Raw genomic sequence first — 114821 nt, forward strand, 5'->3', positions numbered from 1 at the left:
CAGGTCGGGGACGTTCTTGAGCGGGACGGTGACCACGACGAGTTCGGCGCCGCGTACCGCTTCGGCCGCGGTGACGGCGGTGGCTCCGGTCTCGTCGGCGAGCGCGGTGAGGGTGTGCGGGCCGCGCGAGTTGGCTACGGACACGTCATGTCCGATGGCGGTGAGGCGTCGGGTGAGATTGCCACCGATATTGCCCGCGCCGATGATGCCGATCTTCATGGTGCCTCCTGTTCGCGCTGCGGCCGGGTGCCGCTGCTGGCTGCAACCGGCTGACCGACGGAGGTATTTCCGGGGCCCCGGTACGAGTGAGGTCACCCCGCGCTGGCACAGTGAGCCGTATGTCTGCTCAGCACACCGATGACGCCCCGCCCGGACTGGACTTCTGGCAGGAGCGCCGCACCTGCTTCCTCGCCACCCCGCGCCCCGACGGCACCCCGCACCTCGTCCCGGTCGGCGTCACCTACGACCCGGAGACGCGCATCGCCCGCGTCATCACGAGCGCGACCAGCAAGAAGGCCCGCAACCTGCGCGCCGCCGCTCCGGGCACCGTCGTCGCCGTCAGCCAGGCCGAGGGACGCCGCTGGTGCACGCTGGAGGGCACCGCCGTCGTCAAGGACGACCCGGAATCCGTAGCCGATGCCGAGCAGCGTTACGCCCAGCGCTACAAGCCGCCGCGCCCCAACCCGGAGCGGGTCGTGATCGAGATCGCGGTCACCCGGGCGATGGGAACGGCGAAGCCGCCCGGGTGGTGAACGGGCCGCGCTGGCGTCGTCAGGAGTGCACCGCTGTCAGGCGTCAGGAGTGCACCGCTGTCAGGCGGGCGCGCAGCAGCCCTCACCGCGCCAGGCGTCGCGGCCTTCCTTGACCGCGATGGCGGCGATGACCAGCGCGGCGGCCGGGTCGGCCCAGGACCAGCCCAGCGTGAGGTTGGCCAGCAGGCCCGCCAGGAGCACCGCGGAGAGGTACGCGCACAGCAGGGTCTGCCGGGAGTCCGCGACGGCGGAGGCCGACCCCAGTGCGCGACCGGCGCGGCGCTGGGCGGTGGACAGGAGCGGCATGATCGCCAGCGAGAGGGCGGCGAGTACGACGCCGGGGATCGAGTGGTCGGGGGCGTGGGCGCCGGTCAGGGCGCGTACGGAGTCGACTGTGACGTAGAGCGCCAGGGCGAAGAAGGAGACGGCGGTGATCCGCAGCGCGCGCTTCTCCCGGGCCTCGCGCACGGCGTGCTCGCGGGCGGAGAACTGCCAGGCGACGGCGGCGGCGGAGAGCACCTCGACGACGGAGTCGAGTCCGAAGCCGATCAGCGCCGAGGAGGAGGCGATGGCGCCCGCGGTGAGGGCGACGACCGCCTCGATGACGTTGTAGGCGATGGTCAGGGCGACCAGCAGGCGTATCCGCCGGGTCAGCGAGTCCCGGCGGGCCACGGTGAGGCCCAGGGGCGACGGCGCGGTCATTCAGCAGCAGCCCTTCTGCGCGGCGTCGGCACAGGTGCGGTCCGCCTCGACGGCGACGACCGCCGTGCGCAGGCTGTCCAGGGCGTCCGCGAAACGTGCGTCGGCGAGTTCATACCGGGTGCGCCGCCCGTCGGGCACGGCGACGACCAGGCCACAGTCGCGCAGGCACGCCAGGTGGTTCGAAAGCCGGGTACGGGAGATCTCCAGCGCGTCGGCGAGATCGGCCGGGTAGGCCGGGGCCTCGCGCAGGGCGAGCAGGACGCGGCAGCGGATGGGGTCGGCGAGCGCGCGGCCGAACCGCGCGAGCACCTCGATGTCAGCGGCGAGAGTCAGCATGCCTTAAGAGTACATCGATTCCTGAATTCAGGAACTCATGGATTCACCGCGTGCCACGGATGTGTGTCACCTGCCTGCGCCATTCGGCTGACCGGTCCACGGCCCCGGATGCGGCACAGGGCCGTATGGCGTGTCCTCACCTCTATGACCTTGTTTCGCAGGCAGCTCTACCGGATAACCACGACCGCGATGGGGACGGCGTTCGTGCTGACCGCCACCCAGGGCGCGGTCGCCGAACCCACCAGCACCTGGGCCAGCCCCATCGCCGCCCGCCTCAAGATCACCTCGCCGTACGGCGGTCGGCACACGGGCGTGGACTTCGCCGTACCCACCGGGACCCCGGTGCGGTCCGTGGGTCCCGGCAGGGTGGTGCTCGCCAGTTGGTCCGGTAACTACGGCAAGGCCGTGACCATCCGTATGACGGACGGCCGGTACACCCTCTACACCCATCTGTCGCGGATCTCCGTCCGGGTCGGCCAGCGGGTCCGCGCCCAGAAGCGCGTCGGATACAGCGGCGCCACGGGCCGGGTGACCGGCCCGCATCTGCATTTCGAGGTGCGCGCCCGGCGCGGATACGGCTCCGACATCAACCCGTTGCGCTACCTGGCCCGGCACGGTGTGCGCCTGTCGCTCCGCGCGATCCCGCACGACCACCTGCCGTCAGCGGACCCGTCACCAGAGCCCTTCGCTGAACCGTCAGCAGAGCTCGGTGAGTTCGGCTCCGATTGTCTTCCAGAGGAGCTCCGGATGAGAGTGGAGGAAGAAGTGGTCACCGGGCACGACGTGGAGGGTGAACGGCGCACTGGTGTGCCGGGCCCAGGCGGCAACGTCCGAGACGGCGAACAGGTGGTCGTCCGCGCCCGCGAAGGCCGCGACGGGACAGCTGAGTGACGGCGCCTGGCGGTTCCCGTAGGTGGCCGCGATCCGCAGATCGGCTCTGATGATCGGGAGCGCCAGCTCCATGAAGGCGTCGCTCTCCAGCAGTTCGCGCGGTGTGCCGCCCATCTCGCCCACCACCTCCCGGAACTCCGCGTCGGGCAGGAAGGCCGCTGACGTCTTGGGGGGCGCTGACCCCGGGGAGCGGAACGCGGCCACCGTCAGTGAAACGGGCGGCGACCCGGCGGCTTCGAGCCGGAGTGCCGCCTCGTACGCCAGGAGTGACCCGAAGCTATACCCGAACAGCGCGAACGGCAGATCGCTCCGCGCTCGCACGGCGGCCACCACATCGTCGACCAGCGGCTCAAGCCCCTCGGAGAGCGGCTCGCGGAACCGGCTGCCACGGCCGGGCAGTTCGAGGGGGCACACCTCGACGAAGTCGGGGAGTTCCCGCTGCCAGCCCTGGTACAGCCGTGCGGAACCACCCGCGTAGGGAAGGCAGAAGAGCCGGATGCGCGGATGGTCCGTGGCGTTGATGTGGTTCATCTCGTTCATCTGGTGCGTGTGCGTGTGCGTGTGGTTCGTGTGGTTCGCGTGGTTCATGCTTGGCTTCCTGGGGTACGGCGGTGCCCGGTCCGGCCGCGTACGCGGGACGGTCGCACCGGGGCGGCCGGGGCAGCCGAGGCTTCGGCGCCTTCGACCGCTGTGATGTCGTCGGCGAGGCGGCGGACCGTCGGGCTGTCGAACAGGGCGGTCAGCGGGAAGGCGCGGCCGAGCTCCGTCTGCAGGACGCGGTGCAGGCGGACCATGGTCACCGAGTCCACACCGAGGTCGAAGAGGTGGTCGTCCACGGTGATGGTGCCGAGCTGGAGTTCGGTGCGGAGGACGGTGAGGATGGTCGCCTCGGCTTCGGTGCGGGCGCCGCCGTCGGCGGGCGTGTCGGTATCGGCGTCGCCGTGTGCCCTTGCCGAGGCCGCCGCTGCCTGTTCGGCCAGAGTGCGCAGGGCCTCGCGGTCCAGCTTGCCCCGGGCCGTCAGCGGCAGCCGCTCCACTTCGGTGAAGGTGGCCGGAACGAGATAGCTGGGCAGTGCGGCGGCCAGCCGCTGGCGGAGCAGTTCGGCCAGGGAGTCCGGGGTGGCCTCTTCGGGAGTGGACGCGCCGGGCAGCACGGCCTGGTCGGCGGCCAGGGTGCCGCCGAGCAGGCCGTGCAGCAGCTCGCTGTCCTCGTCCAGGGCCAGCGCCTGGCGCAGCTCGTCAGTGACCCGGATGACGCCCACCTGGCAGAGCCCGATCCCGCAGGCGGGCCCGGCGTCATCCAGGAGCTGAGTCATCAGGCCCGTCTCCAGCAGACAGAAGTCGCGCGCCCGCGTCCCGTACATCGGCTCGATGGCGGCCCGCCGCGCGACGAAGAAGACGGAGAAAGCGGCGCCCTCGAACATCGCCTGGTTGTCCGGGACATGGAGCGCGGTGTCCAGGCGCGCGCCGTCCAGCACCGCGACCAGCCGGTGCTGGAGGGGGTCGTAGTAGTACGTGCCGCCGTCGAGGCCGTCGACCCTTCCGGGGGCGATGTGGAGGTAGGTCTGTACGGGGTACAGACCCCCGGCCGAGGCGTAGCCGCGGGCGGGGGCGGCTCCCGAATGCTCGCCGCTGTACGCCCGAAGGGGCTCCAGGAGCCGGGCGAGCGCGGTGAGGGGCACGGGCTGTGTGCCGTAGGTCCGGCGGCTGGCGCGGGTGGGCGCCGTGGGCGCGGTGGCGGGGAGTGGGTGGACGGCGCCCGCGAGGTCCTTCCGCAGGCCCAGGCGGCGCGCGGTGAAGGCGAGCCGTTCGAGGGGGTCGGTGAGTACGTCGCCGAAGACCTCCCGGTAGCCACGGTCGTCGCCCGCCTCGGCGGGCCTCGCTTCGGCGGGCCTCGCTTCGGGGACCACGATGGCGGCCAGACGGCGGCCCTGGCGTGGGCCGCCGATGACCGTGACCGCTGCCGCGCGGACCTCGTCCTGGCGCAGCAAGGCCGCCTCGATCTCGCCGAGTTCGACGCGATGGCCGCGGATCTTCACCTGGAAGTCCTCGCGGCCGATGATCTCGATCTCGCCGTGCGGCAGCCACCGGCCGAGGTCTCCGGTGCGGTAGAGCCGCCGCCCATCGCGCGGGTGCGTGACGAAGGACGCGGCGGTGCGCTCGGGGTCCTGCCAGTAGCCGTCGGCCAGTGAGCTGCCGCCGACGCAGATCTCGCCGGTGACGCCTACGGGACAGGGTTCCAGGCGGTCGTTGAGTACCTCCATGGTCTGGTTGCGCAGGGCCGTGCCGTACGGGATCGAGGCACGGTGTGCGTCGGTGTCGGTGACGGTGTGGGCCACCGACCAGATTCCGGCCTCGGTGGCCCCGCCCGCGGCGGTGATCCGGGCATCGGGCGCGGCGGCGCGGACCCGGCCTGGCAGGTCGACGGGTATCCAGTCGCCGGAGAGCCAGACCTCCCTGAGGTCCGCGAGGGCAGGGTGCGTGGCGTGGCCGGTACTGAGGTGTTCGATGAGCATCTGCAGCAGGGCGGGTACCGAGTTCCACAGGGTGACGCGGTGCTCGGCCATGAGTTCCAGCCAGCGGGCCGGGTCAGGCGCGGCGCCTGGTTCCGGGAGCACCAGGGCGCCTCCGCTGCCGAGTACGGCGAAGATGTCGGCGACGGAGAGGTCGAAGCCGAGGGCGGAGAGGCCCAGGACACGGTCGTCGGGGGTGAGGGCGCAGCGGCTGGTGAAGTCGGCGAGCGTGTTGAGCGCCGCTTGGTGGGAGACGGCGACGCCCTTCGGCGTACCGGTGGAGCCCGAGGTGTAGAGCACGTAGGCGAGGTCGGCGGGCTGCTGTACGGGGAGCAGCGGCGCGGCATCGGTGAGGGCGTCGGTGTCAGTGTCGGTGTTGGTGTCGGGCGCTGCCTCGTCGACGGCGAGCGCCGTGACGCCGGTGGGCCAGCCGCTCCGCGCGGCGCCTGCGGCCGTGAGGACCAGTGCCGCGCCGGAGTGCTGGAGCATCCAGTCCTGCCGTGCCGCTGGCAGTCCTGGGTCGAGCGGCAGATAGGCGGCGCCGGACAGGTGGACGGCGAGGACCGCGGCGATCTGGTCGACGCCCTTGTCCAGGGCTATGGCGACGAGTTGCCCCGGCCGGGCTCCGAGGTCGCGCAGGCGCCGGGCGAGGTGGCGGGCCCGCTGGAGGAGGTCTCCGTAGCCGATGCCGCCGCCTGGGGTGATGACGGCCGTACGGTCTGGGTGTGCGACGGCCTGCTCGACGAACCCGGTGTGCAGCAGCCCGTCGGGGTGGTCACCCGCGGTGTCGTTGGCCCGGTCGATGAGCTGGCGCTGGGTGGCGGGGAGTACGTCGACGCCCTGCGGGCCCCACGCGGCCTCGTCGCGCGCGAGCGCTCGCAGGAGGCGGCCGTAGGCGGCGAACATCTCGTCCAGGACGGCGGGGTGGAAGGCCGATTCGATCGCGTCCCACTTGTAGGTGAGGGCGCCGCGGTCCTCGTAGACCTGGTGATCCAGTTGGACCTGTGGGGTCTGGGACACCGCGTACACCGTCTCGCCCAGCCAGTTGGCGCCCACCTCGCCCTGGGTGAACTCCTGGTCGCGGCCCTGCTCGCGCGCGCTGGCGAAGACGGTGGCGGAGTAGGCCGCGGCGGGCAGGCCGCGCTCGCGGGTGATCTCCCGGACGACCTCGACGCCGCTGAAGAAGCGGTGGTCCAGGTCCTGCCACAGCTGGCGCTGGATGCGATCGGCGAGCGCGGTGAGGCCGCCGCCAGGGCGCAGGTCGACCTCCAGGAGCGTCACGGAGGTGAAGTCGCCGATGATCTGGTCGATGTCCGGGTGCAGCGGGTGTCGGTTGAACAGGGGGACGTTGAGGGTGAAGTGGCCGGTGCGGCTCCAGGTGCCCAGTACGGTCGCGTAGGCGGCGAGCTGCACGGCCGACGGGGTGAGCCCACGGGCCGCCGCCCACTTCTTGAGCCGCGCCCAGTCCGGCGCGTCCAGCCGGTCCTCGCGGCGCTTGCGCGGCTGGGCCGACCCGGTGGGCCCGGTGGCGGGGGTCTCGGTGGTGGTGGGCCCTGGGGTGGGCGGCGGCAGTTGGGGGTTCGGGGGCAGCGTGTCGATCCGGTTGAGCCAGTACGCCCGGGACTTGGCGTAGGCGGCGGTGTCGGTGAGTCGCTGGGTGGCGAGCACGTAGTCGCGGAACGACACCTGGAGCGCGGGCAGTTCGGCGTCCGGGTCGGCGTAGAGGTCGCCGAGTTCCAGGAAGAACAGCCGGATGCTGGCCACGTCGGCGACCAGGAGGTCGATGCCGACGTGGACGCGGGCTCTGGCGCCTTCGATCCAGGTGACGCGGAGGTCGAACATCGGCCAGGCGTCCAGGGGGAGCACCTGGTGGCTGAGCCGGTCACGGAGGTCGGTGAGGTGCGCCTCAAGGCGGGCGGGGTCGGCGCCGCGCAGATCGTATTCGGGGAGCGGAACCTCGCCGGGATCGGGAAGTACGCGCTGAGTGCCGTCGCTGGAGACCACGGCCTGGAGCATCTCGTGCCGCCGCACCAGCGCGTTCAGAGCCTGTCGCAGCCGTGCCGGGTCCAGCTCGGGGCAGTCGTACTCGGTGTAGAGGTGCACCGAGGTGCCGCCGTGCTCGTACGCGGTGCCGCGGCCGACGAGGTAGGCGTGCTGGATGTCGGTGAGGGGGAAGGGCTCGTGGCGGCGGGCCGGGTCCGTGGTGAGCGCGGGCCAGGCGATGTCCGGGACGGCCCGCGCCGCTTCGGTGTCGGCGTCGTCGCTCGCGCTCGTGCTGTCGAGCCCGGACAGCAGGAGATTCGCCACGTCGGCGATCCCGCCGCGCAGGAATCCGGCCATCGGGAGGGCGACTTGGAAGTCCCGGGCGAGGCCGTACCGGAGTTCGACTGTACGCAGCGACTCCAGGCCGAGGCTGACCAGGGGGCGGTCGGCGGGCACGGCGTCGGCCGCCGTGCCCAGGAGCTCGGCGATGCGCCGGGTGACCTCGGCGGTCAGGACCTGGCCGCGGAGTTCGGCGGGGAGGGCCAGGACCATGTCGCGGAGCGGGGCGGCGGCCTGGGGGGTGGAGGTCATGACGGCGGGGCGTGCTGGCGCGGTCGGGGTGCTGGTGGCCGTGGAGTGCAGCACGGTGAGGTTGTCGTCCAGCCAGGCCTGCCGACAGGCGGTACGGCGGATCTTGCCGCTGCCGGTCATCGGCAGGTCGGCTGGCCGTACGAACACCACCGCGTGCGGTTCGGCCTCCTGTTCCGCCGCGACGGCGGCGCGGACCTGTGCGCCCAGCGTGGCGAGGTCCAGGTCGTCGGCAGGCTCGACGGTCTGGACGAGGATCAGTCGCTCGCCGTCGTCCGCGTCGACGGAGAAGGCCGCTGCCGGGGCAGCGGCCAGTGCCGGGTGGGAGCGTCGGGCCGCGGCCTCGACGTCCTGGGGGTGGATGTTGCGCCCCCGGATGATGATCAGCTCCTTGAGGCGGCCGCATACGACGATCTCCTCGCCGTGGCGGAAGGCGAGGTCTCCTGAGCGCAGGAACGGGCCCTGGCCGTCCGCCAGTTGCCCGGCGAAGGCTTCCTCGCTCTGCTCGGGGCGCCGCCAGTAGCCCTGGTTGACGACCCTGCCGCTGATCCAGATCTCGCCGACCTCGCCGGGTCCGCACTCGATGCGGGTCGCCGGGTCGACGATGAGCATCCGCACCCGTGGGTGCGGCACACCGCAGCCGACCAACTCGACGGTGCGGGCGGGCGTGCCGAGCTCGGCCGGCCCACCCGCGGTGACCTTGCCCTGTTCCAGGTCGGCGGCGTCCACCGTGAGGACCAGCGGGTCGGGGCCACGGCGCCCGCTGATGCCGAGGGTGACCTCGGTGAGTCCGTACCCGGGAAACCATGCCTCGCGGCGGAAGCCGTGCGGTGCGAAGGCGCGGGTGAACGCCTCGATGGTCTGGTGCTGGACGCGCTCGGCGGCGTTGAACGCGCTGTGCCAGCCGCTGAGGTCGAGCCCGGCCCGCTGCTCGGGGGTGACCCGCTCCACGCAGCGGTCGTAGGCGAAGTTGGGCCCGCAGCTGAACACCGGTCCCGGGGCATCGGATATCGCCTTCAGCCAGCGCAGCGGCTCGGCGATGAAGTCGTCGGGGGTCAGCAGGGTGCAGCGGCCGCCGATGAACTGCGACAGCAGAACCGTCCCGGCGATTCCCAGCGCGTGGTAGACCGGCATCCAGGTGACCACGTCGGCACCGTCGGGGAGTTCGGCCAGATCACGGAAGACCGTCAGCTGCTCCAACAGGGCCTGGTGCGAGACCATGACACCCTTGGGGTCTCCGGTCGAGCCGGAGGTGTACTGCATCAGCGCGAGGTCGGCGCCGTCGATGCGGGGCGGCACCCACAGGTCCGCGGAGCCGCTGCCTGTGCCGCTCCCGTCAAGGGTGTCGATCTCGATCCAGGCCGCCGTCGGGGCACCCGCGTCGGTCCACGTCCCGTGCAGCTCCGCCGCTCGGTCCCGATGGGTGATCACGGCCGCGACGTCGGCGTCTTTCCCGATTCCGACAAACCGCCCCGCGAGCCCGGCACTTGCCTCAGCGACGGGGGGCGCACAGGCGACCGCGCAGGCCCCCGCGTACAGACAGCCCCACAGGCCCACGACGAAATCCGGGCCGGGCCGCATCAGCAGCAGGACCCGCCCGCCGCCCGCGCCCCGCGCCCGCAGGGCGGACGCCACCGCGCGGGCCCTGGTGTCGAGTTGGCCCCGAGTCAGCCGGGTGGCGGGCAGCTCGTCGCCGGTGCGCTCGTCATAGGAGAGAAAGGTGAAGGCCGTTGCCTCCGGCTCTCGCCCCACCCACCCTCGCAGGACGTCGAGCAGGCCGGGTGCGGTCAGCGGGGCGTCGTACGGAGCGTGTGGGGTCATGTCCTGTCATCCCATCTCGAACGGCCGGAAATCACACCTCGGTACAGCAGCTCCCACCGCCGTCAGCGCACGCCCTATCCGGCGTCACCAGCGCCTTCACACAAGGGCAAAGGCGACCGGCCGGATATCATACGGACCCCTCACCCCCGCCCGAACACCAGTCCCAGTACGTCGAAATCACGCCACCGCAACCGGCCATCGTCCGACCGCGCAGAAGGGGACCACCGCGTGCCCACCGAGCCCCACCAGCTCACCGAGCCACCCGAGCCCGCCGAGCCCGCCGAGCCCGCCGAGCCATCCGAGCCATCCGAGCCGGGGACCTTCGTCACCCCGGAACAGATCATCGACGACCTGTGGGCCCCACGCGCCACCCAGGTCCTGCTGACCGCCGTCGAGTTGGACCTGTTCTCGCATCTCGCCGCCGGAGCCCGCACCGCCGAGCAGACCGCGGCGGCGGCCGGTACGGCCCCTCGCGGCACCCGGCACGTCCTGGACGCGCTCACCGCGCTCGGCTACCTGGAGAAGCGCGACGGCGCCTATGAACTGACCGCCGCGTCCCGCCGCTACCTGGTCCGGGACTCCCCCGCCTACCTCGGCGACATGTGCCAGGAGACGCGCGCCCTGTGGGAGCAGTGGCCCCGCCTGACCGAGGTCGTCCGCACGGGGAAGCCGACAGCCCGCTGGGAGGAGGAGGCCACCGGGCGTGCGCAGTTCCCCGCGCTGGTGTCCGCGTGGTTCCCGCTCAGCTTCGCCGCGGCGCGCGCCGCGGCCGCCGCCCTGCCCGAGGAGACCCGCGCCGGTATCCGCCGCATACTCGACGTGGCGGCCGGCAGCGGCGCCTGGTCGATCGCCTTCGCCCTCGACCTCCCGCGGGCCCAGGTCACCACCATCGACCATCCCGAAGTCACGGCCGTCACCCGCTCGTTCACCGAGCGGTACGGCGTGGCCGACCGCTATCGGCACCTCAGCGGGAATCTCCGTACCACCGAATTCGGCACCGGATACGACCTGATAACCCTCGGCTATATCGTGCACACCGAGGGCCCGCGCTGGGGACCCGAACTCCTCAGGAAGGCGTACGCCGCGCTGCGCCCCGGTGGCACGCTCCTGATCGCCGACATGATCCCCGACGATTCCCGTACGGGTCCGCATATTCCGCTTACCTTCGCCGCCACCGATCTGCTGCTGTTCACGCGGGACGGCGACACCTACACGCTCGGCGAGTACGAGTCCTGGCTCTCCGCCGCCGGATTCCACAGCGTCACCACGCATGACATCCTCGCCCCGTCGCCGCTGATCACGGCTACCAAGTAGAAGAATCTTCAGTCGGCAAAGACACTGGCCAGGACGCGTGTTGTGGCCGCGGTGCGGCGTTGTATACGACGTGGGCAGGCATACCAGCCCGCAGTCTGGATAGCGATGGGCACAGACCTCGCGGCTCCCGAGGCCCGGGGCCAGGCCGCCCCGGGCCGCCGCGGCAAGGGCACGATCCGTCACGACTGAAGGGTTCTTCATCACCGTGCAGCCGGCCCAGGAATTCGGAGACAACCCCGTCGACGTACGGGACACCGGCCACTACACAGAGGAGTATGTTCCCAGCTTCGTGGAGAAGTGGGATTCACTGATCGACTGGGAGAAGCGGGCAGAGAGTGAGGGAAACTTCTTTATCGATCTGCTCCGCAAATGGGGGGTCAAAAGCGTTCTCGACGTCGCTACCGGAACGGGGTTCCACTCGGTGGGGCTGCTGTCCGCGGGATTCGAGACCGTGAGCGCGGATGGCAGCGCGGATATGCTCGCGATGGCCTTCAAGAACGGCATGAAGAAGGGTGACCACATCCTGCGTGTGGTCCAGGCGGACTGGCGCTTCCTCAACCGGGACGTCCACGGCGAGTACGACGCGATCGTCTGCCTCGGCAACTCCTTCACGCACCTGTTCTCCGAGCGCGACCGGCGCAAGGCGCTCGCAGAGTTCTACGCGATGCTCAAGCATGACGGCATCCTCGTCCTGGACCAGCGCAACTACGACGCCATCCTCGACGACGGGTACACCAGCCAGCACACGTACTACTACTGCGGTGAGGACGTCACCGTGGAGCCGGAGTACGTCGACGAGGGGCTGTGCCGGATGCGGTACAGCTTCCCCGACAACTCCGTGTACCACCTCAACATGTTCCCGCTGCGCAGGGACTACACCCGCAAGCTGATGTCCGACGTGGGCTTCCAGCGCATCCAGACCTACGGCGACTTCCAGCACACCTACCGCGGCGAGCAGCCCGACTTCTTCGTCCACGTCGCGGAGAAGGAGTACCGGCAGAGCGACGACACGTCGGGTCCGTACACCGGCGCGACCAGCACGGCCCGCAGCTACTACAACTCCCCCGACGCCGACACCTTCTACGCCGCCGTCTGGGGCGGCGAGGACATCCACATCGGCCTGTACGAGCACCCGGCCGAGCCCATCGTCGACGCCAGCCGCCGCACCGTCGAGCGAATGGCCGCCAGGCTGGGGCTCACCAAGGACTCGGTGGTACTCGACCTCGGGTCGGGGTACGGGGGCTCGGCGCGCTACCTCACCGAGACGTACGGCTGCCGGGTCCTGGCGCTCAACCTCAGCGAGGTGGAGAACCAGCGCCACCGGGAACTCAACGCGGCCCGCGGTCTCAGCGACCGGATCGAGGTCGTGGACGGCTCCTTCGAGAGCATCCCCTACCCGGACGGGCAGGTCGATGTCGTCTGGTCGCAGGACGCCTTCCTGCACAGCGGTGACCGTTCCCGGGTGCTGAAGGAGGCCTCCCGGGTGCTGCGCCCCGGTGGCCAGCTGATCTTCACCGATCCGATGGCGACCGACGACTGCCCCAGCGGGGTGCTGCGGCCCATCCTGGACCGTATCCACCTGGACACCATGGGCTCGCCCGGCTTCTACACCCACGAGTTGGCCCTGCTCGGGTTCACCCCGGTCGGGGACGGCTTCGACGAACACCGCGAGCAGTTGGTCAGCCACTACACGCGGGTCCTGGAGGAGACCGAGCGGCAGGAGGCCGAGGGGCTCGCCCGGCAGGTCAGCCATGACTACCTCAGCCAGATGAAGAAGGGCCTGGGCCACTGGGTCGAGGGCGGCGATCGCGGCCACCTCACCTGGGGCATCTTCCACTACACGCGCACGGCGGCCCGGCCGTAATCCATTCCGGACCCATTCCGGGGGCGGGCGGAACCCGCCCCCGGAGCGCGGCGCCCGAGCGCGACGCCGGTCAGTGGGAGGCGGTAACCTGCAGGTCAGCCAGGCCTGCCGGTGTCAGTGCCGGTCCTGGACCTCGGACATCCGGCATCGGACATCCGGCATCAGGCATCAGGCATCCGCTATCGGACGTCGGCACGTTCGCGATTCGGCTTGGAGGAACGGGTGGCGCTGCAGCGCATCACGACCCGCAACGCCCGTTTCCAGCAGTGGCAGGCCCTGCTCGGCAACCGCAACAAGCGGCAGCGGGCCCGGGAGTTCCTGGTCCAGGGCGTACGGCCGATCACGCTCGCGGCCGAGCATGGCTGGCCGATCCACGCCCTGCTCTACGACGCGGACCGCCCGCTGTCCCGGTGGGCCGAGGAGCTGCTGCGCGCGACGAGCGCCGACCGGGTCGCCATGGCTCCGGCGCTGCTGGCCGAGCTCAGTGAGAAGACAGACGGCGCCCCGGAGGTACTGGCGGTCGTGGAGATGCCGCCGGACGACCTGGACCGGATCGGCGTACACGAGGCGTTCCTGGGAGTCGTGTTCGACCGCCCCACCAGCCCGGGAAACATCGGCACGCTGATCCGTTCGGCCGACTCCTTCGGCGCCGACGGCCTCATCGTCACCGGACACGCCGCCGACGTGTACGACCCCAAGGCGGTCCGCGCCTCGACCGGGTCACTGTTCGCGCTGCCGACCGTCCGCAGCCAATCGCAGCACGACGTCGTCGCGTGGCTGGAGCGGGAGCGGGCCCAGGGGCGCGGGGTGACCCTCGTGGGGACGGACGAGCACGGCGACGCCGAGCTGGCGGACTTCGACCTGACCCAACCCGTACTGCTGCTGATCGGCAACGAGACCGCCGGACTCAGCCACGCCTGGCGCGACCTGTGTGACCACACCGTGAGCATCCCGATGACCGGCAGCGCCAGCTCACTCAACGCGGCCAGCGCCGCCACGGTGGTGCTCTACGAGGCGGCCCGCCAACGCCGGTCCGCGAGCACGCTCTGACGGAGCTCGGCCCCCACTGGCCGAGGTCCCAGGCGGCGGGGATGATCCCCGTATGGGTCTCGCCGCTCCCCCACCAGCCGCCCCGGGCGTCCTGCGGACCACCAGCCCGGCCGGGCGGTGGGTGCTGCTGACGACGGTGCTCGGCTCGAGCATGGCGTTGCTGGACTCCACTGTCGTGAACGTGGCGCTGCGCCGGATCGGTGAGGATCTCGACGCCGAGCTGGCGGCCCTGCAGTGGACGGTCAACGCCTACATGCTGGCGCTGGCGGGGCTGATCCTGCTCGGCGGGGCGCTCGGTGACCGGTTCGGGCGGCGCCGGGTCTTTGTGATCGGGGTGCTGTGGTTCGCGGGGGCGTCGCTGCTGTGCGGGCTCGCCCCGAACGCCGAGGTCCTGATCGCCGCGCGGGGTCTGCAGGGGGTGGGCGGCGCGCTGCTGACGCCGGGGTCGCTGGCGCTGATCCAGGCGTCGTTCCATCCGGACGACCGGGCCCGGGCGGTGGGCCTGTGGTCGGGGCTCGGCGGGGTCAGCGCGGCGGTCGGTCCGTTCCTCGGTGGGTGGCTGGCGGACGGGCCGGGCTGGCGCTGGGTGTTCCTGCTCAATGTGCCGCTGGCGGCACTGTGTGTGCCGGTGGCGCTCAAGCGCGTACCGGAGTCACGGGACCCGCGGGAGCACGGCCGGTTCGACGTGCTCGGCGCGGTGCTGGGGGCGCTCGCGCTGGCGTTGGTGACGTACGCGCTGATCGCGGCACCCGACCAGGGCGCGTCCGCGGTGGTGGTCGCCTCCGGTGTGGCGGGGGTTGGGGTGGGCGTGCTCTTCGGGTACGTGGAGCGGCGCCGCGCGGAGCCGATGGTGCCGCCGTCCGTCTTCGCCTCACGGCAGTTCACCGCCGTGAACGTGGTGACGCTCTGTGTGTACGGGGCCTTCGGTGGTTTCTTCTTTCTGTCCGCGCTCCAGCTCCAGGTGGTCTCGGGCTATTCGGCGCTCGGCGCCGGTACCGCGCTGCTGCCCATCACGGTGCTGATGCTGTTGCTGTCCGCGCGTTCCGGGGAGCTGGGGCAGCGGATCGGGCCGCGTATCCCGCTCACTGTGGGCCCGCTGCTGTGCGCGGCCGGGATGTTGCTGATGCTGCGGGTGGGCTCCGGCGCGTCGTACTGGGCCGATGTGCTGCCCGCGGTGCTGGTGCTCGGGCTCGGCATGGTGACGCTGGTCGCGCCGCTGACCGCGACCGTGCTGGCCTCCGTGGACACCGCGCGGGCGGGCCTGGCCAGCGGCATCAACAACGCGGCCGCCCGCGCGGCCGGTCTGCTCGCGGTGGCCGCGCTGCCCCTGCTGGTGGGCATGGGCCCGGACGCGTACCGCGCGGCCGACGCGTTCGGTCCGGCCTTCCAGCGGGCCATGCCGCTGTGTGCGGGGCTGCTGGTGCTGGGGGCGGTGATCGCGTGGACGACCGTACGCGGGCCGCTGGCGGCGGGGGTCGAACCGCAGTGCCAGACCACCTGCGCGGCGGCCGCCCCTCCGCTGGAGCCGCCCCCGGCACCGGAGCCGCCGCCGTCTCCGCCGCCCACACCGCCCACGCCGCCGCGCCAGAGCGGCTGACCAGAGGCGCTGGCCAGATGCTTTCGTTTCCTGTCAATCTGGCCACTGGTTGGGCTGGGAGTAGGCGCGCAGGATCGGGGGCATGAGAATTCTTTGGATCTTCGCGCACCCCGACCGGAACTCCCTGAACGGCTCACTGCTCACCGAGGGACTGAGCACCCTGGATGAGCTGGGGCACGAGCACCAGGTGTCAGACCTGTACGCCATAGGCTTCAAGGCCGTGCTGGACGCCGAGGACGTACCCGGGGCCGACCCCGAGCGGTTGCTGGTCGGCTCCGAGCAGGAACGTGCCTATCGTGGCGGGGAGTTGAGCCAGGACATCCTGGCCGAGCAGGCGAAGATCGCCTGGGCCGACGTACTGGTCCTGCAGTTCCCGCTGTGGTGGTTCGGGCCGCCCGCGATCCTGAAGGGCTGGTTCGACCGCGTACTCGTCCAGGGCTTCGCCTTCGGCCTCAAGGACGCCGACGGACGCGTCCCGCGCTACGGGGACGGCGGCCTGGCGGGCAAGCGCGCGCTGATCGTGACCTCCGTCGGCGCACGGGAGTCCGGCTTCGGGCCACGCGGCATTCACGGGCACCTGGACGAGGTGCTCTTCCCGGTGCTGCATGGCGTGTTCTGGTACACGGGGATGGCGCCGCTGCCGCCGTTCGCGGTGTACGGCGCGGACCGGCTCAGGGCGGCGGACTTCCCGCGGGCCGCCGAGGCGCTGCGCGAACGGCTGCGCACCCTGCCGAGCGCCGCGCCGCTGCCGTACCGGTACGAGCACGGCGGTGACTACGACGAGGATCTGGTGCTGCGGCCCCACGTCGCACCGGGCCGCAGCGGTGTCGCGGCGCAACGGGAGGGCGCGGTCAGCGCGGCGGGTCGGCTGTGATGCAATGCGTCCAGGGTGCCCGTCGAGCCAGGGATGGAGCAGCACATGGAGATCCGGAGCCGTACCGCGCTGGTCGAGGAGCTGATGGGGCGCTTCTCCCATGTGCCACGGGAGGCCGTGATCAAGGAGGACCTACTGCGCGGCGGCATGGCCTTCGACGAGTCCGCGCTCAGCGGCAGCGCGGAGGGCGCGTCCGGCCAGGGTGACGTCAAGCCGAAGTCGTACTTCATCTTCTCCTTCGACCACCGCACGCTGCCGGAGTTGGGCGCGGCGGCGCTGAACCGGCCGCCCGAGGAGATCGTCCTCACGGGCGGCCCGTACGAGCTGCGCCGCACGGTGGTGTCCGTGCGCGTCAATCCGGAGTCCCCCTACCGGGTGCGGGCAGGCGATGACGGCTCGCTCGGGCTGTATCTGGACGGTGCGCGGATCGCCGACGTGGGGCTGCCGCCGATGCCGGAGTACTACCGGCACACGCTGTCGGGCGGCAAGTCGGTGATGGAGGTCGCGCCGACCATCCAGTGGGGCTATCTCGTCTATCTGACGGTGTTCCGGGTGTGCCAGTACTTCGGCGCCAAGGAGGAGTGCCAGTACTGCGACATCAACCACAACTGGCGTCAGCACAAGGCCGCGGGCCGCGCCTACACCGGGGTGAAGCCGGTGGAGGAGGTCCTGGAGGCGCTGGAGATCATCGACCGCTACGACACCGACCGGGTGTCCACCGCGTACACGCTCACCGGTGGTTCGATCACCTCGCAGGTCGGCGGACGCGACGAGGCCGACTTCTACGGCCACTACGCGAAGGCGATCGAGGAGCGCTTCCCGGGCCGCTGGGTCGGCAAGGTCGTCGCCCAGGCGCTGCCGCGCGACGATGTGCGGCGCTTCCATGACTACGGCATCAGGATCTACCACCCCAACTTCGAGGTGTGGGACCGCCGACTGTTCGAGCTGTACTGCCCCGGCAAGGAACGCTATGTCGGCCGCGACGAGTGGCACCGGCGCATCCTGGACTCCACGGAGATCTTCGGCCCGCGCAATGTGATCCCCAACTTCGTGGCGGGCGTGGAGATGGCCGAGCCCTTCGGCTTCACCACGGTGAAGGAGGCGATCGACTCGACCGCCGAGGGCCTGCGGTACTTCATGTCCCACGGTGTGGTGCCCCGGTTCACCACCTGGTGCCCGGAGCCGACGACTCCGCTGGGCAAGGCCAATCCGCAGGGTGCGCCGCTGGAGTACCACATCCGGCTCCTGGAGACCTACCGCGCGACGCTCGAGGAGTACGGGCTGACCTCACCCCCGGGGTACGGGCCCGCGGGGCCGGGGCGGGCCGTGTTCTCGGTCAGCTCGTTCATGGACAGCCTCCCGGCACAGGACGACTGACGCTCCCCGCCGCTAGACGGCCTGCGCGGCGCCCTCGGCCCACAGCGAGCGGACATGGCCGAGGTGGCGTGCCATGCACTGCTCGGCGCCCTCGGCGTCGCCCGCCACCATCAGGTCGAGCAGTTCGATGTGCTCCTGGGCCGACGGGATCAGCTGGTCGCTTTCGTCCAGGGCGGTCAGACCGTACAGGCGGGAGCGCTTGCGCAGGTCGCCGACGGTTTCCACGAGCCGGTCGTTGCCGCCGAGTGCGAGCAGCGAGAGGTGGAAGCGGCGGTCGGATTCCAGGTAGCCGATGAGGTCGTGCTCGCGGGCGGCGCGGACGATGTCCTCGGCCACCGGGCGCAGCGCCTCAAGGTCCGAGGGGGAGGCGCTGCGGGTGATCCGGCCGATCATGGGCACCTCGATCAGGGTGCGGATCTCGGTGTACTGGTCGAGGTCGCGTTCGTTGACCTCGGTGACCCTGAAGCCCTTGTTGCGGACCGGCTCGACCAGGCCCTCGCGGGCCAGGTCGAGCATCGCCTCGCGCACCGGTGTCGCCGAGACCCCGAAGTCGGCCGCCAGCACGGGGGCCGAGTAGACCTCGCCCGGGCGGAGTTCGCCGGAGATCAGCGCGGCGCGCAGCGCGTGGGCGACCTGGTCGCGCAGCCGCTCCCGGGCGGTGATGAGGTTGCGCTGCTTCAGGTGGCCCATGGTGGTGGTGATCCCTTCGTGCCCGTGCCCCGGCCGCGACTGCTGGTGCGCTGTCTCGCGACCGAGCGAATCACCAGCGTACAATGTCACGTTGCTTTCCCGGGGCGTGGGGCGCGATCAGGTTCAGCCGGTAGTCAGCGCCCCCATCCACGCCTCGATGGCATCGGGCGTACGGGGCAGCGCTCCCGACATCAGCTCCGCTCCCTCAGCGGTGATCACCAGGTCGTCCTCGATGCGGACGCCGATGCCGCGCAGCTCGGGCGGGAGCGTCTCGTCGTCGGGCTGGAGGTACAGCCCTGGTTCCACGGTGAGGACGTGTCCTTCCTCCAGTACGCCGTCGAGGTAGACATCCGCGCGTGCCTGGGCACAGTCGTGGACGTCCAAGCCGAGCATATGGCCACTGCTGCACAGGGTGTAGCGGCGGTGGAAGTCGCCTTCGGCGTTCTTCAGTACGCCCCACTCCGTGAGGCCCTCCGCGATGACCCGCATCGCGGCGCGGTGGAAGTCGCGGTAGCTGGCTCCTGGCTTGAGTGCGCCGATCCCGGCTTCCTGGGCGGCCAGGACGAGTTCGTACACCTGCCGCTGGACCGAGGTGAACCGTCCGGACAGGGGCAGCGTGCGGGTGATGTCGGCGGTGTAGAGGGTGTCCGTCTCGACGCCCGCGTCCAGGAGCAGCAGGTGTCCGGGGTCCAGCGGTCCGTCGTTGCGTGTCCAGTGCAGGACGCAGGCGTGGGCGCCGGACGCGGCGATAGTCTCGTAGCCGGTGCCGTTGCCCTCGGCGCGGGCGCGCAGTCCGAAGACGCCCTCGATCCAGCGCTCGCCGCGCGGGTGGGCGAGGGCGCGGGGCAGGGCGCGTACCACGTCCTCGAACCCGGCGGCGGTGTGGTCGACCGCACGTTGCAGCTGCCCGACCTCCCAGGCGTCCTTCACCATCCGCAACTCGCTGAGGGCCGTGGCCAGTTCGGCGTCCGCTGAGGCGTCGCGGCCGGTGGGCGGCAGGTCGTCCAGGTGGGCGCAGCGGATGCCGGTCATCCGCTCGGCCTCGGCGAGGTCGGGGCGGCGGCCGACCCAGAACTCGCCGTAGCGCCGGTCGCGGTAGAAGGCGCCGTCGGTACGGGGCGACCTCGGCCGTACGTACAGCACCGCCTCGTGCCGGTGCGGTCCGTCGGGTTCCAGGACGAGTACGTGGCCCGCCTGCTCTTCGCCTGTGAGGCCGGTGAGCCAGGCGTACGCGCTGTGCGGCCGGAAGCGGTGGTCGCAGTCGTTGGAGCGGACCCGCAACTCGCCCGCCGGGACGATCAGTCGGTCGCCGGGAAAGCGCGCGGAGAGCCGGGCGCGGCGCGCGGGGGTCAGCCGGGCGACGGGCAACCGTATGCCGTCCGGCAGCGGCGTGGCGGTCCAGTCGCCCGCCATGAAGGCCTCGAACTCCCCTGAGACGGGCAGGTCATGGCTGACGGTACGGGGTGTGGCGGGACGTGGTTCCGGCACGAGCGGCCCTCCTCGGTGATGGGTCACCCACCCGGACACAGATCGGTAACGGAGCGGACGACGCCTTGTCAGTGCAATTTCACATTACTACGTTACGCATCACATGGCGTCGCTTCGATCGTGGCAGTCCCTCAAGTCCCGTACGCCACAGGGCCGTAGCGGCGCCTCACCTCAATCCCCCACGGAGACTTCGTTGTTCCTTTCCAGAACCCTGCTCAGATCCCTGGTAACCGGGACGGTGGCGGTGACGCTCTGCGCCACCGCCGTCTCGTCGGCCTCGGCCTCACTCCCGCCATCGGGCCCTGAGACCCGTCCGGCCGCCGCCTCTCCGGCAGCGGCCCAGGGCCCCCAGGGCGACGACCCGTCCGACCACGTCGAGCGGCTGGCCCGGGCGCCGAAGCCCGGCAGCTGGACTCTCCCGGCACCCGACGGTCTCAAGGACGGCCGTGTTCCCGGCCCGCCCGAGGACCTGCCGAAGGGGCAGGCGAAGGCCACGGCGCAGGGCGAGAGCACCATCGCGCCCTGCACCCTGGACGGCGTCACGGGCCTGTCACCCGAGCGGTTCGCCGACTTCCTCGCCGATCCCGCGGTCACCGCCGACGGCTGTCTCAGAGGCCTGATCTGGACCTGGGACCAGCGGCTGACCCCCGTCATGTCGAAGGCGCACGTCCGGGCGGTCTCGCAGCGCATATCCCAGCTCGCCGCCGCCCACGACGGCGAGAACGGCAGCAATCTGCTGGAGATGTTCACCTATCTCCACGCCGTCGCGTACCACGACTTCTCACGCGACGAGATCGACCTGACCGACCCGCGGACCGTCGCCGCCATGCGCGGGGCGATCGACGCGTTCGGCTCGGCCGCCCGTACCTTCGACGCCACCACGGCCAACGCCCAGACGCTGCGCGAGGCGCTCTACGCGGGCAGCGCCCCGGGGTTGCGTCAGCATCAGCTGCCGCTCATCAAGCGGGTCCTGGAGACGATGGACGCGGCCCACCCGGACACCGCCCTGGACACGGCCTGGGCCGGGAGCGCACTCGCCGCGCTCTCCCTCAACTACCTCGGCATCTACCCCGGTAACCGGGACGCCGCCTTCCACAGCGCGGTGGCGGCCGACGCCTCCTACCGCGCCACCTTCAAGGCCTTCGCCGGTCACTCCCACCTCAAGGGCACGGCCAACGCCTGGGTGGTGCGCGACGCGCTCAGCGAGTACGGGCGGATGGGTCAGATCGACGGGCTGAAGGGGGAGATCGTCGCCGGTCTCGGCGGGCTCCTGGACACCACGACCCGCACCTTTGGCGAGGGCAGCGCCCCGTGGGCGAAGGTCGCCACCTGGCTGGGATTCTTCGAGGCCTGCGAGCGGTACGACGTGTGCAAGGACGACATCGAGCGCCGTATCTTCCCGCACACCTACGTCTACGACAACGGCGCCATCAAGGTCCGTACCGCGCTCGACCGGAACACCGTCGACCAGCTCTACTACGCGAGCAAGCAGGTCAAGGCGCAGTTCCACCGGGTCATCGGCACCGACAAGCCCCTCGCGGGCGACCCCAACGACACCCTCACCACCGTGCTCTACGCCTCCCGCGCCGACTACGAGAACTACCACCCGCTGCTGACCGGCATGGGCACCAACAACGGCGGAATCTACATCGAGCGGGGCGCGACCTTCTACACCTACCAGCGCCGGGTTCCGCAGGACTCCCGGCTCACGCTGGAGGAACTGTTCCGGCACGAGTACACGCACTACCTCAACGGCCGCTGGGCGGTCCCCGGATTCTTCGGTGAAGGCCCCTGGTACCAGGGCGACCGGACCACGGCGATGGACGAGGGCACCGCGGAGTTCTTCGACGGCGCCACCCGGGGCGAGGGCATCAAGGTCCGTAAGTCCCTGGTGCGGAGCATCATCGACGACACCGCGGGCGGTGGCCCGCGGATGAGCGTGGACCGGATCCTGCACGCCACCTATGAAGGCGACGGCTTCCGCTTCTACTCGTACGCGGGCACCCTCTTCAGCTACCTGTGGGCCGAACGCCCCTCGCTGATCCAGGAGATGTACGGCTATCTGCGGGCGAACGACCCGGCGGGCTACGACGCCTGGCGCGACCGGCTCGGCAAGGACGCCGGGCTGCAGCGCGCGTACGACGCCTTCCTGGACGAGCAGATCAAGGACGTCGACGACCTGTTCGTTCCCGACACCACCTACACCCCAGTGCACGAGCTGCGCGACAGCTCGGCCTCCCGGGTCCAGTCCGCCTTCGCCGCGGCGACCGGCGCCACGCCCGACTGCGAGTCCACCAAGGCGCCGGAGCGCCCGCGGTTCGTCTGCACCGGGCAGATCACGGCGAACCTGAATGACGCGGGCAACGCCGACCTCGTCTTCAAGGACATGTCCAAGACGGTCGACTACTTCCTCCTGGAGCGAGCGGGGAAGTGGACCGACAACCTCGCCGACATGAACTGCTCGTTCGGCCCCGTGAACCTCTGGTCGAACGGCCGCGCCGGGACGTCGGACTACCGCTGTGAGGGGCCGCTGCGGAGCTGACTCGACGGTGCCCCGCCCACCGGGCGGGGCACCTTGCCCCGTAAGGACGCTGGCATATGCCATAAGCACCACCGGATCGTGTGTTGCCAAATCCCTTACAGCGCTCGGCTGGCTGTGCAACAGTCGTAACCGGTCCTCCGTCAGACTTGTCAGACCTGGTCGTACCGCGCCTGTATCGGAGTACGTCATGCCGTCCCCCCGCTATGCGGACCGCCCCGCACCCCAGCCGCCGGAGCGCGGCACGGTCGACGCGCTCATTTCGCAGACCCGGCGGCTACGCGGCGGCGTCGACGCCGTACGCCAGGACGCCGTGCTGGACGACGGCGACCCGCAGACCCGGTGGCAGCGCGCCCTGTGCGAGCTGGCGATGCATCAGCTCGACGACCTGGACGACCACCTCGGCCAGCTACGCGAGGGCCTGCCCACCCAGCGCGTCCCCGCCGAACCGCTCACCGAAGCCCATCAGAGCCACCAGGGCCGCCCCGCGGTCGGGGACCCGGGCGAGCAGCAGCGCGGATCGCTGCTCAGCCGGGTGGGCAGCGCCGACTGGAATCTGCTGACCGACGACGTCACCTGGTCGCCCGAGCTCTACCAGATCTTCGGCCGCGACCCCAAGAGTCCCGCGCCGACGCTGGACGAACTGCCCGCGCTCATCGTCCCCGAGGACCAGCCTTTACTCACCACGATGGTGACGGACTGCCTCGTCGACGGCCGGCCCATCGACGGAGAGTTCCAGGTGGTGCGCCCCGACGGGACCGTGCGTACGGTGCACATGATGGGCGAGCCGGTACTGGACGCCGACGGCGCCACCGCCTCGATGTGGGCGGTGCTGCGGGACGTCAGCGAGCTGCGCCGCAGCCAGCTGGCGGTGCGCGAGAAGGGTGAATCGCTCCAGCACCAGCGGCACATCGCACAGACCGAGCATCGGATCGCGGTCGAACTCCAGGAGGCCGTGCTGCCCCCGTGGCGCGGCTCCCTGCGGTTCCCGCACGGCGGCCCGCAGGCGCTGGACCTGGCCGCGCACTATCTGCCCTCCTCCAGCAGCGCGCTCATCGGCGGCGACTGGTACGACGCGATGGAGCTGCCGGACGGCGAGTCGCTGCTCAGCGTCGGCGACCTGACCGGGCACGGCGTCACCGCCACCTCCGGGATGGCGATGCTGCTCGGCGCGCTGCGGGGGATGGCGGTCGCCGGTGCCCGGCCCGGCCCCCTGCTGGGCTGGCTCAACCAACTCCTGGACGCCTCGGTACAGCCCGCGCTGGGCAGCGCGGTGTGCTGCCGGTACAACCCCGAGGACCACACCCTGACGTGGGCACAGGCCGGGCACCCCGCCCCGCTGCTGTTCCGCGGCGGGACGGGGCGCGCGCTCACTCCGCCGGACGGGGTGCTCCTCGGCGCGACCTCGGGTGCCAGCTACGGCCAGGCCGTGGAGCAACTCCACCCTGGCGACCTGCTGTTGCTGCACACCGACGGGCTGGTACCCAGGCGTGCCGGGGACAGCCCGGCCTCCCGTCTGCTCGCGCTCGCTCCCCGGTTCACCGAGGCCCGGTCCGCGCAGGACTGTCTGCGTACGGTGGTTGAGGCGTTCGATGAGGCCGAGCGTGAGGACGACGCGTGTGTACTGATCGCGAGGATCGGCTCGTAAGAGAGACCGGCTCGTAGGGAGGACCGGCTCGTAGAACGGATCACGTTGAGGAGGCTGTACGTGAGGGGCTCACGTACAGCCTCCGTCAAGTACGGCTTGGGTCATGCCTTCGCGGTCCCTCCCCTAGACCGGGATGGCGCCTTGGGCAGGGCGAGTTGGATCTCCTCACGCAGGTCCTGGATCTTGGCGTAGTCCGCGTACTGTCCGGTGAGGCGGTACATCTCCCGCAGCCGGTCCCAGGTGCGATGCGAGGAGGTCTCCCCCATCGAGACCAGCGCCAGGCGGGCGTACCGGTCGGCCTGCTCCGGGTCGTCGGCGATGAAGCAGGCCGACGCCAGTGAGAGGTAGTCGAAGATCGTCGACCGCTGGCGCCCCTGCTCCCGCAGAGCGATGGCCTCCTTGGCGTGCCGCTGGGCGATGAGCGCCGCCGCCGGATCGTGATCGGCGAGGGTGCGGTAGGCGAGGGCCTGCATCCCGTGCAGATCGGCCTCGTCGAACATCTGCATCCAACTGGGCGGGGGAACATCCCCCTTGTCCGATACGAACAGGTCCTCGGCTTCGCCGAGGGTGCGCCGCATGGCCTGGCCGTTCCCCATCGACGCCTGCGCCCAGGCCTCGATGGTGTGCAGCATGGCCTGGGTGCGCGGCAGCACTTCGTCCCCCGAACCCGACTTGGCCAGCTTCATCAGGTCCAGCGCGTCGTCCGGCTTGCCGAGGTGGACCATCTGCCGGGCGGCCCGGGACAGGGCCTCACCGGCGCGCGGCCGGTCGCCGCCCTCGCGTGCCGCGTGCGCGGCGATGACGAAGTACTTCTGTGCCGTGGGCTCCAGGCCGACGTCATGCGACATCCACCCGGCGAGTACGGCGAGATTGGCGGCGACGCCCCACAGGCGCCGCTGGAGATGGACAGGGTGTCGGTAGGCGAGCATGCCGCCCACTTCGTTGAGTTGGCCGACCACTGCCTTGCGTTGCAGCCCGCCACCGCGGGACGCGTCCCAGGCGCGGAACACCTCCACCGAACGCTCCAGCTCCGAGATCTCCTGGGACCCGATGGGGGCGGCCTCGTAGCGGTCGAACCCAGCGGAGTCGGCGTGCAGGGGATCGTTGATGCGGGGGGCGTCGGCGGTGAGGGCCGGATCGGCGTGCAGCCAGTCGTGCATGGCGCTGGTGAGTGCGGTTCCCGCGGCAAGCGCGGCACCCGCGCCCACCAAGCCGCGTCGGTTGAGCATGAGATCCATTCCCGTGAATTCGGTGAGGACCGCAGCTGTCCGCCCGGGCGCCCACGGCAGGGAATCGGGGTTGTCGTACTCCCCACTGCTCTGCCGTTTCCCCGTGCGCCCGTGCCGGACCAGACCGAGATCCTCGATGGTCACGACACGGCCGAGTCGCTCGGTGAACAGCGCTGCCAGCACCTGAGGCACCGGATCGCGCGGGATCTCTCCCGTGTCGATCCAACGCCGCACTCGAGAGGTGTCCGTCGCCAGCTGGGGGTGGCCCATGGCCGCCGCCTGCCGGTTGACGAGTCTCGCGAGTTCACCCTTGGACCAGCCGGCCAGGCCGAACAGATCTTGTAGGCGGGTGTTGGGTTCGTTGCTCACGTCAAGCCCCCAGGTTCTCGGCTGTGTTGACAGTAACCCCCTGTCAGTTGCTGAGCGACTATTCGCCAGGGTTCGCCAGGGTGCGCCAGATGGTGTGCCACGCGGGCCTGGGTGTCAGGTAGGAATGCGCCACCCCGACCCGGTAGCCGCAAGGCATTCCCCAGGGTGCTTCCACGGCCCGGGCCGGGACGGCGCACGTAACCTGTCGGCGCACGAAGGGATCTGTACCGCCCATGTACGCAGCATCGTCCTCCGTGTCCGCCCCGCCCCGGCCGCTGCACCCCCGTCAGGGCAGCGGCCCGTATCTCGACCCCAACCGGCCGGCGGCCACCGCACTCGGCACCGGTCGGACGCGGCGCGTCCCGGGGCTCGGCACACCGTCCCTCAGCGGGAGACTCGACTTGTCCGGCCCTCAGGGCGCCCAACTGCGCACCGCCATCGCCTCGGTGCAGCGGATCTGCCCGGAGTTCCATCCGGTGCAGGTGCTGCGGCGCAGCGGTCGCCACGCGCTGATCGTGGGCACAACAGGCCGCTACACCGCGGTCGCCAAGTGTTTACTCGACCACTCCCCCGCGTGGTCCGAGCGGCTGCGCAACGAAATAGCTGCTTACCGCTCGTTCGTTAGGCACCGGCCACCGGTCCGGGTGCCCCGACTGATCGCAGCGGACCCGGACAACGGCACACTTGTCGTGGAGCGGATGGCGGGCCGCGTGGCGGCCCTGCAGCGGCACCCGGCCGATGTGCCCCCGCGCGGGGATCTGCGGGCCGCGCTCAGCGCGATCTGCCGACTGAACACCTGGCGGCCGCCGACCGGCATGTTCGACGCCCCGCTGGACTACGCCGCGCGGATCTCCCGGTACCACGAACTGGGCCTGCTCACCGACCGGGACCTGGGTGACCTGCAGAAGCTGCTGCACGGCATCGCGCACGCCTCGGGGCGCGGCGGGATGGGGCAGTTCTGTCACGGTGACGCGCTGCTGTCGAACATCCTGCTGTCCCCGGCGGGCCCGGTGCTCGTCGACTGGGAGCACGCGGGCTGGTATCTGCCCGGCTATGACCTGGCGACGCTGTGGGCGGTGCTGGGCGAGGCGCCGGTGGCGCGGCGGCAGATCAGTCAGCTGGCGCAGGCGGCGGGTCCGGCCGCGCGGGACGCCTTCCTGGTCAACCTGATGCTCGTACTGACCCGGGAGATCCGGACGTACGAGATGGCCGTGCAGCGCACCATGCGCGATGCGGCTCCGGTCGCACCGGAGTCGGCCCCTCCCGGCGCCACCACGTCCGGCGAGGAGCAGCGGCTGCTGCTGCGACGACTGCACGACGACTGCGCGATGGCCCGCAGGGCTCTGCGTGCGGCGGTCGGCACGCGCTGACGGGGACGGCGGTCCTCGACGCGCCCGTGGTTCGGGCGGGTCGAGGACCGCCGTATGTGTGAGGGCACCTGGTGAGAAGCCCGGCACTCACACCCCATCGGCACCTGTGTCGACGTGGGAAATCCCCTCTCCTGAGTCATGATTGACGGATCGTCTGGGAGCCGGTACGAGTGAGCCACGTACCTCCCACACGCCCCATCGCGCCCCGTCACGCGCATCGCCTCAGGAGGCCGCTTTGCGAGATTCCGCCCCGGACCGAGCCGCCCCCAGGCGCCGCAGGCTGGCCAGGACGGTGGGCGCCGCGGCGTCGGCCGCGCTGCTGCTGCCCCTGGTCGCCGCCGCACCGGCCGACACCGCCGAGTTCGCCGAGGGCGCCGAGGGCTCCGCCAGCGAGCGGCTACAGCACGCGTTCGCCGCGGCCGCGGCCGAGTACCGCGTGCCCGAGAGTGTGCTGCTGGGCGTCTCGTACCTGCAGTCGCGCTGGGACGCGCACGGCGGGGCGCCCAGTGTGACCGGGGGCTACGGCCCGATGCACCTCACCGACGCGAGCACCGCACTGGCCCGGGCCCCGCACCACAGCCATGGCGCGGAGGACGCCCGCGGCGACACCTCACGCGGCCCGCGCCTGCCGGACGTCGAACGGCCCGAGCCCGCTGAACTCCCGGAGCGGCTACGGACGTTGCCGCGGGCCGCCGAGCTGACCGGGTTGCCCGCCGAGCGGCTGCGCAGTGACCCGGCGGCCAATATCCGCGGCGGCGCGGCACTGATCGCCGAGGCCCAGAAGCGGGCGGGGCAGGCCCGGAGCAGCGATCCCGCTGACTGGTACGGCGCGGTGGCGCGCTTCTCCGGCGCCGACGACCAGGCCACCGCGGCGACGTACGCGAACGAGGTGTTCGCCCTACTCCGCGAGGGCCAGCGGCGCACCACCGACGCCGGGCAGCGCGTCGGCGTCCAGGCCGCGCCGGAACTTGAGCCCGATACCCGGCAGTTGGCCGGACTGGGGCTCCGTAAGGCCGAACGAGGACCGACGGAGTGCCCCAGGAGCGTGTCCTGCGAGTGGATTCCGGCGCCGTACGAGGAGTTCGGCGAGGACGACTACGGCAACCACGACCTGGCGAACCGGCCCTCTTCCCAGCAGATCGACTACATCGTCGTCCACGACGTCGAGGGCTACTGGGGCAGTGCGCTGGAGCTGGTCCAGGACCCGACCTATGTGTCGTGGCAGTACACCTTGCGCTCGACCGACGGGCATATCGCCCAGCATCTGGATCTGAAGGACGTGGGCTGGCACGCCGGCAACTGGTTCGTGAACGCCAAGTCGGTGGGTCTGGAGCACGAGGGGTTCCTGACCGCTCCGGACGCCTGGTACACGGAGGCGATGTACCGCGCCTCCGCCCGCCTGGTGAAGCACCTGGCGCGCAGGTACGACATTCCGCTGGACCGGCAGCACATTCTGGGCCATGACACGGTTCCGGGCCCGGTGGCGTCCAGTGTCCCGTCGATGCACACCGACCCCGGGCCGTACTGGGACTGGCGGCACTACTTCGCCCTCCTTGGCAAGCCGCTGCGGCGCACGGCGGGCCCGGACGGCGGGCTGGTGACGGTGCGGCCCACGTACGACCAGCACCAGCCTGAGTTCACCGGCTGCGCCAAGCCGGGCGAGCCCTGCCCGACGCACGGTTCCAGCGCGGTGCGGGTGCACACCGCGCCCAGCGAGGACGCGCCGCTGGTCAAGGACATCGGGCTGCGGCCCGGCGGCGGGGACTCCACGACCGGTGTGAACGACATCGGCTCGCGGATCTCGACCGGCCAGCAGTACGCGGTCGCCGAGCGCAGAGGCGACTGGACCGCGATCTGGTTCCTCGGGCAGAAGGCCTGGTTCAAGAACCCGAAGCGGCAGCCCACGGCGGTCGACGCCGCCGGGACGGTGGTCACGCCGAAGGCCGGGAAGCGCGAGATCCCGGTGTACGGGCGGGCCTACCCCGAGGAGTCGGCGTACCCCGACGGCATCCCCGCGCAGGAGGTGTCACCGCTGCCCTACACGCTTGTGGCCGGGCAGGAGTACGCGGCCGGACGGAAGATCCCCGGCGAGTACTACTACGCGAAGACGTTCGACACGTCAGACCACCGTGTGGTGCGGGGTAAGGACCTGTACTACGAGATCCAGTTCGGGCACCGGGTGGCGTATGTGCGCGCCGCGGATGTGACGGCGGGCCCGTCGGGCTCGTCGGGCTCGTAGCGCCAAGGTCCCCTGTGCGTACGCGCCTACGATGTGCGCATGCGTGCACAGGAGAGGGACGAGAAGAGGGACGAGAAGAGGGACGAGAAGAGGGACGACCTGCTGACGGCGGCCGTACGGCTACGCGAACTGGGGGCCGCCGAGGAGGCCAGGCAGCGGCTGCTGGAACTCGGCGCCGAGTTCCCCGAGGACGCCGAGGTGGCCTATCAGACGGCCTGGGTCCATGACGTCCTGGGCCTGGAGGCCGAGGCCGTCCCGTTCTACGAGCGGGGCCTCGTCGGCGGGGGCCTCTCGCCCGATGACCGGCGTGGGGCGCTGCTGGGCCTCGGCAGTACGTATCGGGTGCTCGGGCGGTACGAGATGGCGGTGGCCACGCTGCGCCAGGGGGTCGAGGAGTTCCCGGACGACGGGGCGCTGCGGTCGTTCCTGGCCATGGCGCTGTTCAACGTCGCCGAGCACCACGAGGCGATGCGGACGCTGCTGGAACTGCTCGCCACCACCAGCGAGGACCCTCAGGTACGGGCGTACCGGAGGGCCATCGAGCACTACGCGCGTGATCTGACCGCCACCGAGTGAGCTGGATCCTGTGCGGCGGGCCCTGCTCGCTCAGCCTTGCTGGAAGAGCTCCGCTGGCAGCGGCTTCAGGAGGGCGTACAGGTCGTCGGTAATGGGACGGTCCCAGGCGGCGATGGTGACCAGGACCTTGTCGCTGCGGTCGAACTGAACGCAGGAGATACGGCTCTCGGAGAGCTTGACGCGGCGCACGATCAGCAGGTTGTCGCCCTGCATCACGGGGACGTCCTCGGTCTCGACGACCTCGACCTCCTCGTCGTTCTCCAGGGCGAGGAGGAGCTGGGCGACCTCGAAGGGCACCTGCTTGTCCTCGAGCTCGCGGGCCGGGGACCCCTCGGGGAGGTTGCCGATGATCATCGCCGGGCCGCGTCCGCCGAACAGGTCGTATCGCAGGAACACGCCCTGGCAGCTGCCGTCGGGGGCGGGCAGCAGGCCCGCGCCGAGGTTGCCGGGCCAGTCACCCGGGTCCATGGCCAGGACATCGAAGTCCGGGCCCGCGGGCGTGGCGGAACTGCGGCGGCGGAGGAAGGACATGCCGCCATGGTACGTGGCTCCGCGGCTGTTCCGGAGCCGGGCCCCGGGCGGCTGTCAGGCTCTTAGCGTCCCGTCGAGCGGTGCCGCTCGTGGTGGCGGGCCACGCGGGCGCGGTTGCCGCAGGAGGGCTTGCACCACTCCTGGCGGGGGTGCTCCTTGAGGAAGTAGCGCACACAGCGCGGGCCGTGGCAGGCCCGTAGTGTCACCCGGTCGGGGCCGGTGAGGAAGGCGATGGCGGCACGGGCGAGTGCGGCCGTCACCAGGGCATGGGCGGGGGCTCGGGCGGCGGGCTCCTGGTGTACGGCGGGGTCGGCTCCGCTGGGCCAGCTCAGGACGGGGGCGGCGGGGACGAGCGCGGCGGCGGCGTTCAGCAGGGCGACGGCCTCGGCGTCGGGCAGCAGCTGTCCGGCGTCGGCGGGGCTGGGTTCGCCCGGGCGTACGGCACGGGCGAGCACGGAGCGGACGGCGGCCCGTAGCTCGCGGACGGCGGTCAGGGACGCGGCGTCGGCGGTGTAGCCGACGGGGACCGGTAGCGCGGCCTGGCGTTCACGGACCCAGGCGGTGAGCCCGGCGGGTTCGGCGAGGTCGTCGGCGACGCCACCGTGGCCGTCGTGGCGGAGGGTGACGGCGAGGTCGATGACGAGCTGCGCTTCCGACAGGGGCGTGGGCACGGACATGGCCTAATGATAGCTTCGCGGATATCCATTAGCCGTCGGAGGAGTTCCATGGCTGGACGGGGGCGGGGGGCGACGTGACCCGTATCGACTACTGGCGCGAGGGTCTGCGGGAGGTCCCGGACCAGGTGTGGGATCAGCGGGACGCCGAAGTGCTGCTCCTCGCCGACAACGCACTGACCCGGCTGCCACCGGAGATCGCCGCCCTGACCCGGCTGCACACGCTGGACCTCGGGCACAACCAGCTCACCGAGGTGCCTGCCGAGCTGGGCGCCCTGACCGGGCTGTCCGGTTTCCTGTATCTGCACGACAACCGGCTCACCACGCTCCCCGAGTCGCTGGGGCGGCTGACCCGGCTCGGCTATCTCAATGTCGGTGAGAACCCGCTCACCGCGCTGCCCACGACGCTCGGGTCGATGGCCGCGCTGGTGGAACTCAGGGCGCGGCACAACCTGCTCACCGAACTCCCCGCGTCCCTGGGGCGGCTGAGCGCGCTGCGCGAGCTGTGGCTGCGCGGCAACCGGCTGACCGCCCTGCCCGCCTCCGCGGCCGGGCTGCGGGAACTGCGCGAGTTGGAGCTGCGCGAGAACCGCTTCGAGACCGTGCCCGAGGCACTGCGCGATCTGCCGATGCTGCGCAGGCTCGATCTGCGCGCCAATCGACTGCGGGACCTCCCGTACTGGGTCGCGGAGTTGCCCGCGCTGGAGAAGCTGGACCTGCGCTGGAACCCGGCGCGGCCAGCGGCCCGTGTGCTGCGGGAGCTGGCGCGGCGCGGGTGCGTCGTGCTGCTCTGAGCCTGGTCGTCAGGTCCGGCCCGTCCGGGTCAGGTCACGTCAGGTCGAACTCACCGTCCCGCGCGCCCAGGACGAAGGCGCGCCACTCGGCGGGGGTGAAGATCAGGGACGGTTTCTGGGGGCTGCCGCCGTTACGCATCGCGATAAAGCCTTCCACGAAAGCGATCTGCACATCGCCGTGTCCCTGACTGCTGGACTGCCAGTTCGCGTTGCTGAGGTCCAGCTCGGGCTTGTCCCAGCCCGTAGGCGGCTGCTGGGTGGTGGTGCTCTCGGCCACGTCCTGCTCCTCCCGGTTCGTCGTCCGTGGCCAGACTAGCGATCGCCGCCGATGCCCAACAGGCCCCGGCGTGCCCCGGCGCGGCCGGGCGGCGCCGGTCATGTCGTGGGCGGCTCGGCGCCGACCAGCCACATCGAGAAGAACTGCGCCCCGCCGCCGTACGCGTGACCGAGAGCGGTCCGTGCGCCCCGCACCTGGTGCGCTCCCGCCTGTCCGCGCACCTGGAGCGCGGCCTCGGCGAAGCGGATCATGCCGGAGGCGCCGATGGGGTTGGTGGAGAGCACGCCGCCCGAAGGGTTCACGGGCAGGTCGCCGTCGAGCTCGGTGACGCCGGACTCGGTGAGCTTCCAGCCTTCGCCTTCGGCGGCGAAGCCCAGGTTCTCCAGCCACATCGGCTCGTACCAGGAGAACGGTACGTACATCTCGACGGCGTCGATCTGGCGCCGCGGGTCGGTGATTCCCGCTTGCCGGTACACGTCGGCCGCGCAGTCCTTCCCGGCCTGCGGTGAGACGAAGTCCTTGCCCGCGAAGAGGGTCGGTTCGCTGCGCATCGCGCCGCCGTGCATCCAGGCGGGCGGGCGCGGTGAACGGGTGGCGCCCGCACGGTCGGTGAGGATCATCGCGCAGGCGCCGTCGGATGACGGGCAGGTCTCCGAGTAGCGGACGGGGTCCCACAGCATCGGGGACGCCTGGACCTTCTCGAGGGTGATGTCCTTCTCGTGCAGATGCGCGTAGGGGTTCTTCAGGGCGTTGCGGCGGTCCTTGTACGCGACCAGGGAGCCGATGGTGTCGGGGGCTCCGGTGCGGCGCATGTAGGCGCGGATGTGCGGGGCGAAGAAGCCGCCCGCGCCCGCGAGGAGCGGTTGCTGGAAGGGGATGGGCAGGGACAGGCCCCACATGGCGTTGGATTCGGACTGTTTCTCGAAGGCGAGGGTGAGCACGGTGGAGTGGACGCGGGCGGCCACCAGATTGGCCGCGACGAGCGCGGTGGAGCCGCCGACCGAGCCCGCCGTGTGGACGCGCAACAGGGGTTTGCCGACGGCGCCGAGGGCGTCGGCGAGGTACAGCTCCGGCATCATCACGCCCTCGAAGAAGTCGGGGGCCTTGCCGATGACGACGGCGTCGATGTCCGCCCAGGTCAGCTCGGCGTCGTCGAGGGCGCGGCTGGCCGCCTCGCGGACCAGGCCCGCGAGGGAGACGTCGCGGCGAGCGGAGACGTGCTTGGTCTGGCCGATGCCGGTGACGGCGACCGGTTCCCTGCTCATCGCTGATCCCCTCTCATCGCTGATGTTCCCTGCTCATCGGTGATGTCCCTTCATCGCTGGTCCCCCTCGAGTACGGCGACCAGGTTCTGTTGCAGGCACGGCCCCGAGGTCGCGTGGGCCAAGGCCCGCTCGGAGGTGCCCCGGTGGATACGGGCCGCGGCCTCGCCGATCCGGATCAGGCCCGTGGCCATCACGGGGTTGGCGGCCAGCGCCCCGCCGGACGGGTTGACGTCTACCGTGCTGTCGCTGTCCAGCCGCAGGGCTTTGCGGAGGACGACCTCCTGGGAGGTGAAGGGGGCGTGCAGTTCGGCGGTGTCGACGGGGCGTTCGAACGCTCCGGCGCGTTCGGCCGCCAGGCGGGTCGATGGTGAGTCGGTGAGGTCACGTACGCCGAGGCTGTGGGCCTCGATCCGGTGGTCCATGCCCCGAATCCAGGCGGGACGCTCGCGCAGCTCGCGGGCCCGGTCACCGGCCGCGAGGATCACCGCGGCGGCGCCGTCCCCGACGGGCGGGCAGTCGCCCTTACGGAGCGGCCGCACCAGGTAGTCGCCCTGGGGGCGCGCGCCGGGCAGTTGGGCGTGCGGGTTGCTCTCGGCGGCGGTGCGGCTGCGGGTGGCGACCCGGGCGAGAGCCCGCTCGTCGGTGTCGCCCGCGTCGATCAGCGCCTGTGCCTGGAGTGCCGCGAGCGCCACCGCGTCGGGCCACAGCGGAGCGACGTAGTACGGGTCCAACTGGCGGGTGAGGACATCCCGTACGGAGCCCGGCGAGGACTTCCCGTAGGCGTAGACGAGCGCGGTGTCCACTTCGCCGGTGAGGATCTTCACCCAGGCCTCGTACAGGGCCCAGGCGCCGTCCATCTCCACATGGGACTCGGAGATCGGCGGCCAGGCGCCGACGCCGTCGAGTGCCATGGTGAAGGAGAAGGCGCGGCCCGCGAGATAGTCGGACGATCCCGAGCAGGTGAACCCGATGTCACCGGCCTTCAGGCCGGTCTGCCGCTGTACGTCGTGCAGCACCGGCATCAGCATCTCGACCTCCGAGAGCTCGTCGGTGGTGCGCTGGTGGTCGCTCTGCGCGAACGCGACGACGGCCACATCGGTGAAGTCGCCAGGTGACCTCATCTAGAGCAGCTCCTTGTACACGTCGTAGTCGGCGTCGGGTTCGCCGGTGGGCCGGTAGTGGTCGGGGTAACGGCCGCCTTCCGTCCAGACGGGTTCCACCCGCAGGCCCATGCGCACCTGGTCGTAGGGAATGCCGCCGATGCGTCCGTGCAGGGCGAGGTCGGCGCCGTCCAGGGCGATGTGCGCGTACACGTAGGGCACTTCGATGTCGAGGTTCTTCGCTTTGATGTTGACGACGCAGTACGTGGTGACGGTGCCGCGCGGGCCGACCTCGACCCGCTCGTCGGTGGCGACGCCGCAGGTGGGGCAGGCGCCGCGGGGCGGGACGTACACCTTGCGGCAGGAGGGGCAGCGTTCACCGATGGTCTTGTTCTCGGACAGGGCGTGCAGGTAGGCGGACTGGGCCCGGCCTGGGGAGTAGGTGTAGTCGAGGCGGGCGGGGGCGATGATGCCGGTGACAGCATTGGCGAAGTCGCCGCTGTGGTCGCGGGCCTCGCCGCTGTCCGGTCCCTCGTACGGTTCGAAGCACGCGATGTCGGTGATGGCGCCGGTGCGTTCGGGGGCCCAGCGGACGCGGACCCGCAGGCCGGTGCGTACGGCGTCGGGACTTGGCGCGTCCAGGGCGTGCAGCAGTGCGGTGTCGGCGCCGTCGAGCCGTACGAGGACCCAGGCGAAGGGGGTGGCCAGGGGCTGGCCTCGGCGGGGTTCGGGGTTCCAGGCCCAGGTGGTGACGGTGCCGGTGGCGCCGACCTCGACGAGGTCGCGTATCTCGTCGGCGGTGACAGGGTCGTATTCGACGGGCGGTACGAGCACCCGGCCGTCGGTGGTTTTGACGCCCAGCAGGGTGCGTTCGCGTAGGCCGGTGAGGAAGGCGCTCTGCACCGGGCCGAGCGAGCGGGTGAAGGGGAACTCGACGACCAGGGGGGCTTTCAGAACTTCGGGCACGGTTCGTTCTCCTTGGGGCCTGGGGCGCCTGAGGTGCCTGGGGTGCCTGGGGTGCCTGGGGTGCCTGATGTCAGGAGCGCCGGTAGACGGGCGGACGCTTCTCGGCGAACGCCTTGGCGCCTTCCTTGGCGTCGTCAGTGGCGAAGATCGGCCAGCCGCGTTCGAGTTCGGCCTTGAGGCCGTCGGTCTCGGTCAGCTCGGCGCTTTCGTACACCGACGCCTTGACCGCTTCGACGGCGAGGGGGCCGCAGGCGTTGATCTGTTCGGCGATGGCGAGGGCCTTGTCCAGGGCGGTGCCGTCGGGGACGACGTGGCCGATCAGGCCGATGGCGGCGGCCTCGTCGGCCGTGTAGGGGCGGCCGGTGAGGAGCATCTCCAGGGCGTGGGTGCGCGGGATCTGGCGCTGGAGGCGGACGGTGGAGCCGCCGATCGGGAACAGGCCGCGTTTGACCTCGAAGAGGCCGAAGGTGGCGGAGGTGCCCGCGACGCGGATATCGGTGCCCTGGAGGATCTCGGTGCCGCCCGCGACGCAGTAGCCCTCGACCGCCGCGATCACCGGTTTGCGCGGGCGGTGGTGGCGGAGCATCGCCTTCCAGTGCAGGTCCGGGTCGGCCTTGAGGCGGTCTCGGTAGCTCTCGCCCGCCATGCCCTGGCCCGCGAGTGCCTTGAGGTCCATGCCCGCGCAGAAGTCACCGCCCGCGCCGGTGAGCACGATCGAGCGGATCGCGTCGTCCTCGTCGGCCTCCAGCCAGCCGTCGTACAGCCCTACCAGCAGCGGCAACGAGAGGGCGTTCTTCGCCTCCGGCCGGTTCAAAGTGAGTACCAGTGTGGCGCCTTCGCGCCGCACGGTCAGGTGTTCCGTCCCACCCATTGCCGTCCTCCTGTCTCACGACCTAGAACAGGTTGCAGTAGGCGGAGGTCCAGTTCAATAGTTTTCTGACAGTCAGTCAGTTTTCTTCGCGGGGCCCCTTCCCAGTTCCGTCGGGCGGCGCTCTAATGACCGCCAGGCAGGCAGCCGGTGGCGTCAGGAGGAGCGGTGGAGTACAACCTTGCCGACCTGTTCGAGTCGGTCGTCGATGTGGTCCCTGACCGTGAGGCCCTGGTGTACGTCGACCATCCGGGCACCGGCGCCGAGCGCCGCCTCACCTATCGCGAGCTGGACGCGGCGGCCAACCGGCTCGCCCATCACCTGATCGACAGCGGGATCAGGCCGGGCGAGCACCTGGGGCTGCACCTCTACAACGGGATCGAGTACCTCCAGACCGTGCTGGCCTGCCTGAAGGCGCGGATCGTGCCGGTGAACGTCAACTACCGCTATGTGGAAGAGGAGCTGGTCTACCTCTACCGGGACGCCGATCTGGTGGCTCTCGTCTTCGACGCGGAGTTCACGGAGCGGGTCGCCGCCGCCCTGCCGCAGACGGAGAAGCTGCGGCATCTGATACGGGTCGGTACGCCGCCCGAGGGCACGCCCGGGATCTCCCTCACGGCCTTCGCCGACGCCGAGGCGTCGGGGTCGCCTGAACGGGGGTTCGGGCCGCGGTCCGCGGACGATCTGTTCATCATCTACACCGGCGGCACCACCGGAATGCCCAAGGGCGTGATGTGGCGCCAGGAGGACCTGTTTTTCGCGGGCCTGTTCGGCGGTGAGCCGTCAGGCGAGCCAGTGAAGCGCCCTGAGGAGCTGGCCGAGCGTGTCGCGGCGGGCGGCGCCGGACTCACGTTCTTCCCCACTCCCCCGCTGATGCACGGCACCTCGACGCTGACCTCGTTCGTTGCCTTCAACTACGGCCAGCGGATCGTCATCCACCGCAAGTACGTGCCGGAGGAAGTCCTGCGCACCATCGAGAAGGAGAAGGTCTCCAGCGTGTCGCTGGTCGGTGACGCGATGCTCAGGCCGCTCGTCGACGCGCTGCACGGCCCGCTCAAGGGCACCGACCTGTCCTCGCTGTTCAGCCTCTCCTCCTCCGGGGCGATCATGTCGGACACGGTGCGCGACCAGTTCCAGGCGCTGGCGCCGAACGTCCTGCTGCTGAACAACTTCGGGTCGTCCGAGTCCGGCTCCAACGGCCGCGCGACCGACGACTCGGGCCCGGAGAAGGGCTTCAGACTGCTGGTCAACGACCGTACGCAGGTGGTCGACCCGGTCACCCATGAGCCCGTACCGGTGGGCGAGCCCGGCCGCATCGCCCAGCGAGGGCACGTCCCGCTCGGCTACTACAACGACCCGGCCAAAACCGCGGAGACCTTCTTCCAGCGGGACGGCGAGCGCTGGGTGCTGCTCGGCGACATGGCGACGGTCGACGAGGAGGGCATCGTGACGGTGCTCGGCCGCGGCTCTCAGTGCATCAACACCGGTGGTGAGAAGGTCTATCCGGAAGAGGTCGAGCAGGCGCTCAAGGCTCACCCCGATGTGTACGACGCCCTGGTGGCGGGCGTCCCGGACGCCACCTGGGGCAACCATGTGGCAGCCGTGGTGCAACTGCGCCCGGGCGCCCCCGAACCCTCGCTCGACACACTCCAGACGCACTGCCGCACCCGACTCGCGGGGTACAAGATCCCCCGCCAACTGGTCCTCACGGACACCATCCAGCGCTCCCCCAGCGGCAAGGCCGACTACCGCTGGGCACGCTCGGTCGCCGCGGATGCGGCGGGGGCGGCGGGGGCGGCGGGCGCGGCGGGCGCCGACTGAGCTCGGCTTGCGCTCAGATGCCGAACTCCTTCAGGGCTGCCAGGAATGCGGCGGGCCGGGTCTGGTGCACCAGGTGCCCCGCGTCGATGGTGACGCAACGGGCGCCCGGGACGCGCTGGGCCGTCCGGGCCAGTTCGGCCTGATCGAACGGGCTGCTCGGGCCCCCGGCGACAACCAGCGTCGGTGTCGTGAGGTCCGCCAGGCGCTCGCGCCAGGCCGGATCGGGAGCGTTGAGCTGCGCGTCGATCGACGGCACCACCAGCCAGTCGAAGCCGAGACCGCCGAGCGGCTCATCCGGGCGTTCGGCGGGCGGGCGTGGCGGGTCGAGCGGTGGCAGGAGGGGAGCCTCCTCCAGGACGAGCCGCCCGATCAGCGCGGGCTCCGACTGGGCCAGCAGGCAGGCGGCGACGCCCCCCATGGAGTGGCCGATCACCGCCGCCCCCTGAAGCCCGAGCTCCCGCAGAAAGCCTGCCAGCTCGTCCCGGTAGCCCTCGAACGAGTAGTCGCCCGGCCAGTCACTCAGACCGTGCCCGCTCAGGTCGAGCGCGTAGACGCGGTGATCGGCGGCAAGGGCTTCGGCGATGTCCGCCCAGTCCTGGCCGCTGCCGCAGCGGCCGTGCACCAGCACCACCGGGGGCGCGGACTCCCGCCCCCAGACACGGTAGGCGAGTTCGGTCCCGTCGTACGTGCTGAATGTCGGCATGCGGGCGATCATCACAGCCGCGCCCGGGTGCGGACAACGGCGTTCGCTCAGCGCGCGAAGGTCCGTCGATACCTCACGTCTTGACGCCCTCGCGCGGGCCCTGGATTACTGGCTCCAGCACCTCAACCGAATGATCGGTCGTTCGACGCGCGTACGGCCGGAACGGGAGAGTTCCCATGGAACCCATGCTGGACGCGGCGGAACGGCTCGACCGCGAGGAGCTCGCGGCGCTCCAACTGGAGCGGCTGCGCGCCACCTTGCGGCACGCCTACGACAACGTGCCGTTCTACCGGGAGTCCTTCGACAAAGCCGGGCTGCGGCCTGAGGACTGCCGCTCCCTGGCCGACCTGGCCCGCTTCCCGTTCACCACCAAGGCCGATCTCCGCGACACCTACCCGTTCGGGATGCTCGCCGTGCCACGGGACCAGGTGCGCCGTATCCACGCCTCCAGCGGCACGACGGGACGCCCCACGGTGGTCGGCTACACCGCGCGGGACCTGGACACGTGGGCCGACGTGGTGGCCCGCTCACTGCGTGCGGCGGGCGTACGGCCCGGCCAGCTGGTCCATGTGGCGTACGGCTATGGACTGTTCACCGGCGGTCTTGGCGCGCACTACGGCGTGGAGCGGCTCGGCTGCACCGTCGTTCCCGCGTCCGGTGGGATGACGGCACGCCAAGTGCGGCTGATCCAGGACTTCCAGCCCGAGGTGATCATGGTGACGCCCTCGTATCTGCTCACCCTGCTGGACGAGTTCGAGCGGCAGGGCGTCGATCCGCGCACGACGTCGCTGCGGGTGGGTCTGTTTGGCGCGGAGCCATGGACCGAGCGGATGCGCCGGGAGATCGAGGAGCGGTGCGCGATCGACGCGGTCGACATCTACGGGCTGTCGGAGGTGATCGGCCCCGGTGTAGCGCAGGAGTGTGTGGAGACCAAGGACGGGCTGCATGTGTGGGAGGACCACTTCTATCCGGAGGTCGTCGATCCGGTCACCGGCCAGGTGCTGCCGGATGGCGAGCGCGGTGAGCTGGTGTTCACCTCGCTCACCAAGGAGGCGATGCCCGTCATCCGGTACCGGACCCGTGATCTGACCCGGCTGCTGCCGGGCACGGCCCGGGTGTTCCGGCGGATGGAGAAGGTCACCGGGCGCTGCGACGACATGATCATCCTGCGCGGGGTGAACCTCTTCCCCACCCAGATCGAGGAGATCGTGCTGCGTACGCCGGGCGTGGCACCGCACTTCCAGCTGCGGCTCACCCGCGAGGGGCGGCTGGACGAGTTGACCGTACGGGCCGAGGCGCGGCCGGGAACGGGGCCGGAGGAACGGGCCGCGGCGGGTCGGGAGATCGCCGCGGCGGTGAAGGACGGGGTCGGGGTGTCGGTCGGGGTGGAGATCCTCGACCCCGGCGTGCTGGAGCGGTCCGTCGGCAAGATCCAGCGGATCGTCGATGAGCGGAACGTGGACGGTCAGGGTTGAGGTTCGGTGCGGGTGGCGGGCTGGTCGAGTGTGGTGATGACGCGCCCACCGGCGGCCGCGGACGCCTCCGTACCCGGGTGGTCGGCGGCCAGAGCCGCGGTGAGCTCGCAGACGGCCGCGCGCAGGGCGGTCACCTGCTCCTGCAGGTCGCGTAGCCGGGTGCCGGTGTCGACGATGATGGACTTGGCCATCCACTCCGGGTTGGCCTCGGTGCCCCAAGGGACTCTGATGAAGTGGTCCTTCTCCCAGACTCGCTGGGCGACCTTCTCGATGTCTTCCTGGGACAGGGGCATGGCGTCGTCCTCCGGGTTCCAGTGGGCTGGGTGTCTCAGGCGTTCGGCGACCTTGCCGCGGAACGCGTTCATGTCGAAGCTGGGGTCGATCTTGCGGCGGGTGCCTTCCTTGTGGCCGATCACCGAATGCTGGTTCCAGCCGTGCGCGCGGCAGATGGCCGCGGCCCAGCGGACGGCCTGGTCGTACTGCACGGCGGGATAGGGGTCGCGGCCGTCGCCGAGGTTCTCGATCTCGATGCCGTAGGTGTGCCGGTTGCCGTCGATGGGTTCCGCCCCGTCGGGGCGCGGGTGGTGTGGCGACTCGTTCACCATCGCGCTGTACGCGTTGCGGGCCATCCTGCCGAAGTGGTTGGCACGGCCCGCGCTGATCATCGTCGCGGTGCCGTTCTTGGCCAGGTGGGTGTGGCACAGCGGGCCCGGCAGCGCCGCCGTCCCCCGCCACACGAACTCCAGACTGTTCGTGCCCGCGGTGTGGTGGATCGCCACGCCGTTCACGCCGCCCCAGGGGCCTTTGTGGTTACGGTGGTGCGTCCGCCAGCCCGAGCGCTCCACGGCGCGTACGCCCTCGGCTCTGAGGGCTCCGAGTAGTCTGGCGGCGGTGAGCGGAGTGGCCATCGGTCCTCCAGCCATGAGCGAATCCGCTTGGTGCGTTGAGGTTGTTGTACCCATGCCAAGCCGGATGGCCCACCTCAGGAGGGCAGTTCTCGCACAACCTCGCGCAGCAGGTCGTGGATCAGGAACTCGCCCGGCGCGCGGTTCTCCTTGAGGCGGTCCAGGTCGCGGGGGCCGAACCAGTCGTACGCGGTGTGCTTGGACCACTCCAGGGCGGGGGCGTCAAGGTCCCCGCACACCTCGACGAGGTAGTCGGCCTCGCGCCGTACGCCTCCGCCGTCGTCTCCCGTCCAGGTGACGACTCCAAGGAACCGCCGTACCCGGGTGAGGTGCCACCCCGTCTCCTCCGTGACCTCCCGCGCGAGCGCGTCCAGGAGGGTCTCGCCGGGCTCGACATGGCCGCCCACGATGTCCCAGGTGTCGGGGAACAGCCGCCGGTCCGGGGCGCGTCGCTGCGCGAAGGCCTCGCCGCGCGGGTTGAGGATGACCGCGCCGACGGCCCACGTCTGGCCGTGCTCGGGAATCGGAAGGTCGACTCCGTCGTCCACGATGACCGGCTGCTGGGGTGCGGGCTGTTCTCGGATGACTGATCCTTTCGCGCTGGCTGCGGCTAGGTTGGTAGGCGCACGCCTGAGCGACGTTTACCAGGAGGTTCCCGTGTCCGACCGTGATCCCCGTAGTGAGGCCGCGACGATACGCGCGCGGATCGACACCAGCAAGCCGCACTCCGCGCGCTTTTGGAACTACTTCGTGGGCGGCAAGGACCACTACGAGGTGGACCGCGAGACGGGCGACCAGATCAAGCAGATCTTCCCTGGTCTGGTCGATGTCGCGCTCACCAGTCGGCACTTCCTGGGGCGCGCGGTCCAGTACCTGGCCGGGGAGCGGGGCGTACGGCAGTTCCTGGACATCGGCACCGGGCTGCCGACCGCGGACAACACCCATCAGGTGGCCCAGCGGGTGGCACCGGACTCCCGGATCGTCTACGTCGACAACGACCCGCTGGTGCTGACCCACGCCCGCGCCCTGCTGACCAGCACACCCGAGGGCGAGACGGCCTACCTCGACGCCGATCTGTACGACCCGGACGCCATCCTGCGAGCCGCCGGTGACACGCTGGACCTCTCACAGCCGGTCGCGCTGATGATCCTGAACACCCTGGGCCATGTCGCCGAGTACGAGCGTGCCCGGGATCTGGTGGCGCGGCTGATGGCCGGTCTGGCGCCTGGCAGCTATCTGGTGATCAGTGACAGCACCGCCACCAGCGCGGGCATGGTCGCCGCGTCGGAGGCGTACAACGCCAGTGGAGCGGTGCCGTACTACGTACGGAGTGTCGAGGAGATCGCCGGGCTCTTCGACGGCTTGGAGCTGGCCGAGCCCGGGATCACCCCGGTCACGCGATGGCGCCCCGCGCCCGGCGGCCCGGCCGAAGGTCCCGCGGCCGTCGACGCCTACGGAGGCGTGGGCCGCAAGGCCTGACGCTTGACGCCCTGCGCCTTCCGCCTGTCCGCCCGCGGGCCGGGGTGCTGCCGCCGTGTGTCCGTCGCGGCGCGGCGGGCCAGCGGGGATCATGGCCCGATAGAGTGAGGGCGTACGCCACCGGGGCGCCGGTCAGGACACACCCTGCGGGCAGGCCTCGCCGGTGCTCCGCACTGCCAGACACAACCGCCGCGAGACAGGGGACCCGTCGTGCCCGCTTCACGTCTGAGCCGGACACCGCTGCCGGGGATCGGCGTCCGCTACGACCTCACCACCCGTGAACACCGCAACCTCTCCGTGATCGCGGAGCGGGAAGGTGGCCGCATCCTCAACGCCTACCGCGAGGACGACCCGGACGCCTGCGCGCTGTCGCTGCGGCTGACGGCGGGTGAGTCGGAAGCGCTGATCGACGCGCTGATGCCCGCGCACCACAGCCCGAACCTGCTGCACACCACCGACCTCGGCCTGGTCGCCGAACGCGTCGAGCTGGCGGGCACCTCGTACTGGAACGGGCGCGTCCTGGGCGACACCCGGATGCGTACCGAGACGGGTGTGTCCGTGGTGGCCGTGCTGCGCCGCGCCGAGGCGATCCCGTCTCCCGGCCCGGACTTCCGGCTGGCGGGCGGCGACACCCTGATCGTGATCGGTACCCGGGAGGGCGCGGAGGCGGCCGCGGACATCCTCGGACGGGAGTAGGCCTGTGCACTCGGCGACGTTCCTCATCGAGTTCGGCGCGATCATCCTGGGTCTTGGCCTGCTCGGCCGGTTCGCGGCGCGGTTCCGGCTCTCGCCCATCCCGCTGTACCTGCTGGCCGGTCTCGCCTTCGGCGAGGGCGGGCTGCTGCCGCTGGCCACCAGCGAGGAGTTCGTCCAGATCGGCGCCGAGATCGGTGTCGTACTCCTGCTGTTGATGCTGGGCCTGGAGTACACGGCGAGCGACCTGGTCACCAACCTCAAGACCCACTACCCGGCGGGACTGGTCGACGCCACGCTGAACGCGCTGCCGGGGGCCGCGATGGCGCTGCTGCTCGGCTGGGGCCCGGTGGCCGCCGTCGTCCTGGCCGGGGTCACCTGGATCTCGTCCTCCGGGGTCATCGCGAAGGTGCTCGGGGACCTGGGGCGGCTCGGTAACCGGGAGACGCCGGTGATCCTGAGCATCCTGGTCCTGGAAGACCTGGCGATGGCCGCGTATCTGCCCATCATCACCACGCTGCTGGCCGGGGCGACCCTCGCTGCGGGCAGCGTCACGCTGGCGGTCGCCCTGGGCGCCGCCGGTCTGGTGCTGTTCCTCGCGCTCCGCTACGGGCGGATCATCTCCCGGTTCGTCTCCAGCGACGACCCGGAGAAGCTGCTCCTGGTGGTGCTCGGCCTGACCCTGCTGGTCGCCGGGGTGGCCCAGCAGCTCCAGGTCTCCGCCGCGGTCGGCGCGTTCCTCGTCGGGATCGCCCTGTCCGGTGAGGTCGCCGAGGGAGCCCATACGCTGCTGAGCCCGCTGCGGGACCTGTTCGCCGCGGTGTTCTTCGTCTTCTTCGGGCTGCACACCGATCCGGCCAGCATCCCGCCCGTACTGCTGCCCGCCCTGGCACTGGCCGTCGTGACCGCGGGTACGAAGATCGCCACCGGCTACTGGGCGGCCCGGCGCGCCGGGATCTCGGTCAAGGGCCGGTGGCGCGCTGGTGGTGCGCTGGTCGCCCGCGGCGAGTTCTCGATCGTCATCGCGGGCCTCGCGGTCACGGCGGGCATCGAACCGTCGCTTGGGCCGCTGGCGACCGCGTACGTCCTGATACTGGTGATCATCGGCCCCCTCACCGCCCGCTACGCCGAGCCCCTGGCCACCGCCCTCAGCCGACGGCGCCGCGGGCCGACCCCGCCGGACACCCAGGTGCCACTGCCGGGCGATCCCACGACCGCGACGCGTTAGGGGCGTCTGACCCTGCGTGCCGTGCCGGTCAGCGAAGGCTCGGCGTACGGATGGCGTACGGACGGAGGACCATCAGCGAGTCGTCCCACGTCGCCACCATGGCGAAGGGGAACCGGTCGAGCTCAAGGCAGAGGGCGACGTCATCGGGATGGACTCCCTGTCGTACGCCCTCGGCCAGTTCGGCGGCGGCGCGTGAATCGGCGGCCCGGCGGAGGTACTCGGCCGCGTCCGTCCCGGCCTCGGTGGCCCTGCGGGCGATGTACTGGGCGCACGCCAGATCCTCGTCGGCGTGCCCCTCCTCGCCAGTGACCACGAACGTGACGCTGTCACACTCGCGTGCCCGCAAGAGCCGAGCCGTTGCCTCCGCCACCACGAAGCTGGCGCACAGCACCAACGACGCCTCCTTGACCGCGAGGGCGCCGACGGTGCCCGCCGTGGTCTTCTGCACGACGGTCCGGCCGCCGAGGTCCATCGACCGCAGCATTCCAGGCGAGTTGACGGTGTCGAACCCGGGCGCGGGCGGACCGTCCTTGAGCGCCACCCACCCCGGGTGCCGCTCCTTGAGCGCCAGGGCTTCATCCAGCGACTCAGCGAGAACGATCTTCTCCGCTCCCTGGCCAAAGGCCCAGGCAGCCACCGTGAAGGCACGCATGACGTCGACGACGACCGCGACTGAGGGGGTACCGGTATCGACCAGTTCGGCGATGCCAGGGAATCGAGTGTCCATACGGTCATGATCGCCCATGCTCGGCAGGAGGCCCTAGGCCTCCGTGAAGCGGTCGCGCAACGTGCGCTTGAGGATCTTTCCGCTGGCGTTGCGCGGGAGTTCGGACACGAACAGGACGCGCTTGGGGGCCTTGAACGGGGCCAGGTGCTCGCGTGCGTGGGTGATGAGTTCGGTCTCGGTGAGCTGGCCGCGCGGGACGACCACGGCGGTGACCGCCTCGATCCAGCGGTCGTCCGGCAAGCCGATCACGGCGGCTTCGGCGACCTGGGGGTGGGTGTACAGCGCGTCCTCGACCTGGCGTGAGGCGACCAGCACTCCCCCGGAGTTGATCACGTCCTTCACTCGGTCGACGACGGTGAGGTATCCCTCTGCGTCGCGTACGGCGAGGTCGCCTGAGCGGAACCAGTCACCGCGGAAGGCCTCCGCCGTCTCCTGCGGCTTGTCCCAGTAGCCCTCGCACAGTTGCGGCGAACGGTAGACGACCTCGCCGGGTGTGCCGTCCGGCACGTCCTTGCCGCTCTCGTCGACGACCCGGGCCTCGACGAACAGCACGGGCCGCCCGCAGGACGCGAGGCGGCCGTCGTGCTCGTCGGGCCCCAGCACGGTGGCCAGCGGGCCGATCTCGCTCTGGCCAAAGCAGTTGTAGAAGCCGAGTCCGGGCAACCGGGCGCGCAGCCGTTCCAGCACCGGGACCGGCATGATCGACGCGCCGTAGTACGCCTTGCGCAGCGCGCTCAGGTCGCGGGTGGCGAAGTCGTCGTGCTGGGACAGGCCGATCCACACCGTGGGCGGCGCGAACAGGCTGTCGTGACCCGCCTCGACGAGGTCGAAGATCGCGGCGGCGTCCGGTGCGTCCAGGATCGTGTTCTCGGCGCCGACCGCCAGGTAGGGCAGCAGGAATACATGCAGCTGGGCCGAGTGATACAGCGGCAGCGAGTGGATCGGCCGGTCGGTGTCCTCCAGGTCCAGGGCGTGGATCGCGCTGACGTACTCATGGACGAGCGCCCGGTGCGTCATCATCGCGCCCTTCGGCAGCGCGGTCGTCCCCGAGGTGTAGAGCAACTGGGCGAGGTCCTCGTCCCGCGGCGCCGGACCGTCGTACGGTGCGCTGGCCGCGAGCCGGGTGAGGAGCGAGTCGTCCGCGTCGCGCAGGGCCAGCGCGGGTGGTCCTGCGGGGAGGCGCTCGGCCAAGTCCGGGTCGGTGAGGACCAGCGCGCAGCCGGACTGCCGGACGATGTACGCGAGGTCGTCGCCGGTCAGTTGGTGGTTGACCGGGACGTGCACCAGGCCCGCCCGGGAGCAGCCGAGGAAGCCGATCAGGTACGCGTCGGAGTTGTACCCGTACGCGGCGACCCGGTCGCCGGGCTCAGGGCCCGCCTGGCGCAGCACCGTGGCGGCGCGGGAGACCGCCGCGTCGAGTTCGGCGTAGGTCCAGGCGCGGTCGGCGTAGCGGACCGCGGTGCGGTCCGGAGTACGCCGGGCGCTGCGGCGGAGCATGGCGTCGACCGTGTTGCTGCGTACACCCGTCATGGCGTGATCCTGTGCCGTGCGCCGGACGTGGGTCAAGTCGTGTGCGTGCGCGGGGAACCCGCCCGGAAGGGCTGCCGCTGTCCGGTGGCCCGCACCCTGCCCTCTCGCACCCCGGGTTGCCGCGTGCTCGGGATGATCAGCAAGATGGCGCGCATGCCTACCTGTACCGCAGCCGACGGGACCGTACTCGCCTACCACGTCGTGGGTGAGGGCCCACCCCTGCTCTGTCTGCCCGGCGGCCCCATGCGCGCCTCCGCGTACCTGGGCGATCTGGGTGGGCTGGCGAAGTGGCGTCGGCTGGTGCTGCTCGACCTGCGGGGCACCGGGGACTCCAGCGTCCCGGCCGATCCAGCGAGTTACCGCTGTGACCGGCAGGTCGCCGATGTCGAGGCGCTGCGGGCGCACCTCGGCCTGGACCGCGTCGATCTGCTCGCGCACTCGGCGGGCGGCGATCTCGCCCTGCTGTACGCGGCCCGGCACCCTCGGCGGGTCCGCACGCTCACCCTGGTCACCGCGCGCGCTCGCGCGCTGGGCGTCGACTTCAGCGCGGAGCATCGCCGGGAGGTGGCGGCGCTGCGTACCGCCGAGCCGTGGTTCGAGGGCGCGCGCGATGCGTACGGCAGGATCTGGGACGGCTCCGCCACGGACGCGGACTTCGACACCGCGGCCCCGTTCTTCTACGGCCGCTGGGACGCGGCCGCCCAGGCGCACGCCTCCTCCGAGGTGACGCAGACCAGCGACGAGGCCGCGGAACGCTACGCGTCTCCTGGCGCCTTCGACCCGGCCACGGCCCGCGCCGCCTTGGCCGCGTGGGAGGGCCGGGTGCTCGTCTACGCGGGGGAATTGGACAGTGGCCCGCTCCCCCGGGTCGCCGCGCGGATCGCGGAGCTGCTCCCGGGCGCCGAACTGGCCGTCCAGCCGGGCGCCGGACACTTTCCGTGGCTCGACGACCCCGACTCGTTCACGCGGACGGTCACGGCGTTCCTCGAAGAACGGCCCGACAGGAGCTAGGAGCTAGGGACTCACACCTGCCGTGAGTGGCCTTCCCAGTACGGTTCGCGTAGCCGCCGTTTGTAGAGCTTGCCGTTGGGGTCGCGGGGCATCGTCTCGATGAAGTCGACGCTCCTGGGCCGCTTGTAGCCCGCGAGACGGCGCTCGCAGTGGGCCAGGATGTCGGCGGCGAGGGCGTCCCCCGCCGGGTGGCCGTCGGCGGGTTCGACGACCGCCTTCACCTCCTCGCCCCAGTCGGCGTGGGGGATGCCGAAGGCCGCGGCGTCGGCGACCGCGGGGTGGGTGAGCAGTTCGGACTCGATTTCGGCCGGGTAGATGTTGACCCCGCCCGAGATGATCATGTCGATCTTGCGGTCGCGGAGGTACAGGTAGCCGTCTTCGTCAAGGAGGCCGAGGTCTCCGACGGTGAAGAAGTCGCCGATGCGGTTCTTCTCGGTCTTGGCCTGGTCCTGGTGGTAGCGGAATCCGCCGGTGGTCATCTTCATGTAGACGGTGCCGAGTTCGCCGGGTGGCAGTCGGTTGCCGTCGTCGTCGAAGATGGCGAGTTCGCTGATCGGCCAGGCCTTTCCGACGGTCCCTGGCTTCTTCAGCCAGTCCTCGGCGGTGGCGAAGGCCCCGCCGCCCTCGCTGGCCGCGTAGTACTCCTCGACGCAGGTACCCCACCAGTCGATCATGGCGCGTTTGACGTGGTCGGGGCAGGGCGCGGCGCCGTGGATGGCGTGCCGCAGGGAGGAGACGTCGTACGCGGTGCGGACGGCTTCGGGCAGGGCGAGCAGGCGGTGGAACTGGGTCGGGACCATGTGCGTGTGGGTGCAGTGGTGCGCGTCGATGAGGCGGAGCATCTCCTGAGGCGTCCACTTGTCCATGAGGATCAGCGGATGGCCGATGTGCAGGGACGCGGCCGCGAACTGGAGCACCGCGGTGTGGTAGAGCGGCGAGCACACCAGGTGGACGTTGTCGTCGTACGGCTTGATGCCGAAGATGCCGAGGAAGCCGCCGAGGTACGTCTCCTCGGGGAGCTTGCCCGGCAGGGGGCGGCGGATGCCGCGTGGGCGTCCCGTGGTGCCCGAGGTGTAGTTCATGACCCAGCCGAGTGTGCGGCCCTCGGGGACCGAGTCCTGGTGCCCGTCCAGGAGTTCGGCGTACGGGCGGAAGCCCTGGGCCGTGCCGACCGTGTACCGGTGGCTGGCGGGCAGCTTCGCCTCGTCGGCGGCCGCGGTCGCCGCGTCGGCGAACCGTTCATGGGCGATGAGGACCTTGGCGCCGGAGTCGGACACGATCCAGGCGATCTCCGGGCCGACCAGGTGGTGGTTGACCGGGACCAGGTAGAGCCCTGCCTGGGCCGCGGCGAGATAGGCGCTGATGAACTCGACACCGTTGGGCAGGACGACGGCGAAGGCGTCGCCGCGCTCCAGGCCCGCGGCGCGCAGTCCGCGCACCAACCGGTTGACGTCCGCGTGGAGCTCCCCCGCGGTCCACCGGGTGCCGTCGGGGGCGAGCAGGATCGTACGCTCTGGGTCGGCGGTGGCCTGTGCCCAGAAGCCGTTGGGTGCTGTGGTGGTCGGCATGGTGCTCTCCTCTCCCTCTCCTCAGGCGCGTCCGGCGATGCGGTTGACGCGGTCGATGGCACGCTCGAAGCCGCGGGTGAGGTCGTCGAAGACCTGCCGCACGCTGCGCTCGGAGTTCATCCGGCCGACGATCTGGCCGACCGGTGTACCGAGCAGCGGTTCGACTTCGTACTTCTGGATGCGGGACACGGCTTCGGCGACGAGCAGGCCCTGGAGCGGCATGGGCAGGGGGCCGGGCCCTTGGGGATCGTCCCAGGCGTCGGTCCATTGGGTACGCAGCTGACGTGCGGGTTTTCCGGTCAGGGCCCGGGAGCGCACGGTGTCGCCTGAGCCCGCGGCGAGCAGCTTCTCGGTCAGCTTGCGGGAGTGGAGTTCGGCCTCGGCGCAGGTCAGCCACAGTGAGCCGAGCCAGACGCCCTGTGCGCCGAGGGCGAGGGCGGCGGCTATCTGCTCGCCGCTGCCGATGCCGCCCGCCGCGAGCACGGGCAGCGGGGCGACGGCCTCGACGGCCTCCGGGGTGAGCACCATGGAGGCGATCTCGCCGGTATGGCCGCCCGCCTCGTAGCCCTGGGCGACCACGATGTCGATGCCCGCGTCCGCGTGTTTGCGCGCGTGCCGGGCGCTTCCGGCCAGGGCGGCGACCAGGATGTGGTGGCGGTGGGCGCGGTCGATGACGTCGGCGGGTGGTGAACCGAGGGCGTTGGCGAGGAGTTTGATCGGGTAGTCGAAGGCGACGTCGAGTTGGCCGCGGGCGACCTGCTCCATCCAGCCGGTGATACGCCAGCCCGAGGCCTCACCGTCGGCGAGCTCCGGGACGGCGTGTTTGGCCAGGGTGTCCCGGACGAACTCGCGGTGCGCCGGGGGGATCATCGCCTCCACGTCCGCCTCGGTCAGTGTCTGGCTCCCCGGGGCCTCCACCTTCTTGGCGGGCATCACGACATCGAGTCCGTAGGGCTTGCCCTCGGTGTGGTCCTGCATCCAGTCGAGGTCGCGCTTGAGGTCGTCGGGCGCCGTGTAACGGACCGCGCCGAGCACGCCGAAGCCACCGGCCCGCGTGATCGCGGCCGCCACGGCGGGGAACGGCGTGAAGCCGAAGATGGCGTGCTCGACTCCCAGTTGCTTGCTCAGCTCCGTCTGCATGTGCGCAGGATGCCGCAGCGGCGGCGCCGAGGGAAGAGATTTTCTGATGGAGTGTCAGATCATGGGAGATCGGCGCTGTTCAGGGGGTTGGACGGTTCAGGGGGTTGGGCGGTTCAGGGGGTTGGGCGGTTCAGGGGGCGGCGCCGTTCAATACCACCATCGCCGCGTTGTGCCCGGGGATGCCGCTCACCCCGCCGCCGCGCACCGCGCCTGCCCCGCACAGCAGGACGTTGGGGTGTGCGGTCTCCACGCCCCAACGGCCGCTGCCTTCGGTGGCGTAGGGGAAGGCGAGGTCGCGGTGGAAGATGTTGCCGCCGGGCAGCCGTAGTTCGCGTTCCAGGTCGAGGGGGGTCTTGGCCTCGATACACGGTCGGCCGTCGGCGTCGGTGGCCAGGCAGTCGGCGAGCGGCTCGGCCAGGTGGGTGTCCAGCTGCGCCAGGGTCGACGTGAGCAACTCCTCGCGTACGGCGTCGTGGTCGTGGGTGAAGAGCCGGGCGGGGGTGTGCAGTCCGAACAGCGTGAGCGTCTGGTAGCCCGCCGCCGCCAGGTCGGGGCCGAGGATCGACGGGTCGGTGAGCGAGTGACAGTAGATCTCCGACGGCGGCGCAGAGGGCAGCCGACCGGCCGCCGCCTGCATGTAGGCCGTCGCCAACTGCTCGTAGCCTTCCGAGACATGGAAGGTTCCGGCGAAGGCCTCGCGCGGGTCGACCGACGGGTCGCGTAGCCTCGGCAGCCGCTTGAGCAGCATGTTCACCTTGAGCTGGGCTCCCTCGGCGGGCGGTGGGGGTGTCTCGCCGAGCAGCGCGGCGAGCGCCTCGGGTGAGGCGTTGACCAGGACGTGCCGGGCCGCGGCGGTAGCCTCGCCGTCCACCGCGGCGGAGGTGACCTCGGCGTGGGTGCCGTCGGTGTCGATACGGGTCACCTCGCGCCCGGTGACGATCTCGGCGCCCGCCTCGCGTGCCGCGCGGGCCAGGGCGTCGGTGAGCGCCCCCATGCCGCCGACCGGCACATCCCAGTCTCCCGTTCCGCCGCCGATGACGTGGTAGAGGAAGCAGCGGTTCTGCCGTAGGGAAGGGTCGTGGGCGTCGGCGAAGGTGCCGATCAGGGCGTCGGTGAGGACGACGCCGCGCACCAGGTCGTCGGCGAAGTGCTCCTCGACGGCGACACCGATCGGCTCCTCGAACAGCATCCGCCAGGCGTGGTCGTCAGCCACCTGGCGGCGCAGCTGCGCGCGGGTGGGGAGCGGCTCGGTGAAGGTCGGGAAGACGCGCTGCGCGACCTGGGCGGTACGGGCGTAGAAGCGCTGCCATGCCTGGAACTCCCGGTCTGAACCGGTGAGTTGCCGAAGGCCCTCGCGGGTACGGGCGGCGCTGCCCGCGATCAGCAGTCCGGTGGACCGGCCGTCGCGCTCGGTCGGCGTGTACGAGGACACGTCCCGCTTACGGACCGCGAAGGTCAGCCCGAGGTCCCGGACGATCTTCCGCGGCAGCAGGCTGACCAGGTACGAGTAGCGGGAGAGCCGGGCGTCGAGCCCGGCGAAGGCCTGGCTGGAGACGGCCGCTCCGCCGGTGTGGTCCAGGCGCTCCAGGACCAGCACGCGGCGTCCGGCGCGGGCGAGGTAGGCGGCGGCGACGAGGCCGTTGTGTCCGGCGCCGACGATGACGGCGTCGTAGAGGCGTGGGACGGGCATGGCTCTTCGTAACACGCGAGGCCGCGGCGGCGACACCGGAACACCCCGGCCTCGCGCTCAGTGGCCGCGATCAAGCCACTCCTGGAGGTGCGGCGCCTCGGCGTCGATCGTCGTCGAGTCGCCGTGGCCGGTGCGGACCACCGTCTCCGGTGGCAGGGTGAGCAGCCGGTCCCTGATCGAGTCGATGATCGTCGGGAAGTGCGAGAACGAGCGCCCGGTCGCGCCGGGGCCGCCCTGGAACAGCGTGTCGCCGCTGAAGACGGTCGAAAGGACCGGAGCGTACAGGCAGACGGCGCCAGGGGCGTGGCCCGGAGTGTGCAGCACGGTGAGGTCCGTACGGGCGATGGACAGCCGCTGGCCGTCGGACAGCAGGGCGTCGGGGAGGCGGTCGGGGTGGGTCTGCTTCCACAGCGGGAGGTCGTCGGCATGGAGCAGGATGGGCGCTCCGGTGCGCGCGGCGAGCTCGGGGGCCGCGTCGATGTGGTCGTTGTGAGCGTGCGTGCAGACGACGGCGCGCAGGGTGCGGTCCCCCAGTGCGGCGGCGATCGCGTCGGCGTCGTGCGCGGCGTCGATGACGATCGCCTCGTGGTCGTCGCCGACGATCCAGACGTTGTTGTCGACGTCCCAGGTGCCGCCGTCCAGGCTGAAGGTGCCGGAGGTGACGAGGTGCTCGATGCGGGCGCCGGTCATCACAGCATCACCACCGAACGGAGCACATCGCCCTGGTGCATCCGCGCGAAGGCCTTCTCGAGGTCGTCGAGCGCGATCGTCTCGGTGACGAAGGCGGCCAGGTCGATACGGCCCTGCTGGTGCAGGTCGATGAGCATCGGGAAGTCGCGCGAGGGGAGACAGTCGCCGTACCAGGAGGACTTCAGCGCGCCGCCCCGGCCGAACACGTCGAGCAGCGGCAGATCCAGGGTCATCTCGGGGGTGGGAACGCCGACGAGGACGACCGTGCCCGCCAGATCCCGTGCGTAGAAGGCCTGTTTGTACGTTTCGGGGCGGCCCACGGCCTCGATGACGACATCGGCGCCAAAGCCGCCGGTGAGCGCCCGGATCGCCTCCACCGGGTCGGTGTCCCGGGAGTTGACGGTGTCGGTGGCGCCCATGGCGCGGGCGGTGTCGAGCTTACGGTCGTCGATGTCGACGGCGATGATCCGTGCCGCGCCCGCGAGGCGAGAGCCCACGACGGCGGCCGCGCCCACCCCGCCGCAGCCGATGACGGCCACCGAGTCGCCGCGTGTGACGTTGCCGGTGTTGAGGGCCGCGCCGATTCCGGCCATCACTCCGCAGCCGAGCAGCCCGGCCACGGCGGGCGAGGCGGAGGGGTCCACCTTGGTGCACTGTCCGGCCGCGACCAGTGTCTTCTCGGCGAAGGCGCCAATGCCCAGGGCCGGGGAGAGCGCGGTGCCGTCGGTGAGGGTCATCCGCTGCTGGGCGTTGTGGGTGTCGAAGCAGTACCAGGGGCGGCCGCGGCGGCAGGCCCGGCACTGGCCGCACACCGCACGCCAGTTGAGGATGACGAAGTCGCCGGGCGCCACCTCGCTGACGCCTTCGCCGACCGACTCCACGACGCCCGCGGCCTCGTGGCCGAGCAGGAAGGGGTAGTCGTCGCTGATGCCGCCCTGCTTGTAGTGCAGATCGGTGTGGCAGACGCCGCAGGCCTCCACCCGCACCACAGCCTCTCCCGGACCCGGGTCCGGGACCAGGATCGTCTGGACCTGCACCGGTTCGTTCTTGCCGGGGGCGATGACACCACGTACCTGCTGGGCGGCCATGTCACGCTCCTTTCACCTAGCGGGCGTTTCTCTCAGGGTCAGGGTGTCATGGGTCATCGTCCAGGCGCCGGGGGGCCGGGGGTTCGAAAGGTCGGGGACAGGTGCTCACTGGCCCTGGCTGCCGCGCTGTTGGCGCAGGGCCGCGACCCGGCGGTAGAGGTCGGCGGCCTCCGCGCCGCGGCCGAGTTGTTCCAGGCAGTGCGCCTCGTCGTTGCGGCTGGCCAGGGCGTCGGGGTGGTCGGCGCCGAAGACCCGCTCGCGGGCGGCCGCGACCTGGCGGTACTCCGTGAGGGCGTCCGCCCAGCGGCCGAGCCAGCCGAGACTGACGGCCACCTCACGGTGGCTGACGAGGGTGTCCAGGTGATCCGCGCCCAGCACCCGTTCGCGGCGGGCGCCGACGTGGCGGGCCACGGCCAGGGCCTCCTCCCAGCGGCCCAGGCGGCCGAGGTTGACGCCGAGGCCGTGCCGGGCACGCAGCGTCTCGGGGTGGTCGGGGCCCTGCACGCGGGTCCGGTCGTCGACCAGGTCCCGGTAGAGGGCGAGGGCTTCGACGCTGTGGCCGAGGCGGCCCAGGCTGATGCCCACCTCGTAGCGGGCGGCCAGGGTGTCCAGGTGGTCGGGGCCCAGGGCCTGGCGCCGAGCCTCGGCGACCTCGCGGTAGGTTTCCAGCGCTTCGTTCCAGCGTCCCAACTGGCCGAGGGTGTAAGCGACTTCGTACTGAGTGACCAGAGTGTCGGGGTGGCCGGGCCCCAGCACCCCGGCGCGGGCGGTGGCCACGTCCAGAGCCATGCGGTAGGCGTCCTCAAGGCGGCCGAGCCTGCTGAGGTTGAAGGCGAGGTTGTGGCGGCAGCGCAGGGTGTCGGGGTGGTCGGCGCCCATCGTCCGCTCGCGGGACGCGAGTACCGCCGCGTACACCTGGTGCGCCTCGAAGTGCCGGGCGAGCTGGCCCAGTACGTACGCCGTCTCCTGCCGGGCGGCGAGGGTGTCGGGGTGGTCAGGACCGAGTGCGCGCTCGCGGCCCGCGGCGACCCGGTCGTACTCGCGCAGGGCGTCGGCGGGGCGTCCTGTGCGGCTGAGCGCGAACCCGACCTCGTACCGGCTGGCGAGGGTGTCGGGATGGTCGGGGCCGAGGGCGTGCTCGCGCTCGGCGGCGACCGCGCGGTGCACCTCACCGGCCTCTTCCCAGCGGTCGAGACGGCCCAGGCTCAGCCCCGCGTTGTGCCGGCCCGTGAGGGCGGACAGGAGTGCGGGGGACGGTGTGGGGCGCTTCTGGCGCGGTGGCACGGTGGGTGCGAGCCGGTCGGTGCGCGGGGTCCATTCGCCGGTGAGTCCGGCCGCGTCCAGCGGGGTGCCTCGCGGGGCTGAGCCGCCGCCCGCCTTCTTGCCGGTGGTCATCCCGCGGGTCCAGGACGGCAGCCGTAGCTCACGGGGCGCGCTGCCGTGCCCCGTCACGCCCTGTGGCTGGTCGGGGCGCGCGCCCGTGGGCCGGACCACCACGGTGGGCACCCGCAGGGCCGCGGGCGGTGTCCCGGCGCGGCCGTCGGCGATCTGGTGGGCCAGTTGCCGCGCGTCGTGCGGTCGGGCCTCGGGCTCCTTGGCGAGCAGGTCGAGGACGAGGTGCTCGAAGAACGTGGGCAGCTCCGGGCGGTGCTCGCGCGGCGGCGTGGGCGCCGTGTCGCGGTGCCCGACCAGCACGGCCCAGGCGTCGTCGAGGTCGAACGGCGGGGCGCCGGTGGCGATCTCGTACAGCACACAGCCCAGCGAGTACAGGTCGCTGCGATGGTCCACCGGGGCGCCGCTGATCTGCTCGGGCGACATGTAGTGCGGGGTGCCCATGGCGATGCCGGTGCCGGTGAGCCGCGAGGTGAAGCCGATGTCGTGACCGAGGCGGGCGATGCCGAAGTCGCAGATCTTCACCGTGCCGTCGGTGAGCCGCATGATGTTGGCGGGCTTCAGGTCCCGGTGCACGATGCCCTGGTCGTGGGTGTAGGCCAGGGCGTGGGACACCTGCTCGGTGATCTCCACGACGTCGGGGACGGCCAGCGGATGCGCCTTGTTGTCCTCCAGGAGCTGACTGAGGTTGCGCCCCTCCAGCAGCTCCATCACCAGGTACAGCACCCCGTCGCACTCGCCGAAGTCATGGACGACGGTGACCCCGCGGTGCTGTAGCGCCGCCGCGACGCGCGCCTCGCGCCGGAAGCGCTCGCGCAGCACCCGGGTGAAGGAGGGGTCGTGCTGCGGGCCCAGCGGTTTCAGGCACTTGACGGCGACTCCGCGGCCCAGCGACTCGTCGCGGGCGCGCCACACCTCGCCCATACCGCCACGCCCGATCAGCTCAAGCAGCCGGTACCGGCCCTGGATCAGCCTGGTGTCCGCCATCGCGTGCTGTCGCCCCCGTCGCCTCGCTGCGCCCTCCCCGGCGTGTCCAGTATGGCCGTCTGGCCGCGCGGTGTGTACGGTGCCGGGCGGCTGCCGGGCCCGAGGCGTGCCATGGCGCGCAGGATGTGCTTGGGGGGCAGCTGCCAGCGGACCCGGGCGGGTATGCAGCGCAGCAGGTTGCTGGTGGCCCGCAGCCGCAGGTCCACGGTCTCGGGCGGCGGGGCTGGTCTGCCGTACAGCGTGTGGGCCCAGGGCGGCAGCGTGCCGTACGCGAGGTTCTCCACCCGACGCCACAGCAGCTCCCGCGCGGGGGTGAGCAGCGGATGGATCGGGGGGCGGCGCAGGAAGTCGTCCACGTCGTGGGCCTCCGGCCCGGCCGCGAGCTGGGGCCGTATCCGTGTGAAGTAGGCGGCGAGCTCCGCCCGGTCGGCCGGTACGCCGTGTGGGTCGAGGCCGATCAGGCGGGCGCTGGCGCGCTGTTCGTCGATGTAGCGGTCGGCTTCGGCGTCGCTGACCGGCAGGCCCGAGTGCTGGGCGACATACAGATACGAGTCGATCTCGGCGCAGTGCACCCAGAGCAGCAGCGCGGGCTCGTCGACGCCGTAGCGTTCGCCGGAGTCCGGGTCGGTGGCCTTGAGGCGACGGTGAATGCCCCGCACCCGGGCCGCGGCCCGCTCGGCCGCCTCGGTGGTGCCGTAGCTGATGGTGCCGACGAAGTTGGCCGTACGCAGCAGCCGCCCCCAGGCGTCCTGGCGGAAGTCCGAGTTCTGGAGGACGCCACGGAGGGCACGCGGGTGCAGCGCCTGGAGGTAGAGCGCCCGCACTCCCGCGATCCACATGGCGGGATCGCTGTGGAGCTGCCAGGTGACCGATGAGGGCCCGAAGAACCCGGGGTCCGCCGTACGCACGGGCCGTACCTCCCTCGCCCCTCCCCGGGGCCAGACCGTGTGGCCGGACCCTTTGTCTTCAGGCTAGTCCCCCGTCGAGTCGCGTCCGCGGGCGGATGCGCGCATGATCGGTGCCGGAAAGCGGGAAAGACGGGAAAGCGGGAAAGAAGGAGGCACCTCATGAGCACCTCGGTCACCGACGCCGAAGCGGAGCGCCGGTTCGAGGCGCGGGTCGACGGCAGCTTCGCCGGGTTCGCCGACTACCTCCGTACGGAGGAGCTCGTCGTGTACCCGCACACCGAGGTCGACCCCGCCTACGAGGGCCAGGGTGTGGGCAGCGCCCTCGCTCGCGCCGCGCTGGACGACGCGCGGCGCCGCGGCCTGCGCGTACTGGCCACCTGCCCGTTCATCTCGGGCTGGATGGCCCGCCACCCTGAGTACCAGGACCTCGCCTACCAGAACCGCAGCCAGGCGACGGACTAGCCGGACTAGACGGCGTGGGCGGACTCGCGGGCTAGCCGCGGGCCGAACGGAACCAGTGCTGCTCGCCCGGAGCCACCGCGACCTGGCGTCCTCCGGGCAGGATCAGCGGCAGCGGGCCCTGCGGTCCGCCGGGCACCGTCACGCCCAGGCGCCCCGGGAGGAGCCGGATGCGGACGCCGCAGTGGCCCCGGTAGCAGAACGTGAACGACAGGTGCGGGATCTCCCGGAGCGGCATCGGGTCGACGCGCAGCCCGTCGGCCCCCGCCTCCAGGCCCGTGAGGGCTCGTTCGGCGAGGTCGATCGTGCCCGCCATCGCCCCGAGGTGGATGCCCTCACCGGTCGTCCCGCCCTGGATGTCGGTGACATCGCTGAGCAGTGCCTCCTCGTAGTACCGCCAGGCGTCCGCCCCGCCCTGGCGGGCGAGCACCCAGCCGTGGACCAGACTGCTGAGCGTGGATCCGTGGCTGGTCCGCTGGAGGTAGTACGCGACGGTCGCCCGCCACGCCGCGTCGTCCAGACCGTAGCCGAGCCGGGCGAACAGCTCGTGCAGCACGGCGGGCCGGAAGACGTAGCCGAGCATGAGCGCGTCGGCCTGCTTGGACGCCTGGTAGCGGTTGACCGTGTCGCCCTCGGCTTCCAGAATCCGGTCGAGTCGGCGGATGTCGGAGTAACGGGCGCGGTACGCCTCCCAGTCCAGCTCCGCGAGTGCGCCGTACCCCTCGAACTGGCTGATCACACCGGCGTGGAAGGGCACGTACAGGCGGCGGGAGATGTCCTCCCACCGGTCGAGCGCCGCGCGGTCGACGTCGAGGCGCTCGAAGAGTTCGTCGCGTCGGGTGCGCGGCAGTTCCTCGATCAGTTCAAGCCCGCGCGCCAGGACCCACGCGGCGGTCACGTTGGTGTAGGCGTTGTCGTCGATGCCGGGGGCGGCCGCGTCGGGGTAGGCGTCGTGGTACTCGTCCGGTCCCAGCACACCGCGAAGGCGATAGCGCCCGCAGGTGTCGTCGTACGCGGCGGCTCCCGCCCAGTAGCAGGCGACCTCGAGCAGCAACTCCGCTCCGGGGCCGTACATGAAGCAGGTGTCCCCGGTGGTGCTCCCGTACCGCCAGACGTCCAGGGCGATGGCCGATCCGACGTGCCGCTGGAGATGCGAGTGGTCGGGCAGCCAATGGCCGGAACGGGGATTGAGGTGCAGGGACTGCGTCTCCTCGTCCCCTGAACTGCCGCTCTGCCAGGGGAACATCGCGCCGTAGCCCCCCGTGCGCCGGGCCGCGGCCTTGGCGGCCGGCAGGCGGCGGTGGCGGTACATGAGCAGCGCCCTGGCCACCTCGGGGAAATGCAGGGTCACATACGGCATGACGAACAGCTCGTCCCAGAAGATGTGACCGCGGTACGCCTCCCCGTGCAGCCCCCGTGCGGGCACGCCCGCGTCGAGCTCGGCGGTGTGCGGGGAGAGCGTCTGCAGGACGTGGAAGAGGTGCAGCCGCAGGATCCGGCCCGATTCGCCGGGAACGTTCAACTCGCCCTGGCTCCACAGGCGTTCCCATGCCGCCCGGTGGGTGGCGAGGAGCGTACGGAAGGCGGGCGCCGCCGTGGCGTGGTCCGTGGCGAGGGTCAGCGGGTCACCGGGCGGCCGGTCCAGCGAGGTGTACAGGGCCGCCGTCTTCACGACGGTGGCGGAGCGGTCGGGGGTCAGCGGCAGCCGGTACGTCTGGACCGCGGTGGCGGCCGTGCAGCCGCCCCCGGCCGGGACAAGCGGCCGCGTGGTGGTTCTGACCGCCACACCAATGCCGATCCGCGACGCGGAGGTCCGGCAGGACAGCCAGGCCACACCCTCCGGCTCAACTCCACAGCGGTGATCGGCGAGGTGGCGTCCGGCGAGATCGCGGTACCGCGCGACTCCGGCATTGGTCACGTCCCCGTCGAGGATCGACTCCACCTCGATCTGCCCGTTCCAGCCGTACGCGTGGAACGTGGTCCGCTGCGCGGCGAGATACGCGTCGCCCATGTGGACGATCCGGGTGTGCGTGACATCCAGACGGCGGCCGTCCCCGTCCCGGTACTCCATGCGCCGGGTGAGGGTTCCCGTACGCAGGTTGAGGGTGACCCGATAGTGGTGCAACTCCGGTGCGTCCGGCGTCAGCCAGTCTCCCGGCGGGGCACCGGCGGGCAGGCACCGGTAGCGCAGGCGTAGCGCGTTGGGCAGGTTGACCATGTCCTCGTTGTCGACGTGTTTCCCCGACACCTCCGAGACGAGGCGGTTGAAGCAACCGGCCGCGTAGGTCCCCGGGTAGTGGATGGTGTCGGCGGACACCTCCGGGGCGGCGCCACGGATGGCGAACCTGCCGTTGCCGAGGGTGCACAGGGCTTCCACGACCCGTTCCGTCTCGGGGTGGTATGTGTCGTACTCCCACGTCCACAGCGAGCTCATGGTGGCGCTCCTGACGTTGACGTCAGTTCGGGCAGCGGGGTCAGATCGGCCGCCACCACGTCGGCGCCGTGCTCGAGCAGGGCCGCGCGCCCGCCGGGCTTCTCCGCGCGGTCGATGCCCACGACCAGGCCGAAGTGGCCGCGCTGGCCTGCCTCCACCCCGGCGAGCGCGTCCTCCACCACGGCCACCTGAGCAGGCTCGACGTCCAGGCGCCGAGCGGCTTCCAGGAACAGCGCCGGGTCGGGCTTGCCCGGCAGGGCCAGGCGGGCGGCATCCGTTCCGTCCACGACCAGCTCGACCAGCTGGAGGAGTCCGGCCACTTCCAGCAAGGGCCGAGCGTGCCGGGAAGCGGATACGGCGGCGCATCGTACCGCCGCTCCCGCCAGAGCTTCGAGTACGGGCTCCACGTCGGCGAACGGCTCGACGGGCTGGGACCGTAGCGTCCGCGCGAAGGCCTTCTCCTTGCGGGCGGCGACCGCCCACACCGTCCCGCAGCCTGGCGCGTCAGCGGGCGCGCCCGAGGGCAGGTCGATGCCCCTCGCGGTCAGGAACGCGAGCGCCCCGTCGTAGCGGGGCTTGCCGTCGACCAGTTCCCGGTACTCCCCCTCCGCGTCGAAGGGCCGCTGCGGCGCTCCGTCGGCCCCCCACTCCTCCAGGCAGCCGTCGAAGGCCGTCTTCCACGCGGCCGCGTGCAGCGCCGCCGAGTCGAGCAGCACCCCGTCGGTGTCGAAGACGACGGCCCGGACCGGCTTCACTGAGGCACCGCGCGGCGGCCGGTGATCCGTACGGGGGTGATGGACATCCAGTACGTGCGGTCGCCGCCCGCCCAGGGCAGGGAGCGCGCGACGGCGTCCAGCCGCCGCAGGGCTTCAGCGTCGGTGACGCCCTCGACCGCGCCGACCACCAGGACGCTCCAGCCCGTCTTCATCACATCGTCGATGTGATCGACCTCGAAGGCCACCTGGGTACCGGCCGCGCGCGCGAGCAGCGCGTCGCCCTCGGTCCGAAAGGCGATCTCGTTGCCGGCGACGACGTAGTTGACCGGGAAGATGCCGGGGCCGTCCGGGGAGACGATCGCGACCCGGCCGATGCCGTGCGTGGACAGCAGCCGACGGCACTCGGTCTCGCTGAGCTTGACGAGTTCGGACTCCAGCCAGGCGGTTCCCCGGCCAGGTGGTCGATCGGTGGTGACGCCGGTCAGTTCGGCGATGGTCGTGCCGAGCTCCCCGGCGAGGCGCACGAGCGTACCGGTGCTCGGGTGTGCGGCCCGCTCCTCCAGGTAGGCGAGGTACGAGACGTCCATCCCGCAGCGCTGTGCCAGCTGCTCGCGGGTGTAGCCGAGCTCGACGCGCCGGGCGGCGATCCGGCGGCCCAGGTCCGTATGTCCGACTGCCCGGGCGGTCGGCTTTGGGGTCGTGCGGGGCATGTTGTTCACTTCCCTGCGGTCTGCGCGGTCGCCTCGCGCCCGGCTCTGCTCCCCTTCCAGGGTTTCGCGGAACCGCGAGGGCGCAACCGGGAGGCATCGGATCGCCCGGATGGCGTACGACCGCTCACTCTGGGTAACGACTCAGAGGAGCGCCTGCCCCGTGTGAGAAGGCGGCAACCTTTTCGCCTCGTGCGGCCACTGAGCAGTGCACCATCGGCTCGATCTTCCGAACGGACGGTAATGACGACAGCGAGGCAGGCCGCGCGGCAGCGCAGGCGCAGACGCAGGCTCATGCTGGCGACCACGCTGGCGGTGGCCGCCGCGAGTGTTCTGGCCTACCTGGTCATAGGGTGGCTCCCCGACCGGAGGGAAGGCGCGGCGCCTGCCGCCGCGACGCCCGCCGCCTCCGCCCAGGTGAGGGCCGCCACCCCGACCGGGACGGACACCCCGAACGCGTCGGAGTCGCCGAACGCGTCGGAGTCGCCGACCGCGTCGGGTTCGCCGAGTGCGTCGGGTTCGCCTTCGCCGATTGCGACCGGCGCCCCTGTTCCGACGGCCGGTGAGACCACCGCCCGGGCACGACCGTCAGCCACGGACACCACCACCCCGCAATCCTCGCGAACGGCGTCCACCACAGCACCACCGTCGGCAGGGCGCATTCGGCCCGGCGGCACCTACACCGGGGTCGCCACCGCCTATGAGGCCAAGGACGGAAACGGCGCCTGCCTGCTCGGCCCGAGTCCCGACCTCATGATCGCGGCCATGAACACCACGGACTACGAGACGTCCAGGGCGTGCGGCGCGCATATACGCGTCCGCGCGGCCAACGGCAAGTCGATCACCGTACGGATCACCAACGAATGCCCGCTGCCCTGCGCACCCGGGCAACTCGACCTCAGCCAGGAGGCCTTCGCCAAGCTCGCCGACCTCAAGGTCGGCCGTATCCCGATCACCTGGGAGCTGCTGAGCCCCAGCACCTCCGAGACGGTCTCCATCAGATACAAGTCCGGTTCCAGTCCCCATTGGTGCGCCGTCCAGGCGATCGGCCACCGGAACCCGGTCGCGCGCCTGGAGGTCAAGTCCGGCGACGGCTGGCGGCAGTTGCCCCGCACCGCGTACAACTACTTCCTTTCCGCCAACGGCGGCGGGTGTGGCAACTCGATCAGGATCACGGACATCTACGGAGAACGGCTGACCGTCACCGGGATCGCGCTACGGCCGGACGCCGTCCAGCCGACCGGGGTTCAGTTCGCCCGACACTGACCCCGGCCTCGGCCCTGATGCCGGATCAGCCGCCGTTGATGGTCAGGTGGTTGGTGCGGAAGTCGCGTCCACCGGACGACGAGGTGATCTCATAGCCGAACTGGACGTCGCCGATGGTCTCGTTGCCGGGCATCCAGCCCTTGGTGTAGGCGATCCAGTGGAGGATCGGCTTGATGTCCACGGTGCCGGAGCGGGAGTCGGACGTCCGCAGGAACGAGAACACCTGGTTCGACCCGTTGGTGCCCTTGTAGACGTTCCAGTGGTGCCCGCCGAGCGTGACGTTGTCCTGCCAGGTGCCGAGCGGGCCGACGGGTCCGGTGGAGTTGACCCAGAGCATGATCTCGTAGTCGTGGTCGGTGTCCCAGATGTCGTACGACGTGTTGTACGCGCCGGACGACGGCACGGTGACGTTGTAGTCGCTGGTGAGCCAGCCGAGGGAGTCGATCGTCTTGTTGATCGTTTTCGTTGAGTTGGGGTAGGACTTGATGCCGCCGGTGTTGGGGTGGTCGGCCCAGACACCCCAGCTGGTCCCGGAGTTGGCCCAGACGCACTGGCTGCCCGCGCCGGAGCCCCAGATGTTGTTGTAGAGCCGGTAGCCGTCGAGGCTGGTGTTGCCCCACTGGTGACAGGAGTTCCAGACCGCTGCCGAAGCGGGGGCGGAGGCGAGGCCGACGGTGATGCCGAGAGCCATCGTCGGCGCGAGCACCGCCATGGTGATCTTGCGTAGGCTGCTTTTGACCATGGTGTTCCTTCCATGGGTGGGGGGAAGTGTGGGGGTTGCTACCACGCCCCCATGCTGAGGACGTGGTCCTCTCCGGCGACGAGGTCGATCAGCTCCGCGTCGCCGGAAGAAGTCCTGACTTCGATACGGACGGTGCGCGTCGGTCTCAGGACCGCCCTCGCCCCGTCGGGCGCCCAGCTCAGATCGGCCTCGGCACCGAACCGCGTGCGGATGCCGGTGAGGCGGCCCGCCGGGAGAGTGGGCGGGAGCGCGGGCAGGAGGACCAGCCGGTCGGGGGTCGACTGGAGAAGCGTCTCGATCAGTACGGCGGGCAGGGTGTGCGCGGCGTCCGCGTTGTAGACGTGGCGGTTCGGGTAGTGGGCGCTCATCAGGGAGGTGTGGAAGAAGTCGCCGCCCAGCACCTGGTCGAGGGCGTGGGCGACGCGGTCGCCATCCCTGAGGCGGGCCGCGATGAGCGCGTGGTGGAGGTGGCCGTGCGCGGAGTCGTTCCCGGCGCCGCGCAGTGCGAGGGCGCGGTGGGCGGCGGCGGCGAGGTCGGGGGTGTCGTACGGGGTGATCTCGGCCAGCGGCCAGACGCCGTAGAGGTGGCTGAGGTGGCGGTGGTCGTAGGAGTCCGCCAGGCCCGGCCAGGCCCATTCGGCCAGGGCGCCGTCGTCGTTGATCCGGTGCGGCGGGAGCCGGTCGGCGAGGGCGCGCCAGCGGTCGGCGTCCGGGGTGTCCGGGTGGTGGTCGGCTGCCGTACGCAGGGCGTGGCGGGCCGCCGACAGGTCCATGGCGGCGTTGATCGTGACCCAGCTCGCGTTCGCCGGGCGGTTCTCCGGGGAGTAGGAGGGGACGACGACGAGCTGGCCGTTGGCGTCGGTGCGGGTGAGGAAGTCCTCGTAGAACACGGCGACTTCGGCGAGGGCGGCGGCGGTGCGGGGGTCGTGGGTGCCGTGCGTCTCGTCGTGGTCGACGAGTGGCCCCAGCAGCCAGTCGGCGCCCGCGGTCCACAGGTGGAGGGGGTATTCGCGGCTGAAGTGGTACGCGTGGCCGGACTCGCCGTCGCTGTGGGCGGGGGCCACCACGCCGCGGGTACCGAAGACCGCGCGGGCGTTGTCGCGCCAGTCGGGGAGCTGGCGGTGGATCAGGTTCGCGTGGGCCTCGGTGACCTCGGGGAGGGCGGCGGACGCGGCGGACGCGGTCTGGAGGTTGAGGTTGGCGTCGTGGGTGAACGCCCCCGACCAGGCGGTGTCCCAGTCGCCGGTCCACAGGCCGGTCAGGCGGGGTGGGAAGAGGCCGCTGGCGGACAGCAGGTGGTAGCGGCCAGCCGCGAAGAGCCGTTCCAGGAGGGCGGCGCTGCGCGGCTGCTTCAGCAACTCCGATCCGGACAGGGCGCGTTCGGCGGGGTCGGCCGCGAGGTCGAGGGTGACACGCGCGTAGGCCGTGCGGTGGAGGGCGACGTGGCGTTCGAGGAGCTCCTCGTACTCCGTGGGGAGGTCCCGCAGGGCCCGGCCTTCCGCCGACACGTCGAGTTCGCCGGTGTGCCGTCGGACCCGGGTGAGGAGCAGCACGGAACGGGCGCCCTCGATGTGCGCGCGGGGCGGGGAGAGGGTCGTCGTGCCGCCGGTGACGACGACCAGGGTGACGCCGGTGAAGGCGCGGTCGCTGCTGCTGTCACTGGCGGGGTAACGGGCTCGCAGGCTCAGCAGGGCGCCCTCGGGGGTGATGACGGCTCCGTGACCGACGGCCAGGTTGCCGGGGGCGCCGGGGAGGCGGTGGTCCAGGGAGATGTCGAGGTCGAGGGTGCGGCCGGGGCCCGTGAGGTGCTGGACGATCACGTCGTCGGCCCGGGAGACGAAGACGCGGCTGGTCCAGTCGGCGCAGGCCGCCCGTACGACGCCCGTGGTGAAGTCGACGTCGCGGCGGTAGTCGACGCCGTCACCGGCGGTCCGGACCAGGCTGACCTGGAAGGCGGGGTGGAAGGGCTGCGCCCACTGGTGCGGGCGCCCGTCGGTGAAGCCCTCCGCCGCGGTGTGGTCGCCTGCCAGGAGGCGGTCCTGGAGCGCGGGGAGTTCGGCGGCGAGCCGGGGCGGACGGCGGTGCGCGTCGTCGCCGCCCGGCCGTACCAGGGTGTGATGTGTGACGACGACCCGCTCCGCGTTCGGGTCGCCGAACACAAGGGCGCCGTGGTGGCCGTTACCGCTCAGGAAGCCGTCCTCCCAGCGGTCGGCCGGGTGTGGCTCCCAGGTGCCGTGGCGGGGCCCGTCGATCGCGGTCATGGCCGGAGCACCGCCACGCCGTAGCGGCCGAGGGTCACCCGGTCGGTGACGGTCTCCCCCGTCAGCAGGTCGTGGTGGGTGCCGGGCACCTCGACGGTCACCGGCTCGCGGCCGTGGTTGAGCACGAACAGCGCCTCGCCCCGCCGTACGGCCTCCACCTGCTCCGGGAGGCCGTCGAGCACCGGCCGGACACCCGCGCCGAGCGCGATGCGGGCCAGCAGGTCGCGCAGCGCGTCCGGCTCCGGGAGCGTGGAGACGTACCAGGCCCGGCCCTTGCGCAGGACGGCGGGCAGCCCGTCGAGTTCACCGCCCTGGTACGGCACGGTCTCCTCGGCGGTGCCGTCGGCCTCCAGCTCCTCGGACCACAGGGACGCCCCGAAACCCTCGCACGAGACGGTCTCCCCCGCGTCCAGCGGCCACCACTCGTGCAGCGTGCGGATGCCGAACAGCTCGCGCAACCGGACGTCCATGCCGCCGGGGCGTACCCGGTCGTCCTCGTCGGCGACGCCGGTCTGGAAACCGCAGACGAGGGTGCCGCCCCGCTGGACGTAGCTGAGGAGGTTGTCGATCGCCGCGTCGGTGAGCGCGTACAGCTGCGGCACGACGACGAGGGGGTACGGCGTCAGGTCGTGCTCGGGGTGGGCGAAGTCGGTGATCAGGTGCGCCTGCCAGAGGGCTCGGTGCCAGGCGCGCAGGATGTCCGGGTAGTCCACCTCGGTGGACGGGCGGCCGTCCTGGGCACCGGCCCACCAGGCGTGCCAGTCGTGCAGGACCGCGACGGAGGCGGGGAGGGTCCGACCGGTCACCTCGGCGCCGATCCGCTCCAGGTCCGCGCCGAGTTGTGTGACCTCCTGGTAGGTCCGGCCTTCCTCCCCGGCGTGGCTGACCATGCCAGAGTGGAACTTCTCCGCGCCCTGCCGGGACTGCCGCCACTGGAAGTAGCAGACGGCGTCGGCGCCCCGGGCCACGGACTGGAGGGACCAGAGCCGGTTGAGGCCCCGGGGCTTGGGATGGTTGACGCCCCGGGAGTTGACGGGTCCGGCCGCCTGCTCCATGAGCATCCACGGCCCACGCGCCTGGGAGCGGGTCATGTCCTGGACGAGGGCGCCGCTCTGCGCGCCCAGCGGGTCGCGCGGGTCGGGATAGATGTCGACGGAGACGACGTCCTCCTCCGCCGCCCAGCGCCAGGCGTCCTGGCCGATCCACAGCGGCATGAAGTTGCTGGTGACCGGGGTGTGCGGGGTGTGGCGGCGGACGATGTCGCGCTCGGCGACGTAGCACTCCAGGAGCATGTCGGAGGTGAAGCGGCGGAAGTCCAGGACCTGGGTGGGATTGCGCAGGTAGTGGGGCAGGCGGGGCGGCAGGATGCCGTCCCAGGTGTCGTAGCCCTGGCTCCAGAAGGCGGTGCCCCAGGCCTCGTTGAGGGCGTCGAGTGAGCCGTACCTCTCGCGCAGCCAGCGGCGGAAGGCGGCCGCGGCCTCGTCGCCGTAGTCGAAGGTGCAGTACTCGTTGTTGATGTGCCACATCGTCAGGGCCGGATGGCCGCCGTAGCGGGCGGCGAGGTCCTCGGTGATGGCCGCGGCGTAGCGCCGGTAGGTGGCGCTGGAGTGCGAGAAGTGCTGTCGGCCGCCCCACCACTCGGTGCGGCCGTCCTCGGTGACGGGCAGGGTGTCGGGGTGCAGTCGGCCCATCCAGGGCGGGGGTGAGGCGGTGGGGGTGGCGAGGACGACGCCGATGCCGTGCGCGTGTGTCAGGTCCATCAGCGTGTCCAGCCAGCCGAACTCCCGGGCGCCCGGCTCCGGTTCCAGCGTCGACCAGGAGAAGACGCCGAGGGTAACCGAGTTGACCCCGGCGGCCTTCATCAGCCGGATGTCGTCGTGCCAGGTCTCCTCAGGCCACTGCTCGGGGTTGTAGTCGCCGCCGAAGAGAAGGCGGCCGCGGGTGGCGTCGCTCAGGCCGGGCATCAGGCGGGCTCCCCGTACTGCACACCGCGTCCGTTGGTGGCGACGTAGACCCGGCCGTACACGCGCGGGTCGCCGGTGATGGCGGCGCCGGTCCAACCCCACTGGTGCTGGTCGTCGTTGATCCGCGCCCAGGTCTTCGCCTCGTCGTCGGAGCGGTGGATGGCGTTGGGGCCCTCGATGGCGCCGACCAGGTAGATCGCCGGGAAGGAGGCACCCGTGGCGGCCTTGCCGAAGCCCAGGGTGTGCGAGCCCCGGCAGCTGCCGACCTTGGTGAAGGTGGCGCCGGCGTCGGTGGAGCGGTACAGCCCGTTGTCCTTGGCGCTGAGCCACAGGTCACCGGAGCGCCCAGGGGCCGCGACCAGCTGGAAGTCCGCGTCGCCCGAGGGCAGGCCGGTGGCTTGCGCGGTGAACGTCAGGCCGCTGTCGGTGCTGGCGTGGAACGTGCCGGAGGTCGTGTCGTAGGCGTAGAAGGATCTCGGGTCCACCGGGTCCGCGACCAGGACGGCGCCCTTCGGGAGGGAGTTGACCTCGGACCAGGTGGCGCCGTTGTCGACTGAACGGTGCGCCCGGTACACGGTGCCGTCCCAGTGGGTGAAGGACCACAGCAGCACGCTGCCGTCGGCGTTGGTCGCGATCGGCCCCGGCGCGTCCTTGGCGATGGCGGGCTGTGCCGTGAACGGCGCCCAGGTCCGCCCGCCGTCGTTCGAGTAGGCGCCGTTGCCGTGGTCGCCCCATCCGGCGCGGACGACGTACGAGGGCTTGGCCGCGGCCTGCGCGAGCCCGGTAGCGGACCCGAACACGGGGTTGGACGCCATTCCGCGCGACGGGGACGCGTTGAGCGACTCGTGGTACATGACTCCGATGTCCCCGTTGCCGCTGATCAGGTGGGCCTTCCCGGTCGGCGGCGAGATCAGCTGGCGGACGGACGTCTCCTCCAGGCCGCGGATCTGCGGAGCCCAGTGCTTGAGGTCGCGCGTGCCGTACAGGGTCGCGCCGGTGCCGTAGACGATGTGCCGGGAGTCGTACGGGTCGAGGCCGACGGCTTGGACCCACCAGCCGAACTTGGGCGCGTCGTTGCCCCACTTGAGATAGGGGGTCTCGGACACGTCGAGTACGGCGTCGTCCTTGAGGGATGTCCAGGTGCGGCCGCCGTTGGTGGAACGGAAGACGGTGTCGATCTCGGCCCAGCGGTTGTTGGTGGACACGACGAGCGTCCCTGGACGGCGGGCGTCGACAGCGACACCGCCGTAGCCGAACGCGTCGGTGGACTCGCCATCGGTCGCGGTTCCGCCCGGCTTCACCGGGGTGACGTCGGTCCACTTGCCGTTGACCGTACGCAACGTGTGCACGCTGCCGTCCGACTGCCCGTTGGGACCGGGGGCGTTGGAGTACGTCACGTACAGCGCGCGGGTGAAGCGGTCGTAGGCGGCGCGGACCGGCACCTTCGCGGAGGTACCGGAGGGCTGCCCGGGGACAGGCTCCCAGGTCTTCCCGTCGGAAGAAGTGCGGTACAGATTGGGGCTGTCGGCGGTGCCGTCGGAGTCGCCCCAGCCGGCGTAGACGGTACGGCCCGCGGCGACGAGGAGGGTGATGCCCTGGCCGGTCGCGCTCGGGGCGGCGGGGAAGCTCACCGCGTTCCAGGTGGCGCCCCGGTCGGTCGACTTGAGGAGCCCGTCGTGCCGGGTGCCGAGCCACAGGGTGTCGCGGTTCCGCGGGTCGACCAGGAGCCGTTCACCGCATCCCCGCCCGTCCTCATTGGCGCCCAGCTTCACGGTGAGGTCGGTGCGCTTCCAGGTGGCACCCCGGTCCTCGGACCGCAGTACGGCCCCGTTGCCGGCCCAGGGCTGCGTGTACGTGCCGAGGGCCAGGTACAGCCGGTTCGGGTGGGCCGGGTCGACGGCCATGGCCTCGACGCCGAGCAGGTTCCAGTCGTCCCAGCCGAGATGGTCGGTCAGCGGGATCCAGCGCTCGGTACGGTCGTCCCACCGGTAGGCGCCCCCGATGTCGGTCCTGGCGTAGGCAAGCCCGCGCACCGACGGGTGGAACAGCACCCCCGTGATGAACCCGGTGCCCCCCATGACGGCGTTGCGCCACCGGTAGCCGCACTTGGCGGCGGCCGCGGGAGCGACTGCCTCGCGAGCGGCCGCCCGCGCCTGCCCCGCGAGCGTCGGCAGGGAGACGACCGCAGCGGCGGCAGCCGAACCGGCGAGGACGGAACGCCGACGGAGGTTGGACGTGCTCATGACACACCTCGTTCTGTGTTGTGGCGCACGCTGACCCCCGGCGGTAGGCCGTCGGCTGCGGTGTCGCGATCGGGACTGGCCAAGCTGAGCCGAAAGCGGACATCCCCGCACTGCGAAGCGAGGGGGTGTCGAAGCGCTTCGATGTTGCTGTGAGGTTAAGTGAACGCCCAGGGGCGCACAAGAGTCGCTCCCGAGATTCCTCCGAGGAACTGACGATTCCGCGAAGCGCTTCGACAACATTCACTCGGGATTCGTTCTCGCCACCCGCAACACCGATCGCGTACGCCGGGTCGGCAAGGCCTCTGCGCGGCAGTGGCTACGCCCCGTGCGGCGCAGGTGGCGAGACCGCTATCGAGGTCTGCCTGCGTGCCGCGTCGGAGGGAGGAGGGCCATTCGGCCCCGAGCTCTGCCTCACAGGCCCTTCAATGTGCCCGCACCTCAGCGCACCCTCAGAAGTGGAACCACTCGCACACCGGGCGGATGACGCGCTCAGCGCACCTGCCGGCGCTCGAAGAAGGGCGGTGGAGACAGTGCGTACGAACGTACTGGTCACCTACGGAACCAAGAACGGTTCTACCGCCGAGATCGCCGACTTCATCGCCTCCGTCCTGCGGGACGAGGGGCTGGAGGCGGAGGTCCGGCCACCGTCGGAGGTGACGGACGTCGCGTCCTACGGCGCGGTCGTGATCGGCGGCGCTCTGTATATGGGCCGCTGGCACCGGGACGCCCGGCGCTTCGCCCGGCAGCACCGGCGGGCGCTGCGGGAACGGCCGGTCTGGCTCTTCAGCAGCGGCCCGCTCGACCCCTCGGCCTCGGAGCGGGGAATTCCGCCCGTCCCGGGCGCCCGGCGAGCGCAGCGCCGTACCGACGCACGTGACCACGTCACCTTCGGTGGACGGCTCCAGACCGGCGCCAAGGGCCGCATGGCCAAAGCGATCCTCGACGAGGACCGTGGCGGTGATTTCCGTGACCTGCCCCGCATCGCGGAGTGGGCCGCTGGTGTGGCCTCCAAGATCAAGGCCCCGGAACGGACATGAACCATGCCTGCGGCGGTCGGGACACGCCCGTGGCGCGAGCACACCTTGCACCGGCGCGTGGACGTTCCCGAAGCGGGGTTGCTCCTGCTCCTCGGCGGCCCGGTCCTCGCAGCGCACCGGCGGTCGCACGACTGTCGGCCGGTACGCCTACGACCCCGACCGTGCAGGTGGCTGGGCCCGGAGGGGAAGGGTCGTGACCGCCCCGCTGAACGGCCGCGCCATCTGGGCCGACGCACTGAGGCCTGTTGGGCGGCGCACTGACAGCGGGCGCCGGTGCACTCGCCGCGACAGCCGTACACGTCGCCTGTGGTCAACGCCGCACGGCGGGCTGGGCTAACGAATGGGACCAGGTGAAGCCGGAACGGAGGCGCCACCCTTACCCGAACTGCGTTTCGAGAGAACCGAACGCCGCGCCAGTGCAGGCCGGCGAGCCTGAACCTAGGAGGCTTGCGATGACCGCGTCACCCCACACCGTGAGCGACGTCATGACCCACACCGTTGTGGCGGTGGGCAGCCGGGCGTCGTACAAGGAGATCGTCGAGCTGATGAACCAGTGGAAGGTCAGCGCCCTGCCCGTGCTGGCGGGCGAAGGCCGTGTCATCGGAGTGGTCTCGGAAGCCGACCTGTTGCCCAAGGAGGAGTACCGCGTCGACGAGGAGGTTCTGCGCGACCGACCGCTCGCCGACACCGCGAAGGCAAGCGCGGTGTACGCGGAGGACCTCATGTCGAGCCCCGCCGTCACCGTCCACGCGGACGCCACGATCGCCGAATCCGCCCGGATCATGGCAAGGCGGCACGTCAAGCGCCTGCCCGTCGTGGACAGCCTGGGCCGCCCGGAGGGTGTCGTCAGCAGGAGCGACCTGCTGAAAGTCTTTCTGCGGTCCGACGAGGACATGGCGGCCGAGATCCGGAACACCGTTCTGCCGGACCTGCCGGACACGGCCCAGGTGGACCTGGTGGTCGAGGACGGTGTCGTGACCGTGGGTGGTGAGCTGCGGGACCGGGCGCTGGTGCCGCTGCTGGCCAGGGCGATCAGGGCCGTGGAAGGAGTCGTGGACATCCGGGTCGACCTGCACAGTCCGGAGGTGATCGCGCGCTGACGGCGCGCTCGTCACCGGGCGCGTGGGTGGCGCCCGCAGGCTGGTCGGGCGGGCGAGGAGCCCGCCTCGTGGTTCCCTTCGCCACCGGCTCGGCACCCACCGCCACCCCGGTGAGACCATCCGTGAGGAGATTGATCCAGCGAATCTGCCCCGCACGCAGCGGCAGTGACGGGCCGAACAGCGGACCCAGGAGCATGACCGGGATCTCGGCGGCGCCGTCGGCCAGCTCGTACAACAGGAAGCGCCGGATGTGTCGTAGACCCTCCGCCCTTTCTCGACGGCGCTGACGACGTTCGACAGCTCGTCACCTGTCAGCCCGAGGTCGGCGGCCTGTCGTGCCACTTCCGTGCCCCTCCACCCCATGGCGACTGGCGACGCCGATGTCCGCCTGGCGCAGGGCCGGTCCGTCGTTGACGCCGTCGCCCGTCACATGGCGGTCACATGGCCCCGGGCCCGCCACGCCTGCACGATGTCGAGCTTCTGCTTCGGGTCCGTCTGGGCGAAGACCCGTACGTCGGTCACGTCCGGCACTTCCCCGGCGGCTAGTGCCCGCCCGGTGACCACCTCGCCGGGGTCGGCCTCGGTGAGCAGGCCGACGCGCCCGGCTATGGCGCTCGCGGTCGCCGGGTGATCACCTGTGATCAGTACGGGAGTGATGCCCGCGGCCCTGCGGTCGGCCAGAGTGCCGACCGCGCCCGCTTTCGGCGGGCCGACGACCGCGGCCAGGCCGACGAGGCGAAGGCCCGCTTCCACTTCCGCGTCCGCGAGTCGGTGCGTCATGAGGCCGTCCTGCGTACCGGCACCATCGTGGTCCGAGGCCGGGGAACCGCACGCGTGACGGCCACGCCAGCGGACAGCGCCCTCGGCCGTATAGCACAGATGCTGGACACTCGGCCGAAGCCCATGCCCCCGCAGCACCGCCTAGCCGCGCTCGGCCGTGTGCTCGCCGTGGTGGCGCTCGCCCTCTGCCTGGTGCTCGGTCGTGCTCGGCCTTCTCCGAGGACCCCGGCCACGATGGCCGTGACGGCGATCCGCCGCGCGGTCGCGGCAGTCCCCGAATCGCTCCCGGCGGCCGCCACCTCGGCACTCGCTCTCGGCGCCCGCCGCATGGCTGCCCGGCACGCCCTCGTCCGGCGCCTGTCCGCCGTCGAGACGACCGCTCGCCGCGCGGTCACCGCGTGGGGACCGTGTGCGGCGAGGAGGCAAGCGGCCTGATCGTCGGCTAGCCCTTGCAGGCGTTCGTTCGGTCTGTCGGTAGCCGCGTCAGTCGGAGCGGATCGCATGTGGCTTCTCCGTCCATCGATCGGCTTCCAGCCGACCGGACCGTTCAGGTAGTGACCACGGGCACGGTGATCACGGGGCAGTGCGCACGGTGCAGCAGCCCGTGCACCACCGAGCCGAGGCGCATTCCGGTGTACCCGCCACGCCCCCGTCGGCCGACGACCACCGCCAAGGCGTCCGCCGACGCCTGCGCCAGCCGTTCGACCGGGTGGCCACGCAGGACCTCCTGTGTCACAGGGACGTCCGGGTACTTCCGCGTCCAGTCCGAGAGAGCCTCACCGAGCAGTCGGCGCCGTTCGTCCAGCACGGCCTGATCGTCGCCGAATGCGATGAGCGGCCGCTGCCATACCGATACGGCCCGCACCGCCGCATCACGCATGCTCGCCTCCTCGAAGGCGAACTCCACGGCAGCCCTCGACGATTCGCTGCCGTCGACACCGACGACCAGGCGACCGGGACGGTGCTCCGTGTGCTCGGGTTCTCCGACGACGACCACCGGGCAATCGGCCTGTGCGCTGAGCGGAACGATCACCGAGCCGGCGCTGAGGATCTCCTCCGGGCGGCTGAGCCGACGCGAGCCGACGACCACCAGGCGAGCGTGTGCCGCTGCTTGCCGACACAGGACCGCGGCGGGCATCCCGTCGAGGAGTTGCGTCGTCACGGGCAGGTCGGGCCGCAGGGCCCGCACCGTGTCCGCTGCCGTGGCCAGGGCCTTCTCGCCCTCTGCCCGCAGCGACATGTAGTGCGGGCTCGTGTCCACATGCCGGGTCTCGTGCAAGGGGGGTACCGACAGCAGCAGCCGCAGGGGCACACCCCTACGCGCCGCCTCAGCGGCTGCCCACGCCAGTACGGGCACCGAGACCTCGCGGGGATCGACGCCCACGAGTACCTCGTCGCGGGCTGCTGAACTCATCATCACGTCTCCTCACCGTTCCTGCCCCCGCGGGGCACGATCACCACCGGGCCATGCACATGGCGCGACGCGGTGTGAGCCACATGCCGCGTATCCCACCCAGTCCCCCGCACCACCACCACGACGACGGGCAGCCGGGACCGCGCGGTGACCTCCAGCCCGACAGATCCGAGCATGAGCGTGTGGAGGTCCGCGCCACCGGGGATGCCGGTGTTCATGGTTCCCTCCTCGGTATTACGCGTCGTACGTTCACGCTGTCACCGCGGGACGGGTGCGGGCAGGGCCGCGCAGGTCCCTCGTAGGTCCGAAGGGCCCTGTTCTTCCGTCGCGACATCCGGGCCGCTGTACCCGCTCGGCCCTGTAGACCCTCCGTACACGGCCCCGACCGCGCACAGCGAGAAGGCGGTGAGCGCGACGGCGCGCGGGCCGCGGGTCGCGCGCCGGGCCCAGCGTCGCGGCGCCAGGGCCATTCGGCCTCGGCCGTACCCGCTCGGTCCCTGCCCGGCGCTTCCGGGAACGGTGACACTGAAGAGGTGACCGAAAGGTACGGTCCTTCAGCCGAAGGACCGGAGCTATGGATCCGGCGGACCCGCCCTTCCATGACCGTACGTCTCGGAGGTGGCTCCGATGCCCGCTCACACACCCGACACGACGTCCGTGGCCTCCTGGGTCGCCGACGCCACCATGGCACCGTCCATGCACAACGCCCAGCCCTGGCTGTTCCACTACGCCGAGGCGGAAAACGAGCTGCGGCTGCTGATGGACGCCACGCGGGCGATGCCGCGCAGCGACCCCTCCGGACGCGGTCTGCACCTGGGATGCGGCACCGCTCTGTTCAACCTGCGGGTTGCCGCGGCTCAGGCGGGATGGGAGCCGCGCGTCCGGCTGATGCCGGAGGCCACCGGTCCGGAGACGTTGGCGATGATCACCTTCGTACAGCCGGTCGAGAGCGACGAGGTCGCCGAGCTGTATCCAGCGATCCGCAGGCGGCACACGAGCAGAGAACCCTTCAGCGACGAAGCGGTTCCCCCCGCTCTGCTCGACGGGCTGCGCGGTGCCGCGCGCGCTGAGGGCGCCCGGCTCGATCTGCCCGGCGACTGGCAGGTCGAGTGGATCCAGCAACTTGTCTGGGACGCCGAGTTCGAGGAGGGTCTTTCCCAAGCCGTACGTGAAGAGCTCGCCCGCTGGATCTCCGGCACGGATGACGATCCGAGAACCGGCGCCGCGAGGCCTGAAGGTATTCCGCTCTACGCGTTGGGGCCCCGCCGCTATGACGGACGGGCGCCCGTCCGCGACTTCGCCGGGGGTCGCTACGTCGAGGGCCGTGGATCCGCGGTGTTCGAGGACGCGCCCTGTCTGGCGGTTCTCGGCACCCGGGAGGATGAGCGTAAGGACTGGTTGCGGGCCGGTCAGGCCATGGAGCGGGTGCTGCTGCAGGCGACTCAGGACGGGCTCTCCACGTCCCTGAATTCACAGGTACTCGAATGGCCGGAACTGCGCCGGGCGCTGCGGGACCCCGTGTCGGGAGCGGAGTACCCGCAGATGCTGATCCGCCTCGGTTACGGCCCGGAGGCCCCCGACACCCCGCGCAGGCCCCTGTCCGAGGTGCTGGTCATCATCTGACGGTCCGCGTCTGCGGGGAGAGCGTCACAGGCCCCGTACGACGATCAGGCGCCCGGTCACCGGTCGGGCGTCACGGTCATCCACAGGTCCCTGCCGCCGTCGGCCCGCGGCGCGCTGCCACCCGTCTGCCCACGTCGCCCCTGGCCCCCGGTCCGGACGGCGCCGGACCGGTCTGAGGACGGTCGGACACGGCGGCTCCCTTCCCTGCCGACGGCGATCACGCGGCTGGCAAGCCACAGAGGCCCCGTACCGGTGCGGGCCAGGCCCCTGAGCACTCCACGCCAGGCACGGATCGGGGTCATCGCATCAGGAGTCCGGTTCACCGGCTCGCCTGGGCCTCCGTGACGTGGAGCGCCGCGCGTCCGGCCTCGAGACGTGCGACAGGCACGCGGAAGGGCGAGCACGACACGTAGTCCAGGCCGGCCTGGTGGAAGAAGTGGACGGAATCAGGGTCTCCCCCGTGCTCCCCGCAGACCCCGATCTTCAGCCCGGGCCGGGCGGCCCGGCCTTCCGCGACGGCGATCTCGACCAGACGCCCCACACCTTCGCGGTCGATCGTCTCGAAGGGAGAGGCCTGAAAGATGCCCTTGTCGAGATAGGCGGAGAAGAACGCCGCCTCGACGTCGTCCCGGGAGAACCCCCAGGTCGTCTGGGTGAGGTCGTTCGTGCCGAAGGAGAAGAACGGTGCGTCCCGCGCGATCTGGCCCGCGGTGAGGGCTGCGCGTGGAAGCTCGATCATCGTTCCGATCGGGCAGTCCAGCGCGATGCCGGTATCGGCGGAGACCCGCTCCAAGACGCGCTCGGCCTCCGCCCTTACCAGCTGGAGTTCCTCCACGGCGTCGACCAGCGGCACCATGATCTCGGCCCGGGGATCGCCACCGGCGCGCTGGCGCGCCACGACGGCCTCGGCGACGGCGCGTACCTGCATCGCCACGAGCCCGGGCACGACCAGGCCAAGCCGTACGCCGCGCAGGCCCAGCATGGGGTTCGCCTCATGCATCCGGGTGACCGCCGCCAGCAGTTCGGTGTCGTGGGCGTCCGGCTGACGCCCCAGTGCCTCGTGCCGGGCGACGCGTACCGACAGTTCCGTCAGGTCGGGCAGGAACTCGTGCAGCGGCGGATCGAGCAGCCGGATGGTCACGGGCAGCCCGTCCATCGCTTCCAGGATCCCGATGAAGTCCTCGCGCTGCAGTGGCAGGAGGGTGCTGAGGGCCGCTTCCCTCTCGGCTCCGTCGTGCGCCAGGATCATCGCTTCGACCAGAGGCCGACGCTCGCCGAGGAACATGTGCTCGGTGCGGCACAGGCCGATCCCCTGGGCTCCGAACCGCCGGGCGCGGGCGGCGTCCTCCGGCGTGTCAGCGTTGGCCCGCACCTCCATGCGCCGGGCGCCGTCCGCCTGCCTCATGAGCCGGTGCACATCGCGTACGACCTGGGTGGCCGACTCGGCCGGCGGCTGCCCGCCGTCCTCGAAGTACCGCATGACCGGCGAATCCACTAGAGGGGCGGCGCCCAGGAACACCAGGCCCTCCGACCCGTCGACGGAGATGACGTCGCCTTCCCTGACCGTGACCGAGGACGTCGAGAAGAGCCGCCTTCTCGGATCGACAGTGAGTTCCTCGGCCCCACAGACGCAGACCTTGCCCATTCCCCGGGCGACTACGGCCGCGTGGCTCGTCTTGCCGCCGCGGCTGGTGAGCACGGCTTCGGCCGCGATCATGCCGGGCAGGTCGTCCGGGGTCGTCTCCTGGCGTACGAGGACGACCTTCTCTCCGCCGGCGGACCGGCGGACCGCTTCGGCCGAGTCGAACACGACGGCCCCGACGGCGGCACCCGGCGAGGCGGGGATGCCCCGGGCCAGCACCTCACGCGTACCGGAGGTGTCGAACCGGGGGAACATCAGGCGTGCCAGCCCTTCGCCGTCGACCCGGGCCAGCGCCTCCTTGTCGGAGATGAGCCCCTCGTCGACCAGCTGCCCCGCGATGGCGAAGGCGGCCTGCGAGGTGCGTTTCCCGACACGGGTCTGCAGCATCCACAGCGTGCCGCGCTCGATGGTGAACTCGATGTCGCACAGGTCGCGGTAGTGCGCCTCCAACCGTTGCACGCAATCGCACAGCCGAGCGAAGGAGGCCGGGTCGAGGTTCTCCAGACGCTGGAGGGGCACGGTATTGCGGATTCCCGCGACGACGTCCTCCCCCTGGGCGTTCGGCAGATAGTCGCCGTAGACGCCGGGCTGCCCGGTGGCCGGGTCGCGAGTGAAGGCGACACCGCTGCCGGAGTCGGGGCCGAGGTTGCCGAACACCATGGTCTGGATGTTGACGGCGGTGCCCAGGCCGTCCGGGATGTGCTCGCGGCGCCGGTAGATCCGTGCCCGCTCACCGTTCCACGAGGTGAAGACGGCGAGAACGGCCCGCCGTAGCTGTTCGGCCGGGTCCTGGGGGAACTCTTCGCCTGTTTCCTCCAGGATCACGTCCTGGTACGTCTCGACCAGTCGGATCAGGTCGCAAGTGTCGAGCTGGGTGTCGTCGGCGACGTGGTGCTGCTCCTTGATCCCGGTCAGGGCCTTCTCGAAACGTGCGCTGTCGACGCCCATGACCGTACTGCCGAACATCTGCACGAGGCGACGGTAGGAGTCCCAGGCGAACCGTTCCCTCTCGGGGGTCTTGCCCAGTCCGAGCACGGACAGGTCGTTGAGACCGATGTCGAGGATGGTCTCCATCATGCCCGGCATGGAGAACCGGGCCCCGGAGCGAACGGAGAGCAGCAAAGGGTCGTCCACCTGCCCAAGCCGCCGTCCCGCCGCGCGTTCCATTGCGGCGAGGTGCTCGCCGACCTGACGCTCCAGCTCCGGCGGCGGCTCCCCGGTCTCCAGGAAGACCCGGCAGGCCTCCGTGGTGATGGTGAAGCCCGGGGGGACGGGCAGCCCCATACGGGCCATCTCCGCGAGATTCGCGCCCTTGCCCCCCAGGAGGTCCGCCATCTCCCGGCCGCCCTCGGCGAAGTCGTACACGTACTTCCGATCCATCACGGCACACCCGTCTCTCGCTGCCTGCCGACTTCCCTCTGTGCGGCCGGTTGACGCGGCTCGGTCGTCAGTCGTGCGGAACGACCGCCACCGGCGCCGCCGCGTGGTGCAGTACGGAATGAACCACCGGGCCGACGTGTGCTCCCAGTCGGGAGCTGCGGTGCCGAAGACCGACGACGATCAGACGGGCCTCTCGCGCAGCCTCCACCAGGTCCTGGGCCGCACGCCCTTGGCGGCATTGGCGACCGACGGCGACGTCAGGGTGCTTCTCCACCCACGGGGCCAACGCCGCTTCGAGTTCCCTCCGCCGTTCGGTCGCGACCTCTTCCATGAGCATCGGCAGGGCGCCGCCAGTGTCCGGCCCGTAGACCGGAGGCAGGGACCAGCTGTGCACGACGCGCAGCCCACAGCCGTAACGCTCGGCACAGCCGAAGGCGAAGGCCAGGGCGTCGTCGCTGGCTAGGGGCAGGTCCAGTCCGAGGACGATGGCACCGGCCGTACCGACCGGCTCGTTCTCATCCGGCCGCAGGGCCCGGACGAGGACGACCGGGCGACTTACGCGTGCCAGGACGGCGAGGGAGACCGAGCCCGCGATGAAGCCCGTCACGCCACCGAGACCACGGGAGCCAAGAACCAGGAGGTCCGTTTCACCCGCTGCGGTGACCAACGCCTCGACAGGGTCTCCCCGAACCTCCGCCGTCTCCATGCGTACGTCAGGCCGGGTGCCGCGAACGTGCTGGACCGCCGAGTGAAGCGTGTCTTCGGCCCAGCGGCGTCTCTCCTCAGGCTCCACGTAGCGGGCGCCGGGATCAGTGTCGTAGCTCCGCACATGGATCAGACGGAGGAGGTGGTCGCGGCTCAGAGCTTCATCGGCGGCCCAGCCCGCGGCCGCCAGGCTTTCTTGTGAACCGTCGATTCCGACGGTGACAGTGCGGACCATGATGCGCTCCTCGCGATGAGGACTCCTCCCGATGAGGACGAGTCTTCCTGCCTCCACAGTGGCCTACCTCGGCAGCGGGCAGCAGGGGCCAGAGGGCCCGGACCGGGTCCGATGGGGCCCCTCTCTCCTCTCCGTATGGTGCCCCCGGGAACTCGTGGGCGCTGCCCCAGTGTCATCGGCGGAGCTGCGGCAGCCGCCCACAGCGGTGGCTGGTGCCCGGCAGACCTTTGACCGCCGGGGTCATCACTGCTGTGGCACTGAACGCGGCGGCCTCCGGGCCGGGCCCGCTTTCCGCATTGACGACCGACCGCTGGCCACCCGCCTGCGCGTACGGGCAGCCTCAGCTCGCCAGCGCGGTGAACGTGGCTTCCAGGTCCGTGGCCTTCGGGCGGTTGGGGGGCAGCTTGGCGAGCACGCGCGCCATGCCGCAGGTGTCGGTGAGCGCGGAGAAGACCAGTCCGCCGGCGACCCCGGCGGACAACAGGCGTGCCGTGGGCCAGCGCTGCCCCAGGGCCATTCCGGCAAGAACCAGCGAACCGGCCGCCAGGCGCACCTGGCGCTCCATGGCCCATGCCGTACGCGCGCCCTCGGGGCGATGGGTGTCGTGGCCGAGCTGGGTCCAGGTGGTAGTGCCGCCGGTGAGCGTGGCCGCGATGATGCCGTGGGCGGCCAGGGTCGCGCACGCCTGGGCCGAGCGGGCGCCGGAGGCGCATACCACGAGCAGATCGCCACGGTCGGCGGCTGCCCTGATCGCGGGCAGGGCCGCTTCGAGGTGGCCGAGAGGGACGTTGCGTGCGCCGGGCAGGTGGCCCGCCGCGTATTCGCCCGGAGTGCGGACGTCGATCACGGTCAGTTCGTGCAGACGGCCGCTGGCCTGTTCGGCGGTGAGTGCGGTGGAGAGCGTCACTGGTTTCCTTCTGCTCAGTGGGAGATACCGCTCCGGTAGGATACCCGTAGGGGTATATCGAAGGAGTGGCTCGTGGAACTGGCGATGGCAGCGGATGAGTTGAAAACAGTGGTCAACCGGCTGCGCCGGGCGCAGGGGCAGATCGCCGGGGTGATCAAGATGATCGAGGAAGGGCGCGACTGCGAGGATGTCGTCACGCAGTTGGCCGCTGCCTCTCGCGCCCTGGACAAGGCGGGATTCGCGATCATCGCCACTGGTCTGCAGCACTGCCTGACTGACGCGGACATGGCGGCGAGCGGTGACCGTGAGCAGATGCGGGCGCGGCTGGAGAAGCTCTTTCTGTCGCTGGCCTGAGCCGGCCCTCCCGCCGCGTCATGTCAGCACATCGAGCAGCATGAGAGCGGCCACCGCCAGGAGGACGACGCCGAAGACCCGCTGAAGCACCGTGCCAGGGACCTTGGCGGCGAGCCGTTTGCCGTCCCACGCCCCGAGCATCGCCGTGGCGACGAACGGTGCGATGACGGCCCAGTCGAGCCCCGCCGTCGTCGACCCCCGGGTGACCAGGGATGCCAGCGAGTTTGCCGAGATCACCAGCAGGCTGGTGCCGACAGCGGCTTGCATCTCGAAACCCAGGACTGTGACCAGCGCCGGGACCGCCAGGAAGCCGCCACCCACCCCGAGCAGCCCAGTGAGAGCACCCAGTCCCGCTCCGGCGCCCGCCGCCCTGGCCGGCCGCTTGACATGCTCAGCTGGGTCCCCGGCGCCACCCGGGCGCAGCATCCTCAGCGCCGCGAGCGCCGCGACGGCGGCGAAGGCGGCGGTCAGCGCCTGCTGGGGCAGCCGGGAGACGGCTGCCCCCGCGGTGGCAGCCGGGAGGATGCCGGCCGCGGCGAAGAGCGCTCCCGCCTTCCACCGCACGTTGCCCGCTCGCCCATGCGCGTACAGGGCGGTGGCGGCAGTCGCGGTGACGATCATCAGACTGGCCGTGGTGGCCGCCGCGGGGGAGAAGCCGAGCAGGTAGATCAGCGCGGGAACGGCGAGGATGCTGCCGCCTCCCCCGAGCGCGCCGAGCGCCAGGCCGACCACGGCACCGGCGATCAGCGCCAGGACGAGCGCGCTCACGCTATGAAACCGGTGTCGCCGCGGTCGTCGACGACCGGCAGGCCCTCCGCTGCCCAGGCGACCATGCCGCCGGTGACGTCGGTCGCCTCCACCCCGCTGTTGGCGAGGATCTCGACGGCTTGGCGGGAGCGGTTCCCCGATCGGCAGATGACGATGATGGGCCGGCCCTGTGCGGACGGTGGCAATGCGGCACCGGCGAGAAGCCGGGTCAGGGGCGCGTGCGCGGCGTCGGGTGCGTGGCCGGCGGTCCACTCGTAGGTCTCACGGACGTCGAGCAGGGCGGCGTGGCCCCGCGTTATCCGCTGCCGGGCCTGGGCTGGGGTGAGACGGCGAGGGCCGCGCTGAGAAGGCATCGTGCGTCACTCCGTACGAAGGTGATGCGGGGGGGGTCATGCGGTGCGGGTGCGGGTGAGGCCGGCTTCTTCCGCGGCGTCGAAGCCGTCGTCGACCGCGACGACGTCGCGTCCGGCGGCATCCAGCAGGGATGCGGCGATCGCCGCGCGCATCCCGCCGGCGCAGTGCACCCACACCACGCCGGGCGGCACCTCTCCGAGGCGCCCGTGCAGTTCGTGGATCGGGATGTGGACCGAGCCGTCGACGAAACCGTGCTCCCGTTCGGAGTCCCGGCGTACGTCGAGCACCGTGACGCGATCCCCACGCTCACATGCGGCCGTCAGGTCGGCGAACCGGGCTCGCGGGAAGGAGGCGAGCTCCTCCCCCTCCCTGACCCAGCCCGCGGGGGCGCCGGTGGCGGCGGCGGCCGGGCGGTCGATGCCAACCCGGACCAGTTCACGCTGGGCGTCGGCGATCTGCTCAGGTGTCTCGGCCAGCAGCGTGAGGGGCTTACCCCACGGGACGAGCCAGGCCAGGTAGGTGGCGAGCTCTCCCGCGCCCTCGAAATTGAACGACCCGGCGACATGCCCCTGAGCGAAGGCGACACGGTTCCGCAGATCCACGATCCACTCTCCCGCCGCCAGCCGGGCCGCGATCTGTCCCGCGTCGGCCGGCTGGGGCGGAGTCAGGTCGACGGGGGCGGGACCGGCGGCATTAGCCGGCCCCATGTGCGCGTAATAGGCCGGGACGTCCTCCAACCCGGCGAGCATGTCGGCGACGAAGGTGTCCACGTCCTTGGTGAGCACGTCATTACTCCGGCGCTCCGCGCCGATCGTGGTCGTCTCCCCCTCCGCCTGGGACGAGGAGCAGAAGCTGCCGAACCCGTGGGTGGGCAGCACCCGCACGTCGTCGTCCAGTTCACCGGCCAGGCGGTGGGCTGAGGCGTACTGCGCCCGGGCCAGGTGCTCGGTCAGTCGGGGCTCTACCAGATCCGGTCGCCCCACGCTGCCGATGAGCAGCGACCCACCGGTGAAGGCGACGACTCCCCGCCCGTCGTCCTCGAGTACGTAGGAGGTGTGGTGCGGCGTGTGGCCGGGGGTCGCCAGCGCCCGCAGCACCAAGCCCTCGTCCACGGTGAAGGTGTCACCGTCGACGACCGGGGTGCGCGCGAACGCCACAGTCGCCTCGGCCGGGACAAGATAGCGGGCGCCGGTGACCCGGGCCAGCTCCAGGCCACCGCTCACGTAGTCGTTGTGGACATGTGTCTCCACGACGTACACGACGCGCACTCCGCGCCGGGCCGCTGCGGCGATGACCTGGTCGATGTCGCGCGGCGGGTCCACCGCCACGGCGAGGTCCCGGCCTCCGGCCACATAGCTGCGGTTGCCCAAGCCATCCAGCTCGAGGCTCTCGACGAAGAACACGATCACCACTCCTTCTTGTTACCCCCGGGGGTATCTTCATCTACCGTAGCAGACATACCCCGGGGGGTATTTTCGAGCGATGATGCCGCCGCCTGAACCATCCGTGGCTCATGAGCTACGACCGCGCCGTCCCCTTGACGGCCGGCTTCCCCGCCGCCGTAGCGCCGTCCTCCGGGCCCTGAGCGACCAAGGGTTCGGCATCCTCACCGAAATCGACGTCAAGCACCCTGAACGCCAAGCTCGCCCATGACATGGCGGAGTATCTGATCCTGGGGGCCTGCGATCTGTCCCTCTCCCACCAGGCACAGCGGGCCGACCGCGACATCGGTCGCCGCGGAGCCCACGACGGGACGCGGCACTCGCCTCCCTGACCTGAACCGGCTCCTTCTAGTCCCCGTCCCCCCGCTGGGCCAGCACCATGCTGCCTGTCGTCGCACCTCCGTCGATCACGAACTCCGAGCCCGTGGAGTACGTGGCGTCCGCCGTCAGGAACAGGGCCATGGCGGCCACCTCCTCGGGCGTCCCGAAGCGCGGTATGGGCTGATCGGCCGCTATGGAGGCATCCATACCGGCAGTCATGGGGGTCGCGATCGGACCGGGGTGCAGGGAACACACGCGGATGCCGGACGCGGCCAACTCCAGGGCCGCCGTCTTCGTCAGACCACGCAGACCCCATTTACTGGCCACGTACGCGCCAAGGTTGGCGTAACCCATCAGTCCGGCCGTGGAGGAAACGTTCAGAATCACTCCGCCGCCGGCACGTCTCATCGATGGCACGCTGGCACGTATGCCAAGCCAAGGCCCGTAGAGGTTGACGGCGATGACCCGCTGGAAGACCTGCGGGTCCGTCTCTTCCATGGAGCCGAATTCGACGATGCCCGCGTTGTTGACCAGTACGGAGACCGGGCCGAACGCTTGTTCCGTCTCGCTCACCGCGGTGGCCCAGTCGACGTCGTTCGTCACGTCGAGCTTCTGGAAGCGGGTCGCGTCTCCCAGCTTCTCCTGGAGCGCCCGGCCCTCTTCCTCCAGCAGGTCGGCGATCACGACCCGCGCGCCCTCGTCCACGAACGTGTGGGCGATGGCCGCACCAATGCCGCGCGCACCGCCTGTCACCAAAGCGGTCCTTCCGCTCAGTGCCTTCATGACAGCCTCCTCGCATCATGAGGTCCGGTTGTGGGTTCCTGGCCGACGCGTCACTGCCGCGGGGCGACGTCGGCCGTCGTGGGGGCGATGAGGTCGCAGCGCACATCCACCACGCCTTCCACGGCCCGAGTCAGGCGCTCGGCGACAGGGAGCAGCGTTTCGTCGCGGACCGACCCGGTGAGCGTCACGCATCCCTTCTCGACAGCCACCCGGATCCCGCCGCGGGAGACAGGGAAGAAGCGGTCGACCACTTCGCGCCTCACCTCGGCCGCGAGGTCCTCGTCCGTCCTGAGGAAGACCTTGAGCAGGTCGGACCGGCTCACGATGCCCTTCAAGATGCCCTGCTCGTCGACGACCGGCAGGCGCTTCACCCGGTGCTCGGCCATCAGGCGGGCGGCCTGAGGAAGCGTGGCGCCGGCGGAGACCGTGACCGCGGGACTGGACATCAGGTCCCGAGCGGTGACGGCACCAGCCTTCGCGTAGTCGGCGAGGCGCTCCATCTGGCCGATCATCGTGGGCTCCTTGTCGCGCAGCTCCTCCTTGTTCAGCAGATCCGCCTCGGACAGGACTCCCACGACACGCCCTTCGCCCTCCAGCACGGGCACCGCGGTGACCTGCCATTCCTTCATGGCTGCCACAATCTCTTTGAACTGGGCGTCCAGTCCCACGGCGACAACGGTCGAGGTCATCACATCATTGACGGTGTGTGGGGATCGGCTGTTCACTGCGGGCTCCCTTCGGGCGTGCACCGGCTGAGCGCCGGATGGGTGAGTTCCTCGCCTTCAGCATGTGCGTCGTGTACGCGGCGCGACAGGGCCGAGCGGCCCGCCGTACGGACCGGAGTGACCCTCCGGACCGTCGGCCGCGCGTCACGAGCGCCGAGGCACCACCGCGACCGGGCAGGACGCGTGGTGCAGGACCGTGTGCGCGACCCTGCCCAGTTGCATGCCGAACTCGTGGTGACGGCGCCGGGCTCCCACGACCAGCAGGTCGGCCGCCTCTGACCGCGCGAGCAGGACCTTGCGCGCGGGGCCTTCGACGGTGGCTCGCCGCACCCGGACGCCCGGATGATCGCGGATGGCCGACTTGAGAGCCGCGTCGAGCCGGGTCGAGGCCTCCACCTCGTAGTAGCGGGCAGGGTCACCGGCCAGCAGCGGATGGTCCGCGGTCTCGTGCGCCGGGCGGCGCCAGGCGCACACCACATCCAGGATGCAGCCCCTCAGCTCCGCCTCGCGGAAGGCGAACCGGACCGCCGCGGAATCGATGTCGGCGTCCCCGACGCCGAGTGTGATCCGCTCATGCGTGCCTGCCAGCCCCGCCTTGTCCCCTCGCACAACGATCGCCGGGCAGTGCGCCCGGGCGGCCACGGACAGGCTCACCGAGCCGAGCAGGAGGCCGGCGATCTCGCCTCGCCCCCGTGAGCCGGTGACGAGGGCGAAGGCGTTCCGGCTTTCCCTCAGCAACGCTTCCACCGTGTCTTCCGGCAGGGCATCGGTCACGACCTTGAGGCCGGGGGTACGGCGCATGACGCGCTCCGCCGCTGTTCCCACGATGTTCTCCGCGAACACTTGCCCGTCGGGGCGGCTGAGACTGGTCGCGAGGGCGGCGCCTTCGTAACGCTGCCACAGGGACGCGTACACAAGGCGGAGCGGCAGGCCGTGGCGGAGCGCCTCGTCCGCCGCCCAGTCGGCCGCCTGGAAGCTGGGGTCCGAACCGTCCACGCCGACAACCAGAGGTGACTCCATTGTCCCCACCGCCTTTCACTCGGGGTCGTACGGTCTCCTTCTCAGGATCACGCGCGTAAGCCGCCGCTCCCAGGGCCGGTCGGGCTACGGAAGGTCTAGGGGGCGTGTGGCACCACAGCCAACGGGCAGTCCACGTGATGGATCATCGCGTGCGTCACGGGTCCGATGCGGTCACCAGCATCGGACCGGTGACCCACGACGAGGAGACTCGCGTCTTCGGCGGCCAGCCGCAGGCAGGGCCCTGCACGCCCCTCCTCCAGCCGCTCCGTAACCGCCACCTCCGGGTACTTCTCGCGCCACGGGCGCAGTGCGGCGGCGAGGGACAGCCTCGTCGCGTCCCGCGTGTTCTCGGCCTCCTCCTCAGGCGAGGCCGAGCCACCCGTCCGGCCGTGGGGGCGGAGAACACGCGCTTTCCCCGCGTACACCGCCGTCAGCGACGTCGCCCTCGCCTTCGCCGCCTCGAAGGCGAACGACAGCAGTTCGTCACCGCGATGTTCCAGGTCGATGCCGAGGACGACCGGCCGGAAAGGTGTCCCTGTCCCTGTGGGCACCTCGCCGGGGGAAGCGGGAGCGTGTTCGTCCTCTGCCCGCTCGTCGGCGCGGACGAGAACGACCGGGCCTCGCGCCCGCGCCGTGACGTCCAACGCCACGGAACCGACCATGAAGCCCTCCAGGCCGCTGAACCCCTGTGATCCGAGGGCCAGCACGGTGGAGGACGCAGCCGTCGCCAGAAGGGCCGGGATCGGTGCCTCCGCGATTCGGCGGGGGATGAGACGCAGGCCCGGGTGGTCCGCCAGAAGCCTCCTGCCGATGAAGTCCAGTGCTCGGTTCTCACGCTCGGCCGGTACGTCGATCTCCGGCAGGCGCGTACGCGGTGTCGGCTCGTAGCCAGCCTGGAGCAGGGTCAGAGGCAGTCCCCGGAGCACCGCCTCACGAGCGGCCCAACGGGCGGCGGCATTGCTCTCGGCGGAGCCGTCTATGCCTACGGCGATCGTCTTGCGCATGATGCGCCTCCCGGTGGCGTCGCGGCTGTAGGGCAGACTCCAACGACCATGGCGACGTGGCAGGGGCAGCCACAGCAAGGGACGAAAGGAGCCCATCCGCTTCTCGCGGATCCTGATTGCGCGGTGCACGGTTCGTGACCGCTCCTCCGCGCCTCTGGCAGGGCTCCTTCCGTCAATTACAGGTAATCACCGTCGCCGCCTGGCCACTAGGGCCTACTGGCCCCCTTCGTACCCGGTTGGCGCGGTCGACGCGGGAGGAGGGGCAGCCTCGTGCCGAGCGCGCGCTGTGGTCATCACATGCCGCTGGTCGCGGGCACCACTCAGTAGGGCGGGGCCGCCCGGACGGAGTCCTCACGTCGGGCGGCGGCCGATGTGGCCGCGGTGGACGCACGGCTACCCGAATGCGAGGCATTGCCGCCGCCTCCGGGGGTAGGGCCGTGCGGACGATCGCCATATGGCCGCCCGCCTGCTAGGCGGCCACACTGACCTCGTCGTGCTTGGGGCCGCCCAGCACCACCTTGAGCGCTCCGGTGTGCGCCGCGCCGGAGAAGACCTCGTACGCCTCCTCCATCTGCCCCAGCTCGAACCGGTGGGTCACCATCGCCGACGCGGCCGGAAGCCTCCCGGCGGCCATCATGCGCAGCAGCAGCGGAGTGGAGTGGGTGTCGACGAGCCCCGTGGTGATCGTCACGTCCTTGATCCACAGGTCTTCGAGATGGAGCGCGGCCGGCTTCCCGTGGACGCCGATGTTGGCGACATGCCCTCCCGGCCGGACGATGCGTGTGCATTGCTCGAACGCCTCGGGTACCCCCACGGCCTCGACCACGACATCGGCACCCAGGCCATCGGTGAGGTCCATGACGAACTGCTCCGGGTCTTCCTCCGCACTGACCGTGGCATCGGCGCCCATGGAACGCGCGGCTTCGAGCCGGGACTCCGCGACATCGACCGCGATGATCCGCCCGGGGGTGTACAGCTGGGCGGTCGCGATGGTCGCGAGCCCGATCGGCCCTGCCCCGACCACGACCACCGTGTCTCCGGGCCGCACGCGCCCGTTGAGCACGCCGACCTCGTAGCCCGTGGGGAAGATGTCCGCCAGCAGAACCGCGTCCTCGCTGGTCACGGCGCTCGGCAGTGGGTGCACCGAGAGATCGGCGAAGGGGACCCGGACGCATTCGGCCTGGGTGCCGTCGATGAGGTGCCCGAGCACCCAGCCGCCACCACCACGGCACTGCCCGTAGCGGTTCTCCCGGCAGAACCCACAGCGGCCGCAGGCGGCGATGCAGGAAATCAGAACCCGGTCGCCAGGCCGGACCGTCCGTACGTCGCTACCGACCTCCACGACCTCGCCCACCGCCTCGTGACCCAGAACCCTTCCGGGGGCCATCTCGGGCACGTCACCCTTGATGATGTGCAGGTCGGTACCGCAGATGGTGACGGCCTCGACACGTATCACCGCGTCGGCCGCGTCCTTGATGCCGGGGTCGGGAACATCCTGCCAGGATGTCTGTCCAGGACCTTGGAACACCAGTGCCTTCATGACGTCGTCCTTCTTTCCTGTTCGCGGTACAGCACCACGGTCCCGCCGCCTTACCTCGGGCGCTGGGGCCGACTGGCCCTCGAGAGGGGACGAACGGGTCCCTCCCACACCGGGCGGGCGGTGCCACCGTGGTACCGGGGGGCAGAAGGCCGGAGGTGGAACGATCATGAGTGTGGCTCTTTCGGACCCGACAGCAGTGACGCCCACGCCCACCAAGCCCAGACCGGCCTTGCTGACGTTCCTCGGTGGCGTCGGAACCGTCACCGGCAGCCGGTTCCTCGTCGAGAGCGATCACACACGCGTCCTGCTCGACTGTGGTCTCTTCCAGGGTCTCGCCGACCTGCGACGGCGCAACTGGCGCCCGCTTCCCCGCGTCGCCGCGGACGTCCACGCGGTCGTCGTCACGCACGCGCACCTCGACCATTGCGGGTATCTGCCCCGGCTGGTTCGCCACGGGTTTCGCGGCCCGATCCTCATGACCGACTACACCGCCCGCCTTGCGGAGATCGTCCTGCGGGACAGCGCTCGTCTCCAGATGGAGGCGGCCCAGCACGCCAATGAACACGGTTGGTCGAAGCACCGGCCCGCCAAGCCGCTGTACGACATCCGGGACGTGGAGCGCACGCTTGAGCTCTTCGATCCCATGCCGGTCGACAGCGAGGTGGAGATCGAGGCGGGTACCACCCTGACCCTGCGCAACGCTGGCCACATCCTTGGTTCGGCCTGGGCCCACCTGACTCTCGAGGACGGGCACACTTTGGTCACGAGCGGAGACCTGGGCCGTCCCGGCCACCCCCTGCTGCGACCCGCCGCACCGTTCTCCGGGGCGGACGTGCTGCTGGTCGAATCGACGTACGGCAGCCGCCGGCACGATGACGTAGCGGGGCGGGCAGGGTTCGCCGGAGTTATCACCCGAACCCTCGCTCGCGGTGGGACCGTCGTGATACCCGCCTTCGCACTGGACCGCACGGAGGTCGTACTGCACGAACTGGCGGAACTCCGCCGCGCGGGCACCCTGCCACCGAGCGTGCCCGTATTCGTCGACAGTCCCATGGCTCTTGCCGCGCTCGACGTCTATCGGAGCGCGGTCGCCTCCCAGGCAGCCGAACTGCGACCGGAGATGTCCGCTCGCGGTGCGGCGGACTTGAGCCCGGAGCCCTTCCTGGCCGCCCGCACCGTGCAGGAGTCCATCGCCATCAACGAGCGGGAAGGACCCGCGGTGATCGTCTCCTCCGCGGGCATGGCTACCGGCGGACGGGTGCTTCACCACCTGAACCGGCTGCTTCCGGACCCACGCAACGCTGTCGTCATCGTCGGCTTCGCCGCCGCGGGAACCCGAGCCCGTGATCTGGTCGACGGCGTCCGCGCGCTCAAGATGTTCGGCGAGTACGTGCCGGTGCGAGCCGAGGTCGCCAACGTCCCGCACTTCTCCGCCCACGCGGACGCGGCCCAGATCATCGACTGGCTGCGGGAGGCGCCGGCCCCGCACACCACGTACCTGGTCCATGGGGAGCCGGATGCCGCCGACGCCCTACGGGATCGCATCGATCGGGAACTGGGCTGGACGGCGGTGGTTCCCCGGTCCGGCGAAGCGGTCCTGGTGCGATGACCCGACCACCAGGCGGAACCCGCCGACTACGGTCACTCGGCGGCGCGGACGGCGAGAGCCACGCGGGTCACCACCGCGCGGGTCAGCGCCACGCGGGTCAGCGCCGCGCGGCTCACCACCCTTGGGTGCCCGCTTCGCGGGCGGTTGGGCCCGCCCGTCATGGGGCCCGAACGGGCCGTTGCCCGGGGCCGACCGGCCCTGGGCAAGGAACGTCCCGCCCACCGAGGCTGAGGAACAAAGGGCAGACCGAAGTGGTCGTGCCCGTCGAACCGTACGGAGGCCATCACCATGACCCGCGCTGTCACCGTAGGTGTGGATGGATCACCGGAAAGCCTGGCGGCGGCCGACTGGGCGGCAGGCGAAGCCTCGCTCCGCGGGGTACCGCTGCGCATCGTGCACGCCTGGCTCTGGCAGCCGTTGGACGTCCCCATCGTCCAGGACCACGAGACGCAGGCGAAGGCCGCCCGGGCCGTCCTGCGGGAAGCCGAGATCCATGTGACCGACCGGCACCCGGGCCTGTCCGTGACCTCGGCAGTAGTGACCGACACGGCGGTTTCCGCTCTCCTCGCGGAGGCGGAGCGGTGCGAGATGCTGGTGCTCGGTTCACGCGGACACGGCGCTCTGGTCGGCTTCCTGCTCGGCTCGTGCGGTCAGCAGGTGATCGCCGCCGCCACCCGGCCCGTCGTGTCGGTGCGCGCCCGCGACAAGGACGCACCGAAGCCGGAGCGCGGCGAGGTCGTCGTGGGCCAGCAGGGCACACCGGAGGACAGCGGCGCGGTGCTGGGATTCGCCTTCGAGGCGGCGGCCGCACGAGGGGCGGCGGTGCGCGCGGTGCGGGCGTGGAGCCCGCCTCCCCTGTACGCCTACAGTCCCGGCTACCTGCGCCTCGTGGACGAGGCGGGAGGGCTGGAGCCGTTCGAGAAGAAGGCGCTGGCGGAGGCTCTCGCCCCTTGGCGGAAACGGTTCCCGGACGTATCGGTGACCGAGCACGTCGAGATCGGCAGCGCCGGACAGGTTCTGCTGTCGGCCGCCCCACGTGCACGGCTTCTCGTGGTCGGTCGCCGGGTACGCCGCTCCCCGGTCGGTCCCCGCATCGGTTCCGTCGCTCACGCCGCGCTGCACCACGCGACCTGCCCCGTCGCGGTCGTCCCGTGCGCCTGAGCGCCCGCCCGGTCAGCTGGAGGGCCGCGGACCGATTCCGCGGCCCTACGAGGGTCTCAGGCCGGAACCCTGTATTCGATGGTGCGAGTCTGGCTCAGTTCCGCGGTCGGCCGTCTCCCGTCGCCGTGGTGCCGCTCCGCCCACTCTGGGCGGTCACGGCCTGGCTGGCGATGACAGCGGCCTGCACTCGGCGTTCCACCCCGAGCTTGGCCAGTAGCCGGGAGATGTTGTTCTTGACGGTCTTCTCTGCGAGGTAGAGCTTCTTGCCGATCTCGCGATTGGTCAGCCCCTCCCCGACCAGGGCCAGAATCTCCCGCTCCCGGTCCGTCAGTCCGGGCAGGCTCGGTGCCTGCTCCTCCTGGGCAGGACCGCCCCGGAGCCGGGCCATGACCCGTGCGGTCGCGCCTGGGTCCAGCATCGACTGGCCGGACGCGACCGTGCGGACGGCGTGGACCAGATCAGTACCGGTGATCTGCTTGAGAACGTAACCGGACGCGCCCGCCATGATCGCGTCCAGGAGTGCTTCCTCGTCGTCGAAGGAGGTCAGCATCAGGCAGGCGAGGTCCGGCATGCGGGAACGCAACTCGCGGCAGACGCTGACGCCGTCCCCGTCCGGCAGGCGCACGTCGAGGACGGCGACCTGCGGGCGCAGTGCCGGAATACGGACGAGCGCCCGCTCCGCCGTGCCCGCTTCGCCGATCACGGTCAGGTCCGGTTCGGCGTCCAGGAGGTCGTGCACTCCACGGCGCACCACCTCATGGTCATCGAGGAGAAAGACCGTGACCGGTGCCTTCTCGGTGGAGCTGCCGCTCTTGTCCGTCATCACATGCTCCGTATTCGACCGCGTACGCCCACCGGGCAGTCCTACCAGCATCGTGCGCGCACGCGGGTCGAATGGCCAGGGCCGGATGGCCCTGATGCGCGTCGAGGCCGCCATGACTCCGCTGCCTCCTGGCCTCACTCCGATGGAACACCCGAAGGCCCTGCCGGGGCTTCAAACGCACAGGGCGACACGGGCCGCACAGGGCGACACAGGGCGCACGGGGACCTTTGCCCCAGGCCGAAAGGACCTCCGGTACCTGCGCCCGGGGTGTGCGCTGCGGTGGACTGGCGGCATCAGCACGGACGGGGCGACCGACGCCCCGGCCAACCCATGAACGGAAGCTCGACCATGACACCAGTGAGCGTGACCGTGACACGGCTGGACCGCATCACCGTGGCGGTCGCCCTGGGCGGTGAACTCGACATCGAGACGGCCAAGCGTATCGAACCGCAACTGACACGCCTCGTCGAGGGAGGGCAGCGGGAGGTGGTGCTGGACCTGTCGGGCGTCTCGTTCTGTGACAGCTCCGGCGCCGCGCTCTTCGAGCGGGTCCACCAGGGTTGCGCGGCCGCTGGCGCCCGTCTGCGTCTGTGCCGGGTCCCGCGGCTGCCGGGGCGGGTGATCCACACACTGGGTGTGGACCGCACCATCCCCTGCTCCTTCGTCTGACCGCTCCGTGCCGTGCCCGCTCCCAGGCGGGGCGTCCAGGAGACCGGCCCTCCCAAAGGGCCCACCGCACCCTGCCACGGCAGCGGCGACCACGAGACGCTGGCCGTCAGGAACGCCGTACCCGAGTAGCCCGAGCGGAAGGTGGGCGCGATGAACGACGAAGCCACGCATCGACGGGTGGACAGCCACCGTGCGGCGCTGGCACCCCGGCACGTGTCAGCGCTCGGCCGCTACGAGGCGCTGCGGCTGTTGGGCACGGTTTCGCTGGGACGCATCGTCTTCACCCACCAGGCTCTGCCGGCCGTGCGGCCGGTCAACCACCTCATGGACGGCGAGAACATCATCGTCCAGCTCCACGACGGCGCGACGCTCGCCTCCCTCGTCGCCCCGACCGACACCGTCGGGGTCGTGGTGGCCTACGAGGCGGACGCCATCGACCCGGTCACGCATCTCGGCTGGAGTGTCGTCGTCACCGGATACGCCCGCCGCGTCACCGACAAGCGCGACCTCGCCCGCTACGCGGCCGCCCTGCGCCCCTGGGTCCAGCACGACGCGATGAACGCGGCGCTGCGCATCCGGCCGGACCTCGTCACGGGCTCCCGACTCGCCGCGGAGCCGGCATCCCCGGACCAGCGGGCGGCCGGTGCCATCGACGACTCATGATCGCTCCCGCTGTGCGAGCGGGGCACTCCACACCAATCTGGTGCCTCCTTCACCCGGAGCCTCGACGGCGAAGGCGCCGTGCACGCTCCGGGCGCGCTCGTCGAGGTTGTTCAACCCACTACGCCTGCCGTCGGCCGGGATACCCCTGCCGTCGTCCGTGACGGTGAGTACGACCTCGTCCGCTGTGGCTCGCAGGGACACCTCGACTCGTGTGGCGTGCGCGTGGCGGGCCGCGTTGCTCAGCGCCTCGCCAAGAGCGGCCATCACGTGGTCGGCCACCTGCGGCGGCACGTCGGTGTCGAGCAAGCCCTCCATGCTCAGGCGGGCCGGGAAGCCGAGCACGGTGCCGGCCTCGCCGACGGCACGCGCCACGCGAGCGCGCAGGCTGGGGCCCATGTCCTCCTCCCTGGCGCGCAGTCCGAAGATCGTGGACCGGATGATCTTGATCGTCTCGTCGAGATCCCCCACAGCCCGCGAGACGCGTTCGGCCGCGCCCTCGTGCTCCACTAGCCGCGCGGCGCTCTGCAGGGTCATGCCTGTCGCGAACAGCCGCTGGATGGCCAGATCGTGCAGGTCCCTCGCGATGCGGTCCCGATCCTCCAGCAGCGCGAGCTGTTCGGCGTCCGTGCGCCGCTCGGCCAGTTCCAGTGCGAGCGCGGCCTGGCGGGCGAACGCCCGGAGCGCCTGGAGCTCCCCGTCGGTGAACACCGGCTCGCCCACGGACCGGGCCAGCAGCAGCACGCCCCGAGGGTCCTTGGCCTCCGTGCCCAGCGGGACGGCCACGGCCGGTCCGAGGCCGTCGAAGCGGCGGGGCCCGGCGGTGTACCGGTCGTCTTGCGCGAGGCCGACGGTGGTCACGGGCGCGCCGGCTTGGTAGGCCGCGCCGGAGAGGGTGCCCACCACCGGGATCACCAGGCCGCGGCGGGTCTCGCCGTCGGCGCCGACGGCGAGCTCGACGACGAGGTCGCCGGTTCCGGGCACTGGCACGGATACGTCGGCCAGCTCTGCCCCGGTGATCTCCTGTGCCCGCCGGGCAATCAGCTCCAAGACGTCCAGCCGCGGGTTGCCGGAGAGGAGGCTGTTGGTGATCTCCGCGTTCACCTGCAGCCACCGCTGATGGCGCTGCGACGCCTCGTACAGCCGGGCGTTGTCGATCGCGACACCGGCAGCGACCGACAGGGTGGAGATCACCGACTCGTCCTCGGCGTCGAAATCCACACCGCCGTGCTTGTCCGTGAGGTAGAGGTTGCCGAAGACCTCGTCCCGTACGCGGATAGGGACGCCGAGGAACGTACGCATCGGCGGATGGTGCGCGGGGAAGCCGTACGACGCCTCGTGTGCGCCAAGGTCGGTGAGCCGCAGCGGCTCGGGATCGCGGATGAGTTCGCCCAGGATCCCGTGCCCGGCCGGCAGTGGCCCGATCCGGGCGATCTCCTCCTCCGTCAGCCCGACGGTAAGGAACTGCGACAGCGTCCGGCCGTCCGGACCGATCACCCCCAGCGCCCCGTACTGCGCGTCGACCAACAGCGCCGCCGCTTCAACGATCCGCCGCAGCACTTGGGGGAGGTCCAGCTCACGGCCCACCGAGACGACCGCCTCCAGCAGGCTGTGCACCCGGTCCCTGGTTCCGCGAGCGGCGTTGATGCGCGCCTGAAGCTCCTCCAGCAGCTCGTCGAGCCGCATCTGAGGCATCCGCGACAGGGGCTCCTCCGCACTCACCGCGCCCTCCTCCGCTCCGCCGTCACCCGCTCTGTGCGACCAGCCTATCGACCACCCCACCGCTTGTTCGGCTGTTGCGCACGCCGGGTGGAGTGCGATCCGCGCGGACCGGCCGCGTGCGTGGCGTTCCGCGTGTGCAGGGGCTGATCGGCAGCGGAGGGGGCCACGCGGCCCCTGTCCCCCACGGAGAGACGATCAGTATGCGCGACAGCTCAGCGGCGTACGCGTGGCATGCCCAGGCCGATCCAGGAGATGATCTCGCGCTGGATCTCGTTGTTGCCGCCGCCGAAGGTGAAGATGACCGCGGAGCGGTAGCCGCGCTCCAGTTCGCCGCGCAGGACCGTACCCGCGGAGCCCTCCTTCAGCGGGCCCGCCGCCCCGACGACCTCCATGAGCCAGGCGTAGGCGTCGCGGCGGGCCTCGGAGCCGTACACCTTGACGGCGGAGGCGTCCTGGGGGGTGAGGGTGCCGCCCTGGACGGCGTTCACCATCTGCCAGTTGAGGAGCTTCATCGCGTCCAGCGTGGCGTGCGTCCTGGCCAGGCGCTGGCGCACCCAGCCGAGGTCGATGACGCGGCGGCCGTCGGTGAGTTGGGTGTCGGCGGCCCAGCGCTGGACGTTGTGCAGGGCGCGGATGGCCATGGTGCCATGGGCGGCGAGGGTGACGCGTTCGTGGTTGAGCTGGTTGGTGATCAGCCGCCAGCCCTGGTTCTCGTCGCCGACGCGGCGGGAGACGGGGACCCGGATGTTCTCGTAGTAGCTGGCCGTGGTGTCGTGGGAGGCGAGGGTGTTGATGAGGGTGCAGGAGTAGCCGGGGTCGCTGGTCGGCACCAGGAGCATGGTGATGCCCTTGTGGGGTGGGGCGCCGGTGTCGGTGCGGACGGCGAGCCAGACCCAGTCGGCGGTGTCGCCGTTGGTGGTCCAGATCTTCTGGCCGTTCACGACGTAGGTGTCGCCGTCCCGTACCGCCCGGGTCTTCAGCCCGGCGAGGTCGGTGCCCGCGTCCGGTTCGCTGTAGCCGATCGCGAAGTCGATCTCGCCGGAGAGGATCTTCGGCAGGAAGAAGTTCTTCTGCTCGTCGGTGCCGAACCGCATCAGGGTCGGCCCGACGGTGTTCAGGGCCATCAGCGGCAGCGGGACCACGGCCTGGGCGGCCTCGTCGAAGAAGATGAACTGCTCCATCGGGGTCAGGCCCCGGCCCCCGTACTCCGTGGGCCAGCCGACGCCGAGCCAGCCGTCGGCACCCAGACGGCGGATCGTCTCGCGGTAGAAGCGCTTCTGCGCCGCGGGCTCGGCGTACCGGGCGTGGGAGTCGGCCGGTACCAGCTCGGCGAAGTACGCGCGCAACTCGGTGCGCAACCGCTGCTGCTCAGGCGTGTATGCGAGGTGCACGGCCCCTCCTGGCTCTCGCTGACCGTTGGGCGACGGCGCACACAGTAGAACTTGTTCCAGTAATGCGGAAGGGTGAGAGAAGGCAGGACATGCCCCGGCCGCGCGGTGCGGCGACGATGGTGGAGTGATCGACGCCGCTCAGCTGCTCGCCGCCTTCGGGACGCTCGGCGTGTTCGTGGTGCTGTTCCTGGAGGCGAGCACGGTCTTCGGCGTCGTGCTCCCGGGCGGAACCACGCTGTTCACCGCCGGGGTGTTCTGCGCGGCGGGCGACCGCGGACTCTCGCTGCCGTGGGTTCTGCTCGCGGGTACGGCGGGCACGGTGCTGGGCGTGGAGGCCGGTTACTGGACCGGGCTGCGCGCCGGGCCCGTACTGCTGGCCCGGCTGCGCGGGCAGCGGCTGCGCGCCGGGGTCGCCCGGGTGGAGGAGCTGCTGGCGCTGCACGGTCCCGTCGCGGCCGTGCTGGTGGCCCGCAGCGTCCCGGTCGCGCGGACTCTGGCGGGGCCCGTGGCGGGGGCGCTGGGGGTGCCGGTGGGCACGTTCACGCTCTGGCAGACGGTTGCCGGGGCGGCCTGGGCCGCGATCACCACCTTGTGCGGGTACTTCCTCGGCACGGTGCTGCCGGGGCCGCGGGCCTACCTCGCGGTGCTCGGGGTCCTGCTGCTGGGCCTGCTGGTGTTCTCCGGGTGGCGGCGGCACACCCGGCTCGTCCGCCGCCGCTGAGCGACCCGGGCAGGCGGGACTTTGCGGACACGGCCTAGGAGGCATCTCCCCCTAGACGTAGCGGTGCGGGGCGGCGTCGAAGGCGGTGGCGCAGCCGGTGGAGCAGAAGTGGTAGCGGTGGCCTTCCCTGTCGCGGTGCTCGGCGGCGTCACCGGGAGTCACCGTCATCCCGCACACCGGGTCCCGCTCCTCGGTGCCCGGTCCTGGTGGCGATCCCGGTTCCGGCACGGGGCGGTGATCCGCCGCTGTCTCGACCGTCGGTTCGACGGCAGGGGGAGCGGCGGGCGGGAGCGGGGCGACGTGCCAGCGGCGCAAGCGGCTGGAGTTGCTGACCACCGACAAGGACGACAGGGCCATCGCGGCGGCGGCGATGATCGGGCTCAGGCGCAGGCCCCACAGGGGGTACAGGGCGCCAGCGGCGAGCGGGATACCGACGGTGTTGTAGATCAGGGCGAAGAACAGGTTCTGGCGGATGTTGCGCATGGTGGCGCGTGAGAGCCGGATCGCGGTCACCACCCCGCTCAGCGAGCCGGAGATGAGGGTGATGTCGGCGGCCTCGATGGCCACGTCCGTGCCGGTGCCGATCGCCAGCCCGACGTCGGCGGCGGCGAGGGCGGGGGCGTCGTTGATGCCGTCGCCGACCATACCGACGGCGCGGCCCTCGCCTTGGAGACGGCGGATCTCGTCGGCCTTGTGCTCGGGAAGGACCTCGGCCAGCACCCGGCCCACCCCGACCTGGGAGGCGATCGCGGCGGCGGTGCGGGCGTTGTCGCCGGTGAGCATCACCGTCTCGATGCCGAGATTCTGCAGAGCGGCGATGGCCTGTACGGAATCGTCTTTGACCGTGTCGGCCACGGCGAGCACTCCGGCCGGTCGGCCGTCCACAGCCACGAGGACCGGGGTCTTGCCCTGCCCGGAGAACTCCTCGGCGACTGCCTGGAGTTCGTGTGTGCCGATGCCGACGTCACGGAGCAGTCGGCCGGTGCCCACCAGCACGGCCCGCCCGTCCACGGTCGCCTCGACCCCCTTGCCGGTGATCGAGTCGAAGCCGGTGGTGGGCGGCAGGCTCAGGCCGCGCTCGCGGGCACGGGCCACGATCGCCCCGGCGAGAGGGTGCTCGCTGTCGGCCTCGGCCGCTGCGACGAGCGTGAGCAGTTCGTCGCTGCCGAAGCCGTCGGCCGTATGGACATCGGTGAGTTCGGGCTTGCCCTCGGTGACCGTGCCGGTCTTGTCCAGGACGACGGTATCCAGCTTGTGGGCGGTCTCCAGGGCTTCGGCGGAGCGGATCAGGATGCCCGCCTGGGCCCCCTTGCCGGTGCCGACCATCACGGACAGCGGGGTGGCCAGGCCGAGCGCGCACGGGCAGGCGATGATCAGTACGGCTACGGCGCTGACGAGCGCGAGGGTGAGGGCCGGGGCGGGCCCGACCACGTACCAGAGCGCGAAGGTCGCCACCGCGATCGCGATCACAGCGGGTACGAAGTAGGCGGAGACGGCGTCCGCGAGGCGCTGGATGGGGGCTTTGGACGCCTGGGCCTGCTGCACCAGGCGTACGATCTGGGCCAGCATGGTGTCCGCGCCCACCTTGGCCGCCCGTACCCGCAGGGAGCCGGTGGTGTTGACGGTGGCGCCGATGACGGGGTCCCCAGTGCGCTTGGTGGCCGGCATGGGTTCGCCGGTGACCATGGACTCGTCCACGGCCGAAGACCCGGACAGCACCTCCGCGTCGACCGGCACCTTCTCACCCGGCCGGATCACGATCTCGTCGCCCACCACGACATCCTCGACCGGGACTTCGGTCTCGGCGCCGTCCCGTACTACCCGGGCCGTACGGGCCTGCAGCCCCAGCAGCGCACGGATCGCCTCGCCGGTACCGGCCTTGGCGCGCGCTTCGAGCAGCCGCCCGAGCAGGATCAGCGTGAGGATCACCCCGACCGCCTCGAAGTACACCTCCCGTACATCCTCGGGCAGCAGCGTGGGGGCCAGTGTCACCAGCAGGCTGTAGCCGTACGCCGCCGACGTACCCAGCGTGATGAGAGAGTTCATGTCCGCGCCCCGGTGACGCAGGGTCAGCCAGCCGGTGACGTGGATGGGCCAGCCGGTGAAGAACATCACCGGCGTGATCAGCGCCAGCTGCGCCCAGTGGTCCAGCATCCAGCCCGGCACCCACTCGGCGCCGAACAGTTCGTGCGCCATGACGCCGAACAGCACCGGCGCGGTGAGTACGGCGCCCGCGGCGACCCGGCGGGTCAAGTCCCCGATCTCCGCCTGCCGTTCGGCGACCTCGGCGGCCTCCGCGTCGGCCGCCGACGTCTCCTCGCCGCCCCCGGTATCCACCGCTGCCGGAGCGGCGGCGTCCCCGGTGGGAGGGGCGCCGTTGCCCGGCTGGACCACGAGCCTGCCGTGGATCATGTTCATCCCGCAGGCGAAGCCGAACGATCCCGCCTCGCTCGGATCAAGGCGTACGGTGGTGCGGCTGTGGGCGGGCAGCCCGGCGCTGACGCGTAGGTCGGGGAACACGACCCGGTTGGTGCACTCCCCGGCCTCCTGCCGGTCAAAGACGAGCTCCACCGGCACCCCTTGGCGGACCTTGATGACATCGGGGCGATAGCCGCCCCGCACCGTCACCTCCACCCGCTGCACCCCGTCTTCCAGCCGGGCGGTGCTCGCGCGGCGCGGCCCGAAGAAGTACCAGGCGAGGCCCGCGACCAGCGCGGCGGCGGCCAGGACGACCATGACGTCGGCGCCGTTCATGACGGATCGCCTCCCTCTCCGGCCATGCTCCCACGATCCGGGCGAATACCTCCATCGGAATGAGGACACGGCCCCTGGGCGGGCCGCGACCACCCTGCTGTTCGTGTACGCCCACGCGCCGACCGGTTTGGCGAGAAGGCTGGCGAGCAAGGGACCTCATACCGCACCGCCACCCCGGCATTCTGGCCTCGCCGCCCACAGAACAGGAGCGACCGTCATGAGCTACGACCGAACCGTTCGCCTGCAGAGTGACTTCACCGCCGCCGTGAAGGCCGTGCGCGAGGCCCTGGCCGAGCAGGGCTTCGGTGTGCTGACCGAGATCGATGTGACCGCGACGCTGAAAGCCAAACTCGGCCACGACATGGAGGACTACCTGATCCTCGGTGCCTGCAACCCGCCCCTCGCCCACCAGGCTCTCGAAGTCGACCGCGCCATCGGCCTGCTGCTGCCCTGCAACGTCGTCGTACGCGCCGACGGCGACACCACCCTCGTACAGGCCCTCGATCCAGCCACCTTGGTCACCCTCACCGGCCTGCCCGCCCTCGAGCCCATCGCCGACGAGGCCACCCGACGCCTGGACGCCGCGCTGGCGTCGCTCACCTGACGGAGGGCCAGGCGGCGTCGTTCGGTGAGGAGTCGTGGCTCTCTGCTGATAATTTCTACCGTGTTGTAGAGGAAAACTCCCCCGAACCTTATGGAGCACTCATGGCACTGTGGGACCGTCTCAAAGAGTCCGCGTCGTCGATGCAGACCCAGCTGCTGGCGAAGAAGAACGACCTCAAGAGCGGCGCGTTCCGGGACGCCAGCATGGCGATGTGCGCGCTGGTCGCCGCCGCTGACGGCAGCATCGACCCGGACGAGCGCCGCAAGGTCGCCCAGCTCATCTCGACCAACGACGTGCTGCAGAACTTTCCCGCGGAGGAGCTGCAGCGTCGCTTCGAGGACGCGTGCAACAAGCTGACCGCCGACTTCGAGTTCGGCAAGGTCAGTGTGCTGCAGGAGGTCGCCAAGGCCAAGAAGAAGCCCGCCGAGGCGCGTGCCGTGATCCAGATCGGCATCGTCATCGGTGGCGCGGACGGCGACTTCGACAAGGACGAGCAGGCCATGGTTCGCGAGGCCTGCTACGCGCTGGGGCTGCCCCCGCACGAGTTCGACCTCTGATCTCACGCACCACTGGTCTGATGGTCTGACGCACCGCTGATCTCACGCGCCGCGCCGCGCCGGGCCTACGGGGATACGTCTCCGCGCCCGGCGCGCCGCGTTTTCGCTCACGTCGCTGCCTCAGTCGGCGCCCGCGCTGGCCAGGAACTGGGTGGCGGCGAGTTCGGCGTAGAGCGGGTCTCCCGCGACGAGTTCGCGGTGGGTGCCCACGGCGCGTACCCGGCCCGCGTCCATCACGATGATCCGGTCGGCCATGGTGACCGTGGAGAGCCGGTGGGCGACGACGAGCACCGTGGTGGTGCGGGCCACGTCGGCGACGGTGTCGCGCAGGGCCGATTCGTTGACGGCGTCGAGTTGGCTGGTGGCCTCGTCGAGCAGCAGCAGCCGGGGGCGGCGCAGCAACGCGCGGGCGATCGCGACGCGTTGGCGCTCACCGCCGGAGAGTTTGGTGCCCCGGTGGCCGACCAGCGTGTCCAGTCCCTTGGGGAGGCGGCTGATCAGGTCGGTCAGCCGGGTGGTGTCCAGGACGCGGTGCAGTTCGGCCTCGTCCGCGTCGGGGTTGCCGAGCAGCAGGTTGTCGCGGAGGCTGCCGGAGAGTACAGGGGCGTCCTGCTCTACGTAGCCGATGGCGGCGCGGAGTTGGGGTATGTCCCAGTGGGCGATGTCGCGGCCGTCCAGGGCGATCTGGCCCGCTTCCGGGTCGTAGAAGCGCTCGATGAGCGAGAAGACGGTGGTCTTGCCCGCGCCGGACGGGCCGACGAAGGCGGTCATTCCGCGGGCGGGCACGGTGAAGGTCACCCCGTGGTGGACGTACGGCAGGTCGTCCGCGTAGCGGAACCGGACGTCGGCGAAGGCGAGTTCGGCGGGCTCGGCGCCGGGCGGCGGCAGCGGCGCGGGGTCGGCCTCGGGCTCGGCGGGCAGCCGCAGGGCCTCCTGGATCCGGGTGAGCGCCGCGGCGCCCGTCTGGTATTGGGCCACGGCGCTGACGACCTGCTGGATCGGCGACATCAGGTAGAAGACGTAGAGCAGGAAGGCGACCAGGGTGCCGATATCGATGGCGCCGGTCGCGACCCTCGCCCCGCCGACCGCGAGCACCGTGATGAACGCGATCTGCATCGACAGGCCCGCGGTGTTCCCGGCCAGGGCCTCCCACTTGGCGGCACGCACGCTCTGCCGCCAGGACTCGTGCGCGGCCTGGTGGACGACCTTTTCCTCGCGGTGTTCGGCGCCGGAGGCCTTGACGGTACGCAGCGCGCCCAGGATGCGCTCCAGTGAGGCGCCCATCAGGCCGACCGCGTCCTGGGCCTGCTTGCTGGCCCGGTTGATCCGGGGCACGATCACCCCGATCACGGCCCCCGCGACCAGGATCACGCCCACCGTGACGGCGAGCAGCACCGGGTCGACCACACCCATCAGGACCAGGGTGGCGATCAGTGTGAGCCCGCCGGTGCCGAACCCGACCAGGGAGTCGGTGGTGACCGCGCGCAGCAGCGTGGTGTCGGAGGTGATCCGCGCCATCAGGTCGCCGGGTTCGCTGCGGTCCACGGCCTCGATGCGCAGCCGCAGCAGGTACGAGGACAGGGCGCGCCGCGCGCCGAATACCACCGACTCGGCGGTGCGCCGCAGGACATAGCCGCCGAAGGCGCCGATCGCGGCGTTGGCGATGACCAGTGCGGACATGGCCATCAGCGGACCGGCGATCGAGCGGTCGTGCGCGAGGTCGTCGATGAGGGCCCTGGCCACCAGCGGCAGAGCGAGCCCGGTGGCGCCGGTGAGCAGCCCGAGCAGCGCACCGCCGAGCAGGGTCCAGCGATGGGGCCGGACGTAGCCAAGGAGCTGCCGCCAGGCGGGTATGGCGGCTGGCTCGGGGGGCTCGGAAGGCTTGGGCGGCTCGGATGGCGCGGAGGGGGCGGATCGGGCGGCGGCTTCGGTGGCCACGTAACGCTCCTCGGGTGATGGCGGGGGTGCTGCGGGCCGGGCCCAGGCGGGCCGCGAGGATCAGCGTACGTCCAGGCCCCCGACACTCGTCACCTGTTACCTGTCACCTGTCACCTGTCACCCGTCACCCGTGCCGGTCAACTCGAGGGTACGCAGAGCCAGCAGCGCGCCGGTGCGGAACGCCGGATCGGTGAGCCGGTCACCGAAGAGCTCGTCGAGCTGCCGCAGTCTGCTGCGTACGGTCTGCGGGTGGATACCCAGCGCGTCGGCGACCTCCGGCGCGGTGCGGCCCCAGGACATCAGCAGCGCCTGCAGCGTCTCGGCGAGCCGGGCGGCCTTTCCGGCCGGGAGCCCGCGCAGGGTTTCGGTGACCCGGTCGGCCATCAGCCGCCCGATGGGCGCGCCGGACAGCAGCTGCACATCGAGCAAGTGGTCATCCGCCATGAGGAGTTCACCGCGTGGGGCGGCCAGGCCGCGCCGGTGCTGGAGAGTGAGGCGCGCGCAGTACGCGGAGAGCCGGGCATCGCCGAGCGGCACCGTCGGGCCGAGCGCGGCCGGGTGGTCGCGTACGGCGGCCCGCAGGCGGTCCAGGCGGCCGCCGTCCCCCGGGTCAGGGACCAGGAGCAGCAGCTCCCCGCCCCGGGGCAGGGACAGGATGTCCTCGTCGAGGCCCATCGCCAGGACATGGCCGCCACCGCCCGCGCGCCGCATCACCAGGCAGGCCAGGGTGTCGGGCAGCCGCCACTCGGCTAACTCGGCCAGGGCGGCGAGGGGTTCGCCGCCCGGGTCGGGCGCGTGCTCCAACAGGCGTACGGCCAGGGCGCGTCGGGTGCGCTCGGTCTCCCCGGCGGAGCGGGCCCGGGCGTCGGCGTAGCCGCGTACCGCCTGCGCGGACATCGCGTCGACATGGGTCAGTACGGCCTCGGTGACCGCTGGTTCGGCCTCGGGCGGCAGTCCGGCGTCGCGGGCGATGCGGACGTAGTGGCGGCAGGCGATCCGGGCTCCGACGCGGTAGGCGGCCTGGATGCCGTCGGCGGTGCGGCCGTTGAGGAACTCCAGTCGGCCGAGGTGCTGGAAGTAGAGCTCGTGGTGACCCTGTGGACTGTCGGGGTTCTCGATGAGTTCCACGAACTGGCGCATGGCCCGGTGCACGGCCGCCGACAGGTCACGGCCGACGGCGGAGCCGAGTGGCCGTCGGTAGGCGCCCACCTCGCGGCGGATCTCGGCGAGCATGTCCGCGGCGATCTCGTCGATCCTCGGGCGCAGCGCCTCGGCGAAGACCGCGGGGATCTCCCGCCAGGGCTGACGGGACAACGCACCGGCGATGGTCTGCACAGCGCCCCCCTATAGACGTAGTTACCGCAGGGTAGGCAGTCTCGCCCGACGCGGTGCCCGGATCTAGTCCTTTGGCGTGCATCGGAGTGTCGTGCGCACTCACGTAGTTGAGCGGTGGACCTGCGCAACTGTCACTCGCGTGCGGGAATTCGACGCGGTTCGGCCAGGTCACTGGTGTGCGGCGGGTGGCTGGATCAGCGTGTGACACCGGTGTTACGCACCGGTAACCCGCGTTGATCCGAGCCGCACGAAGGTGAGAGCCGCATGCCCCTCCGTATCCGCGCCACGCACAAGACCGCCGAGACGTCTGAGACGTCTGAGATCCCGGCCGTCCGCACGCGCCTAGACCGCAGAACGCGCCCGTTGTTGCGCGGCCGCCTGGTCGCGGCGGCCACCGGGTTCGCCGTCGCGCTCGGCCTCGGCGCCGTCGGCACCACGGCGAGCCAGGCCGCCGACGCACCGTCCACGGCGGCCTCCACAGCGGCCTCCGCCACGGGCGCGTCCGCGCAGGACCTCACCGACGGACCGGAGGGGCCGCCGCAGAAGTCGTTCCTCGACGCGACGGCGTACGCGTTGCTCCATCCGACGGCCGTACCGGCCGGAGCCAATGACTGGGACTGCGAACCCAGCGCGGAACACCCCAACCCCGTCGTCCTGGTGCACGGCACGTTCGAGAACCGCTACATGAACTGGGCGGGCCTCTCGCCGCGGCTCAAGGATGCGGGCTACTGCGTCTACGCGCTCAACTACGGCGGCACCCAGGGCGGACTCCTCCAGGGCACCGGTGACATAGCCGACTCTGCGGCCCAGCTCTCCGCCTTCGTCGACACCGTACGGGACCGGAGCGGGGCCGCCGAGGTCGACCTGGTCGGGCACTCCCAGGGCGGCATGATGCCGCGCCACTATCTGAAGAACCTGGGCGGCGCGGACAAGGTCGGCAAGCTCATCGCCCTGACGCCCCCGAACCACGGGACCTCACTGTCGGGTCTCGCGACGCTGGCCACCTTCATCCCGGGTGCCGAGAAGCTGACGGGCCTGGCCTGCCCCGCCTGCCAGCAGCAGAGGTACGACTCCGACTTCGTGGCGTCACTCAACGAGGGCGGCGAGGTGGTTCCGGGCGTCGACTACACCGTACTAGCGACGTGGACGGACTGGGTGGTCACGCCGTACACCTCGTCGTATCTCACGCCGGGCGACCGGGTCTCGCAAAGCAAGTTGCAGGACCACTGCCCGTTCAATCTGACCTCACATGTGGGCATCAGTTACGACCGCACCGCGACCCGGATCGTACTCAACGCGCTGGACCCCGAAAACGCCCAAAAGCCCCGCTGCTGACCCGACCCGCTCCCCCTAGTGCCGGTGGCGAAGTTGCCATCGGCACTTCGCGGTGCCCTCAGAGCGATGCATTCCGGTCGATGCGAGCCATCCCGAACGAGAATGCATACAATATTTGTGCAGGTCAAAGGGTTGTTTCCGATTTTACTATCGCACCGCGTCTGCGCTCCGCACCGGCCGCGAAGATATCGGTTACCCGCGCTGAGCTGCCCGAACACCTCTTCGTTTACCGCTCAGCGAACCTACACGTCCGATAAACGACCATGCGTATGCCACGCATTTGGCACTCACTCTCCGCACCCGCAAGACTCCCCACCGCGAGGAGCACACCGTTCCACTACCCGCTTCCACCCGCACCCGCACCGTGCGCCCCCGCACTAAGGAGAAACCCAGATGCGCTACACACTCAAGAGCATGGGCGTGGCCGCCGCGGCGACCGCGTGCGTCCTGGCCGCGGCGACGAGTACCGCGCAGGCCGCGCCGACCAGCCTCTACACCCCGTCGGCCCTCGTGCTCGCCGTCGGCCACGGCGAGGAGGCCGCGACCATGACGGCCGAGCGCGTTGTCACCCTGAACTGCGCGCCCCGGCCCAGCGGAAGCCACCCCGCGCCCGAGGCCGCGTGCGGCGAACTCAGGGCGGCCGAGGGCCGATTCGACCAGCTCGTCACCTCCGAACCCCAGGCCATCTGCACGATGGAGTGGGACCCGGTCGTGGTCACCGCCGACGGCTACTGGCAGGGCAAGCGCGTCGCTTGGTCCACCACGTTCGCCAACGACTGTGTGATGCGGGCGAGTCTGACGGAGAGCACCGCACTGAACTTCTGACGCGATCTCGGCGGCGCAGCGCGCCCCAGCGCGACCCCACAGACCCTCGGCAGCCTTTCGTGGGGGAAGGCAGCCGAGCAACGGGCCCCCGTTGTCCAGTAGTTCCTGGACGACGGGGGCCCCTCGGCGTTCCGTTCCAGGGCCAGGTCAGCCGCGGGTCGGCTTCTGGGTCGGGCGACGGGCGGGGGCCGGTCGGGGACGGGGGCGAGAGCGTGGGCGGCGACGGGGACGGGGACGGGGGTGCGGTACCGGAAGCGGTGGGCTCCGTACCGCCCGCCGTGGAGGTCCCCGACGCGCATCCGGCGGCCAGCACCGCGACGGTCAGCACCGCGGTCAGGACGGCTGGGCCACGGAACCGCACGACCGGATGGCGGGGCTGCCTTGCGACCCTTGTCGCGCGGGGCGTTCTCATGGCGCGGGGCCTCCTCGACGGCGGAACGAACGTCACCCGCCGGGCGGCGGACACTCCCCCTCATCCTCGGGGCGCCACCGCCCCGCCGAGGTCCCCGGACCGGCCCCTCGACGAGCGCCAGACGGCTGACACGCGCCTCAGCCGTTCGGCTGATGCCCACGGCCTGGCTCGCCCAAGGGGGACGACGGCGACAGGGCCGTACGGGCCTGCCCTGGGGCCCCTCGGCCCCTGGAGTCGCGGGCTCCGTGCCATGGGGCTCAGTATGAGGATCGGGGCAATCGTCCGCGGCCCGCTCTGCCGGTCGCCCACTGGACATGGAGGTCCATTGCCATGACTCGCCCCATCACCGTCGGCGTGGACGGTTCCCTGCCGAGTCAGGCCGCCGCCGACTGGGCCGCGCGCGAGGCACGCCTTCGCGGCCTGCCGCTGCGCCTGGTGCAGGCCTGGGAACGGCACCCGTTCGGCGCGGCCTCCCCGGAGCCGGAGAGCCAGCGCCAGCAGCATGAGGCCCTGCGCATGCTCCAGGAGGCCGAACAGGAACTGCGCGGGCGGTATCCGGCACTCCCCATCGATAGCGAGCAGATTCCCGGCATCGCGGCCGAGGTGCTGCTGGGACAGGCGGAGGAGGCCGAGCTGCTGGTGCTGGGCTCCAGCGGTCACGGCGCCATCGCCGGATTCTTCCTCGGCTCCGTGGGTCAGCAGGTGCTCGCCCGGGCGAAGAGCCCCGTGGTGTCGGTACGGCCGCCCGCTCAGCCCGGCGGCGAGCAGGACAACGGGGAGGTCGTGGTCGGCGTCCAGCACCTGGAGGCGCGGAAGCCCAGCCCACTGCTGGACTTCGCCTTCAGCGCGGCCGCCGTCCACGGAGCCACGGTGCGCGCCGTGCACGCGGAGGACCTGCCGTCGCTGTACGCGTACGGCCTCGTCGTGTATCCGGCCGAAGTGCACGACGAGAACACTCCGAGGGAGAAGGAACTGGCGCTGGCCGAAGCGGTCAAGCCGTGGCGCGACAGGTACCCACAGGTCCCGGTCGTCTACACGGTCGACCTGGCCCAGGCGTCGGGCGTCGTGTTGCAGGCCGCCGAGGGGGCCGCGCTGGTTGTCGTCGGCCGTCGGGTGCACCAGCCCACGCTCGGTATGCGCATCGGGCCGGTCGCGCACGCCGTACTGCACCACGCGACCTCTCCGGTCGCGGTCGTCCCGCACGCGTGAGGGCGGCGAAACCGTACGCGGTCAGCCGTCCCAGGTCCAGTCCGCGACCTCGGGCAGATCGGTGCCGTGTTCGCGAATCCAGCCGTGGTGGCGCAGCCGGATGTCCTCCATCAACTGCCGTACGGGGGCGGCGCGTACGGCCAGGCCCGGCACGCGGTCGATGACGTCCATCACCAGGCGGTAGCGGTCCAGGTCGTTGCGGACCACCATGTCGAACGGCGTGGTGGTGGTGCCGATCTCCTTGTAGCCGCGTACGTGCAGGTTGGGGTGGCCGGTACGCCGGTAGGCAAGGCGGTGGATGAGCCAGGGATAGCCGTGGTACGCGAAGATCACCTGCTTGTCGCGGGTGAACAGGGCGTCGAACTCGGCGGCGGTCATGCCGTGTGGATGCTCCTCGGCGGGCAGCAGCCGGGCCAGGTCGACGACGTTGACCACCCGCACGGCCAGCTCCGGGAGATGGCCGCGCAGCAGCTGAGCGGCGGCCAGCACCTCCTGAGTCGGGACGTCACCGGCGGCGGCCAGCACGATGTCCGGTTCCCGTTCGCCGTTCTCGCTGCCCGCCCACTCCCAGATCCCGGCCCCACGGGCGCAGTGGGCACGGGCCTGGTCCATCGACAGCCAGTCGAAGCAGGGCTGCTTCCCCGCGACGATGACGTTGACGTAGTCCCGGCTGCGCAGGGCGTGATCCGCCACCGAGAGCAGGGTGTTGGCGTCCGGCGGCAGATAGACCCGTACGACCTCGGGGCTCTTGTTGAGGACGTGGTCGACGAAGCCGGGGTCCTGGTGCGAGAAGCCGTTGTGGTCCTGACGCCAGACATGGGAGGTCAGCAGGTAGTTGAGGGAGGCGATCGGGGCGCGCCAGGGCAGTTGGCGGGTGACGCGCAGCCACTTGATGTGCTGGTTCACCATCGAGTCGACGATGTGGACGAACGCCTCGTAGGAGGAGAACAGTCCGTGCCGTCCCGTCAGCAGGTAACCCTCCAGCCAGCCCTGGCAGGTGTGTTCGGAGAGGATCTCCATCACCCTGCCGTGCCGGTCCAGGTGCTCGTCGACCGGGCGGGTCTGGGCCTGCCAGGCCTTGCCGCTCGCGCCGTAGACGGCCTGGAGCCGGTTGGACGCGGTCTCGTCCGGGCCGACCAGCCTGAAGTCACGGCGCTGGCTGGTGGCCGCCATGACGTGCTCCAGCAGGTCGCCGAGCACCCTCGTGGGCTCGTGCAGTGTCGCGCCGGGTTTGTCGACCTGGACGCCGTAACGCTCCAGTGGCGGCAGGGGCAGTTCGCGCAGCAGCAGGCCGCCGTTGGCGTGCGGTGTGGAGCCCAGGCGCCGGGCGCCCTCGGGGACACAGGCCAGCACCTGCTCGTGTGGGCGGCCGTGCGCGTCGAAGAGTTCTTCGGGACGGTACGAGCGCAGCCAGTCCTCCAGCTGCCGCAGGTGCGCGGGGTTGTCGCGGACCGCCGCGAGCGGCACCTGGTGCGCGCGCCAGGTGCCCTCCACGGGAAGGCCGTCGACCTCGGCCGGCCCGGTCCAGCCCTTGGGGGTGCGCAGCACGATGACCGGCCAGCGGGGCCGTTCGGTAACGCCTTCCTCGCGTGCGGTGCGCTGGATGAGCGCGATACGGTCCAGGGCTTCGTCCATGGCGGCGGCCAGGGCGCGGTGCACGGTCATCGGGTCGTCGCCGGCGACGTGGATCGGGGCGTGGCCGTATCCCCGGAGTAGCTCGTTGAGTTCGGGTTCGGGCAGGCGGGCCAGCACCGTCGGGTTGGCGATCTTGTAGCCGTTCAGGTGGAGGACCGGCAGGACCGCGCCGTCGTGGACGGGGTCGAGGAACTTGTTGGAGTGCCAGGACGCGGCCAGCGGGCCGGTCTCCGCCTCGCCGTCGCCGATCACGCAGGTGACGAGCAGGTCCGGGTTGTCGAGGGCGGCGCCGTAGGCGTGGGCGAGGGAGTAGCCGAGTTCGCCGCCCTCATGGATGGAGCCGGGGGTCTCGGGCGCGACGTGGCTGGGCACGCCGCCCGGGAAGGAGAACTGCCGGAACAGCCGCTCCATACCCGCCCGGTCCCGGCTCACGTCCGGGTAGGTCTCGCTGTAGCTGCCCTCCAGCCAGGAGTTGGCGAGTACGGCGGGCCCGCCGTGTCCCGGTCCCCAGATGCACAGGGCATCCTGACCGCGCGCCAGGACGACACGGTTGAGGTGGGTGTACACCAGGTTCAGGCCGGGGGATGTGCCCCAGTGGCCGAGCAGCCGCGGCTTGATGTGCTCCGGGCGCAACGGTTCGGTCAGCAGCGGGTTGGACAGCAGATAGATCTGGCCGACGGCCAGGTAGTTCGCGGCACGCCAGTGGGCGTCCAGGTTCCGCAGGTCCCGGTCCGTGAGCGCGCCGGGTGTCTGGTGCTCTGTGGCGTCGGGCATGGTGGGTCCTTCCGGTCTCGAGGCCGGGCGCCGGTCCGTACATCCTCCCACCAGGCGCGCCGCCCCGCCCGGCCCGAAACAGGCCTGTCCCGGCCTGTTCGGGCCTGTCCTGGCCTGGTCCGGCACCCGCCCGCAGGGGTGTCGGGGGGGGCGGCCGCGTCAGGTGCGGCTGGTGCGTCGTACGGTGCAGGTCGTGCCGTCCGCCGGGCACCAGTGGGTTCGGCCACCGACCAGGTGGAGTTCGAGATCGGCGTCGCGCATGCCGGTGGCGTCCAGCGCGGCCCGCAGGGCGGTGGGGGCGGGATGCGGGGGAAGGCCGAGTACGCCCACGACCACAGTGCCGTTGCGGGCCTTGACGGACGCGACCTGCCACTGGCCCGCGGCAGCCCAGCGCTCGGCGACCGGCCGGGCGTCGGCGGCGAGCGTGCGGTCCCGCATGACCGAGATGCTCCCTGCCGTGAGCGGAGCCGCGACAAGCAGGACGAGGGCCGCGACCGCGACCAGCGACCGTCCGCGCAGGTCCCCTACGGTGATCCCAGCGGCGTGCGCGCCTGCCCGTACCCGGTAGCAGAGGAAGACCGTGGTGCCGGTAGCGATGATGGCGGCGACATTGGTGGTGAAGAGCAGCGCGGACTCGGTGGCGTCGTGGTAGCGCCGTACGGAGATCAGCAGCCCCGTGACGGACAGCGGCGGCACCAGGGAGATGGCGATCGCGACACCGGGCAGGGCGTCGGAGACATCGGAGCGCACGAGGGCGAAGGCCCCGACCGTGCCGGTGGCCAGAGCGGCCAGCAGGTCGATGAGGCGAGGGCTGATCCGCGCGGACACCTGGCTGTTGGAGGCGTAGGCGTCGGGCGACGCGACGATCCAGCCCAGCAGCATGCCGATGGCCACGACGGTGAGAGCGCCGCCGACCACGAGCAGCACACTGCGCACCACAAGCCCGCGGTCGGCCAGGACGAGCGCCAGCGCACTGCCCAGGATCGGGGTCATCAGCGGGGCCACGATCATGGCGCCGATGACGGTGGCGGTCGAGTCGGCGACCACGCCCGCGCCCGCGATGACCGAGGCCAGCGCGAGCAGTACCCAGAAGCGTGTGGAGCTGGGGCTGCGCCATGAGCGCTCGATGAACAGGGTCTCGGTCATCCGCCGTGCGGCGGCCGCGTCAACTGCCGCCATCCCTGGCCTTCCTGTCTTCTCGAGTGCGGGGGCGGTTGATCAGTTGGGTGGCCAGATGCGCGGTGACCGCCGCGATCACGATCAGCGGCATCTGGTGGTACGCGTCGTCGCCCAGCAGCAGCGTGGCCAGGATCGCACTGGTCAGCGGCAGCCCGGTGACGACCACGGCGGCAGCGGCGATACCGAGTCCCAGGGCCGGGGGCACCCCGAATCCGGGCAGCGCGGAGCACGCGACGGCGACGACCGCGCCGATCAGGACGGCCGGGAAGATGGGACCGCCGCGCAGACAGCCCAGGCTGATGCCCCAGGCCAGTGCCTTGCAGACGACAAGCGCCAGGAGAGCGGCGACGGACCAGGCATGCGGATGGGCGGCGAGCTCACCGAGGGTGGCCTGGCCCGAGAGCGCGGCTTCCTCGGGGGAACGGCCCGTCAGCAGCGCGTACGCCGTGAGGCAGACGCCGACCGCGAGCGCGCAGAATACGGTACGCGGCGCGGTGTGCTCGCTGGTCCACCGAGCGGTATACCGGCCGAGCCGGTGCGCTGTGGCAACGACGAGGGCGACAAGGACCGCGACGGGAACGCCCCACAGGAAGTCACCCGCGTCAGGGTTGACGTCCGGTGGCACGGCGGGCAGTTCGAGGGCGCCGATGGACAGGCCGGTCCATTGACCGAAGCCGGTGAAGACCAGCGCTCCGGTGGCACTGGCCACCAGGCAGGGCAGCAGCAGGACGACCAGCTGTCCCCCGGCCAGCCCAGCGGCCTCCACCACCAGGATGGCGGCCACGATCGGGCCGCCGAGGATGGTGGAGATCGCGGCGGTAGATCCGGCGGTAGCGATGACCGTGGCCGACCTGGGGTCGGTCGCGGTCTTCGCCCTGCGCAGCGCGAGCAGGGCGAGCCCGCTGCCCACGGCCATCAGCGGGGCCTCGGGGCCCAGTACGACGCCGAGGGGCAGCGTCGCGAGGGCGGCCAGGATCACGCCGGGCAGCGCCTCTGGGCCGATGGGGGTACCGCCGAGGCCGTTCACCGGCAGGTGGCCGCCGCCGCCCCGCATCCGGGTGGCGATCGGCGCCATGATCAGTCCAGCCAGCAGGAGTGTGGGCAGCGGCCACCACCAAGGGGCTCGGTGGTAGCCGACGGCCTCGGGGAGCGCCTCCCACACGCCGTGCTGGATCGCGTGTTGCAGGCCGACGAAGAAGAAGCAGGCCAGGGCGATGGGCACGCCCAGCAGGACGGAGAGCAGCAGCAGCCGCAGATAGCCACGGCTGAGCAGAACGGCGCGCAGCGCCGCCTCACCGTCAACGGGCTGCTCGTCCACCTGCGTCACCCTCCCATGCAAGGTCCGCACGAGCGGGCGTGCCTGTCGGCGGGGTCGAACGGGTGACGCACCGATCACCAAGGTCTGCGGTCGTCGGCGTAGTACGGCGGAGGGGAAAGCATGGGGTGTCGGCGCTTCGGGGGCGGGGCCGGGCTTGTCCCGGTCACGGCCGGAGTGCGAGGCCGGTCTCTCCCTTACCTGTGCTTCGCGGTCGGGTCAACCCGTCGGTGGGGAGGCCCGGGTGAAGGCACGGCGGTAGGAGCGGGGTGGAACGCCTCGGCGGCGCACGAACCGCTCGCGCAGTACGGACGCGCTGCCGTACCCGACCGTGCGGGCGATCTCCTCGACCAGCAGGTCGGTGGTTTCCGGCAGTTCCTCGGCCCGGCTCAGCCGTAGCTCCCGCAGCCAGGCGTGCGGTGTGGTGCCGGTGGCCGCGGTGAAGCGGCGAGCGAAGGAGCGTTTGCTCATCACGGCACGCCCGGCCAGCTCCGCGACCGGCAGCGGTTCGTGGAGGTGATCGCGGGCCCAGGCGAGGACTTCGGCGAGGCGTTCGTCCCGACCGTCCTGTAGTGCGGGGGCGGCCAGGTACTGGGTCTGCCCGCCGTCGCGGTGTGCGGGCAGCACCATGTCGCGGGCGATGTGGTTGGCCCGTGAGGCCATCACGCTGCTGGCGGGCACGTACGGCGGCGTGGTGGCGTTCGTGGGCGATCTGTGGTGGCGCGCCAACGGCCCGGTCGAGGACCCGGTGGCCCCGGACCGCGAGATGCTGCGGGCCTCCCGGCTCCGGGTCATGGCGGCCGCCGACGTCATCGTTCCCGGCCATGGTGCCGTGTTCAAGGCCCCCGGCAGCTTTCCTGAGGGATGAGAGACCCCCGACTGGCACGACGTCGGCGGCCGGGGTTCGGCTTCAGCCCTGGTAGAGCGCCTCGATCTCGGCCGCGTAC

Annotated in this window: 96 protein-coding genes and 4 pseudogenes (2 of these 100 only partly in view); 39 read left to right on the forward strand and 61 right to left on the reverse strand. The window is 71.2% G+C overall.

The annotated features are described in order from the left end of the window. Window positions 1-219: the 5' portion of an NADPH-dependent F420 reductase gene (locus GCN81_RS13575; RefSeq protein WP_156724828.1), read on the reverse strand. The gene continues 441 nt to the left of window position 1, outside the view; the window shows 219 of its 660 coding nt (coding positions 1-219); the start codon lies at window positions 217-219; the stop codon falls past the left edge of the window. 119 nt (window positions 220-338) lie between these two features. On the opposite strand from GCN81_RS13575, the gene GCN81_RS13580 reads away from it, so the two are divergent. Continuing rightward, entirely contained in the window at window positions 339-752 is a 414-nt protein-coding gene (locus GCN81_RS13580) for a PPOX class F420-dependent oxidoreductase (protein WP_156724829.1), read from the forward strand. A gap of 60 nt (window positions 753-812) precedes the next feature. On the opposite strand, the gene GCN81_RS13585 is transcribed toward GCN81_RS13580, so the two are convergent. Continuing rightward, window positions 813-1454 (reverse strand): cation transporter, encoded by a 642-nt coding sequence (locus GCN81_RS13585; RefSeq protein ID WP_156724830.1) that lies wholly within the window; start codon window positions 1452-1454, stop codon window positions 813-815. Next, the gene (locus tag GCN81_RS13590; protein ID WP_156724831.1) at window positions 1455-1790 is read right to left on the reverse strand and encodes an ArsR/SmtB family transcription factor; all 336 of its coding nucleotides are present in this window, start codon (window positions 1788-1790) and stop codon (window positions 1455-1457) included. A gap of 189 nt (window positions 1791-1979) precedes the next feature. On the opposite strand from GCN81_RS13590, the pseudogene GCN81_RS13595 reads away from it, so the two are divergent. After that, window positions 1980-2354 (forward strand): annotated as a pseudogene (locus tag GCN81_RS13595) (M23 family metallopeptidase); the annotation flags it as partial. Between the two features lie 132 nt (window positions 2355-2486). On the opposite strand, the gene GCN81_RS13600 reads toward GCN81_RS13595, so the two are convergent. Next, a complete protein-coding gene (locus GCN81_RS13600) occupies window positions 2487-3269 on the reverse strand; it encodes a thioesterase II family protein (RefSeq protein WP_156724832.1) in 783 nt (260 codons plus the stop codon). Further along, complete coding sequence (locus GCN81_RS13605; RefSeq protein ID WP_156724833.1) at window positions 3266-9586, reverse strand: non-ribosomal peptide synthetase; 6321 nt, start codon at window positions 9584-9586, stop codon at window positions 3266-3268. Before GCN81_RS13605 ends, GCN81_RS13600 begins: the two co-directional genes overlap by 4 nt. A 228-nt stretch (window positions 9587-9814) precedes the next feature. Between GCN81_RS13605 and GCN81_RS13610 the strand changes: the two genes are divergently transcribed. The 6 genes from GCN81_RS13610 to GCN81_RS13635 all read left to right on the forward strand — a co-directional run bounded on the left by GCN81_RS13610 (window position 9815) and on the right by GCN81_RS13635 (window position 17662). Beyond that, window positions 9815-10900, forward strand: coding sequence for a methyltransferase (locus tag GCN81_RS13610; RefSeq protein WP_197287624.1), 1086 nt, complete (start codon window positions 9815-9817; stop codon window positions 10898-10900). 205 nt (window positions 10901-11105) lie between these two features. After that, window positions 11106-12764 (forward strand): glycine/sarcosine N-methyltransferase, encoded by a 1659-nt coding sequence (locus GCN81_RS13615; RefSeq protein ID WP_156724835.1) that lies wholly within the window; start codon window positions 11106-11108, stop codon window positions 12762-12764. Window positions 12765-12986: 222 nt separating this feature from the next. Beyond that, window positions 12987-13814 (forward strand): TrmH family RNA methyltransferase, encoded by an 828-nt coding sequence (locus tag GCN81_RS13620; protein WP_156724836.1) that lies wholly within the window; start codon window positions 12987-12989, stop codon window positions 13812-13814. A gap of 52 nt (window positions 13815-13866) precedes the next feature. Beyond that, window positions 13867-15411 carry an MFS transporter gene (locus tag GCN81_RS13625; protein WP_156724837.1) on the forward strand — a complete coding sequence of 515 codons (1545 nt, stop codon included), beginning with the start codon at window positions 13867-13869 and terminating at the stop codon, window positions 15409-15411. An 82-nt stretch (window positions 15412-15493) separates the two neighbouring features. Beyond that, window positions 15494-16285, forward strand: a complete 792-nt coding sequence (locus GCN81_RS13630) for an NAD(P)H-dependent oxidoreductase (RefSeq protein WP_156724838.1) — start codon at window positions 15494-15496, stop codon at window positions 16283-16285. 45 nt (window positions 16286-16330) lie between these two features. Continuing rightward, entirely contained in the window at window positions 16331-17662 is a 1332-nt protein-coding gene (locus GCN81_RS13635) for a radical SAM protein (RefSeq protein ID WP_156724839.1), read from the forward strand. A gap of 12 nt (window positions 17663-17674) precedes the next feature. On the opposite strand, the gene GCN81_RS13640 is transcribed toward GCN81_RS13635, so the two are convergent. Continuing rightward, window positions 17675-18352: a GntR family transcriptional regulator gene (locus GCN81_RS13640; RefSeq protein WP_156724957.1), complete on the reverse strand. Its 678-nt coding sequence runs from the start codon at window positions 18350-18352 to the stop codon at window positions 17675-17677. Window positions 18353-18475: 123 nt separating this feature from the next. Further along, entirely contained in the window at window positions 18476-19840 is a 1365-nt protein-coding gene (locus GCN81_RS13645) for an aminopeptidase P family protein (RefSeq protein WP_156724840.1), read from the reverse strand. 193 nt (window positions 19841-20033) lie between these two features. On the opposite strand from GCN81_RS13645, the gene GCN81_RS13650 reads away from it, so the two are divergent. Continuing rightward, entirely contained in the window at window positions 20034-22382 is a 2349-nt protein-coding gene (locus GCN81_RS13650) for a collagenase (protein WP_231626701.1), read from the forward strand. A 187-nt stretch (window positions 22383-22569) separates the two neighbouring features. Further along, window positions 22570-24027 (forward strand): PP2C family protein-serine/threonine phosphatase, encoded by a 1458-nt coding sequence (locus GCN81_RS13655; protein ID WP_156724842.1) that lies wholly within the window; start codon window positions 22570-22572, stop codon window positions 24025-24027. 101 nt (window positions 24028-24128) lie between these two features. Here the strand turns inward: GCN81_RS13655 and GCN81_RS13660 are convergent, their stop codons facing one another. Beyond that, window positions 24129-25625 (reverse strand): DNA-binding protein NsdB, encoded by a 1497-nt coding sequence (locus tag GCN81_RS13660; RefSeq protein WP_156724843.1) that lies wholly within the window; start codon window positions 25623-25625, stop codon window positions 24129-24131. 233 nt (window positions 25626-25858) lie between these two features. Between GCN81_RS13660 and GCN81_RS13665 the strand changes: the two genes are divergently transcribed. From GCN81_RS13665 to GCN81_RS13675, 3 genes are all read left to right on the forward strand, one after another. Continuing rightward, window positions 25859-26995: an aminoglycoside phosphotransferase family protein gene (locus GCN81_RS13665; RefSeq protein ID WP_156724844.1), complete on the forward strand. Its 1137-nt coding sequence runs from the start codon at window positions 25859-25861 to the stop codon at window positions 26993-26995. A gap of 235 nt (window positions 26996-27230) precedes the next feature. Further along, on the forward strand, window positions 27231-29234 hold the full coding sequence (locus GCN81_RS13670) for an N-acetylmuramoyl-L-alanine amidase (RefSeq protein ID WP_156724845.1): 2004 nt from the start codon (window positions 27231-27233) through the stop codon (window positions 29232-29234). 39 nt (window positions 29235-29273) lie between these two features. Next, window positions 29274-29810 (forward strand): tetratricopeptide repeat protein, encoded by a 537-nt coding sequence (locus tag GCN81_RS13675; protein ID WP_156724846.1) that lies wholly within the window; start codon window positions 29274-29276, stop codon window positions 29808-29810. Window positions 29811-29840: 30 nt separating this feature from the next. Here GCN81_RS13675 and GCN81_RS13680 read toward each other — a convergent pair whose 3' ends face one another. Both GCN81_RS13680 and GCN81_RS13685 read right to left on the reverse strand, forming a co-directional pair. Then, complete coding sequence (locus GCN81_RS13680) at window positions 29841-30341, reverse strand: hypothetical protein (protein WP_156724847.1); 501 nt, start codon at window positions 30339-30341, stop codon at window positions 29841-29843. A gap of 62 nt (window positions 30342-30403) precedes the next feature. Beyond that, window positions 30404-31018 carry a CGNR zinc finger domain-containing protein gene (locus GCN81_RS13685; protein WP_156724848.1) on the reverse strand — a complete coding sequence of 205 codons (615 nt, stop codon included), beginning with the start codon at window positions 31016-31018 and terminating at the stop codon, window positions 30404-30406. Between the two features lie 83 nt (window positions 31019-31101). Between GCN81_RS13685 and GCN81_RS13690 the strand changes: the two genes are divergently transcribed. Further along, window positions 31102-31809 (forward strand): leucine-rich repeat domain-containing protein, encoded by a 708-nt coding sequence (locus GCN81_RS13690; RefSeq protein WP_156724958.1) that lies wholly within the window; start codon window positions 31102-31104, stop codon window positions 31807-31809. A 34-nt stretch (window positions 31810-31843) separates the two neighbouring features. On the opposite strand, the gene GCN81_RS13695 is transcribed toward GCN81_RS13690, so the two are convergent. From GCN81_RS13695 to GCN81_RS13715, 5 genes are all read right to left on the reverse strand, one after another. Then, a complete protein-coding gene (locus GCN81_RS13695; protein WP_156724849.1) occupies window positions 31844-32086 on the reverse strand; it encodes a DUF397 domain-containing protein in 243 nt (80 codons plus the stop codon). 98 nt (window positions 32087-32184) lie between these two features. Further along, a complete protein-coding gene (locus tag GCN81_RS13700; protein WP_156724850.1) occupies window positions 32185-33351 on the reverse strand; it encodes a thiolase domain-containing protein in 1167 nt (388 codons plus the stop codon). 50 nt (window positions 33352-33401) lie between these two features. Then, window positions 33402-34472 (reverse strand): thiolase domain-containing protein, encoded by a 1071-nt coding sequence (locus GCN81_RS13705; protein ID WP_156724851.1) that lies wholly within the window; start codon window positions 34470-34472, stop codon window positions 33402-33404. Then, entirely contained in the window at window positions 34473-35417 is a 945-nt protein-coding gene (locus GCN81_RS13710; RefSeq protein WP_156724852.1) for a Zn-ribbon domain-containing OB-fold protein, read from the reverse strand. 70 nt (window positions 35418-35487) lie between these two features. Further along, complete coding sequence (locus GCN81_RS13715; protein WP_156724853.1) at window positions 35488-36288, reverse strand: crotonase/enoyl-CoA hydratase family protein; 801 nt, start codon at window positions 36286-36288, stop codon at window positions 35488-35490. Between the two features lie 165 nt (window positions 36289-36453). Between GCN81_RS13715 and GCN81_RS13720 the strand changes: the two genes are divergently transcribed. After that, window positions 36454-38106, forward strand: coding sequence for an acyl-CoA synthetase (locus GCN81_RS13720; protein ID WP_156724854.1), 1653 nt, complete (start codon window positions 36454-36456; stop codon window positions 38104-38106). Window positions 38107-38119: 13 nt separating this feature from the next. On the opposite strand, the pseudogene GCN81_RS13725 reads toward GCN81_RS13720, so the two are convergent. Then, window positions 38120-38785: pseudogene (locus GCN81_RS13725) on the reverse strand (alpha/beta fold hydrolase); the annotation flags it as partial. 200 nt (window positions 38786-38985) lie between these two features. Between GCN81_RS13725 and paaK the strand changes: the two are divergent. Next, entirely contained in the window at window positions 38986-40284 is a 1299-nt protein-coding gene (gene paaK, locus GCN81_RS13730; protein WP_156724856.1) for a phenylacetate--CoA ligase PaaK, read from the forward strand. On the opposite strand, the gene GCN81_RS13735 is transcribed toward paaK, so the two are convergent. Continuing rightward, window positions 40275-41207, reverse strand: a complete 933-nt coding sequence (locus GCN81_RS13735) for a peptidoglycan recognition protein family protein (RefSeq protein ID WP_231626702.1) — start codon at window positions 41205-41207, stop codon at window positions 40275-40277. The genes paaK and GCN81_RS13735 overlap by 10 nt on opposite strands. A gap of 59 nt (window positions 41208-41266) precedes the next feature. Continuing rightward, window positions 41267-41737 carry an NUDIX hydrolase gene (locus tag GCN81_RS13740; RefSeq protein WP_156724858.1) on the reverse strand — a complete coding sequence of 157 codons (471 nt, stop codon included), beginning with the start codon at window positions 41735-41737 and terminating at the stop codon, window positions 41267-41269. A gap of 109 nt (window positions 41738-41846) precedes the next feature. Here GCN81_RS13740 and GCN81_RS13745 point away from each other — a divergent pair, with 109 nt between their 5' ends. The 3 genes from GCN81_RS13745 to GCN81_RS13755 all read left to right on the forward strand — a co-directional run bounded on the left by GCN81_RS13745 (window position 41847) and on the right by GCN81_RS13755 (window position 44589). Next, a complete protein-coding gene (locus GCN81_RS13745) occupies window positions 41847-42668 on the forward strand; it encodes an SAM-dependent methyltransferase (RefSeq protein WP_231626703.1) in 822 nt (273 codons plus the stop codon). Window positions 42669-42878: 210 nt separating this feature from the next. Further along, a complete protein-coding gene (locus GCN81_RS13750) occupies window positions 42879-43364 on the forward strand; it encodes a cation:proton antiporter regulatory subunit (RefSeq protein ID WP_156724860.1) in 486 nt (161 codons plus the stop codon). A gap of 4 nt (window positions 43365-43368) precedes the next feature. Further along, window positions 43369-44589, forward strand: coding sequence for a cation:proton antiporter (locus GCN81_RS13755; RefSeq protein WP_156724861.1), 1221 nt, complete (start codon window positions 43369-43371; stop codon window positions 44587-44589). A gap of 28 nt (window positions 44590-44617) precedes the next feature. On the opposite strand, the gene GCN81_RS13760 is transcribed toward GCN81_RS13755, so the two are convergent. After that, window positions 44618-45316, reverse strand: a complete 699-nt coding sequence (locus GCN81_RS13760; RefSeq protein WP_156724862.1) for a 2-phosphosulfolactate phosphatase — start codon at window positions 45314-45316, stop codon at window positions 44618-44620. Between the two features lie 33 nt (window positions 45317-45349). Beyond that, on the reverse strand, window positions 45350-46846 hold the full coding sequence (locus GCN81_RS13765) for an acyl-CoA synthetase (RefSeq protein WP_156724863.1): 1497 nt from the start codon (window positions 46844-46846) through the stop codon (window positions 45350-45352). A gap of 153 nt (window positions 46847-46999) precedes the next feature. On the opposite strand from GCN81_RS13765, the gene GCN81_RS13770 reads away from it, so the two are divergent. Next, a complete protein-coding gene (locus GCN81_RS13770) occupies window positions 47000-47857 on the forward strand; it encodes an alpha/beta fold hydrolase (RefSeq protein ID WP_156724864.1) in 858 nt (285 codons plus the stop codon). Window positions 47858-47868: 11 nt separating this feature from the next. Here GCN81_RS13770 and GCN81_RS13775 read toward each other — a convergent pair whose 3' ends face one another. The 7 genes from GCN81_RS13775 to GCN81_RS13805 form a co-directional block, all read right to left on the reverse strand. Next, on the reverse strand, window positions 47869-49425 hold the full coding sequence (locus GCN81_RS13775; RefSeq protein WP_156724865.1) for an acyl-CoA synthetase: 1557 nt from the start codon (window positions 49423-49425) through the stop codon (window positions 47869-47871). A gap of 21 nt (window positions 49426-49446) precedes the next feature. Further along, complete coding sequence (locus GCN81_RS13780; protein WP_156724866.1) at window positions 49447-50565, reverse strand: NAD(P)H-dependent flavin oxidoreductase; 1119 nt, start codon at window positions 50563-50565, stop codon at window positions 49447-49449. 130 nt (window positions 50566-50695) lie between these two features. Next, complete coding sequence (locus tag GCN81_RS13785) at window positions 50696-52255, reverse strand: phytoene desaturase family protein (RefSeq protein ID WP_156724867.1); 1560 nt, start codon at window positions 52253-52255, stop codon at window positions 50696-50698. Between the two features lie 57 nt (window positions 52256-52312). Continuing rightward, window positions 52313-52945 (reverse strand): MBL fold metallo-hydrolase, encoded by a 633-nt coding sequence (locus tag GCN81_RS13790; RefSeq protein WP_156724868.1) that lies wholly within the window; start codon window positions 52943-52945, stop codon window positions 52313-52315. Further along, window positions 52945-54033 (reverse strand): S-(hydroxymethyl)mycothiol dehydrogenase, encoded by a 1089-nt coding sequence (locus GCN81_RS13795; RefSeq protein ID WP_156724869.1) that lies wholly within the window; start codon window positions 54031-54033, stop codon window positions 52945-52947. The genes GCN81_RS13790 and GCN81_RS13795 overlap by 1 nt, the downstream gene beginning before the upstream one ends. Window positions 54034-54138: 105 nt before the next feature. After that, window positions 54139-56412 (reverse strand): serine/threonine-protein kinase, encoded by a 2274-nt coding sequence (locus GCN81_RS13800; protein WP_156724870.1) that lies wholly within the window; start codon window positions 56410-56412, stop codon window positions 54139-54141. Beyond that, window positions 56394-57320, reverse strand: a complete 927-nt coding sequence (locus tag GCN81_RS13805; protein ID WP_156724871.1) for an oxygenase MpaB family protein — start codon at window positions 57318-57320, stop codon at window positions 56394-56396. Before GCN81_RS13805 ends, GCN81_RS13800 begins: the two co-directional genes overlap by 19 nt. Window positions 57321-57479: 159 nt before the next feature. Between GCN81_RS13805 and GCN81_RS13810 the strand changes: the two genes are divergently transcribed. Further along, window positions 57480-57782: a GNAT family N-acetyltransferase gene (locus GCN81_RS13810; RefSeq protein ID WP_156724872.1), complete on the forward strand. Its 303-nt coding sequence runs from the start codon at window positions 57480-57482 to the stop codon at window positions 57780-57782. A gap of 31 nt (window positions 57783-57813) precedes the next feature. On the opposite strand, the gene GCN81_RS13815 is transcribed toward GCN81_RS13810, so the two are convergent. The 4 genes from GCN81_RS13815 to GCN81_RS32860 all read right to left on the reverse strand — a co-directional run bounded on the left by GCN81_RS13815 (window position 57814) and on the right by GCN81_RS32860 (window position 62232). Further along, on the reverse strand, window positions 57814-60213 hold the full coding sequence (locus tag GCN81_RS13815) for a glycoside hydrolase family 65 protein (protein ID WP_156724873.1): 2400 nt from the start codon (window positions 60211-60213) through the stop codon (window positions 57814-57816). After that, window positions 60210-60968: an HAD family hydrolase gene (locus GCN81_RS13820; RefSeq protein ID WP_156724874.1), complete on the reverse strand. Its 759-nt coding sequence runs from the start codon at window positions 60966-60968 to the stop codon at window positions 60210-60212. The genes GCN81_RS13815 and GCN81_RS13820 overlap by 4 nt, the downstream gene beginning before the upstream one ends. Next, on the reverse strand, window positions 60965-61639 hold the full coding sequence (locus tag GCN81_RS13825) for a helix-turn-helix domain-containing protein (RefSeq protein ID WP_156724875.1): 675 nt from the start codon (window positions 61637-61639) through the stop codon (window positions 60965-60967). Before GCN81_RS13825 ends, GCN81_RS13820 begins: the two co-directional genes overlap by 4 nt. 335 nt (window positions 61640-61974) lie before the next feature. Beyond that, on the reverse strand, window positions 61975-62232 hold the full coding sequence (locus tag GCN81_RS32860; protein WP_325065106.1) for a hypothetical protein: 258 nt from the start codon (window positions 62230-62232) through the stop codon (window positions 61975-61977). A 64-nt stretch (window positions 62233-62296) separates the two neighbouring features. On the opposite strand from GCN81_RS32860, the gene GCN81_RS32865 reads away from it, so the two are divergent. After that, window positions 62297-62902: an expansin EXLX1 family cellulose-binding protein gene (locus GCN81_RS32865; protein ID WP_325065105.1), complete on the forward strand. Its 606-nt coding sequence runs from the start codon at window positions 62297-62299 to the stop codon at window positions 62900-62902. Window positions 62903-62927: 25 nt separating this feature from the next. On the opposite strand, the gene GCN81_RS13835 is transcribed toward GCN81_RS32865, so the two are convergent. Genes GCN81_RS13835 through GCN81_RS13850 form a run of 4 tightly spaced genes read right to left on the reverse strand, consistent with a single transcriptional unit; the run spans window position 62928 to window position 70112 of the window. Beyond that, on the reverse strand, window positions 62928-63644 hold the full coding sequence (locus tag GCN81_RS13835) for a glycoside hydrolase family 12 protein (protein ID WP_156724877.1): 717 nt from the start codon (window positions 63642-63644) through the stop codon (window positions 62928-62930). Window positions 63645-63682: 38 nt separating this feature from the next. Next, entirely contained in the window at window positions 63683-65905 is a 2223-nt protein-coding gene (locus GCN81_RS13840; RefSeq protein ID WP_156724878.1) for a glycosyl hydrolase family 95 catalytic domain-containing protein, read from the reverse strand. After that, window positions 65902-67869 (reverse strand): beta-galactosidase, encoded by a 1968-nt coding sequence (locus tag GCN81_RS13845; protein ID WP_156724879.1) that lies wholly within the window; start codon window positions 67867-67869, stop codon window positions 65902-65904. Before GCN81_RS13845 ends, GCN81_RS13840 begins: the two co-directional genes overlap by 4 nt. Continuing rightward, complete coding sequence (locus tag GCN81_RS13850) at window positions 67869-70112, reverse strand: sialidase family protein (RefSeq protein WP_156724880.1); 2244 nt, start codon at window positions 70110-70112, stop codon at window positions 67869-67871. The genes GCN81_RS13845 and GCN81_RS13850 overlap by 1 nt, the downstream gene beginning before the upstream one ends. Window positions 70113-70642: 530 nt before the next feature. Here GCN81_RS13850 and GCN81_RS13855 point away from each other — a divergent pair. Beyond that, complete coding sequence (locus tag GCN81_RS13855) at window positions 70643-71149, forward strand: flavodoxin domain-containing protein (RefSeq protein ID WP_156724881.1); 507 nt, start codon at window positions 70643-70645, stop codon at window positions 71147-71149. Between the two features lie 452 nt (window positions 71150-71601). Continuing rightward, on the forward strand, window positions 71602-72249 hold the full coding sequence (locus GCN81_RS13860) for a CBS domain-containing protein (protein ID WP_156724882.1): 648 nt from the start codon (window positions 71602-71604) through the stop codon (window positions 72247-72249). Here GCN81_RS13860 and GCN81_RS32345 read toward each other — a convergent pair. Both GCN81_RS32345 and GCN81_RS32350 read right to left on the reverse strand, forming a co-directional pair. Beyond that, window positions 72182-72445 carry a cation transporting ATPase C-terminal domain-containing protein gene (locus tag GCN81_RS32345; RefSeq protein ID WP_231626712.1) on the reverse strand — a complete coding sequence of 88 codons (264 nt, stop codon included), beginning with the start codon at window positions 72443-72445 and terminating at the stop codon, window positions 72182-72184. The genes GCN81_RS13860 and GCN81_RS32345 overlap by 68 nt on opposite strands. A gap of 230 nt (window positions 72446-72675) precedes the next feature. Next, window positions 72676-73167, reverse strand: coding sequence for an HAD family hydrolase (locus GCN81_RS32350; protein WP_231626704.1), 492 nt, complete (start codon window positions 73165-73167; stop codon window positions 72676-72678). Between GCN81_RS32350 and GCN81_RS32355 the strand changes: the two genes are divergently transcribed. Then, entirely contained in the window at window positions 73084-73464 is a 381-nt protein-coding gene (locus GCN81_RS32355) for a P-type ATPase (RefSeq protein ID WP_231626705.1), read from the forward strand. The genes GCN81_RS32350 and GCN81_RS32355 overlap by 84 nt on opposite strands. Before the next feature lie 112 nt (window positions 73465-73576). Here GCN81_RS32355 and GCN81_RS13875 read toward each other — a convergent pair whose 3' ends face one another. After that, window positions 73577-74446, reverse strand: a complete 870-nt coding sequence (locus GCN81_RS13875; RefSeq protein ID WP_156724884.1) for a universal stress protein — start codon at window positions 74444-74446, stop codon at window positions 73577-73579. Then, window positions 74446-74661: a hypothetical protein gene (locus tag GCN81_RS13880; protein ID WP_156724885.1), complete on the reverse strand. Its 216-nt coding sequence runs from the start codon at window positions 74659-74661 to the stop codon at window positions 74446-74448. Before GCN81_RS13880 ends, GCN81_RS13875 begins: the two co-directional genes overlap by 1 nt. Window positions 74662-75070: 409 nt before the next feature. Between GCN81_RS13880 and GCN81_RS13885 the strand changes: the two genes are divergently transcribed. Next, complete coding sequence (locus GCN81_RS13885; RefSeq protein ID WP_156724886.1) at window positions 75071-76066, forward strand: Acg family FMN-binding oxidoreductase; 996 nt, start codon at window positions 75071-75073, stop codon at window positions 76064-76066. Window positions 76067-76385: 319 nt separating this feature from the next. Here the strand turns inward: GCN81_RS13885 and ppdK are convergent, their stop codons facing one another. From ppdK to GCN81_RS13900, 3 genes are all read right to left on the reverse strand, one after another. Then, on the reverse strand, window positions 76386-79088 hold the full coding sequence (gene ppdK, locus GCN81_RS13890) for a pyruvate, phosphate dikinase (protein WP_156724887.1): 2703 nt from the start codon (window positions 79086-79088) through the stop codon (window positions 76386-76388). A 67-nt stretch (window positions 79089-79155) separates the two neighbouring features. Beyond that, window positions 79156-80028 carry a universal stress protein gene (locus GCN81_RS13895; RefSeq protein WP_156724888.1) on the reverse strand — a complete coding sequence of 291 codons (873 nt, stop codon included), beginning with the start codon at window positions 80026-80028 and terminating at the stop codon, window positions 79156-79158. A gap of 340 nt (window positions 80029-80368) precedes the next feature. Beyond that, window positions 80369-80935 carry a rhodanese-like domain-containing protein gene (locus tag GCN81_RS13900; RefSeq protein ID WP_156724889.1) on the reverse strand — a complete coding sequence of 189 codons (567 nt, stop codon included), beginning with the start codon at window positions 80933-80935 and terminating at the stop codon, window positions 80369-80371. A 72-nt stretch (window positions 80936-81007) separates the two neighbouring features. On the opposite strand from GCN81_RS13900, the gene GCN81_RS13905 reads away from it, so the two are divergent. After that, a complete protein-coding gene (locus tag GCN81_RS13905) occupies window positions 81008-81289 on the forward strand; it encodes a metal-sensitive transcriptional regulator (RefSeq protein WP_126884403.1) in 282 nt (93 codons plus the stop codon). A gap of 18 nt (window positions 81290-81307) precedes the next feature. Here the strand turns inward: GCN81_RS13905 and GCN81_RS13910 are convergent, their stop codons facing one another. Genes GCN81_RS13910 through GCN81_RS13920 form a run of 3 tightly spaced genes read right to left on the reverse strand, consistent with a single transcriptional unit; the run spans window position 81308 to window position 83814 of the window. After that, entirely contained in the window at window positions 81308-82057 is a 750-nt protein-coding gene (locus GCN81_RS13910; RefSeq protein ID WP_156724890.1) for a sulfite exporter TauE/SafE family protein, read from the reverse strand. After that, the gene (locus tag GCN81_RS13915) at window positions 82054-82410 is read right to left on the reverse strand and encodes a rhodanese-like domain-containing protein (RefSeq protein WP_156724891.1); all 357 of its coding nucleotides are present in this window, start codon (window positions 82408-82410) and stop codon (window positions 82054-82056) included. The genes GCN81_RS13910 and GCN81_RS13915 overlap by 4 nt, the downstream gene beginning before the upstream one ends. 36 nt (window positions 82411-82446) lie before the next feature. Beyond that, the gene (locus GCN81_RS13920; protein ID WP_156724892.1) at window positions 82447-83814 is read right to left on the reverse strand and encodes an MBL fold metallo-hydrolase; all 1368 of its coding nucleotides are present in this window, start codon (window positions 83812-83814) and stop codon (window positions 82447-82449) included. Between the two features lie 227 nt (window positions 83815-84041). Between GCN81_RS13920 and GCN81_RS32985 the strand changes: the two genes are divergently transcribed. After that, window positions 84042-84185, forward strand: coding sequence for a hypothetical protein (locus GCN81_RS32985; RefSeq protein WP_407697967.1), 144 nt, complete (start codon window positions 84042-84044; stop codon window positions 84183-84185). Between the two features lie 16 nt (window positions 84186-84201). On the opposite strand, the gene GCN81_RS13930 is transcribed toward GCN81_RS32985, so the two are convergent. The 5 genes from GCN81_RS13930 to GCN81_RS13950 form a co-directional block, all read right to left on the reverse strand. Beyond that, the gene (locus GCN81_RS13930) at window positions 84202-84957 is read right to left on the reverse strand and encodes an SDR family NAD(P)-dependent oxidoreductase (RefSeq protein WP_156724893.1); all 756 of its coding nucleotides are present in this window, start codon (window positions 84955-84957) and stop codon (window positions 84202-84204) included. Window positions 84958-85007: 50 nt separating this feature from the next. Next, entirely contained in the window at window positions 85008-85646 is a 639-nt protein-coding gene (locus GCN81_RS13935; RefSeq protein ID WP_197287635.1) for a CBS domain-containing protein, read from the reverse strand. Between the two features lie 180 nt (window positions 85647-85826). Then, window positions 85827-86702, reverse strand: a complete 876-nt coding sequence (locus tag GCN81_RS13940) for a universal stress protein (protein WP_156724895.1) — start codon at window positions 86700-86702, stop codon at window positions 85827-85829. 95 nt (window positions 86703-86797) lie between these two features. Continuing rightward, entirely contained in the window at window positions 86798-87706 is a 909-nt protein-coding gene (locus GCN81_RS13945; RefSeq protein ID WP_197287628.1) for a universal stress protein, read from the reverse strand. A 469-nt stretch (window positions 87707-88175) separates the two neighbouring features. After that, on the reverse strand, window positions 88176-89246 hold the full coding sequence (locus tag GCN81_RS13950; protein WP_156724897.1) for a zinc-dependent alcohol dehydrogenase family protein: 1071 nt from the start codon (window positions 89244-89246) through the stop codon (window positions 88176-88178). Window positions 89247-89412: 166 nt separating this feature from the next. Here GCN81_RS13950 and GCN81_RS13955 point away from each other — a divergent pair, with 166 nt between their 5' ends. Continuing rightward, window positions 89413-90855 (forward strand): MBL fold metallo-hydrolase RNA specificity domain-containing protein, encoded by a 1443-nt coding sequence (locus GCN81_RS13955; protein ID WP_156724898.1) that lies wholly within the window; start codon window positions 89413-89415, stop codon window positions 90853-90855. Window positions 90856-91143: 288 nt separating this feature from the next. Further along, window positions 91144-92016 carry a universal stress protein gene (locus tag GCN81_RS13960; protein ID WP_156724899.1) on the forward strand — a complete coding sequence of 291 codons (873 nt, stop codon included), beginning with the start codon at window positions 91144-91146 and terminating at the stop codon, window positions 92014-92016. A gap of 94 nt (window positions 92017-92110) precedes the next feature. Here GCN81_RS13960 and GCN81_RS13965 read toward each other — a convergent pair whose 3' ends face one another. Further along, window positions 92111-92839, reverse strand: coding sequence for a response regulator (locus tag GCN81_RS13965; RefSeq protein ID WP_156724900.1), 729 nt, complete (start codon window positions 92837-92839; stop codon window positions 92111-92113). A 348-nt stretch (window positions 92840-93187) separates the two neighbouring features. On the opposite strand from GCN81_RS13965, the gene GCN81_RS31865 reads away from it, so the two are divergent. Both GCN81_RS31865 and GCN81_RS13975 read left to right on the forward strand, forming a co-directional pair. Beyond that, on the forward strand, window positions 93188-93508 hold the full coding sequence (locus GCN81_RS31865) for an STAS domain-containing protein (RefSeq protein WP_197287629.1): 321 nt from the start codon (window positions 93188-93190) through the stop codon (window positions 93506-93508). 150 nt (window positions 93509-93658) lie between these two features. Beyond that, on the forward strand, window positions 93659-94171 hold the full coding sequence (locus GCN81_RS13975; protein ID WP_156724902.1) for a pyridoxamine 5'-phosphate oxidase family protein: 513 nt from the start codon (window positions 93659-93661) through the stop codon (window positions 94169-94171). Here the strand turns inward: GCN81_RS13975 and GCN81_RS13980 are convergent. Then, a complete protein-coding gene (locus GCN81_RS13980; protein WP_407697965.1) occupies window positions 94166-95890 on the reverse strand; it encodes a sensor histidine kinase in 1725 nt (574 codons plus the stop codon). The two genes, GCN81_RS13975 and GCN81_RS13980, sit on opposite strands and share 6 nt — an antisense overlap. 212 nt (window positions 95891-96102) lie before the next feature. Further along, the gene (locus tag GCN81_RS13985; RefSeq protein ID WP_156724903.1) at window positions 96103-97281 is read right to left on the reverse strand and encodes an acyl-CoA dehydrogenase family protein; all 1179 of its coding nucleotides are present in this window, start codon (window positions 97279-97281) and stop codon (window positions 96103-96105) included. A 124-nt stretch (window positions 97282-97405) separates the two neighbouring features. Between GCN81_RS13985 and GCN81_RS13990 the strand changes: the two genes are divergently transcribed. Then, window positions 97406-98002, forward strand: coding sequence for a DedA family protein (locus GCN81_RS13990; RefSeq protein WP_156724904.1), 597 nt, complete (start codon window positions 97406-97408; stop codon window positions 98000-98002). 51 nt (window positions 98003-98053) lie between these two features. Here the strand turns inward: GCN81_RS13990 and GCN81_RS13995 are convergent, their stop codons facing one another. Then, a complete protein-coding gene (locus tag GCN81_RS13995; protein ID WP_156724905.1) occupies window positions 98054-100756 on the reverse strand; it encodes a heavy metal translocating P-type ATPase in 2703 nt (900 codons plus the stop codon). 217 nt (window positions 100757-100973) lie between these two features. Between GCN81_RS13995 and GCN81_RS14000 the strand changes: the two genes are divergently transcribed. Then, complete coding sequence (locus GCN81_RS14000; protein ID WP_156724906.1) at window positions 100974-101360, forward strand: DUF302 domain-containing protein; 387 nt, start codon at window positions 100974-100976, stop codon at window positions 101358-101360. A gap of 101 nt (window positions 101361-101461) precedes the next feature. Continuing rightward, entirely contained in the window at window positions 101462-101917 is a 456-nt protein-coding gene (locus GCN81_RS14005; protein WP_156724907.1) for a tellurite resistance TerB family protein, read from the forward strand. Window positions 101918-102037: 120 nt separating this feature from the next. On the opposite strand, the gene GCN81_RS14010 is transcribed toward GCN81_RS14005, so the two are convergent. Continuing rightward, window positions 102038-103771 carry an ABC transporter ATP-binding protein gene (locus GCN81_RS14010; protein WP_156724960.1) on the reverse strand — a complete coding sequence of 578 codons (1734 nt, stop codon included), beginning with the start codon at window positions 103769-103771 and terminating at the stop codon, window positions 102038-102040. Between the two features lie 201 nt (window positions 103772-103972). After that, window positions 103973-105190: a helix-turn-helix domain-containing protein gene (locus GCN81_RS14015; protein ID WP_156724908.1), complete on the reverse strand. Its 1218-nt coding sequence runs from the start codon at window positions 105188-105190 to the stop codon at window positions 103973-103975. Window positions 105191-105454: 264 nt separating this feature from the next. Here GCN81_RS14015 and GCN81_RS14020 point away from each other — a divergent pair, with 264 nt between their 5' ends. The 3 genes from GCN81_RS14020 to GCN81_RS14030 all read left to right on the forward strand — a co-directional run bounded on the left by GCN81_RS14020 (window position 105455) and on the right by GCN81_RS14030 (window position 108971). After that, the gene (locus GCN81_RS14020) at window positions 105455-106525 is read left to right on the forward strand and encodes an esterase/lipase family protein (RefSeq protein ID WP_156724909.1); all 1071 of its coding nucleotides are present in this window, start codon (window positions 105455-105457) and stop codon (window positions 106523-106525) included. Window positions 106526-106918: 393 nt separating this feature from the next. Further along, a complete protein-coding gene (locus GCN81_RS14025; protein WP_156724910.1) occupies window positions 106919-107350 on the forward strand; it encodes a subtilase-type protease inhibitor in 432 nt (143 codons plus the stop codon). Between the two features lie 742 nt (window positions 107351-108092). Continuing rightward, window positions 108093-108971, forward strand: a complete 879-nt coding sequence (locus tag GCN81_RS14030) for a universal stress protein (RefSeq protein WP_156724911.1) — start codon at window positions 108093-108095, stop codon at window positions 108969-108971. Between the two features lie 21 nt (window positions 108972-108992). Here the strand turns inward: GCN81_RS14030 and GCN81_RS14035 are convergent, their stop codons facing one another. The 4 genes and pseudogenes from GCN81_RS14035 to GCN81_RS14050 form a co-directional block, all read right to left on the reverse strand. Continuing rightward, a complete protein-coding gene (locus GCN81_RS14035) occupies window positions 108993-111380 on the reverse strand; it encodes a phosphoketolase family protein (RefSeq protein ID WP_156724912.1) in 2388 nt (795 codons plus the stop codon). Between the two features lie 159 nt (window positions 111381-111539). Next, a complete protein-coding gene (locus GCN81_RS14040) occupies window positions 111540-112559 on the reverse strand; it encodes a DUF389 domain-containing protein (protein WP_156724913.1) in 1020 nt (339 codons plus the stop codon). Then, entirely contained in the window at window positions 112546-113886 is a 1341-nt protein-coding gene (locus tag GCN81_RS14045) for a chloride channel protein (protein WP_156724914.1), read from the reverse strand. The genes GCN81_RS14040 and GCN81_RS14045 overlap by 14 nt, the downstream gene beginning before the upstream one ends. Window positions 113887-114093: 207 nt before the next feature. Beyond that, window positions 114094-114534: pseudogene (locus GCN81_RS14050) on the reverse strand (GlxA family transcriptional regulator); the annotation flags it as partial. On the opposite strand from GCN81_RS14050, the pseudogene GCN81_RS14055 reads away from it, so the two are divergent. Next, window positions 114530-114742: pseudogene (locus tag GCN81_RS14055) on the forward strand (MBL fold metallo-hydrolase); the annotation flags it as partial. The pseudogenes GCN81_RS14050 and GCN81_RS14055 overlap by 5 nt on opposite strands. Before the next feature lie 42 nt (window positions 114743-114784). Here GCN81_RS14055 and GCN81_RS14060 read toward each other — a convergent pair. Then, window positions 114785-114821, reverse strand: partial view of an AMP-dependent synthetase/ligase gene (locus GCN81_RS14060; RefSeq protein WP_156724915.1) — the final stretch only. Its footprint extends 1880 nt past the window's final position; 37 of the gene's 1917 nt are visible here — the last part of the coding sequence; the start codon falls outside the window, past its right edge — the gene reads right to left on this strand; it ends in the stop codon at window positions 114785-114787.

It is taken from the genome of Streptomyces apocyni (genome assembly GCF_009739465.1).
In the GTDB taxonomy this organism is placed as follows: domain Bacteria; phylum Actinomycetota; class Actinomycetes; order Streptomycetales; family Streptomycetaceae; genus Streptomyces; species Streptomyces apocyni.

Bases quoted from the DNA above. Each gene is read 5' to 3' on its own strand.
- GCN81_RS13655 (WP_156724842.1), top strand. From the start codon at position 22,570: ATGCCGTCCCCCCGCTATGCGGACCGCCCCGCACCCCAGCCGCCGGAG.
- GCN81_RS13815 (WP_156724873.1), bottom strand. From the start codon at position 60,213: ATGAGCTCGCTGTGGACGTGGGAGTACGACACATACCACCCCGAGACG.
- GCN81_RS13995 (WP_156724905.1), bottom strand. From the start codon at position 100,756: ATGAACGGCGCCGACGTCATGGTCGTCCTGGCCGCCGCCGCGCTGGTC.
- GCN81_RS13945 (WP_197287628.1), bottom strand. From the start codon at position 87,706: ATGCGCAAGACGATCGCCGTAGGCATAGACGGCTCCGCCGAGAGCAAT.
- GCN81_RS13880 (WP_156724885.1), bottom strand. From the start codon at position 74,661: ATGAACACCGGCATCCCCGGTGGCGCGGACCTCCACACGCTCATGCTC.
- GCN81_RS13965 (WP_156724900.1), bottom strand. From the start codon at position 92,839: ATGACGGACAAGAGCGGCAGCTCCACCGAGAAGGCACCGGTCACGGTC.
- GCN81_RS13625 (WP_156724837.1), top strand. From the start codon at position 13,867: ATGGGTCTCGCCGCTCCCCCACCAGCCGCCCCGGGCGTCCTGCGGACC.
- GCN81_RS14005 (WP_156724907.1), top strand. From the start codon at position 101,462: ATGGCACTGTGGGACCGTCTCAAAGAGTCCGCGTCGTCGATGCAGACC.
- GCN81_RS13685 (WP_156724848.1), bottom strand. From the start codon at position 31,018: ATGTCCGTGCCCACGCCCCTGTCGGAAGCGCAGCTCGTCATCGACCTC.
- GCN81_RS13950 (WP_156724897.1), bottom strand. From the start codon at position 89,246: ATGAAGGCACTGGTGTTCCAAGGTCCTGGACAGACATCCTGGCAGGAT.
- GCN81_RS14020 (WP_156724909.1), top strand. From the start codon at position 105,455: ATGCCCCTCCGTATCCGCGCCACGCACAAGACCGCCGAGACGTCTGAG.
- GCN81_RS13735 (WP_231626702.1), bottom strand. From the start codon at position 41,207: ATGGCTGGAGGACCGATGGCCACTCCGCTCACCGCCGCCAGACTACTC.
- GCN81_RS13975 (WP_156724902.1), top strand. From the start codon at position 93,659: ATGAACGACGAAGCCACGCATCGACGGGTGGACAGCCACCGTGCGGCG.
- GCN81_RS13665 (WP_156724844.1), top strand. From the start codon at position 25,859: ATGTACGCAGCATCGTCCTCCGTGTCCGCCCCGCCCCGGCCGCTGCAC.
- GCN81_RS13605 (WP_156724833.1), bottom strand. From the start codon at position 9,586: ATGACCCCACACGCTCCGTACGACGCCCCGCTGACCGCACCCGGCCTG.
- GCN81_RS13600 (WP_156724832.1), bottom strand. From the start codon at position 3,269: ATGAACCACGCGAACCACACGAACCACACGCACACGCACACGCACCAG.
- ppdK (WP_156724887.1), bottom strand. From the start codon at position 79,088: ATGGATCGGAAGTACGTGTACGACTTCGCCGAGGGCGGCCGGGAGATG.
- GCN81_RS13780 (WP_156724866.1), bottom strand. From the start codon at position 50,565: ATGCAGACGGAGCTGAGCAAGCAACTGGGAGTCGAGCACGCCATCTTC.
- GCN81_RS13915 (WP_156724891.1), bottom strand. From the start codon at position 82,410: ATGCCTTCTCAGCGCGGCCCTCGCCGTCTCACCCCAGCCCAGGCCCGG.
- GCN81_RS13835 (WP_156724877.1), bottom strand. From the start codon at position 63,644: ATGGTCAAAAGCAGCCTACGCAAGATCACCATGGCGGTGCTCGCGCCG.
- GCN81_RS13675 (WP_156724846.1), top strand. From the start codon at position 29,274: ATGCGTGCACAGGAGAGGGACGAGAAGAGGGACGAGAAGAGGGACGAG.
- GCN81_RS13760 (WP_156724862.1), bottom strand. From the start codon at position 45,316: ATGGACACTCGATTCCCTGGCATCGCCGAACTGGTCGATACCGGTACC.
- GCN81_RS13935 (WP_197287635.1), bottom strand. From the start codon at position 85,646: ATGACCTCGACCGTTGTCGCCGTGGGACTGGACGCCCAGTTCAAAGAG.
- GCN81_RS13800 (WP_156724870.1), bottom strand. From the start codon at position 56,412: ATGGCGGACACCAGGCTGATCCAGGGCCGGTACCGGCTGCTTGAGCTG.
- GCN81_RS13895 (WP_156724888.1), bottom strand. From the start codon at position 80,028: ATGGTCCGCACTGTCACCGTCGGAATCGACGGTTCACAAGAAAGCCTG.
- GCN81_RS13590 (WP_156724831.1), bottom strand. From the start codon at position 1,790: ATGCTGACTCTCGCCGCTGACATCGAGGTGCTCGCGCGGTTCGGCCGC.
- GCN81_RS13810 (WP_156724872.1), top strand. From the start codon at position 57,480: ATGAGCACCTCGGTCACCGACGCCGAAGCGGAGCGCCGGTTCGAGGCG.
- GCN81_RS13585 (WP_156724830.1), bottom strand. From the start codon at position 1,454: ATGACCGCGCCGTCGCCCCTGGGCCTCACCGTGGCCCGCCGGGACTCG.
- GCN81_RS13850 (WP_156724880.1), bottom strand. From the start codon at position 70,112: ATGAGCACGTCCAACCTCCGTCGGCGTTCCGTCCTCGCCGGTTCGGCT.
- GCN81_RS13705 (WP_156724851.1), bottom strand. From the start codon at position 34,472: ATGAGGTCACCTGGCGACTTCACCGATGTGGCCGTCGTCGCGTTCGCG.
- GCN81_RS13840 (WP_156724878.1), bottom strand. From the start codon at position 65,905: ATGACCGCGATCGACGGGCCCCGCCACGGCACCTGGGAGCCACACCCG.
- GCN81_RS13640 (WP_156724957.1), bottom strand. From the start codon at position 18,352: ATGGGCCACCTGAAGCAGCGCAACCTCATCACCGCCCGGGAGCGGCTG.
- GCN81_RS13715 (WP_156724853.1), bottom strand. From the start codon at position 36,288: ATGGGTGGGACGGAACACCTGACCGTGCGGCGCGAAGGCGCCACACTG.
- GCN81_RS13580 (WP_156724829.1), top strand. From the start codon at position 339: ATGTCTGCTCAGCACACCGATGACGCCCCGCCCGGACTGGACTTCTGG.
- GCN81_RS13700 (WP_156724850.1), bottom strand. From the start codon at position 33,351: ATGAGCAGGGAACCGGTCGCCGTCACCGGCATCGGCCAGACCAAGCAC.
- GCN81_RS13790 (WP_156724868.1), bottom strand. From the start codon at position 52,945: ATGACCGGCGCCCGCATCGAGCACCTCGTCACCTCCGGCACCTTCAGC.
- GCN81_RS14000 (WP_156724906.1), top strand. From the start codon at position 100,974: ATGAGCTACGACCGAACCGTTCGCCTGCAGAGTGACTTCACCGCCGCC.
- GCN81_RS13680 (WP_156724847.1), bottom strand. From the start codon at position 30,341: ATGTCCTTCCTCCGCCGCCGCAGTTCCGCCACGCCCGCGGGCCCGGAC.
- GCN81_RS13765 (WP_156724863.1), bottom strand. From the start codon at position 46,846: ATGACGGGTGTACGCAGCAACACGGTCGACGCCATGCTCCGCCGCAGC.
- GCN81_RS13875 (WP_156724884.1), bottom strand. From the start codon at position 74,446: ATGATGAGTTCAGCAGCCCGCGACGAGGTACTCGTGGGCGTCGATCCC.
- GCN81_RS13955 (WP_156724898.1), top strand. From the start codon at position 89,413: ATGAGTGTGGCTCTTTCGGACCCGACAGCAGTGACGCCCACGCCCACC.
- GCN81_RS13770 (WP_156724864.1), top strand. From the start codon at position 47,000: ATGCCTACCTGTACCGCAGCCGACGGGACCGTACTCGCCTACCACGTC.
- GCN81_RS13885 (WP_156724886.1), top strand. From the start codon at position 75,071: ATGCCCGCTCACACACCCGACACGACGTCCGTGGCCTCCTGGGTCGCC.
- GCN81_RS32345 (WP_231626712.1), bottom strand. From the start codon at position 72,445: ATGCTCCTGGGTCCGCTGTTCGGCCCGTCACTGCCGCTGCGTGCGGGG.
- GCN81_RS31865 (WP_197287629.1), top strand. From the start codon at position 93,188: ATGACACCAGTGAGCGTGACCGTGACACGGCTGGACCGCATCACCGTG.
- GCN81_RS13795 (WP_156724869.1), bottom strand. From the start codon at position 54,033: ATGGCCGCCCAGCAGGTACGTGGTGTCATCGCCCCCGGCAAGAACGAA.
- paaK (WP_156724856.1), top strand. From the start codon at position 38,986: ATGGAACCCATGCTGGACGCGGCGGAACGGCTCGACCGCGAGGAGCTC.
- GCN81_RS13860 (WP_156724882.1), top strand. From the start codon at position 71,602: ATGACCGCGTCACCCCACACCGTGAGCGACGTCATGACCCACACCGTT.
- GCN81_RS14035 (WP_156724912.1), bottom strand. From the start codon at position 111,380: ATGCCCGACGCCACAGAGCACCAGACACCCGGCGCGCTCACGGACCGG.
- GCN81_RS14040 (WP_156724913.1), bottom strand. From the start codon at position 112,559: ATGGCGGCAGTTGACGCGGCCGCCGCACGGCGGATGACCGAGACCCTG.
- GCN81_RS13825 (WP_156724875.1), bottom strand. From the start codon at position 61,639: ATGCCCCGCACGACCCCAAAGCCGACCGCCCGGGCAGTCGGACATACG.
- GCN81_RS13940 (WP_156724895.1), bottom strand. From the start codon at position 86,702: ATGGAGTCACCTCTGGTTGTCGGCGTGGACGGTTCGGACCCCAGCTTC.
- GCN81_RS13960 (WP_156724899.1), top strand. From the start codon at position 91,144: ATGACCCGCGCTGTCACCGTAGGTGTGGATGGATCACCGGAAAGCCTG.
- GCN81_RS13775 (WP_156724865.1), bottom strand. From the start codon at position 49,425: ATGCCGACCACCACAGCACCCAACGGCTTCTGGGCACAGGCCACCGCC.
- GCN81_RS13930 (WP_156724893.1), bottom strand. From the start codon at position 84,957: ATGAAGGCACTGAGCGGAAGGACCGCTTTGGTGACAGGCGGTGCGCGC.
- GCN81_RS13635 (WP_156724839.1), top strand. From the start codon at position 16,331: ATGGAGATCCGGAGCCGTACCGCGCTGGTCGAGGAGCTGATGGGGCGC.
- GCN81_RS14030 (WP_156724911.1), top strand. From the start codon at position 108,093: ATGACTCGCCCCATCACCGTCGGCGTGGACGGTTCCCTGCCGAGTCAG.
- GCN81_RS13845 (WP_156724879.1), bottom strand. From the start codon at position 67,869: ATGCCCGGCCTGAGCGACGCCACCCGCGGCCGCCTTCTCTTCGGCGGC.
- GCN81_RS13630 (WP_156724838.1), top strand. From the start codon at position 15,494: ATGAGAATTCTTTGGATCTTCGCGCACCCCGACCGGAACTCCCTGAAC.
- GCN81_RS14025 (WP_156724910.1), top strand. From the start codon at position 106,919: ATGCGCTACACACTCAAGAGCATGGGCGTGGCCGCCGCGGCGACCGCG.
- GCN81_RS13785 (WP_156724867.1), bottom strand. From the start codon at position 52,255: ATGCCCGTCCCACGCCTCTACGACGCCGTCATCGTCGGCGCCGGACAC.